The sequence below is a fragment of the Algibacter luteus genome (genome assembly GCF_900141715.1).
Classification (GTDB): domain Bacteria; phylum Bacteroidota; class Bacteroidia; order Flavobacteriales; family Flavobacteriaceae; genus Arenitalea; species Arenitalea lutea.
Genome location: NZ_FQYK01000001.1, coordinates 57672 through 173014, shown reverse-complemented (window position 1 = coordinate 173014; position 115343 = coordinate 57672). Strand labels below are relative to the sequence as shown.

The following is a 115343-nucleotide window of genomic DNA, read 5'->3' as shown; positions in this document are numbered from 1 at the left end:
GGTCCAGATGAAACTGAAGAAGGGCAATTAAGAGAAAAATATATCTTATTAACGCTTCAGAGTTTAAAGAATGCTACAGACCCTAACGCGGCAGATTACATGAATTTTAGTGAAGGGAGCTAGCTCCTTTCACAAATGTCATTATTTGAGGCGCTTCCAAAAGGCATTCATCCAAGTCAAGTACGGGTAGCTTTAAAGTCAGTGATTGAAAAACATTTAGAAGCTAATGACATGTTTGATGATAACGGCTGGTTAACTCTAGGTTTTTATGGATATTAACCTGAAATGGCAGAACGTTATATTTCAACAGGAAGTTTGTATTTATGTACGGTGATTTTTCTAGTATTAGGTTTAGAATCAGAAAATTTGTTTTGGTCTGAAGCTCCACAAAATTGGAGCCAAAAGAAAATTTGGGCAAAAGTCAATGAGTAGTTAAGTTTTAGTCATCAGTACAGTACAGGATGAATTCTGTTTTTTTAAATATTAAAATTGTGCAGTAAGTTAAAAAAATCAAACTTGTTAATAATTTTTATTAAAAAATTAGTTTTTTTGATTTATATTTACCAACCAGAACAGAACAGAACGATTTAAAATGAGTATTAATTTAACCATAAATGTTAATAGTGAAGTGCCAAAATACCAGCAATTGGTCAACGCTATAAATAATGAACTTGCTAATAACAAGTTAAAAAGTGGTGACGCATTACCTTCTGTTAACTATATGTGTAATACTTATAGACTTTCTAGAGATACTGTTTTTAAATCTTATTCTATTCTTAAAGAGCAAGGTGTTATAGAATCGGTTCCAAATAAAGGATATTACATTGCCAATGAGACCCGAAAAGTGCTTTTAGTTCTAGATACATTTAAAGCTTATAAAGAAGTTGTTTATCATTCTTTCGTAAATAATTTACCAGATAATATTATTACGGATGTTCAATTTCATCATTATAATATTGATAATTTTAAAACTATTCTAAATAATAGTAAAGGGAAATACTATAAGTATGTAGTAATGACATTTAATCATGATGATATACCTTCTGTAATATCAGATATTGATAATGAAAAATTATTACTTATAGATTGGAATATACACTCTAACGCCAAGAATAATTATGTGTTTCAAGATTTTGGTGAAGCTTTTTTTGAGGCGCTAAAGCCAGCAAATACTATTTTTAAAAAATATCAAAAATTGGTATTTCTCTATCCAACGTTTACCTATCATCCGGAGGAAACCATTGTGTATTTTAAAAAGTATTGTGATTTATTTCAGTTTAACTATGAAATAATATCAAACCCAAAGGCATTTAAAGTAGAAAAACATACAGTTTATATATCAACAAGCGATAGAATGTTGGGTCAATTTTTAGAACAATGTAAAACAGAAAAATTCGAACCGGGAGTTGATGTAGGTTTTTTGTCCTATAATGAAACACCAACAAAAAAATTTATATATAAAGGGATTTCGGTTATTTCAACAGATTTTGAAGCATTAGGAACTAAAGCTGCGGAATTTGTAACTCAAAATAAGCCGATGCAGTTTTATGTACCAACAAAATTAATAATTAGAGATTCATTATAATGAATTATTACTTAGGATTAGACATTGGGAGTTCTTCTATTAAAGCAGCTTTAGTAGAAGTTGAAACAGGTAAGAGTCTGGGCGTTGTACAAGAGCCAAAAGAAGAAATGGGTATGTTCGCTGCAAAAAATGGATGGGCAGAACAAAAACCAAATGACTGGTGGCAACATATTTGTAACGCTATAACCGCATTAAAAAGGCAGTATAACATAAGCAGAACCCAAATTAAAGGCATTGGAATATCATATCAAATGCATGGATTGGTTGTTGTAGATAAAAACGGAGAGCCATTACGGAAAAGTATCATTTGGTGCGATAGTAGAGCTGTAGAAATAGGTAACAAGGCCTTTAATGCTATAGGGAATGATACTTGCGCTTCAAATCTATTAAACTCTCCAGCAAATTTTACGGCTTCAAAATTAAAATGGGTAAAAGAAAACGAGCCAGATATTTACAATAAGATTCATAAATTCATGCTTCCAGGTGATTATGTGGCTTATAAATTTTCAAATACCATAAATACAACCATTTCAGGATTATCAGAAGGTATCTTTTGGAATTTCAAAGAGGACAATGTAGCCGATTTTCTATTAGAACATTATGGCATAGATCAAGCCTTAGTTCCAGATATTGTTGAAACCTTCGGAGTGCAATCTACAGTAGATGCAAAGGGAGAAGCCGAAAGCGGAATTGCTGCAGGAACACCTATTCTATACAGAGCAGGAGATCAACCTAATAATGCCTTAACATTAAACGTATTCAACCCTGGAGAAGTAGCTGCAACTGGCGGTACTTCAGGTGTGGTGTATGCGGTAACTAATAGGTTATCGGCCAAAGAAAGTTCTCGTGTTAATAATTTTGCTCATGTAAATTATCAAAAAGGAGCAGACCCAAGAATTGGTAAATTATTATGTATAAATGGCGCTGGTATTCAGTACCGTTGGCTACTTAATAATTTAGCGGTAAGCTCATACGAAGAGATGAATAATCTAGCTTCTGAGATTCCAGTAGGATCAGATGGTGTTTGTTTAATTCCGTTCGGAAATGGTGCAGAACGTATGCTTAATAACAAAGAAATAGGTACCCGAATAGTAAATTTAAACCTAAACAACCATCATAAAGGCCACATGTGTAGAGCAGCACTTGAAGGTATCGCTTTTTCATTTGTTTATGGTATGGAAATCATGACATCCGATGGTATAAAACCGAGTGTAATGCGCGCCGGAAACGATAATTTATTTCGTTCAGAGATATTTGCAAATACAGTAGCCACTTTAATCGAGCAGGAGATAGAAATTTACAACACCACAGGTGCCATTGGTGCCGCACGAGCTGCAAATTTGCACAAAGGCGATTTTGAAGCCTTCGGGAAGGCGATCATGGATAACGACCACGTTATGACATTCATGCCTTTTAAAGACAAGCAACAATATTCAAACGCATATAACAATTGGAAAAAAGAATTAGAACTCATATTAAATAAATAATAGTTGGGCGTTACCACAAGGGTCGGGCTTTATGTTCCAATCTTATTGTTCGTGCCTCACAAAAAGGATTTCCTCTGCAATCCCTAACGCGGGTGCAGAACTAAAAACTAAATATCGATATAAACAAAACGACAAATACACATTTCATTATGGCAACTAAAGAATACTTTAAAGGAATAGACAAAATTAAATTTGAAGGCAAAGAATCAGATAATCCACTGGCATTTAAATACTACAACCCAGACCAAGTAGTAGCAGGAAAAACTATGAAAGATTGGTTTAAGTTTTCAATTGCTTACTGGCATACATTCTGTGGGCAGGGTTCAGATCCATTTGGTCCTGGAACACAAAACTTTGCTTGGGATCAATCCTCAGACCCTATTCAAGCTGCAAAAGACAAAGCAGATGCTGCTTTCGAATTTATAGGTAAAATGGGGTTCGATTATTTCTGTTTTCACGATTTCGATTTAATTCAAGAAGGTGCAACCTTTTCTGAATCAGAACAAAGATTAGCAACCATCACCGATTATATCAAAGACAAACAAGCCACTAGTGGCGTTAAATTATTATGGGGAACCGCAAACTGCTTTTCCAACCCCCGTTACATGAATGGTGCAGCAACCAACCCAGATTTCAATGTAGTTGCAAGAGCAGGAGGGCAAATAAAATTAGCTTTAGATGCGACCATTAAATTAGGTGGAGAAAACTATGTGTTTTGGGGAGGACGTGAAGGCTACATGTCTTTATTAAATACCGATATGGGACGTGAGCTAGATCACATGGGGCAGTTTTTAACCATGTGTAGAGATTATGCAAGGGCACAAGGCTTTAAAGGAAACTTCTTTATCGAGCCAAAGCCTATGGAGCCATCAAAACACCAATACGATTTTGATACTGCAACAGCTATTGGGTTCTTAAGAGAATACGGTTTAGATAAAGATTTCAAAATAAATATTGAAGTCAATCATGCTACGTTAGCACAACACACCTTCCAACACGAAATTGAAACCGCAGCAAAAGCAGGTATGCTAGGAAGTTTAGATGCCAATAGAGGCGATTACCAAAACGGATGGGATACCGATCAGTTCCCAAATAATATTCAAGAAACTACAGAGGCGATGCTAGTTTTCTTAAAGGCAGGAGGCTTACAAGGTGGCGGTGTTAATTTTGATGCTAAAATAAGAAGAAACTCAACAGACTTAGACGATGTTTTCCATGCACACATTGGAGGCGCAGATACTTTTGCTCGTGCATTGTTAATTGCAGATAAAATTATAACTTCATCCCCTTATGAAAAACTAAGAAAAGAGCGTTACAGTTCTTTCGACTCAGGAAAAGGAAAAGATTTTGAGAACGGAAAACTAAGTTTACAAGATTTATATAAAATCGCTCAAGAAAACGGCGAATTGCAATTAAAAAGTGGAAAACAAGAGTTGTTCGAAAACATTATCAATCAATATATATAAGAACCATAAGATCTTTCAGGTTTAAATGCCTGAAAGATTTTAATATTAACTAACTAAATATAAATTATGGGAGCATCAAAAAATTCAGGATATTTAATAAAACTAACCTTAGTTGCAACACTAGGAGGTCTCTTATTTGGGTATGATACAGGAGTAATCTCAGGGACCGTAGGCTCTCTAGATAGCTTTTTTGTAACTCCTAAAGGATTATCAGAAGCAGCTGCTAATGCCTTTAAAGGTTTCTTAGTTGCTAGTGCCTTAATAGGTTGTATTATAGGTGGAATTTTTGGTGGACTTGTAAGTAAAAAGTTAGGTAGAAAAAAAGGATTAATTCTAGCGGCTCTATTATTTTTAATATCAGCTCTAGGATCTGCAATGCCAGAAATGTTTATTAAACCAATTGGTGAGTTAGACCATACGTTTTCTACCATCTTTATTTTTTATAGAATTCTAGGTGGTATTGGGGTAGGATTGGCGTCTATGCTATCACCACTTTATATTGCGGAAATCGCACCTGCTGATAGTAGAGGTAAGTTAGTATCATTTAATCAATTAGCAATTGTTGGTGGTTTCATGGTAGTTTATTTTGTAAACTATTTTATCTCAAGAGGCGGAGGATCAGATGCTTGGTTGAATGAGGTAGGTTGGAGATGGATGTTTGCCTCAGAAGTTATTCCTGCTGGATTATTTTTAGGATTATTATTTTTTGTCCCAGATACACCGCGTTCTTTAATGTTGAAGAATAAACCAGAAGAAGCCTTAGATGTTCTTATAAAAGTAAATGGTGAAGAAGAAGGAAAGCGAATATTGGCTGAAATTGAGCATTCAGTTACAGAAACTGATAGTTCAGGGAAGTTATTATCATACGGTTGGGGTATAATACTTATTGGTATAGCCCTTTCAGTATTCCAACAATTTGTGGGTATCAACGTTGTGTTATATTATGCCCCTGAAATTTTTAAATCTATTGATCCGAATACGGATGGTGCTTTATTGCTCACTATTATAGTGGGAATCGTAAACTTCTTATTCACGATTATAGCAGTAAAAACTGTAGATAAACGTGGTAGAAAACCATTAATGCTAATCGGTGCCTTAGGAATGGCTATTGCTATGTTAGCTTTAGGGTTTGTGTTTTTCTCAGGAGCAACAGGTTATTTAGCATTGGCTTGCATGATGCTTTACGTAGCAAGTTTTGCCTTAAGTTGGGGACCAGTAGTTTGGGTATTGCTTTCTGAAATATTTCCTAATAAAATTAGAGGGAAAGCCATGGCAGTTGCTGTGGCAGCTCAGTGGATATCAAATTATTTAGTATCGTTAACATTCCCAATGATGAATGATAACACCGCTTTAACAGAACAATTTAATCATGGTTTTGCTTACTGGGTTTACGGTGTAATGTCTCTTCTAGCTATGTGGTTTGTTTGGAAATTTGTCCCTGAAACTAAAGGAAAAACACTAGAAGAAATGGAGAACCTTTGGAAAAAATAAAAGTTTTATAATCATCTAATTTTAAATAAAGAATTGAGGTAGAATTCGATTTGTTTGAAATTTCAAATTCCCTTAAACTTAAATAGAAAGCCTGCTTATTTGACTTTTTTCTGAAGCTTAGAGGTGTCGGTTAATTTATCAATAAGGATTTTCGGGTTACCGTATAAATATACCGAACTTGTTCCTGTGGCTTCAATAGTGATGGTATCTTGAACTTCAAGAAAAGCATCACTGCTTATATTGCAGGTTACATTACAGGTAGTTGTTGTAAAGTTTTTTCCGTTAAAATTAGAATTATTGTCTAAGTCTATTTTGCTAGTGTTACATGATCCTTCAATATCTGTTTGAGCGCGTTGATAGAGTGTAGCTATAAAATCTGTCGTATTTACCAGTGCGTCAAGTTTACTGTTTCCGCTCATATTAAGAACACAATTTTCACTCGTAAGATTCAGTTTTACTTTCGATTTATCATCGGTATCAATATCAAAATGATCAGATTTAACTGTTAAACCTACTTTTGAAGATTCTCTTGCTTTTAAAGAGCCATTTTCTAAATCCATAGTAGATAATGATAACAATTCTGAATCACCAGAAGTCTCAATATGTTTTAAAGCATCATCATAACCAACTTTAATGTTTAGCTTTTTTTTAGATGTAATTCTAATGGTTTTATTAAAGGTAAGCACGCTATCTATAACTTGAAACTCAATAAATTCATGTAAATTCTCATCGGTTTCAACTTCTACAAAAGGTGTTTTAGCATAAATAATTTCAATATCAAAATCTTCATCTAAAGCAATCGTATGGAACGAAGCTATATCAGTGGTTTGAATGCTAACTATTCTATTGCCTTTTATTTTTTCGGCACTTTGGGCCATCGCTAAAGAGATGGTAAGAAACGTGATAATAAGAACGGAGAAGGATTTTTTCATTTTCATAAATGGATTAATTACCAAACTGAAGGTAACATTTAATGTTTTGACACATACAGAGTTACTTAGTCACAAACAAATATAAAACAAAAACCACTTCAAACTTGATTTAAGTCTGAAATGGTTTTTTACTTGGTTGATTGATATGTTTTTACTTATTGCTGTTTGATACTTCCTGAAGAGCTATCACTTTTGTCAACAGTTTCTGGGTTGCCATAATATCTAATATCGCCTCCGCTTGTTGCTCTTGCGGTTAAAGCTTTAGATGTGTTTACGGTAATGTCAGCACCACTTGTAGCTTTTACTTCGCTGGATTCTGCACTTAAATCAGCCGCTTTAATATCACTTCCACTTGTAGCCTCAGCGTACAATTTTATAGTTTTACCAGACAATCTTAAATCACTACCACTGGTAGATTTACAATTTAGAATAGAAGTATTAACATCTAATGTCATATCACTACCGCTAGTCGATTTTAAATCTAATCGTTCGGCAGAAATAGTATTTGTAGAATACACATCGCTTCCACTTGTAGAGGTAATACTAGAAATGTCTTTAAAACTTACATTCACACGTTTTGAAGATGCTCTACCAATATTTTCTTTGGTATGAATTCTTAAAACACCATCTTCAACTTCAGTTAAAATAAGATCATGCAGATTTTCATCGGCCTCAACACTTATGGATTCAATATCACTTTGGGTGAGATAAACATCCAATCCTTCGGTAGCTTTTATAGAAGTAAAAGAAGCGCTAATATTTCGGTCTGTAGTAATAACGTCGCCATTACCACGAACACCCGAATTAAGGTTCATGTCGAAGTTACAAGATAAAAGCATCAAGCTTAAAACTGTAGCTACAATAAATTTGATTAAAGTTGTCATAATTATTCGGTTTTTTGATGATTAATTAACAACCCAAATATCTAATAATACCTTGTCGATTCGTAAATTAAATATCTGAGTTGTTATATTTTAATGATGAATTGTGAATGAAACCCAAAACATAAAACGTAGTGTCTTAAGTTTTCTAGTCGAACACATCCCGATAGGTTCTCTTTTATTTTTTATTCCTCAGATTCGATAATTTCTACACCATCAGAATCAATGTTAAATTTCACATCATCCGATTCTGCTTTTATACCGCTCTCGTCAATCTTCAATTTACCATCCTTAGCATTTATTTCAATGCCTTTATCGTCTATTTTAAGTCGTGGTGTTTTTACTTTTACTTTTAATCCTTCCTCAGGGCAATCTAAACATAGGGCTTCTTCATAACCAATTTTAAGGTAATGGTTCGTGTCATCTCTCGATACAATATTGCCATCATAGGTGTTATAGTGTAGGCTATGTCTAGTACTGTTGTTAAAATATACTACAGAGCTTTCTGGTAAATAAAGAATTACATCAACCTCCTGATCACTAAATTTATTATCTGGATGTGTTGTTAGATATGAGTTAAGCAATAAGGTTTTGTTTTTAAAATCAAAGTCGTAGTTAATGTTTTTAGCACGTGCTATGGCTTTTTCATAGTCACTACCATCGGCTCTTTTTCTAATGGCAATTTTAGCCACAGAATCTGTCGTAGATTTTACAATTATATCCACATCCGATGAGTATAATACCTTATCACCGTTATCGTTATAGGCTAATTTAAACCTGTCTTGATGATAACTGTCTGCATTAAAATTATCATGACCTTTCATTTTAACAAGTAGCGTGTCTGTTGCCGTAATTGGTAATTCTGTTTTTTCCGTATAGCTTTCTTCAAAAGCATGTTCACTAGCTTGTCTTACTCCAAAAACAATTAAAGCAATTACAGATATTAACCAAAGCCCAAGTAAGGAGAATTTGGCAACACTGCCTATAGATTTTAGGTTGTTAATTAAAATCTTCAATCCTAAGTAAAACAAGAAAAAGAAGGGAATACCAACAGCAAAAAGTGCAAAAAGAGACACTAACCAAATGGGTGTGTTTCCAGCATTTGCAAGCTCTACAAAGTCTAACCCTGGGATTTGAATCACATTTGCAACACCAATTGAAAACAGTCCAATTATTAAACTAATTAAAGTAGCTGCTCCAATAATTATAAGTAAAACACCTATAAATTTGGCAAACACTTTAAAGAAAAACATAATAACATCGCCTAGCGTATCAAAAAAAGTTCTTGAAGACGATTTTATCGAGTTAGCACTCTTATTAACATCTATTTTCTTTGCGGCGTTTGACACTGAGTCTGAAACATTTTTTGCAACATCACCAACTGTTTCGGTTACAGAATCAAATCCGTCCTTGATTTTTTTTTCGATGTTACTAATATTTACAGGTTCTCCCGTCATCATTAGTTTTTCGGCTGTAGTTTTAGCTTCAGGTACTAAAACCCAAAGTAATATGTATAGTAAAATACCGGTACCAGCTCCAAAAATTAATAAAATCCAAGCTAAACGAATCCAAACAGCATCAATACCAAAGTAATGTGCCAATCCAGACGAAACACCACCAACATACGAGTTGTCCGTATCTCTAAAAAGCTTTCTAGAAGTTGCTGATTTACTGCGGTACGCTGTTTGCGGCTCATCCTCAAAAATTTCATCATCTACTAAGTAATCCTCAGGTTGCCCCATAATCGAGATTACTTCGTCTACTTCCGAAATTCTAATCACTTGCTTATCATTCTGTACACGTTCACTAAAAAGTTCTGCTATACGCGCTTCAATATCTGCTATAATTTCAGATCGCCCTTGCGAGTCTGTAAATGAACGTTTTATAGCCTCAAGATAGCGCTGTAATTTTAAGTACGCATCTTCATCTATATGAAAAAATATACCTGCTAAATTTATGTTGACTGTTTTATTCATTTTTTTGTGTTTTTTTGGCTTGTTACTATTGTTACTGCATTGTGCAATTCGCTCCAGGTGGTGTTTAGTTCCTTTAAAAATAGTTTCCCCGTTTCGGTTAAACCATAGTATTTTCTAGGAGGTCCAGAAGTTGATTCTTCCCATCTGTAATTTAAAAGTCCTGCGTTTTTAAGTCTGGTCAATAAAGGGTAAATGGTCCCTTCAACCACCAGCAACTTAGCATCTTTTAAAGTGTCTAGAATCTCTGCTACATAAGCGTCTTCGTCTTTCAAAACCGAGAGTATGCAGAATTCCAATACGCCTTTACGCATTTGTGCTTTTGTGTTTTCTATCTTCATAGTGTCATGCTTTTAATGTTGTGAAACTGTTCATTTTTTGATTGACCTGCCTGCCGGCAGGCAGGTTTGATTGATGATTATTTATTGATGAAATTTTATTTTGTCGCTTCGAGTGGTTCCTGTTTTTCATCGGAACCGTATCGAGAAGTTGGGCGCCTGCCTGCCGGTAGGCAGGTTACCCTATCGGGTCGGGCTTTACGTTACAAGTCCTCGCTTCGTACCTCAGCTGTGGGCTTTTCACTCCAATCCCTAACGCGGGGTCTATCAGCCATTTTTGGTTTTTTCACATAAGTTATTCTACTTTAAAAAGTTAATTGTTAGTGGGTAATTATACAATTGGCCATCTCTAGCTTTCAAACTTGCTACCACTATTAGGGCCAATTCAATTATAAATCCAATAATGGCCAGAGCACCTAAGGCTCCACCAATGTATAACAAAGGCGAAGGCTTCCCAATATTGACATGGAAACTCTCAAACCCATTAAAATCTATAAAGTCAATACCATTAAATATCTTAAAAATAAAAAATGGAATAGTTAGCGTTCCTAAAATAATAGCATATAATAAAATGCTAATTTGAAAATTGATAATTTGTTTACCATGTTTATCTATAAACTCCGATTTGTCTCTATTAGCAATCCATAATATAATAGGACCAATAAAATTTCCAAACGGAATAAAAAACCGACTAAACGTAGATAAATGAATAAAAGTGGCAATGTTTTTTTGATGATTGTCTAACATGATTTTTTCGATTGATTTAAAACATATAATAGTTTCTTATACAAATATATGTCTAAAAGAAGGTACTTTGTTACGCATAGTACTAAAAATTAACATAACTTTAACAATTTATAATCTTTTAATATTTTATAACTTAGTAAAAATTTAAACCGCATAAAATAGATGATAACACCAAAAAAATTAAATGCTTACACTATGTTCAAGCTACCTTCAGCCTATTTTTGTGGCGTAAGAACCAAAGAGATTAATAGCGAAAAATGTATAGTTGGTGTGAAACTAAATTGGATAAACAAAAACCCATTCAAGTCTATGTTTTGGGCAGTACAAGGTATGGCAGCAGAGTTCTCTACAGGCGCTTTAATGATGAGTAAGATTCAAGAATCGGGTAAAAAGGTATCAATGTTAGTCACATCAAACAAGGCTACGTTTACTAAAAAAGCGGTAGGTAAAATTGTTTTTACTTGTAATGATGGTAAAGCTATTGATGCCATTCTTAAAAAAGCTATAGAAACTGGAGAAGGGCAAACCCTTTGGATGCAATCTGTTGGTGTGAACGAGGAAGGTATTGTGGTATCTACCTTTAATTTTGAATGGAGTGTTAAAGTGAAGAGTTAAGTTGTTTGCCGTATAGACGTTTAGTTGATTTACAACTTAACAACAAGTACCTAATCAACAAACAAAAAAATGTAACAAAATTCCAAAACCATCAACTAATAGCAGATAATCAAATAAAAAGCAAATAACTCAAAAACATACAGTATTATGACAGCACACGAAATTGACTACAGAATCTACGGCGAAGAAATGCAATACGTAGAAATAGAACTAGACCCTCAAGAAGGTGTAGTGGCTGAAGCAGGTAGTTTTATGATGATGGACGATGGTATTAAAATGGAAACTATTTTTGGCGATGGCTCACAAAAAGACACAGGCTTTTTAGGTAAAATATTAGGCGCAGGCAAACGTATACTTACTGGCGAAAGTTTGTTCATGACAGCTTTTTATAACGACCTAACAGGTAAACGCAATGTATCTTTCGCGTCGCCATATCCAGGTAAAATCATTCCTATTGATTTAACAGAGTTTGGTGGCAAGTTCATTTGTCAAAAAGATGCCTTCCTTTGTGCAGCAAAAGGCGTAAGTGTAGGTATCGAGTTTTCTAAAAAACTAGGACGTGGATTGTTTGGTGGCGAAGGCTTTATTATGCAAAAACTAGAAGGCGATGGTATGGCATTTGTCCATGCTGGTGGTACCATGGCAAGAAAAGAATTGGCAGCAGGCGAAACACTTAGAGTAGATACCGGATGCATTGTAGGATTTGATCAATCAGTAGATTATGACATCGAGTTTGTTGGTGGCATAAAAAATACAGTATTTGGCGGCGAAGGCTTGTTTTTTGCAAAATTACAAGGCCCAGGTACAGTTTACGTACAATCGTTACCATTTAGTAGGTTAGCGGGTCGTGTATTAGCATCGGCACCTAGGGGCGGTGGTAAAGATAAAGGTGAAGGCAGTATTTTAGGTGGTTTAGGTGATATCTTAGATGGCGATAATCGATTTTAAATGTTAAATATCCTATAATTTTTAGTTCGCATGCAATTTTTTAGTAATTTTCAGTGTTCAAAAAAATAGAGCTTATACCAAAAATCTACTTTTATATTTTAACCTAAACCTAAAAAAATATTATGGCAAGAGCAATGCTAGAATACACCAAAACCGTGCTTAATAAAGTTAGTTTTGATGCAACGTTGTTTTGCAGAGAAGTACAAAAAGCGTTACAACGCTTATTACCTTACGAGATTGAAGAGCTTAAAATTTTTATTCATTCTCTTGTACAGCAAAACCCAGAATTAGACCAATGTTTAATTTATTTAAAACCATAAAAAAAAGCGACTTTTAAGTCGCTTTTTTAGTTTATTTATTTGGTAAGGGACTTATAATTTTTACATTTTCAAAGGCTATCGCACCTCTTATTATTCCAGAAATAACATCTTGTAGGGCTTCAATGATTTGCATTTTTAATTCACTTTTATGGTAAATCAAACTTACCTCTCGTGCAGGAGATGGTTCATTAAAGAAATGCAAGTGGCTTTTTTCTTTTTCATTAATATCCAATGTGTGTAAATAGGGCAGTAGCGTCATGCCTAAGCCTTCATTAGATAGCTTTATTAAAGTTTCAATACTTCCACTTTCTAATTGAAATTGATCGTCTGCATGATCTTTAAATATTTTACATAAATTTATAACGCCATCTCTAAAGCAATGTCCGTCTTCTAATAACAGCATATCGTTAACATCTAAATCTGAAATATCAATTTTTTTATTTGTGTGTAAACGGTGTCCCTTAGGAATATAACATACAAAAGGCTCGAAATACAAGACACGTTCTTTAATATTATCATCTTCTAAAGGCGTAGCAGCAATAGCAGCATCTAAATGTCCATCCTTTATTCTGGTTATGATTTCTTCAGTGGTTAACTCTTCAATTTTAAGTTTAACTTTTGGGTGTTTTTTTATGAAGCTTTTTAAAAACATGGGCAGTAACGTAGGCATAACTGTAGGGATAATACCAAGTTTAAATTCACCACCAATAAAACCTTTTTGTTGGTCTACAATATCTTGAATTCTGTAAGATTCGTTTACAATATTTCGGGCTTGAGTTACTATTTTTTTTCCTACTTCTGTGAGCTCAATGGGTTTTTTGCTTCTATCAAAAATTTGAACATCCAATTGGTCTTCAAGTTTTTGAATTTGCATGCTTAATGTTGGCTGAGTAACAAAGCATTTTTCGGCTGCTTTAGTGAAATTTTGGTTTTCTGCAACCGCCAGTACGTAATATAATTGGGTAATAGTCATAAGTATCAATTTAGGCTATAAAAATATAAAAACTATCAATAAAACTTATGGAAATTAAGGTTAATTATAAATTAAATTTGTAATAGAAATATGATAGACATGAAAACATTGAATAGTATAGGTTTAGATACCCATAAAACAAAAGATTTAGCAAGTGATTTGAACAATTTACTAGCTAATTTTCAAATATATTATCAAAATTTAAGAGGTATACATTGGAATATTAAAGGAAAGCGCTTCTTCGATTTACATGTAAAATTTGAAGAATTATACACTGATGCAAATTTAAAAGTTGATGAAATAGCAGAACGCATTTTAACTTTAGGCGCAACACCGTTGCACACTTTTGAAGATTATACCACAAAAGCACAAGTTCCTGTTGGGAAGAATATTTCGGAGGATGAAAAAGCGGTAAGATTAATTGTAGATTCACTTACCGAATTATTAAAAATTGAAAGGGATATTTTAGATAAATCTGGTGATGCGAATGATGAAGGTACAAACTCGATGATGAGTGATTTTATTACCGAGCAAGAAAAAACCGTTTGGATGATGAAAGCTTGGTTAGGTGAAACCGTCTAAGAAAAAAGGTTAGTTTTATTAGTTTAGTTAGTTTGGTTAAAAAGAGCGACAGCATTTCTGTGTCGCTCTTTTTTTATTTTTTAAGGTTTAGAATAAGATGTTTAATTCTAAATCTTCTTTGGTTAACTCAAATTTGGCAGCTTGGTACTCTGGTGGCCCAAAATTCATTGGGTTATTTGACATGCCGTAAGATTCTTTAGGCATACCGTTTTCGCTAAAATCCATTCGGTTATTATCGTTTTCGTCATGCAATGCCATAATTGCGTAAGTCCCAGCTCCTACATTCTCGAAAGTAACTTTGATTTCGCCATTTACGACTTCACTTTTTATACTTTTTATGCCAGGGCCTTTCATAAAGGTGTCTGCTGTATGAAGTGATAGTACCACATGTCCGTTATTGTTTTTAATGTTGTTAATGGTTACGGTAATATGGTTTGTGTTTTCAGCATCTTGAGCGTTGCTAAAAGTTACTGAAAAAATTAGTGCGATGGTTAGTGCTAGTGTTCTCATTGTTATTTGGTTTTAATGTTTTACACTTCAAATATCTAACACTAAAGCAAGTTTTTGAAAAGGTTGTTACCGAATTGTAATTTTTTAATGCTGAACTGTAAAGTTTTTAGAATTTAGCTTTTTAAACCCATTTGAAAGCTGCTAATAATCGCGTTAGGGATTGCACTGAAAATTCTATTGTGAGGTAAAGAGCAAAATTGTAATGAAAAGCTCGACCATTGTGGTAACCTGCCTGCCGTCAGGCAGCGCCAAAATTATAATAAGCCGCGGGCTTTAATTTCGAGGTATTTATTGATGGTATCGATGGTTAATTGTTCGGGAGTGGTTAGTATGGAGTAGATACCGAATTTTTTAAGTTCGTTGACAATGAGACGTTTTTCGAAGGCAAATTTTTCTGCGATAACTTTGTCGTAAACCTTCTCTATAGTTTCTGCTTTATGGTTTATAAGCTGGTTTAACTCGGTGTTTTTAAAGAAAATAACAACCAATAAATGACTTTTTGCAATGGCTTTTAAGTAAGGTAGTTGGCGCTCTAAACCATCGAGTGTTTCAAAATTGGTGTACATTAAAATAAGGCTGCGGTTGGTGATGTGCCTTTTAATGCTAGCGTATAAACGGCTAAAATCGCTTTCGAAAAAATCGGTATTCACATTGTAAAGCGCTTCTAAAATGAGTTGCATTTGTGAGCTTCGACGTTCTGCAACTACTACGTTTTCAATCCGTTTTGAGAATGATAGTATACCTGCTTTATCGTGTTTTTTTAGAACGACATTACTGATAACAAGTGATGAATTAATGGCATAATCTAGCAAACTTAAACCGTTAAATGGCATTTTCATGCTGCGGCCTTTATCGATTATTGAATACACCGGTTGCGATTTTTCGTCTTGAAACTGATTCACCATTAATTGGTTTTTCTTTGCGGTTGCTTTCCAGTTTATGGTGCGTAAATCGTCTCCAAGAACATAATCTTTAATTTGTTCAAACTCCATGGAGTGCCCAAGTCGTCTTACTTTTTTGAGTCCATATTCTAAAGCGTTTTGATTGATGTTTAGAAGCTCGAATTTTTTAAGTTGTTTAAAACCAGGATAGGTAGGAACCATAGCGCCACTGTTAAAAGTAAAGCGTTTAGCCACCAATTTTAAAATGGAAGACGCGTAAACATTAAGGCTACCAAAATGATATTCGCCACGTTCTGTTGGTTTTAAATGATACGTAATTGTTTTTAAATTTTTTGAAGCTATGGCATCTTTTAGTTTGAAATCTCGAACTTGAAATTGTTCAGGAATTTCGTCAATAATTTCCAGAAATATGGTGTGCGAATAATTATTGTTAATGTTGAGTATAATTTGGTTTTTGTCGCCGTTTGAAAACTTATCGGGTAAAATTCTTGTGGCTTCGATTTTGTTTTTCCCTATGAAAACAATTAGAAAATCTAATAAGAACAGTAAAACTAAAACTAAAATTGAAAGTTGGGCGATGTTAAATAAAATAGGAATGAAATAACTTAAAGCAAACAACATGACAATGCCAATACCTGCATAGAAAAATCGAGGTTGAATGTAAAAGGGTTTAAGGAATTTCAAAATGTTATTTATATGTTATTTTATTTATCTGTTGAATACTGAAAACTGATATTGCGACTAAATACTATTACCTCGGTATTTCAACCGTTTCAATTATTTGTTTAATTATTTGTTTACTTGAAATACCTTCCATTTCGCGTTCTGGCGTTACGATAACCCTGTGATGTAATACAGGAATTGCGGCTCGTTTAATATCTTCGGGTGTTACAAAATCTCTACCGCTCATAGCAGCAAATGCTTTACTTGATTTTAATATGGCAATAGATGCTCTTGGTGAGGCCCCTAGATACAAAAACTGGTTGCTTCTGGTTGCCACAATGAGTTGCGCAATGTATTTAAGTAAATGTGCTTCAACAATAACCTGAGACACTAAATTTTGGTATTCAGAGATTTGTTTTGCTGTTAAAAACGATACCACTTCATCGGTTTTCACCTTGTCTTTTAGCTCATGTTCTCTAGATAAAATTTCAATTTCTTCATCTAAATTCGGGTAGTTTACGTCTATTTTAAATAGGAATCTGTCCAATTGAGCTTCAGGTAAACGATATGTTCCTTCTTGTTCAATAGGATTTTGGGTTGCAAGTACCATAAAAGGCGAATCCAATTTAAATTTGTTACCATCAATGGTAATTTGTTGTTCTTCCATCACTTCAAACAAAGCCGCTTGCGTTTTTGCAGGGGCACGGTTTATCTCGTCAATAAGTATCATATTAGAGAAAATAGGACCTTTTTTAAATTCGAATTCGGAGTCTTTTAAATTGAAAACTGAAGTTCCTAAGATGTCACTCGGCATTAAATCTGGTGTGAATTGAATTCTACTAAAATCAACACTTAACGATTTGGCTAAAAGTTTAGCAGTAATGGTTTTTGCAACCCCAGGAACACCTTCAATAAGCGAATGCCCTTTAGCTAAAAGTGATGCGATAAGCATATCTACCATATCTTTTTGGCCAACTATAACTTTGCCTATTTCTTGCTTTATTTTTTCAACATTTTGTTGCAATTCAGACAAATCTAAACGGCTTTGAAACTTCAAATCGTCGTTATTTTTCAATACGCTATCATCTATTGAAGAAAGTGCGTCTTCTGAATTTTGAGTAGGTTCTTGATGGTCTTTTGGTATCTTGTTTTCGTCCATAATTATTTTGAATAAAATGCTTCTATTTGTCTGTTGAGTTTTATCAAGTTCTCTTCGAAAAACTCATTTTTTGATTTCATTAAATTAATGTAATTGATAAGTTTTTTAACATCCTCTTTTTTCTTTCCGGTTTTAGCAGCAAGTTTTTCGGTGAATTCTTCATCTAAATTATCGGTATTTAAATGTAAATCGTGCCTTATTTTTTCAAGAAAGTAAGTGATTTTTTTATCAATAAGATTTTTGTGGTCTTTGGTATCAAAGTATAAATTCGAAACCGTTTTAACAAAAGCCACCGTGGTATTTTGTAAGGGTTTAATGATTTTAATAACGCGTTGTCTCCGTTTCGCATTAAAAATCATGAATAAAATGCCAAATACAATTGCGGTATACCAAGCCCATCGAAATGATAATTGTTCTAAAAACCAAGCTAGGTTTGATTCCTTTTCAACATCACCATCGTAACCCGTTTGAATTTTAGTATACGAGTCAAAATACACATTAGCATCCGGTAAATAGGATAAAACCCCTTCAACATATTTATAACGCTCTTCCATTAACAAATTATAATTTGTAAAGGCTTTAGGCTCTAGATGCAAAAGTACTTTCCCTTTTCCAAAAGGCACTTGCAGAAAGTTAATGTGTTTGTAGTCAATTTTCGAATGCCCTAAAACCGTATGGTTTATGGAATTGTATTCAGAGAAATACTGGTCGAATTTGTTTTTATCAAGTGTTATCTCCTGAACGTTTTTATTTTTTAATGATAGATAAGAAATACTGTCTTTTTCATTTTCAATATAATCAACGCTTACATCTAAGGTGTCGTGTATTTTTTGTGGGAAGTAATAGTCTGAAATAAACAATGTGTTTCCAGAATCTACAAAATGAAGCAATTCATCAATGGATTCGTCTTCTAAATAATCTGTATTTCCTATGATAATAAAATTGCCTTCTGCAACATGTTCGCCATAGCCATCTTCGGAATTGGCTTTTAAATAACTAGCCGGTTGATGATAAACGGTTCTAACTTTATAGCCTTCAAACAGGTTTGGTAATTCTTTATAAAGCACACTAACACCATAGGGTTTGTTGCTTTTTTCATTAAATGATTCCTCCCAATCTACAGTTTTAGTTCGTTTTACACCAATTACCACAGCAGCAGTAATTATTAGCGCAATTAAAACTAAAAGTATGGGTAAAATCTTTTTCATTAATTATTTAACCTGTTTTAAAAGGGTCTCCATATTAGTTTTCGCAGTGATATAATTGTTTAAATTTATTGGAAACTCACCATACCATATGTAGTTGTACAAATATGACGTGTATTGAAAATCTTTACTAAAAGGTTTATCGCTAACCTCAATTAAATACTCATTGTTGGTTTTATCGTCTTCAAATTTTATGTAGTTTTTTAAACTTAGAGTTTTTAAAACCAGTAAGTAGTAATACCGAATGGCAAGTCTGTAATCATCATCATTTTCAGCATTTTTTATTAAAGTAATTATATCTGCATTTTTAATGTTTTCAACTGTTATTTCTTCAAAATTATTTACGGTTTTATTTCTGTTTGAAGAAAACAGATTGCTACCACCTTCATTAATTAAAATATATACCAGAAATATTACAGCGCCAGCAATAGCGATATAGAATATCCAAGCAAGAGGGCCAAGATTTATACTGATGCTGTCTGAATTATTTTGTTCTTTTCGTTTGGCTTCTTCATTTTTATAATCCTCATAATTCCCAGATCCTGAAGGTGTTTCGCTAACAATTTTTGTGCCTTCATAATTATATTTTTCACTGCGATAACGGTCTTTAAAATCATTGTCGAATGTTCTTTGGCTATCTGGTGTTTGAACCAATTGTATAGCAGAAGCCATCGGGATATTACAAGCCAAAAGGATAAAAAATAGGTAGATATTTAAGTGTTTAATTTTCAATGAATAACCGGACTTAAATTTTGGGGTTGCGTCACTTGTTTTTGTATTTTAAAAGGATAGATTAAGTAGTAATAACTTATAATGCTCAAGGTAATTAGTATAATACCAACCGATAACCAATGGGGCATGATGTTGGAATATCGTGTAATAAAGCCCTCTAAAAATCCAGCAGCGAACGTAAAAGGAAAGGTGCTAATTAAAATTTTAACTCCAATTTTGGCTCCTTTTTTAAACGAAGTGTATCTAGAATACGTAGCTGGAAACAGAATGCTTGCACCTAAAATTAAGCCTGCAGCACATTCTATAACAATGGCGAAAATTTCCATGGCGCCATGAATCCAAATACCTCTTACACTTTCCCAAAACACGCCTTTATCATAAAAGAAATATTGAAAAGACCCCAACATTATACAGTTATTAAACATAATGTAAAGTGTCCCTACGCCTAAGAAGACGCCTAATACAAAAGCAATTAACCCTACGCGTAAATTATTAATCGTAATACCAATAAAACTGCCCCAGTTGCTACCGCTTTTGTATACAGCCACAGGATCGCCAGCCTCAATATTCTCTAACGACATGTTTACATAATTATCGCCTAACACCGAACGTACAAATTCACCGTCGTTCGCCGCAGAAATAGCGCCAATAAATGTGAATGCAAAAAAGATGATAAACGCAATGTAAATGAACTTGCGGTATTGATAACAAATTAGAGGTACTTCGGTTTTCCAAAAGGAAATAATCCTATTAGTATCAGTAGTTTTAGTTTTATAAATTTTCTGGTAAGCGTTAGCAGATAATTGGTTGAGGTATGTAATTACCTTGCTTTTATGATAGTAAGTTTGAGCGTAGGCTAAATCATTAATGACATGAATGTATTGCGATGCAAGCTCATCTGGATTATCAAAATCATTATTAACGATTGCTTTTTCAAAACTCAACCATTTTTCTTTATTTTGCTTGATAAATGCAACTTCCCTCATATATTTCTTCTGTAAAAAACTAAATTTCGCATCCAAAAATTACAAAATTTAGTTTCACTTCAGTAACCACTTCATTAATCTATGCAATTTATTCATTCATTTTTTAAAATTTTCAAATGAATAAATTCATGTATTTTTGATAAATTAAAATATAAAATGTCAGAGTTACAAATTAACACGACGCAAAATGTAAAAATAACCTTTAATGCTGCCGGTGCTGGAGAGCGATTACTTGCGTTTATTATAGATTCAGCCATTAAAATTGGTTACATGCTCATATTAAACTGGACATTTGGTGCATTCGATAGCATGGACCAATGGTCGCAAATAGCCATAAATACTGTGTTAGGCTTTCCGGTTATGTTTTATACTCTGGCACTCGAGTCGTTATTACAAGGTCAAACTATTGGGAAACGTGTTTTAAAAATTAGAGTGGTGAAGATTGATGGCTATCAGGCCTCGTTTTCAGATTATGTGGTGCGGTGGTTCTTTAGAATAGTAGATATTTACTTTTTTGGTATTGGATTTTTCATCATGTTATTTAATAAAAAAACACAGCGCATTGGCGATATGGCCGCAGGAACGGCAGTTATTGCTTTAAAAAACAATGTAAATATTTCCCATACCATTCTCGAGAATCTTAAAGATAACTACAAACCAACGTACCCAAATGTTATAAAATTGTCTGATAACGATGCCAGAATCATTAAAGAAACTTATGCTGCTGCGCGTAACGCCAAAGATTATCAAACCCTAATTAAATTAAGACAAAAAATTATAGAAGTGGCTGTTATAAAAGATGTAAAACACCCCACAGATATTGAGTTTATTGATGTTATTTTAAAAGACTATAACTTTTATACTCAAAGTATGTGAGTAGAGAGCCAATTTTTATTTTAGAAAAATTGTGCGAATCACTCATCTCGAATAAGCTTCGGGATATTTGAAATTAAAGTTTTACAGTAAAGAAATTTTTTAAGGCGTTTCTAAAAGTGTCGGGCTTTCTGTAGTCTCCCGAAAGTTATTGGGATCCAATAAATGCCTTAATCGCAAACGCAATTTATAGCATAAACTAAAAATAGAAACACACAATCATGTTTTACACCATAGATATATTAGGAACCATCGCCTTTGCCATTTCTGGCGTTTTAGTGGCTTTCAACAAAAAGATGGATTTATTCGGAATATTAATTATTGCCTTTGTAACCGCCGTTGGTGGTGGAACTTTACGCGATTTACTGATTGGAGACACGCCTGTAAGTTGGATGACGGATATTACGTATACCTACGTGATATTAGGTGCCGCAATTTTCGCTATTATATTTCGAAGTAAAATAAATTATTTAAGAACCTCTTTATTCTTATTCGATACTATAGGTATTGGTCTTTACACTCTTGTTGGTATTGAAAAAGGATTGAATGCAGAATTGCATCCCATAATTTGTATCGCCTTAGGGACTATGACAGCTAGTTTTGGAGGTGTTATTAGAGATATTCTATGTAACGAAATTCCCGTAATATTTAGAAAAGAAATTTATGCTACGGCATGCATTCTAGGAGGAATAACATATTTTCTGCTTCGTGAATTTCCTATAAAGGATAACTACGTATTTGTTGTTGCCGGAATTGTGGTAATTGTGGTTAGATTACTTGCGGTGAAATTTAAAATTGCATTACCCAATATCTATTCGAAAGATCATGTTTAATGACTTAATCAAGAATTTCAACATTTCTAATAAAAATGTTTTTATCGGGCCAGTCGCCATCATCGGTTTCAACAGCAGCAATTTTATCAACTACATCCATCCCGCGAGTTACGTGTCCAAAAATAGTATAATCGCCATCTAAAAAATGGGCGCCACCTTTTTGGCAAACTATAAAAAACTCAAATGGAGAAGCGAGTTTATGCGGATTTCTAATCTCACTACTCGGCATCGAAATAACACCACGATCATGCTTAAAACCACGTTTCGTATCAGGAGGTAGTAAGTATTTGCCTATGAAAGCTCGTTTTCTGGCAGTTTTAACATCATCGCTATTTCCTGCTTGCACTATAAAATTATCAATAACTCGGTAAAACTGTGTGCCGTTAAAGTATTTCTGCTTCGTTAACCAGATGAAATTTGAACGGTGAAATTTAGTTTCATTATAAAGCAAAATGTCTATTTCGCCAAAATCGGTTGTAATTCTAACTTTATTTTCTTTATGCTTTTTGTCGTATTCTAAGAAAAATTCCATCGCCGTTTTAGAATTCAACTTAGGGAATTCTCGCTTAGGCTCTTGCTCAGTATCTTCGGGTTTTTCTTCTTCAACATCTTTTTCAACTTCAGTTTTTGGTATGCTTTTTTGTTTTGATTGTTTATCTTCACAATTCAGAAATAATACAAAAAAACATAAAAATAAAAGGAAGCGCATAGATATATGAAGTTTGAAGAATTTTTAAAATCAGTTTCAAAAATAAAAAATATACCGCTACCAGCCGAAGCTTCGCACTTTAAAATGCTGCCACCATTTCGTCAAGAGCTACTTAAAAAGCAAGAAGAAGCCATTAAAAATGCCAAACATGCTGGGGTTTTAGCTTTATTTTACCCAGATGAAAGCGAGCAAACTAAATTTATATTAATACTTAGAAAAACATACAAAGGGGTCCATTCTGATCAAGTGGCATTTCCAGGGGGAAAAGTGGAAAAACAAGATAAATCTATATTAGATACGGCTTTAAGAGAAACTTCTGAAGAAGTAGGCGTTACCATCGAAACCATTCAAATACTCAAAAAAGTATCGCAAGTTTATATTCCTCCAAGCAACTTTTATGTACAACCATTTATTGGAATTACAGAAAATACACCACAATTTAAAAAGCAAGATAGCGAGGTAGAAGCTTTAATAGAAGTTGATTTAGAACATTTTCTAGATGATCAATCGCTAATCACAAAAACTGTAGCAACTTCCTATAGTATTGAGGTTGAGGTTCCTGCGTTTAAATTAAACAACCATGTCGTTTGGGGAGCGACCGCAATGATGCTTAGTGAAATTAAAGACTTACTAAAACAACTTTTGTAGTTTGTTAGTTTTGTTACATTTGCATTCTTAATTTGTAGAAAATTAAGTAACTTACTAACTCTTAAGCACACGATTTATGGGATTGATTAAAAGAAATCCATTTGGACATATATTATTTATAAAAAAATGGCTTATTCGTATACTTGGTGCGATGACCCATAGACGTTTTCGCGGGTTTAATGAATTACAGATTGAAGGTTCGGAACACATAAAAGATTTACCAGATACTAACGTACTGTTCATCTCTAATCATCAAACCTATTTTGCCGATGTGGTGGCTATGTTTCATGTGTTTAACGCGAGTTTAAGCGGACGAACAGATTCTATAAAAAATGTAGGTTACCTCTGGAATCCGAAGTTAAATATCTATTATGTTGCAGCTAAAGAAACCATGAAAGCTGGTTTATTGCCTAAGATTTTAGCTTACGTTGGTTCAGTAAGTATTGAGCGTACATGGCGTAGCGAGGGTAAAGATGTACAACGGCAAGTGAAAATGAGCGATATTTCGAATATTGGTAAGGCGCTAGACGATGGTTGGGTAATTACTTTTCCTCAGGGCACCACAACACCGTTTAAACCCATTCGTAAAGGAACTGCCCACATTATTAAACGCTACAAACCTGTAGTTGTACCTATTGTTATTGATGGTTTTCGTCGTTCGTTTGATAAAAAAGGATTGCGTATAAAAAAGAAAAACATCCTACAATCCATGGAGATCAAAGCGCCTCTTGAAATTGATTACGATAACGAAACTACCGAAGATATCGTAAAAAAAATTGAGTACGCCATTGAGCAACATCCTTCGTTTTTGAAGGTTATCCCAGAAGCTGAATTGAAAGCGCAAGAAGAGTTAGATAAATTGCGTCGATGGAAAATTAAAGAATAGTATATTTTTTATGTTTTTTTAACTGAAGATTTTGGTATTATAGTAGATTTTCTTTTGTTAAATTTTTCATTCTTTCCGAAGCCTAATAAGTCGTCGAAACTGTGTTATTTCTATTTGCCGTTTTAACTTATAATTTCAGTTAATAACTCCTAACAATTACCTTTTTAAACTCGTTTTAAAATTTCTATTTTGCAGCACTCTTTTAAGATATATTAATGAAAGTCTGTATTGCCGAAAAACCAAGTGTTGCCCGCGAAATTGCTGCTGTATTAGGCGCCAATACTAAGCGCGATGGCTATTTTGAAGGCAACGGTTATGCCGTCACATATACTTTTGGGCATTTGTGTACCTTAAAAGAACCGGTTGATTATAAACCGTATTGGAAAAGTTGGGATTTAAACAACTTACCTATGCTTCCCGAGAAGTTTGAAACGAAAGTAGTTTCAAATTCTGGAATACAAAAGCAGTTTAAAATTGTTAAGAGTTTATTTAATAAAGCCGAAGTGATTATAAACTGCGGTGATGCTGGTCAAGAAGGAGAGCTCATTCAGCGTTGGGTGATGAATGAGGCTAATTATAAAGGCGAAGTCAAACGACTCTGGATTTCGTCGCTAACCACCGAAGCGATTAAAGAAGGTTTCGAAAACCTTAAACCCGCAACAGACTATGATAATTTATATTACGCGGGCTTTTCGAGAGCCATTGGCGATTGGTTGTTAGGCATCAATGCTACAAGATTATATACTGTAAAACATGGTGGATATAAGCAAGTATTATCGGTTGGTCGAGTGCAAACGCCTACTTTGGCCATGGTTGTAAATCGATTTAAAGAGATTGAAAACTTTAAACCACAACCGTATTGGGAGTTGCAAACCCTTTATCGCGATACCTTATTTAGTTATGAGGAAGGACGTTTTCTCAAAAAAGAAGATGGTGAAACTTTAGCGAACAAAGTAAAAGAAAGTGATTTTGAAATCGAATCGATTACCAAGAAAAAAGGAAGAGAATACGCGCCTAAGTTATTCGATTTAACAGGGTTACAGGTTTATTGTAATACCAAGTTTGGGTTTTCAGCAGATGAAACACTGAAAATAGTTCAGGCATTGTACGAGCGTAAAGTAGTGACGTACCCTAGAGTAGATACTACATTTTTACCAAACGATATTTACCCTAAAGTTTCTGGAATTCTTCAAAAGTTAACCAACTATTCTAATTTAACGCAACCACTTTTAGGTAAGAAGATTAAGAAATCTACCAAGGTGTTTAATGATAAAAAAGTAACCGACCACCATGCTATTATTCCAACTGGTATGCAAACTAACTTGCAATACAACCAGCAGCAGGTTTATGATATTATTGTAAAACGGTTTATAGCTGTTTTTTATGAAGATTGTGCAGTGTCGAATACCACTGTTATTGGAAAAGCGGCAGAGGTGTCTTTTAAAACCACAGGGAAAGAGATTCTAAAAAAAGGTTGGCGCGTTGTATTTGAAGATGCAAATAAGAAAGAAAAAGAAACAGGTATTTTGCCAACTTTTGTAAAAGGAGAAAAAGGACCACATGAACCTTCATTTCTGGAAAAGGAAACAAAACCGCCTAATCAGTTTACAGAAGCTTCCTTATTGCGTGCTATGGAAACGGCTGGTAAACAGGTTGATGATGAAGAATTACGAGATTTGATGAAAGAAAATGGTATTGGACGACCATCAACCAGAGCCAATATTATAGAAACCTTATTTAAACGGAAATATATAAAACGAAATAAAAAGCAGGTGCTTCCTACGATTACAGGAATTCAGTTAATTGATACCATTCAAAATGATTTATTAAAATCTGCTGAATTAACAGGCTCTTGGGAAAAGCAATTAAAAGATATAGAAAAAGGTGAATTTAGTGCTGGGGCGTTTATAAAAAATATGAAACGCATGGTTGATGCGTTGGTTTATGAAGTTAGATCTGAAACCAAACGTGCCAATATTTCCCATACCGTAACTGTTAAAAAGCGCGCTGAAAAAGCAAAAGCTAAAAAAGTTGCTGGTATTACTGCTGAAGCTTGCCCAAAATGTAAACAAGGTCAAGTAATAAAAGGCAAGTCTGCATATGGCTGTAGCCAATATAAATCGGGTTGCGATTTTGTGATGCCGTTTAGTTTTGCTGGAAAGAAGATTTCAGAAAAGCAATTTATACGCTTGCTTCAAAAAGGTTCTACGGTTAATTTAAAGGGTTTTAAAACAGATGCTGGTGCTGTTGAAGGCTTGCTAAGGTTTGATGAAAATTTTAAGTTAAAACTAGAGCCAAAACAAAAGAAAGCTAAACCAAAGACTAATGAATTGGTGTGCCCAAAATGTAAAAAAGGCACTGTTAAAAAAGGTAAAATGGCTTATGGATGCAGTGCTTATAAATCGGGATGTGATTTTAAAGTGAGCTTTGATGCTGTGAGAACTAAAATTAACGGACAACAACCAACACGCGAACTTGTTTACAGCATATTAAATGGAAGTGCGTAAAACCAGCCACAGGCATTTTGTTATTTACAAACCTTATGGGTATTTGAGTCAGTTTAGCAGTAATGATTCAAAACAACAATCTAAAAACTTTTTGGGTAAGCTAGAAGATTTTCCTGAAAACATAATGGCCATTGGCAGACTTGATGAAAAATCGGAAGGTTTGTTATTGCTGACTACCGATGGTAAGATGAGCGATTTTGTTAATAGCCAAAAAGTGGACAAAGAGTATTATGCATTAGTGGATGGCGATATTACAGAAGAGGCTATTGAAAAACTTGAAGGTGGTGTTGAAATTGGTTTTAACGGTAAAAAGTATAAAACAAAGCCCTGTAAGGTATTTAAATTGAATGGCGAACCAGATTTACCAAAGCGTGCTAAAAAGATAAGAGATGCGCGCCACGGACCAACCACATGGATTTCTGTAACTTTAAATGAAGGTAAGTTTAGGCAGGTTAGAAAAATGACTTCGGCAGTTGGTTTTCCAACATTGCGACTGGTTCGTGTTAGAGTAGGAAATATGCATATAAAGTCTATGCAAGTTGGTGAGGTAATTGAAGTTGAAAGCTATAATGTTTAACTAAACTTAAAACAAAAGATGAAACCCGCGTTAGCGATTGCAGCGGAAAGCCCACAGCGAGGTTCGAGCGAGGACTTGCAGTGTAGCGCGACCCTTAGGAGAACCTGCCTGCCGGCAGGCAGGCGCCCTAATGATATTTAAACTTCCAGTTTTTTTAGTTCTTTGTAATTCTGATTGAGGCGCTTTAAAAGAATACCGTAAATGAGCCAGTAAAATAGTAGTAAAACCCCAATTACTATGGCTAAAATTATTATGGTAACGATAAATAAAAGGGCGTAAAATTTAAAGACTTCGCCATTGGCTGAGGCTAGTTGTAATTTATCTGAAAACTCTGGGTTGTGACTGAAACCGTAAAATGCACCAATACATGCGCCAACAACCAATGAGGCTAGGTTGAAAATCACATAGTACTTGACTGTTTTTCTGGTTTTTATGATGTTTTCCATGAGTTTTTTGGAACTATCGGTGGCAGAAATATTTCTATAATTTTTGTAAAATAGATAGAAGAAATAGATTAAAACAGCATAACTGATAACGGTTATAGGGATAAGGATATGGTTCATGTTTAGCGATTCCATTTTGCTAGAATAGGCGGTGCCCTTTAACAAAAAAGACAAGGCTAACCAGAACCCAAATTCTAGCAGGCTGATGATAAATATCCATTTGACAATAGAAGACGATTTTTTTAAAATCATCTTATAAATCTCGTTATAAGATAGTTTTGGGTAGGTGCTATCGTCCTTATTCCAGTCTTTTTTTAATAAATCTAATTCATCCATAATCTTACGGATTTAAAATGGTTCTAAGTTTAGTTTTAATTCGGTTCATCTTTACTCTGGCATTCACTTCACTTATACCAAGTGTTTCACTAATTTCCCTATAGTCTTTGTCTTCTAAATACAGAAAAACAAGAGCTTTTTCAATATCGTTTAATTGGTGTACAGCTTTGTATAATATTTTTAATTGTTGTTCTTCGGTATCATCATAAACTTCGGCTTTTATTTTGAATTCTACGCCCTCAAAATTTTGTGTGTTTATAGAGCGTTTCGATTTTCTGTAAAGTGTAATGGCAGTATTTAGGCCTACACGATACATCCAAGTGCTAAATTTTGCATCGCCACGAAACTTTGGATATGCTTTCCAGAGTTGTATGGTTATCTCTTGAAACAAATCGTTATGCGCATCTTGATTATTGGTGTACAAACGACAAACTTTGTGCACAATATTTTGATGCTGCTCTAACAATTTTACAAAATTATGTTCCAGTTCTTTATTCAATGGCGTGGTTTAGTTACTATGTAAGTAGCTTAATTTTTTAAAACGTTACATGAAGCTATAAATATAATGGTAATGTTCTTAAAAATGTTATGATAAATAGATTTCAATTTAGGCTATTTTAATTAGAATTTTTGAAAAATTATAGACGAAAGGATTAGTTTATAAAAATTAAACCTTTAGTTTATATTTTGTTTGTTTATATCTGGTAATCAAAATGTTGAATATTAACTATAGAAGAAATCTATGATATGTTTTGAGGTGATTTTACGCGTTTTGAAGCAGTTTAGTTTAGCTAATATATAAAATATTTATTTGTTGCAATTTGGCTTAAAAAAGCTTGAATAGTTTTTGTTCGCGAGTGTAGAGATTAAGATAATTTTTGAGTTTTTTTTAGAAGCTTTATTTCGGTCTTTTCAATTCATCATGTAAAAATTACAGTTCGGTAATTTAGAATTTTGGTAACAAGAATCTAATTGCATTTTTGTCTCATCAATTAAAATTTTCAGATGCTGAAAAAATTTCAGCTCATGAAAAACGAACAGTAAATAATCAATCATGAAAACATTAACTTTTATTCTTTTAGCTTTATTAAGTATTCAAATTTCAGCTCAAACGACAATCAACGGAACTGTACTCAATTCAAAAAATGAACCTATCGAAGGTGCGAATATTTATTTACAAGGTACTTATGATGGCAGCACTTCAGGTGCTGGTGGTACCTTTTCATTTAAAACTTCCGAAACAGGAACACAAAACTTAGTGGTTTCATTTCTATCTTATGAAACGTATACTATGATTGGTGACGTGAGTTTTATGCAAGATTTAACAATAAAACTTCTTGATGATGTGAATATGTTAGATGCTGTTGTGCTATCGGCAGGTACTTTTGCAGCAGGGGATAATAGTAAGGTTAATGTTTTAAAGCCATTAGATGTTGTAACTACCGCAAGTGCCTTAGGCGATTTTGTAGGCGCATTACAAACTTTACCAGGAACAACAACAGTTGCCGAAGATGGTAGGTTATTTGTACGAGGTGGAGATGCCAACGAAACCCAAATTTTTATTGATGGTATTCGTGTATTTACACCGTATTCACCAACTACCAATAATGCACCAACAAGAGGTCGATACTCGCCGTTTTTGTTTGATGGAGTTACCTTTTCTACTGGCGGTTATTCGGCTGAATATGGGCAAGCCTTATCTAGTGTGTTGCTTTTAAATACCGTTGACGAACCCGACCAAGAGAAAACAGATATTGGTATAATGAGCGTTGGAGCAACACTCGGGAATACTCAAAAATGGGAGAAAAGCTCAGTGAGTGTTAATGCGTCATATATTAATTTAGCCCCGTATAACGCCATTTTTAAAAATAGAAACGATTGGATTAAACCTTTTGAAACAGTTTCTGGAGAAGCAGTTTTTAGAAGAAAAACCAATGCCGGTTTAATTAAGTTATACAGTGCTTTTGACGCTACTGGGTTCGAATTAACTCAAGAAGATATAAACGAACCTGAAGGCGCCTACATCAAATTAAAGAATAATAACGTCTATATTAATGGCTCCTATGATGGTGTTTTAAGCCCTACTTGGTCGATTTTTGGAGGTGTGAGCTTCACGCATGCCAAAAACAATTTAAACGTTATTGAAAGCCAAATTAACGACAGAGAAAACTCTTTACATACAAAGTTAAAATTCAAAAACAGAATAAGTAACCGTTTTAAACTCTATTTTGGAGCTGAGTATTTTGCAACAAACTTTGATGAGAGATATCAAGATGAAAGCATTGAAGCAACCAATTACCGATATAATAACAATATTGCTGCAACCTATGCCGAAGCTGATATTTTCCTTTCCAAAAAGCTTGCCTTTAAAACGGGTTTACGAGGAGAATACAGCGCGATATTTAAGGATTTCAAAATAGCTCCGAGATTATCTTTGGCTTATAAAACCAGTGGAAAAAGTCAGTTATCGTTGGCATATGGCGAATTTTACCAAAACCCTTCCAGTGAAGTATTGAAGTTTAATCAAGATTTAAATTCTGAGCAAACATCACATTATATATTTAACTATCAATACAATGCCGATAGAAAGTTATTTAGAGCGGAAGCTTATTATAAAACTTATAATAATTTAGTGAAGTACGATTCTGAATTTGCAAATTTTGATAGCAACTATAGTAACGGCGGAAGTGGTTTTGCACGCGGTGTGGATTTCTTTTGGAGAGATAGTAAAAGCCTAAAGAATTTTGATTATTGGTTAAGCTATTCATTTTTAGATACCGAGCGCGACTACAAAAATTACCTTACCAAAGCGCAACCCGATTTTGCAAACACACATAACCTTTCAATAGTTGGGAAGTATTGGGTTGATAAATGGCGCAGTCAATTGGGTTTTAGTTTTGCACATGCATCGGGACGAACTTATACCAACCCAAACAATCCTGGGTTTTTAAACGCAAAAACCAAAGCTTTTAATAGTTTAAGTGTGAATTGGGCATATTTAATTAGTCCGCAAAAAATACTTTATGCAAGCGTTAATAATGTTTTAGGATTTAAAAACATAAATGGCTATCAATATGCGAATACCCCAGATGTTAATGGTAATTTTAACAGGCGTGCTTTACAACCTGCAACAGATCAATTCTTTTTTGTTGGTTTTTTCTGGACCATTAGTGAGGATAAAAAGAGTAATCAGTTGGATAATTTATAGAAGAGAATAATCCATAGTTAAAATAACTACAATCAAAATTCAATGATGTTTTGAGAATACTATATGTGTTTTTTAACTATCTCAATGGAATAACAAGTACAGGTATTTTGGATTTTTTAATTATTTGAGATGAAACACTTCCTAATAGTGCCTTGTAGAAAATACCGCGATTTCGATGACCAGTAATTATAAGGTCTATATTTAATTTTTCAGATTTTTTTATTATCATTTCTGTAGTTGCACCTTGTAATAATATGCCATCTGCATCCATACCTTGTTTTTCAAGTGCTCTGCAGTAATCTTCCAGTTGCCTATGCTCCTTTTTAATTTCTTTTGCTCTATTATCTCTTATATATTGTGGTCCAGCATCATAACCAACGAAATCAGGATCTGGCGCAGTTATATGAATAAGCCATAATTTAGAATTGAAGGATTGCGCAAATTGAGTAGCAACATCAATTAACTGTTTTTCGTTTTCTTCAAAATCCAAAGTAACTAGTATATTTTTCATGATTCCTTGTATTAATGTTTTGAATCAACATCTAAAGTTTCGAATAATTTCGTTCTAATAACTTTATTGAGCGTCCTTCTAATTTACTAAAAAAACCAGACAATTCCAATTCAATGTACACTCAATAAGCCCTTCATTTAAATTAAGATTGAGATGTTTCAAGTGTTATAATAATACAATCAATTGAATTAGATATTAGTAAGAGTTTTAAAGAAATTAAATATAGCGAATACACCTATCCTGATGTTATTCGTAGTTTGGGATGTTTAAACCTAGTATAATGTCTCTATGAACTGTGAGTATGTTGTCTTCTAAAATGGGGTTTACTAAGCCTGAACCACCTCTATTAGTTAAGCCATTTCTTTGTTTCTCAGTTAGAAACTGGTCGTCATCAAATACAAAATCATCAATATAATATTCGTTTTTATCAGGTTCTTTAATCGTGACATGAATGTGTTCTGGCACAGTGCTATTTGGGTAAGATGCAGGCCTAAATGTATAAAAGGTATATTGACCAGATTGGTCCGTTTTAATCCATCCGCGAATGTATCCATGTCTTTTTGCCCATCCTTTTTCATTGCCTTTGGTGGGATAAATACCCTTTCGATTTGTTTGGTAGATATATAGAATGATATTTTCTGCTGGTGTTTTACCGTTATTTTTAAAAATAGTCCCTGTTAATTTTAACTTTGGTTCATTAATACGAAAATCGGGTAAAGTGTCAGTTGTTGTGAGTTTCTTGTTACCATACTCATAAACGGCTTCACAACCTTCACATGGGCCTCCAACCAACGCATTAGTTTTAGCATTCTTGGTTTGAGATTCACAAGAAGTAGTTATTAGTACAAGGATTAAAAAGTGAATTAGTCTTCTCATCTCATTATATTATTGATGGATTTCCAAAAATATACCACATTTTTCATTTTGAGCTAAAACGAAGTTATGCTTTTTTTCTGATAATTTCAAGATTATGTGAAGATTCAAACGCTTACTAAATACGATATTATCAGAAAATAGGATTTTTTTTGAGATATGATAAATATCATAGTTGATATTCTGATTATACAATAATTTTACACTGTAGAAATGATGATGGTATCCCCATCTGTAAAAACCAAATGTCATGGAAGCTAAAAAGAATCCAGAATTAGAAATAGGAAGAAATAGTGGCATTTATTTTGCTATTGGCCTGAACTTAATGTTATTATTGTCATGGAGAGCTTTAGAATACAGAACTTACGAGCAAGATGATGTAGAAATTGGTGTTGTAAATATGGAGACTCAGTTTGAGGAAGAAATTCCTATCGTAAATGCAAATACACCACCACCGCCACCACCACCAGCTGTGGTTCAAGAAGTTATACAGATTGTAGAAGATGTTGAAGAGGTTGAGGAAACCGTAATCGAAAGCACCGAAATTGGTCAAGATGATGCTGTTGAGGAGCGTATTGTAGAAGTTAGCGATGTGGAAGTTGAAGAGGTAGATGAAGATGTTCAAGTTGCTTTTGCGATAATAGAAGATGTTCCTGTATTTCCTGGATGCGAAGGGTTGTCAAAACAGGGCACGAAAGATTGTTTTCAGAAAAAAATACAAGAGCATGTCGGTAAGAATTTTACTTACCCGCAAACGGCATTAGACTTAGGAATACAAGGACGTGTTTCAGTCGTTTTCGTAATCGATAAATCAGGACACATAACCAATATTAGATCTAGAGGACCAGATAAAATTTTACAACAAGAAGCAGAACGTATTATCGGGAAATTACCAAAAATGAAACCCGGTAAACAGCGCGGTATGCCGGTAAAAGTGGCTTATGCTGTACCAATCTTCTTTAAGCTTGATACTGGTTCATAAAAACTAATGGTATTGTGTACAAATGGGGAATGGGCAGTCTGAAGAAATTCAGACTGCCCTTTTTGTTTAATTCCAATGTATTACAGCACTGTTGTGGCTTATAATTTTTCTAAATTCACCCGGCTTTTTTTTATTCATTAGTTTTAATCCATTTCCAGCTTCAATAAGTGTATTAAAATTAGTTTCACTTGCATCAAACTGCAATTGGTTTTTATAGGTTGTTATCAATATAAAACTATAGGGTTCCGTTTCAGTAGGTTCAGTTTCTAAAAGTTGATAACTATGTATATATCCTTTCTCAATAGCCTTAATTCGTAATTGTTCCCAATTGTTTTGATAATAAAAAAGAGCCTCAGCTTTATTGCTATTTAAAACTTGAACATAGTCAATCATTGATATTTTTTCAGTCTGACCATAACTCAAAGAAGTAATAGAAATAATGAAAAAGGCTATTAGAGTTTTCATAAAATGAATTTTTAATACTGAAATATAGTATTTCAGATTTAGAAATAATAGCAGATTAACATTTCAGCATAAAAAAATAACAGTTCGGTAAGTCCGTTTTTAAAACTCTCGATTTCTGTTGGATATTTGAACCATCATTAAAAACGAACACTCATGAAAAAATTAATTATTATCGCAACAGTACTAGTTTCAGCATTTTTAAATGCACAAACTAATTACGAACAAGGGATGCAAAAAGCCTTTGATTTATGGACTAACAACCAACCAACTGAGGCCGCAAATCTATTTGAGCGCATTTCCAGCGCTGAAACAGATAATTGGTTGCCAGCATATTATGCAGCGCAAATTAACATCCTGTATAGTTTTGGAGAAAGAGACGAAGAGGTGCTTTCTGCAAAGCTTAAAAAAGCTCAAGATTTAATAAACGACGCAACTGCTATTTCAAAAGAAAATCCAGAAATAATGGTTTTGCAAGCGTTGTTGCATACCGCTTGGGTTGCTTATGATGGTGCTACCTATGGCATGACACTTTCGGGAAAAGTTGTTGAAATTTATACCAAAGCCAAAATGATGGCGCCTGAAAATCCAAGAGTGGTGTATTGCAAAGCAGAATGGGATATGGGTGGCGCTAAATATTTTGGACAAGACACGACGCCATTTTGCAAAGATTTAGAACATGCCTTAGAACTTTTTGCTAACTTTAAACCAGAAACACCTTTTCATCCAAATTGGGGAAAAGACCGCGTAGAAATGTTGTTAGAAACTTGCGGAAAATAAAACCTATATCAATTAGATCATGAAAAAATCGTCTAAAAATATCATTATTGCTTTTATTATTGGATGCATCATTTTTGTAATTGGCAATCTCATGTCTAGAGGACTCCAATTTGAAAGTGTCAACGAGTTTTTAGTCAATTTTAGTTTGTATCAACTGCACTCTTTCGTAATAGCATATTCCAATATGTATTTCTTTGATTATATGGAAAGACGAAGTTGGAAAAAGAACGATACTGTAAAACGCATTGTTCTTGGTATCCTAGGTGCAACGGTAATCACTTTAATCGCACTTTTCATACTTAGAGCATCTACTGCTGTAATTTATAACGGCGATAACTTTTCAGATTTTTTGTCTAATGAAAAGTTTAAAAATTATCAGTTCGGATTATGGATAACACTTACCATCGTAATTATATTTTATGTCATCTATTTTTATAATAGATACCAGCAAAACCGAATTAAAGAACAAAAAGTAATAGCAGGAACCGCAAGCGCCAAGTTTGATGCTTTAAAAAACCAATTAGACCCTCATTTTCTTTTTAATAGTTTAAATGTATTAACTAGTTTAATTGAAGAAAACCCTGAAAATGCGCAGAAATTCACCACATCACTATCTAAAGTGTATCGTTATGTGTTAGAGCAAAAAAACAAGGAACTAGTAACGGTTGATGAGGAATTGCAATTCGCAAAAACGTACATGTCTTTACTTAAAATGCGTTTTGAAGATAGTATCATCTTCACCATGCCCGAAAAAGCATCAAACCCAGAAAGTAAAGTGGTGCCTTTATCGCTACAATTACTTCTAGAAAATGCCGTAAAGCATAATATGGTAACATCAAGTAAGCCGTTAAAAATTAACATTTACGAAGATCAAGGAAGCCTTATTGTAGAAAACAATTTGCAACCCAAACAAATAGTTAAAAAAAGTAGCGGGGTAGGATTAGGTAACATTACTCAACGTTACGATTTATTAACCAATAAAAAAGTAAATATCATAAAAGAAGCAAACCGTTTTGCAGTAGCAATACCTATGCTTACTAAAAAAATATCAGTCATGAGAACAGAACAAGCATCATCGCAATTAGACGATAGTTACTTGCGAGCTTTAGATTATTTAGATGAGCTAAAAGGTTTCTATTACAGCCTTATATCTTATGTTATAGTTATTCCAGTATTAATTTATATCAACTACAGAACATCGTGGGGATTTCAATGGTTTTGGTTCCCTATGTTCGGTTGGGGTATTGGTTTGACTATACAAGCTTTCAGAGTTTTTGTTACCAACGGATCCTTCGGCCGAAGTTGGGAAAAGCGAAAAATGGAAGAGTTTATGCGTAATGAAGAAAACAACAACTGGGATTAAAATATAAAACAGCATGAAAAAATTGCCAGATACAGAAACTAATAAAAAAGCCTACAGAGCGCGCAAGCGTGTCGAAGAAATAAAAGGCTTTTACCAGCACTTGTTAGCCTATTGTCTATTTACACCGTTTACCATTTTTATTAATTATAAAACCTATTGGGATTACAAATGGTTTTGGTATTCGGTAATAAGCTGGGGCATTGCGGTTGCCATACACGGGTTTATTGTATTTGTTCACAAAGGTAAATTTGGTCGCAAGTGGGAAGAACGCAAAATCCAAGAATTTATGCGTAAAGAAGAAAACAAATGGAATTAAAACATTAAAACAATGGAAAATAGTAAATTAGAACCATATCAAGATAAAGATTTCCAAAAAGAGCAAGCCTATGCACGAGCCAAAAAACGAGTAAAAGAGCTAAAAGGCTTCTATTGGCATGCGTTTTGGTATGTAGCGGTAAATATTTTTATAGTTTACATGATAGTATCCAACGGTGGCGAATTCTGGCATTTTGGAACCTTTTCAACCCCCATTTTTTGGGGTATTGGTTTGGGTTTTCATGCCCTCTCCGTATTTGGTAAAAACTATATATTCAGCAAATCGTGGGAAGAACGTAAAATAAAGGAGTTCATGGATAACGATAAAAGGCAATGGAAATAAAATAATTAGGGCGCCTGCCTGCCGGCAGGCAGGTTACCACAAGGATCGGGTTTTCGGGAGTCGCTCCCTCCTGCGTCGAGGAGCTTCAACAAATCCCTCAACCCCTAACGCAAACCAGAACACCAATTTAACGATCATAAAAAATCAAAATGAAAGTAATTATTATAGAAGACGAAAAACCATCAGCAAGACGCCTACAGCGTATGCTCGAAAGTTTAGATTTGAAAGCCGAAGTTATGCTGCACTCCGTAGAAGAATCCATCAACTGGTTTCAAAATAACCCGCACCCCGATTTAATATTTCTAGATATTCAACTAAGCGATGGTCTTTCGTTCGAAATTTTCGAAACCATAGAAATAAAGTCAGCTATAATTTTCACCACAGCTTATGATGAGTATGCACTTCAAGCCTTCAAACTTAATAGTATCGATTATTTATTAAAACCTATTGACGACGAAGATTTGGCCACCGCAGTAAAAAAGTACCAAGAACGTGCACCACAAAAGCAAGCGGTTACTTTAGATTTTAACGACATAAAAAAACTCTTGGTAAACCCTTTAGACCGTGAGTACAAAAAACGCTTCTCGGTAAAAGTAGGGCAGCATCTTAAACTTATAAATATAGACGATATCGAATGTTTTTACAGCGAAAACAAAGGCACCTATTTGCATACTACAGAAGGTAGAAACTACCTTTTAGATACCACTTTAGAGCAGTTAGAAGATGAGTTAGAACCACAAACCTTTTACCGGATAAACCGCAAATTTTTTGTAAATATCAATGCTATAAAAGATATGGTGAGTTATACCAATTCAAGATTGCAAATCAAATTAAATTCTTATCGCGAACAAGAAGTTATTGTTGCCCGCGAACGTGTTAAAGATTTTAAGATGTGGTTGGAATAGATTTATGTTTCTTGTAATTGAAACAAATAAAAACTTAAAATGTATACATCTAATATTTAGCGAAATTCGTTAAAAATTCACCCATATTTATATTATTGAATTCTACTTTTTAGTTAATCTTCGCATCGCTACCCATTGCTTCAACATTTCTCGAGAGTCTTGTGCTGGATAACCAAGAACGGTTTGTCCGGCAGGTACATCGTTCATAACTCCTGAACCTGCACCAACAGTAGCGCCAGAATGTATAGTGGTGTGATCTTTTATAGATGCCGAACCTCCAATGATAACACCATCTCCTAAGGTTACCGAACCTGCAAGTCCGCTATGTCCCGCCATAATACAGGAGCATCCCATAACACTATTATGTGCAATTTGTACCAAATTATCTATTTTACAGCCGTCTCCAATAATGGTGCTGCTAAATTTAGCTCTATCCACACAAGAGTTGGCGCCAATTTCAACATGATGCCCAATAATAACATTCCCTATTTGCGGAATTTTTACCAATCCTCTGCCATCATCGCTAGGGCGGTACCCAAAACCATCGGCACCAATACTCACGTTGGTATGAAAAATACAATGGTTACCAATAATACAACGCTCTCTAATCACTGTTCCAGACCAAACTATAGTGTGGTCTCCAATTGTAGTTTCGTCAAAAACACAAACATTGGGGTATAAAATTACACCTTTGCCGAGCGAAACGTTTTTACCAACATAGCAATTGGCTCCAATTTTACAACCTTCACCTATGGTAGCAGTTTCATGAATAACCGCTGTAGGATGAATATCCGATTCAAAAGCTGGAGCTGGCGGATTGAATAATTCCAAAACTTTAGCCATAGCCAAATCCGCATTTTTAACTTTTATTACCGCCCGATTCTCATCAGGTACCACAGTTAAATTGTCGTTTACTAAAACGGCACTCGCTTTAGAATCTGCCCAATATTTTACATATTTATGGCTGCCTATAAATGTAATATGTTGTTTTTTAGCATTTTGTAATTGTTCCGGGCCTTCAATAGGTTGTGTAGTGTTTCCAATTAATTCACCCTTTAACAGGTTGTTAATTTCTTGAATAGTATAAGATGTCATTATTATTTAAGGTTAGTGAGTAGTTGTAAAGCTACTGGAAATAAAGTAAAAAAAAGAGGATTTACTCGTCTATTCTATTTTCGTCAAACGCAGAAGGCAATAATTTTGGTATAAATTTAACTACCAAAGGCAATAATAAAGCCCCACCAGGAAGTAAAAAAATCGCAAGACTAGGTATCGATTTAAAAATGTCGAGTAGTTGTTCTTGTACTTTTTTTTGTTCCTCTTTACTTAAATCTCTTACTGTTGATTGTGAAAGGAGCACCATCAATTCTTTACTGTCTTTAAGTTCTTGGTACAAGCGTTTACTGTTTCGAGAAATCAGTTTATTCACCATTTTGCTCGAATTGTTATAAAAGCTCTGAACAATATTTTTAGAACTTAAAAGTGCAATATTATCTTTATGAACGGTATAAAAGTGATTCACCGCTTTTATCGATTGATGTATTCGCGACATACTTAACTCTAAATCGTTCCCCAATTTTTCTAAAAAATGTTGTTCCTCGACATCTATCATTTGGTCACTCCAAGTTGCCATACAAGCTAAATCTAAAATATAATACTTCTCTAGATTTGTATTTACGTTTTTAATGGCTTTGGTATAATTTAATTCCGAAGCGTCTTGATAGCGTAACGAAGATTCAAATAATTTAATTAAACTTTCGTCGTACTGATTTTTAGTTTCTTTAGAATTTAAAACATCTAGAGAAATAGAAGCAATAGAGGCTTCTAAATTTTTAAGATAATCGGTTGATATGGTGAGGTTGTTCAAATAAACTTCATAAGCTAAAACATCAACAAACAACAAGGCATTAATAATAAAGTAGTTGAAGTTTTTTGTGAGCACGTTGGCATCAATCTGAATGCGAGTGTGTATAATTTTTTCAAGTTCTTCATTCGATTTTTTTCCGCCTAATAAACCTTTTAAAAAAGACGTTTTTATGTCATCAATTTCAGAATAAAAACTAATAACGCTATCAACAAAAGGAATATTTTGTTTAGAATTGGCGTGTGTGTAATAAAGCGCTAAACATAAATTGGTTTTACAAAGCTCGTCTTCCGTTAGGTCATTTTTATCAATAACTTGTGCTACAACATCTAAATTACTTCCGTATATAAACCCGCAAGACCTTAGAGTACCGTAAAAGGTTTCTTCGTCGAGTTTTAAAAAGAGATTGTTTTTATCAATCTCCTTGATCAATTTTTTTATCCAACCTGCGGAAGATGGGTTCATAACTTCGTTCGCTTAATACGGTGTAAAATTAAGCTTTTAGCTTAAAATGCAGATTAATTTTTTATTAAGTATTAAAAATAAATGTTCAAATAGATTTACTGATAGATTAAATAAGGTGTCCTCATCGCTTTAAACTTATCCAAGCCTTCTTTCCAAGTGGCTTTTATCTCTGCTTGAGAAAGACCAGATTTTATCTGTTGTTGCAGCGTTTCAGTACCTGCCAGTTTACTGAAAAATGGATTAAAAAAAGTGCTTTTATCTGTTGTTTGTTGATAGGCTTCAATTAACCATTCTAAATTTAAAAAATCAAGAGCTTTGGTGTTCCTTAAATCTTTACCATAACAAACTTTATTTTCATGTTTTGGGTATTTCGATCCAAAATTAGGTTTCGGTGTAAATTGAAAATCGAATGATTCTGGATTTAAAAATGGACTACCAAAAATCTGAAATTGCATTTCGGTACCTCGTCCAGCACTAACATTGGTACCTTCAAAAAAGCATAAACTAGGGTAGAGGTTAATTGCCTGGTCATTTGGTAAATTCGGACTCGGTTTAATAGGTAAACTATATTTTTTTTGGTGATTGTAATGCTTCATATTAATAACTTCCAATTCACATTGAATTCCATTGGCTAACCATTTTTCACCGTTAATCATTTGTGCATATTCTCCAATTGTCATCCCATGAACTACAGGAATTGGATGCATGCCTACAAAACTTTTGTGCTCCATTTCTAAAATAGGTCCATCTACATAATGCCCATTTGGATTGGGTCTGTCAAGAATAATAATAGGAATATTTGCTTCTGCACAAGCTTCCATAACATAATGAAGCGTAGAAATATAAGTGTAAAAACGCGCTCCAACATCTTGAATATCAAATACAACAAGGTCTAAATCTTTTAGCTGTTCGGCCGAAGGTTTTTTGTTTTTTCCGTAAAGCGAGATAATAGGTAAATTGGTTTTGGTGTCTACGCCATCTTTAACCACTTCACCGGCATCTGCTTGCCCACGAAAACCGTGTTCAGGAGCAAATACTTTTTTTATATCAACTTTTAAAGCTACTAATGAATCAACCAAATGCGCATAAATGGTATGAGCTTGGTTTTTAAAAATCACCGATGTTTGGTTGGCTACAATTCCAATGCGTTTCCCTTTTAATAATGGCAAATAAATCTCAGTTTGATTTGCGCCAACAACAATAGCGCTGTCCATTTGAGTTTGTTCAATAGTCTCAGCTTTTTCAGTGGTCTTATTTTTCACTTTAGAAGCGCAAGAAATCATGACTAAAACAAATAATAAAACTGTATTTTTGAAAACATTAAACCGCATAGTAAAATTTTGAATTACGAGTTTTTTATAGCTAAACGCATTATTGGTAGTAAAGCGTATAAAAGTAGCATATCGGCACCAATAATAAAAATTGGTATCGCAGCAATTGCTATTGGCATTGTGGTGATGATGATTGCCATAGCCACCGGCATTGGTTTACAGCAAAAAATTCGAGATAAAGTAGTGGCGTTTAACGGGCATGTTACCATTACAAAATACGATAGTAACAACTCGCAAGAAAGTGTATCGCCCATATCAAAAAACCAAGATTTCTATCCAGAATTTAAGGCGGTAACGGGGGTAAGCCATGTACAAGGGGTTGCTTCAAAATTTGGCGTTATTCGGACCGAAACCGATTTTGAAGGCGTGTACCTAAAAGGTGTAGGTGCTGATTATAATTGGAGTTATTTTAAAGAGTTTTTATTGGAAGGTGAATTGCCCGATTATACGCAAAACCGAAACGAAGAGGTTTTAGTTTCACAATATTTAGCAAACAGACTCCATTTTAAAGTTGGAGATAAATTCCAAATGGTATTTGCTAAAGACGATCCAGAAAAAATCCCAAACATCATTACCTACCGTGTAAAAGGCATTTACAATTCAGGTTTTCAAGATCTTGATGCCCAATATATTATTGGCGATATCCGTCACTTACAGCGCATCAATCGTTGGGAAAAAGATCAAGTAGGCCATTTCGAAGTTTTTATCAGCGATTACAATTCCCTAGATGAAACAGCAGCCCAAATTCATCAAAATATATCTTCACTACTAGACTCCGAAACCATAACCGATAGATATTATTCCATTTTCGAATGGATTAAAATTTTTGATAAAAATATTTACGGTATCATTGGTATCATGATACTCGTAGCAGGTATTAACATGATTACGGCACTCCTAGTTTTAATTCTAGAGCGCACCCGCATGATTGGGGTTTTAAAAACTCTTGGTAGCAGTAACTGGGGTATTCGCAAAATCTTTATATACAACGCCGCTTACCTCATACTTCTAGGTTTGTTTTGGGGTAATATTTTAGGTTTAGGCTTGCTTTATGCGCAAAAATATTTCAAACTTTTCCCTTTAGACCCAAGTGTGTATTATGTTTCCGAAGCGCCCGTTTATATCAGTTTGGGCTATATTATAGCGCTCAATATTGGCACACTCATCCTTTGCTTACTCATGCTGCTCGTACCTTCATTTATCATTACAAAAATATCGCCAGTAAAAGCCATTCGCTTCGATTAGTTTATTTTTTTTAGGGCGCCTGCCGGCAGGCAGGTTACCACAAGGGTCGGGCTTTTATTCATGTATTTCTATTTTAAATTATTGAATTCATGAACATAAATGTTTCGTTATGTCTTTCTGCGAAGCAGTCCCGAACTAGTTTCAGGATTTTTTTAACAAACAGGCATATGCCTAGATTTAAAAAGACAAAATAAAAGCTCCGCACAAAGGATGCCACTGCAATCCCTAACGCACATAATAACTAACTTTTAACATATACCAACTAGGTTTTTAGTATTTTTGAAACAACACGAAATAACCTTATGGAATACGCCAAAAACATATTAGAAACTATAGGAAACACACCGCTTGTTAAACTTAATGTTTTAACAAAAAACTTACCTTGTTTAGTACTAGCAAAATACGAAACCTTCAATCCAGGTAACTCCACAAAAGATCGAATGGCAGTTAAAATGATTGAAGATGCTGAGGCCGATGGACGTTTAAAACCAGGAGGTACCATCATAGAAGGAACCTCAGGAAACACTGGTATGGGTCTTGCATTGGCAGCGATTGTAAAAGGTTATAAAATGATTTGTGTTATAAGCGATAAACAGAGTAAAGAAAAAATGGATATTCTGCGCGCCGTAGGAAGTAAAGTGGTTGTGTGTCCTACTAATGTTGAGCCAGACGATCCTAAATCGTATTATTCAACATCAAAACGTCTTGCCGAAGAAACACCAAATTCATGGTATGTTAATCAATACGATAACCCGAGTAATGCCTTAGCGCATTACGAAAGTACCGGACCAGAAATTTGGAATCAAACCGATGGTGAAATAACACATTTTGTTGTGGGTGTTGGTACTGGCGGAACCATTTCTGGTGTTGGTAAATACTTAAAAGAACAGAACCCTAATGTTAAAATTTGGGGTGTCGATACTTACGGTTCTGTATTTAAAAAGTATCACGAAACAGGTGTGTTCGACGAAAATGAAATTTATCCATACATCACCGAAGGCATTGGAGAAGATATTCTACCAAAAAATGTCGATTTCGACATTATTGATGGTTTCACCAAAGTAACCGATAAAGATGCGGCTATTTACACCCAAAAATTAGCCAAAGAGGAAGGTATGTTTCTTGGGAATTCGGCAGGAGCAGCCATCAAAGGTTTACTTCAGTTAAAAGAGCATTTTACGAAAGACGATGTGGTAGTGGTTTTATTTCACGATCATGGCAGTCGTTACGTTGGTAAAATGTATAATGACGAGTGGATGCGCGAACGCGGATTTATTGAAGACAAAATAACCTCGGCAGCAGATCTTGTAGCAAGCGATTCAGAGAAAACGTTAGTGACTGTAAAAACAGAAGAATTGGTATCTCACGCCATCGAGCGCATGAAAGCCTATAAAATATCTCAAATTCCTGTTGAAGATTCTACTGGATTTGTAGGTGCTATTGATGAAGCAGATTTATTACGCATGTATATTGAAAATAAAGACATTTCTAATTTGCCAATAAAAGACGTGATGCATAAGCCTTTTCCCATAGTAGATAAAAACACCCCCATTGATGTGATTTCAAAACTATTCAACAAAGAAAATAATGCTGTTTTGGTTCATTTAAGCGAAGGGAAATATCAAATTATTACCAAATACGATATTATTAGTGCGCTTTAAATTTTGACTTACTTATTTTAAAATAATGCTTTCAATTTCAAGATTAAAGCTTTCTGCTTTCTTATTACCAATTAAAAACGCAATCATTTCCATTTGTTTTCCTGTATAATTGGCAGCATCTAATTTTTTTCCGCGAAAAGCGGGATACATGGTATTAAAAGGAATTTCGATAGTTTCCCATGCTTTTGTAGTTTCAAAAGTAGCCACAAAAGAATAGTAATCTGATTCGTTTTCTTTAATTCTAAATTGATAGGTTTTACCATCGCCTTTTACTTTTATATAGACTTTAGAATAGTTCTTGGCTTCTATGGTATCAAAACGATATTGCACCATTGAAAAACCACCATTATTTTCTAAAGATACATCGCCATAAAACAAGCCATTTCCAGCATCGTTAATTTTAAAATGTCCTTGAGAACGTCCACCCATAACACCATCATCAATAATGTTCCATTTAGAAATATTGCTCTCGCTATTGAAATTAAATAGAGTCATTGTTGTTTGAATGATTAAAAAGATTAAAGTATATAGTTGATTCATAAATGATTAATTTTTGGAGAAACGAGAGGATTGTGTTTCAAAAATTAATCGATTTTAACCTATAAAACCTATAATTAAATAAATTATCTCAAAGTAAAAAACGATCATCACAATTTAACTCCAAGTAAAGTGAACTTGTTAATCAGACTTTGTTTTTGTTTCAGTTACAGGAAAAGGTTTCCAAGTATAGCTTTTATGAACAATTTTCCAGGATCCTTCATATTTCAAAAGCAGAAAGTAATCCGTAAAAATTCGCCAATTAGGAACTACTATTTCAGCCTTAGCTATGGCAGCATCTTTTTCAAAATCTATAGAAATAATACGTCCGACACGATTTGATTTTTTACCAGGTTGAAAATTAGAAATGTACTTTTCACCCGACCGAATTCTTAAACTATCCGCTTCAGTCACCGTATAAAGGTTAAAATCTGGATGAAAGGCTTGTCGTAATCGGTCTGGTTTTCCGTTGGCTGTTCCCTCAATATAGTGCATTAGGGTTTCGGTAATTTGTTCTATTTCAGATGAGCTGTTTTCAGATTGAGAATAACCTACAAAACTAAAAGTTAAGCACATTACAAATATTAAGCTTCTTACCAATTTCATATGCATAGTTTTTAGGGAATTAACTCATGTATCTATACTACATGTTATTCAATAATACCCGCACAACTTACACGAGCACCAGCTGCACCAGAAGGTTGAGAGGTTAAATCGTCTTCACCAGCATGTACAATAACGCTTTTTCCAAGTATGTCTTTAGTTTCATCACCACAACCAATACACCATTCGTCTGTTGTAAATGATATGGTGCCGTTTCCGTTTTCATCAGCTGTAAAATTACCAATATCACCTTTGTGGAAGCCTGCTTCGTCACCCCATTTTCCATGTGGTTGCGCCGTAGGGTTCCAATGTCCTCCAGCCGATGTTCCATCAGGAGCAGTACAATCAGAGTTGGCATGAATATGAATGGCATGTTGCCCAGGAGTTAAACCACTAATAATGGCAGTCATGCTAACTTCGCCATCAACTTCTTTAAAAACAACATTGCCGCTAACATTACTATCACTTTTAGCGTTTAAAGTCATTTTTATTTTTTTAGAAGTAACCACTTCGGTTTCAGTAACCTCGGTTTCAATAGTTTTAGTTTCTTTTTTCTCGTTTTTACAAGAGGTGAATCCTATTATTATGGCAATACATAAGATGCTTAATTTTTTCATTTTTCCAGTTTTTTATTCTATCGAAAGTTAAGGTATTCTTAAACAAATTGCAAGTAAGCACCATGATATATATCATTTTTTCTTGCTCCCTTTTGTAGTAGTTTTGATTCATAATAGTTAGGTATGAATAAATCATTAGTCAATAAATATAATATTGCGGGTCCTCGTTATACGAGTTATCCAACGGTTCCGTATTGGGATGTAGAAACGTTTTCTCGCGAAAAATGGAAGTCCTCGTTAATAGAATCTTATAATGAAAGCAATTCTAAAGAAGGAATTAGTCTATATATCCACTTACCTTTTTGCGAAAGTTTATGTACGTTTTGTGGTTGTAATAAGCGCATTACCAAGCAACACAGTGTAGAATCGCCATACATAAAAGCTGTATTAAAAGAGTGGCATTTGTATTTAGAGTTATTTGATACCAAACCCATTATAAAAGAATTACATCTTGGCGGTGGTACGCCTACTTTTTTTAGTCCTGAAAACTTAAAACTGTTAATTAATGGTATTTTAAAAGCCTCCATTTTAGCTCCAGAATACGAGTTTAGTTTTGAAGGTCATCCAAATAATACAACACGCGAACATTTGCAAGCTCTATACGATGTTGGATTTAGACGCGTAAGTTATGGCGTTCAAGATTATAACGAAACAGTGCAACGAGCCATTCATAGAATTCAACCCTTTGAAAATGTAAAACGGGCCACAGCATTGGCTAGAGAAATTGGTTATACCTCTGTAGGTCATGATATTATTTTTGGTTTACCGTTTCAAACCATCGATCATATAAAAGAAACCATACTAAAAACAAAAGTCTTACTACCAGACCGATTGGCATTTTATAGTTATGCACATGTGCCATGGATAAAAGGAAATGGACAACGCGGATTTGACGATTCTAATTTACCATCGGCAGAAGTAAAAAGAGAACAATATGAGTTAGGTAAAGAATTATTAGCTGAGGTGGGGTATCACGAAATAGGTATGGACCATTTCGCATTAACTACCGATGCCTTATATCAGTCGGCTATAAACGGTAATTTACATCGAAATTTTATGGGTTATTCGGCTTCAAAAACCCAAGCTATGATTGGTTTAGGTGTGTCGTCTATAAGTGATAGTTGGTATGGGTTTGCTCAAAATATAAAAAGCATAGAGAGTTATTATAATTTGTTAGAAGAAGATACTTTACCAGTATTTAGAGGACATATCTTAAACGCTGAAGATTTAATTATTAGAAGACACATTCTTAATTTAATGTGTCAATTTGAAACCTCTTGGACTACAGATTATTTATGGTTTAATGAATTGCCAGATGCCATAATTAAACTTAAAGAAATGGAAAAAGATGAGCTGCTTAAAATTGATTCTAATAAAATTGAAGTCACCCTAAAAGGCAGGCCATTTGTTAGAAATATTTGTATGGCATTTGATGTATTGTTACAAAGAAAAAAACCAGAAATGCAGTTGTTTTCTATGACTGTTTGATGAATGTGTATTTAGTATAAACCAACTAAAAAATAAGATTATGAAAAAAATTATTATACCTATAGACTTCTCTGAACATTCAGAATATGCACTTAAAACTGCAGCAAAACTTGCTGTAAAAAATGATTCAGAGTTACTTGCCTTACACATGCTTGAAATGTCTGATATTATGCTAACAGCTTCAGATGGGCTTCAAAACCAAAAGGCAGCATTTTTTCTTCAGTTAGCAGAACAAAAATTTGAAGACTTTTTAAAGAAGGATTATCTAAAAGATATCAAGGTAACACCGATTATAAAACACTTTAAGGTATTTAGTGAGGTAAATGATGTTGCACAAAAACACGACGCCGATTTGATAGTTATGGGTTCTCATGGCGCAAGTGGACTTAAAGAGTTTTTAATTGGATCTAATACAGAACGCGTTGTAAGAAACGCTAGTATTCCGGTTTTAGTAGTGAAAAACCATGTAAACGATGTTAATTTTGATGTGGTCGTTTTTGCCTGCGATTTTTCAGAAGAAGCCATTAGCTCTTATTTAAAAGCGAAACAGATGTTCGATAAGGTAGATACAAAGATGTATATAGTGAATGTAAATTTACCTAATGATCGATTTATGAGTTCTTTAGAAGTAGAAAAAAAGGCTGTAAACTTCTTCACTAAGGCAGAACAAAATCTCGATAAAATGGATGATGTTTTTTATGTAAGTGATTATTCAGTAGAAGAAGGCGTTTTAAATTGTGCTAATAAAATAGGAGCAGATCTTATAATTTTGCCTACACATGGTAGAAAAGGATTGGCTCACTTCTTTGAAGGCAGTATTAGTGAAGATGTAGCAAACCACTCTACATTACCAGTAATGACCTTTAAAATTTAAATGATATTTTTTTTAGTTGTAGGCAGTCAAGAATGCTTTATGATTTTAATAGATCAATTAGTATTCTAGATTGCCTTTTAAAAACTAATGCTGTTTAGTTTAAAGGCACTTCATTACTAGCCAAAACATTAAATAAATTAGCCTTGGTTTTGAAAAAACTGTTTTCTAGTTCAATCGCTTTTAATTTAGCATCAATAAGTTTGGCTTCACGAGAGTTAACAATAAAGAGTGAACTTTCTCCTAAAAAAAACTTGCGTTCTTCTGCAGATAACATTATTGAATAGTCATTAACAATAGTTACCGTTAGGTCATTTTGAAGTATATAAGAATCCAACTCCATAGTTAAGGCATCTATCTTGTTTTTAAGACTTACTTTTGTATTTTGAATCTCAAATTTTGTGTCTTGTATCTTGATTTTTGCTAGTTTTAAATCACCTCGTTCTTTACGTAAAAACAACGGAAAATTAATGTTCACACCACTTTTGTATGCTGAAGTACTAAACGAACGCGCAACTTCAGGTGTTTGCGATAAGAAGTTGTACTGTAAATCAATTTGAGGCAATAGATTATTTAGTTTTAACCGTTTTTCAATATTTAAACTTTGGTATTTATAATCTAATGATAATAACTTTGGATGATTGGATATCTCGTAATTTTCAATGTTTAAAGCCGAAGTATTCAACGTGGCGTCAATCGATTCAAGAGTATTAACATCCGGAATAATACGGTCTGTAATTTCTACAGGTGTATTATCATTCAACCATAAAAAATTCGACAACTCAAGAGATGATTTGATGTATTTTATTCTCGATTTTTCGAGGTTCAATTTTCTATTATTCAAAGCGATTCTAGCCTCAAGCGTATCAATAGCAGGTTTGTCTCCAACCTCGAAACTTTTTTTAATCCCGTTAAAACGCATTTCAGCATTGCTTAAAAAATCTTCGTAAACCAATTTCTCATTATAGGTTTTTAACCAATTAAAATAAGTGACTGTAGCATTGTATAAAATATTATTTACCAGTAATTGGCGGTCTGCTTGTGCTTGTTTTACATAAAGCCTTGATTGTCTTAACATAGCCATTCGCTGGTTGGTTAGCAATCCGCGGGCAACAGGTACTGAAATTCCTGCGCTGTACAAACCATCTTCAGGAACAAAAGCTTCAGGGTTTAAAAAATCGCCTGTGTTTTCTTCAAAATTTCCCTTTAACTCGATGCCAAACCATGTAGGTATTTTAAACGAGGCGTTTAACTTGTCATAATACTCGGTATTTTTAAATGTTTTCCTATCAAAATCTACTTCTAATTTAGGATCAAATGCACCACGCGCTTTCATAAGTTTAGCTTCACTTTCATTGATGGTAAGATTTGCTTGTTTCACAATAGGATGAAACGTTTTTACGTAACCTAAATATTCTGCCAAAGAAATCACCGATGTACTATCCTGAGCTGGAATTATAAAGCTAAAACAAAGTAATATACTGGTTAAAAGTGCTTTCATTTATTATCCTTTTTTAAGACTTTTATCGTTGTTTTTGGGTTGATAATAATTTGGAGGGAAGCTGTTAATCTGTCTCCATAGCTCAAACCAAATGGGCACATCCTCGAGCAAAGCAATTGTTTTGGCTCCTGAGCCAACTCTTATGGCTTCTGGCCATTCATGATCTGATGAGTCCGGTGCAAGTAAAACTCTGTATTTTCCGTTGTCGCTAATAAAGCGCTCAATGGCTACAACTTTAGCACCATAAGTTCCGTATGAAACATTGGGCCATCCGCTAAACACAATTGCTGGCCAGCCATCGAATTGCACACGCACATGTTCGCCTATATGAAGTAATGGTAAATCTATTGGGCGAACAAATGTTTCTACAGCCAAATCGTATGTTGATGGCATAATACCAACCAATTGCTCACCTTCTTTAAATGTTACTCCAATACCACCGGTTAAAACCTTATTTATAAAGCCGTTTTGGGGTGCTGTAACATAAAGCAAGCTATTACGTTTTTTGTAATTGCTATATTCATTTTCAAGTTTGGTAACTTGTGCTTGAGTATCAAATCCACTAGACTGTGCGGTAAACATATCGCTCTGCGCTTTTGAAATTTTATCGGCATACGAAGCGTTAGTTCTTGATAATTCTAGTCGCGCATTAATAACTTCGTTTTTACTGGCTAAATACTTGTTTTCTTGCGAAATATATTTAGCTTGGGTTTCTTGAAGTTTTAAACGTTTTTCCTCTACATCTCTTACAGCTTTTAGTCCTTCTTCTTGCAATGTTGCAATACGATTAAACTGTGTTTCTGCTATTTTTAAATTTGTTTTAGCCGCTTCTAAATCAATACTATCGCTTTTAACTTTTAATTGCGATTGCATGAGTTTGTTTTTAGTTTGCTCTAATTTTAATTGCTGCTCATTACGTAATGCTGAAATTTGTCTGTTTAACGCCTCTACCTTACCTTGATATGCGGTAACTGAAGACGATTTTGATTGTATCTGGTCGTTAGTGCGTTCAACTAATCTATCGTCAAAATACTCACTTTTCACTTCAGATATTCTTAAAATCGTATCACCTTTTTTTACTTCGTCTCCTTCCTGTACATACCATTCTTCAATACGCCCTGGTATTTGTGATTGGATATGTTGCGGACGCTGATTAGGCCTTAAAGTTGTTACTGTGCCTTGTCCAGTTATATTTTGAGTCCATGGTAAAAAAAGTACAATAAACCCAAAAATAGCAGCAGCCAACAAAAATTTATTGAAGTATCGGTAATACTCAATATGCATTATTTTTTTACCAGACTTATATTGACTTAAGTCTATTTTTTTATTCAATTGGTTATGAGATATATTTAGCATAACTTAATTGGTTTTAGATATTATTTTACCTTGTTCAAGGGTGATTATTTCTGTGCATTTACCATTCCAAACAGAACTAAAGCTCACTACAATTAATGCCCAAGGTCTATTAGGATGCGATAAATAATCTACGATGGCCTTGGTTTCAGCTCTGTTAAATCTGTCTAAGGCATCTTCAAGAATCAGCACTTTTGGGTTTTTCAAAATAGCTCGCGCCAAAACTAATTTTTTCGACAATGAGTAAGACATTTGTTTGCCATCAGGATAAAGTATGGTATTTAGTCCGTCGGGTTGGGCTTTTATAAATGATTTGAGCCCTACAATATCTAGTACTTCATATATTTTTTCATCAGAGATATTGGGGTTTGAGAAAGTTAAATTTTCTCTGATTGTACCTTCAAAAGGATTTTCGTCAGAAAGTGATAACCCCAATTGCGACCTGTAAAAATTCAGATTGATACTATTAATCGACATATCATTTACGTAAATATGTCCGCTTGTTGCTTCAATAACCCCAGATATTAATCTTAGCAATGTAGACTTTCCAGATCCACTCTCACCATTTATTAATATTCTACTTTTTGAATTTATTTTTAATGAAATATCATTTAATATATGCTGGTCTCTATTGTCAACTTCATATGAAACATGGTCTAGCTCTATTTGAATACTTTTTGAGAATTGAGGTTTTTCGCCTTCTTGACTTTCTAAATCTTTATCTACAATTTGTCCAATTTTTTCAAGAGAAGTTAAAGCATCATAAAACGATTCTAATCCTAAAATTAATTTTTCAACTGAGGCTATAACCAATAAAATAATAATTTCTGCTGCAACAAATTGCCCGATATTCATTTCTTGATTTAAAACTAATGCCCCACCAATTAGAAGTAAGCTAGCAGTAACAATTACCTTAAAGCTTATCATTTGTATAAATTGGAGCATCAAAATTTTAAAGTGACTTTCTCTGGCCTTCAAATACTCGTTTACTAAATCATCGTTTTTATTGATTCCTAAACTTGTGCTTCCTGAAAGTTTAAAACTAATAACAGAACGCGCTATTTCTTGAATCCAATGTGCAACTTTGTATTTGTTTTTTGATTCTTTTAGGCTGGTTTCAAGCCCTTTTTGAGCTGTAAATTTAAATACCACAAAAATTAACGCCAGTAGTAAAATACCGAATATGATAAAAAACGGATGGTAGAACGAAAGCAGGATTAAAGCAAATAGAATTTGTAAAACTGCTGTAGGGACGTCTATTAAGATCTTCGATAAGCTTTTTTGTATGGTTAACGTATCAAAAAATCTATTGGCTAATTCTGGCGGATAAAAATTACGCAATTCGGCCATTTTAATTTTTGGAAAGCGATAAGCCAATTCAAAAGAAGATCTTGTAAAAACACGTTGCTGTATCGTTTCAATAATTCGAAGTTGCATCAGTTGTAAAGCTCCAGAAAAAGCAACACCTAGTGTTACTATAATTACTAGAATAACCCAGGAGGTTGATATTTGTGCGCCTTGAATTAAATTTATAATGGCTTGTATGCCTAAAGGCAATGATAAAGCAACAATTCCTGCAAATATCGCGTAATAGAATATTTGTAGAATGTCTCTTTTTTCTAATTGCAGTAAGCCTATTAAACGGCGCCAAGGGGTCATGAGTTTCTCTTCCATAGTTAAGCTTTCAAGGTGTTAAGTACCAGGTTTTTAATAAAATCTGTAGGTGTTAGTTTATCGTTACAATCTGTAATGGTTGTAAAATGAGCTTTTAAAAAATGTTGGTGTAAACTTCCTTCTAATATGGTGCTAGCTAAACTTGAAGGGTATATGTATTTCGGATTTATTGCTTTTATCATATCTCTTAAACGATGTACTATGCGTTTGTAAATAATGAAATAGCCATCTTTGTTTTCTTGATCTACCTGATTGGTAAGAAAGGATTTTGAATTCTCTTTTATCATAATCTTATTCAATATCACCTCGTTAACATGCGAAAATTTAGAATCCTCTTTTATGGTTCTTGTTACAATTTCAATAGCCTTTTCTAGTTTTTCGTTAGGATTTAAACTATGTGTTTCAAATACTAATTGATATTCTATCCAAGCCCAGTACCATGAACTCAGGTAGAGTAGTAGGTTGTGTTTACTCTCAAAATAACGGTAAACAGAACTCTCGTTAGAACCTATTTTGGTGCCTAATTTTTTAAATGTGAAACCATCGAAACCAATCTCGTCAATTAAAAGTATGCTATGTTGCACAATACGTTTACCCAAATCAGAAGACTCTGGGTCTTTTACGTAAAGTTTTTCCGGAACAGTAATTTTTAAATTTGAAAGTAAAGAATCCATAATTAATTTATTTAATTGCAAATATAAAAGTAATACTATTATAATAGAAAACAAAGCTATCAATTTTATCAATACGTAATCAATAAAACTTATGTATCATTATAAAAAAAGATGATTTATGGAAAAAAAAGTATGGTTAATGACAATCAATACCGTTTGTAACCATGTCGTAAACCGGAGCAGGAGAGAGGTAAGGAATACCAAGCCCTAAACCACGAAGAATAAATAAAGCGCCTATAATAACTACAAATATAGGAATGGCTTTTTGTATGCGTTGTCTTGCTTTGCCTTTTAAAAAATGACTAAAATAAATAGCAGTAGTCATTAAAGGAATAGTACCTAAACCAAAAATAAGCATATATAAACTTCCGTTAATTGCATTGCCACCAGCAATAGCACCAAACAGCGCCATATAAACTAATCCACATGGTAAAAAGCCATTTAAAAAACCAATGGTTAAAAACGTGTCCATTGTTTTTTTCTTTAAAGCTGTTCCCAAAGCCGATTTTACTTTAGAGATCACTTTATAAATTGGTTTAGAGACTTTGTATTTACTAAAATATTTCTGAGGAATAACCACTGCTAAAATCATTAAAACGCCAATAATAATAGACAGTTGCTGCTGAAATCCAAAAATAAACAGGCTTTTACCTATAAGTCCAAACACTAACCCAATTAGACCATAGGCTACAAGCCTGCCTATATGATAAAATGTAATTTGAGAAACTTTTTTAACCGAATTACTGCGGTCTACAGGCAACATAAAAGCAATAGGCCCACACATACCAACGCAGTGGAAACTTCCTAAAAGCCCTAATATAAATGCCGAAAAAAGCATATTAATAATTTATAGATTCTTTATATAAATAAGATTTTCCTTTATATTGCCAATCAATTTTTATGTTCCAACGACCATCTACCAAACGTTTGTCAGGTATGAGCAAATTAGAATTAGACAATGAAATAGCAGTATCAAAGTCTAGCTGTTTGTTAGATGGTCTATATAGGAACAAAGTGCCTTTAATTTCGTTGTAATCTAAAGTTTCCGGGAATTTAATTAGCAAACCTTCTGCCGTTTTTTCGTAGCCAATATTCGACTCTAAAGTTTCAGAGTTTTGCAGTTTATCAATATCCTTTTGGTAAATCAATTCATCACCATAATAGTCATCACTCACCAAATCATGGTTGTATTTATCGTCTATATTCATAGTCACAATAAAATACATGATAAAGCTAATAAACCCTATAAACGCTAGTACAATTCCAGTTCCCCAACTAATTTTCATAATTTCTTAATTTTTACGGCATTACCCTAAAGGGTCGGGCTTTCCGTTATATCTTTTTCTCGTGCCTCAAAAAAGGATGCCACTTCAATCCCTAATGCACCCGTTTGCCAAAGTCATTTCCCTCCCAATACAGTAAGCACTTTAATTTATTACCATGACTTAAACCTATTTATAACTCCTAGGGCCTAAAAAATTGGCCGTAGTTGTTTCAATTAACTCATCACCTTGGTAAACACCAATTTTTATCTTGTTTCTATCGCCACTTAAAGCCGAATTATTAATCTCTATAAACAAAGTGCCTTCAGCTAAACCTTGACTCGGCACCACAAACTCATCACCTGTAGATACCAGTTTTAATTCACCTTTATGCGACATCAATTTAAGGCTTACGTCTTCAATAGTTTCTGTCGTTTTATTAACCAATTTATAGGTAAACACATTGCTAATGATGTTGTTCTCTTTGTGTTCATATAATTGACCAGGCAATCTTAATACACGAGCTTCAATATCATTTCTTAAAAACAGCATCCCAATTAATAAACCAACCATTATAGACAATACAGCAATGTAGCCTTTCATTCTTGCTGTTAATTTAAAAGGCGCTTTATTTTCTATATTCTCTTCGCTGGCATAACGAATTAACCCTTTCGGTAAATTTATGTTTTCCATAATGTGGTCGCACTCATCAATACATGCTGTACAGTTTACACATTCTAGCTGCGTACCGTTTCTAATATCTATTCCTGTTGGGCAAACATGTACACATTGCAAACAATCAATACAGTCGCCATGCCCTAAGGCTGCTCTGTCTTCATTTTTTCTAAACTTCTTTCTTCCACTTTCACCTTCACCTCGTTTATGATCGTAGGCCACTACAATCGATTTTGTGTCTAATAAAACACCTTGCAATCTTCCGTAAGGGCAGGCAATAATGCACACCTGCTCTCTAAACCACGCAAAAACAAAATAGAATACACCAGTAAAAATCAGTAACGAAATTAAGGTACTTATATGGCTAAATGGGCCATCAATTATGTATTGTATTAACTTGTCACTTCCAATTAAATAGGCTAAAAACACATTCGCGATTACAAACGATATAATTAAGAAAATAAAGAGCTTTAACCCTTTCTTTCTTATTTTTTCGGCATCCCATTTTTGTCTTGCAAGTTTGCGTTGTTTGTTTCTGTCACCTTCAATCCAATATTCAATGCGTCTAAAAACCATCTCCATAAAAATGGTTTGCGGACAAATCCACCCACAAAAAATTCTACCAAAAGCCACGGTAAAAAGAGTAATAAATACAACACCAATAAGCATAGATATTACAAATAAATGAAAGTCTTGTGGCCAAAACGGAAACCCGAAAATATTAAATCGGCGTTCCAAAACATTGAACATTAAAAACTGATTGCCATTTATTTTAATAAACGGCGATAATAGTAGGAACGCCAATAAAAAGTAGCTAACCCATTTTCTGTATTTATAAAACTTTCCACTAGGTTTTTTAGGAAATACCCAGGCACGTTTACCTTCTTCGGTAATCGTTCCAATAGAGTCTCTGAAATTTTCGTTATCTGGGGTTTCCAATTTTGTTTTGATTTAAATACCTGCCGAGTTTAAAACCCGACAGGTATTGGGTACATTAGTTTAATTAGTACTTGTAGATATTAAATTTATTCTTTAATTACTGCTTCAGGCGCTTTAGCTTCAACGGCGGCTTCTGCAGTTTCATCTACCCAAATATCGCCTTCAGCATCTTTAGGATTTGCAGGTGTTGTACCTTGAAATGTTAATACATAACTTGATACTTGAGCCATTTCTAATGGTTTTAGTTGCTGTTTCCAAGCAATCATTCCTTTACCAGAACGTCCACCTTCTGATACCGTTTTAAATACATTTTTAATACCGCCACCAATAATCCAATGGTCGTCTGTTAAGTTTGGTCCAATACCACCACCACCATCTGCCATATGGCAAGCCACACAGTTGGTTTCAAAAATGGTCTTACCTGCACTTAAATCTGCTGCATCAGTTAATAGTGTTACAGTATTAATGTCTACTAAATTTTTAGCGGTTTTCTTATAAGCTTCTATGGCTTCTCTTGCATCTGCTAATTCAGTTTCTAACTCATCTGCTTGAGTGTAGCCATCAAAAACATGAAATCTTAACATGTAAACAACAGCAAATACAATCGAGATGTAAAAACCATATAACCACCATGGCGGTAAATTGTTATCTAACTCTTTTATACCATCGTAATTATGATCTAGAATAATTTCACCTTCTTCTTCAATTGGCTTCGAACCTAATAATTTCTTATAAGTTTCTTTAAACCAAGTAAATTCAAAAGTTTTTTCTTTTTCGGCTAAAAAGCGAGCTTTAGCTTCATCATCTAATTTGTGAAGCATCACGTTTTCTAAAGCACCTACAATTGCTTCAATAGCAATAAGAATTAAAAGTACCAATAGCAGAAATAACATGACTGCAGGATATTCAATAAATGCAGGTTTTTCTCCAGAATCTATAAAGAACTCTACAGCTCCGAAAATGATAAAGAATACTATTGGAACTCGAATCCAAGATGGAATATTTTTCATAATATATCGTCGTTTTGGTTGTCTAATGGAATGTTACTAACGTTATTTATATAGTCTTTTTTAGCGGAAATTACCCACCAAAATAGCGCGACAAAAAAGATGAAGAAGATAAGCAGTGAAATAATAGGATATATTTCTATACCTGCGATGCTCTCCATATGATTTTTTACAAATTTCAACATGATACTTTGTGTTTTTTAATGGTTAATTTTGAGCTGTTTCTACATTAATATCGGTTCCTAATCGTTGTAAATATGCAATAAGTGCTACTATTTCACGATTTTTCATTTCAACAAATTCTTCACCATTTTCAGCTGCATATTTTTTGTCAGCTTCGTAGTTATTTGCGAAATCCGGATCGCTATAAAGGTTTTGCTCAATCTGAGTACCTTGTTCTAACATGCTCTGTTGGGCATTCGCAATCTCTTCATCTGTATAAGGAACGCCTAAGGATACCATGGCTTCCATTTTAGTCTCGGTAAGCGATTTATCTAATGTGCTGCTGCTTCCAGAAATTAACCAAGGGTAACGAGGCATAATAGAACCCGATGAGGTACTTTGCGGATCGTACATGTGGTTAAAGTGCCAGTTATCAGAATACTTGCCACCGATGCGATGTAAGTCTGGTCCGGTACGTTTACTACCCCAAAGGAATGGATGATCATAAACATATTCTCCAGCTTTTGAGTATTCACCATAGCGCTCAACTTCACTTCTAAAAGGACGAATCATTTGCGAATGGCAACCTACACAACCTTCACGTATGTAAATATCTCTACCTTCTAATTCTAAAGGGGTATAAGGTTTTACACTTGCAATGGTAGGTATGTTAGATTTTACCATGATGGTTGGAACAATTTGCACGACACCTCCAATTAAAATAGCTACAGTTGCTAATAGGGTTAATTGTATTGGTCTTCTTTCTAACCAAGTATGCCATCCTTCTGATGCAGTACGTTTTTTAGTGACGCGCTCTAGAGCTGGTGCTTCGGCTAGTTCATCTGTTACTTTGCTACCTTGTTTCACTGTAACAATAATATTGTAAACTAGAATGAACATACCTACAATATATAAACTACCGCCAATGGCACGCATCCAATACATTGGCATAATTTCAGTAACCGTTTCTAAAAAGTTACCATAAACTAATGTCCCATCTGGATTAAATTGCTTCCACATACTTGCTTGAGTAAATCCAGCAACATACATAGGTAATGCATAGATAATAATACCTAGAGTTCCTAACCAGAAATGCAGGTTAGCTAATCCTATAGAGTGTAATTTGGTTTTAAACAATCGCGGGATTAAGTAATAAATAATACCAAATGCCATAAAACCGTTCCATGCTAATGCACCCACGTGTACGTGTGCAATAATCCAATCAGTAAAGTGAGCAATAGCGTTTACATTTTTAAGCGATAAGGTTGGTCCTTCAAAAGTGGCCATACCGTAACCTGTAATGGCTACAACCATAAATTTTAAAACAGGATCTGTACGCACTTTATCCCAAGCGCCACGCAAGGTTAAAAGTCCGTTTATCATACCACCCCAAGATGGCATTAAAAGCATTACAGAAAAAGTAACCCCTAAGTTTTGAGCCCATTCTGGTAAAGCCGAGTACAATAAATGGTGAGGTCCTGCCCATATATAAATGAAAATTAACGACCAGAAATGCACGATAGAAAGTCTATAAGAATAAACCGGTCTATTGGCAGCTTTAGGAACAAAATAATACATTAATCCTAAAAATGGTGTTGTTAAAAAGAATGCTACAGCATTGTGTCCGTACCACCATTGCACTAAAGCATCTTGCACACCCGCGTAAACCGAGTAGCTTTTCATTGCGCTAACAGGCAATTCTAAATTGTTAAAAATATGAAGTACCGCAACCGTTACAAACGTGGCAATATAAAACCATATGGCAACGTATAAATGACGCTGGCGACGTTTCAATATCGTCCAAATCATGTTAATCCCAAAAACGACCCATATCAGGGCTATGGCAATATCGATTGGCCATTCTAACTCTGCGTATTCTTTGGAAGTTGTATATCCCAGAGGTAACGAAATCGCTGCTGCCACAATAATGAGTTGCCAACCCCAAAAGTTAATGTTACTTAGCAAATCACTAGCCATACGAGTTTTTAACAAACGTTGTAACGAGTAATAAATACCAGCAAACATGGCATTTCCAACAAAGGCAAAAATAACAGCGTTGGTATGTAAAGGTCTTAAACGACCAAAACTTAACCACGAAATACCATCTGTTAAGTTGGGAAATAAAAACATAAAGGCAAGTAACAAACCTACCGACATACCTACCACTCCAAAAACAATGGTGGCATAAATAAATTTGGTAACGATTTTGTTATCGTAATAAAATTGTTGCATCTCCATAATTTAGTTATTAATATTTTTTTTGGTTAGTACTTTTTTTTGGATTTATCTTTAACAAGTTCATCTTCAAATAGCATGCGTACCGAAGGGGTATAATTGTCGTCGAACTGCCCACTTTTAACAGCCAAAATAAAGGCAATAAAAAAGCCAACAGCAACGGTTATGCTTATAGCAAGTAAAACATATATAACACTCATACCTATTTGAAGTTATGGTTCAAAAATACTTTTATACATTATTTTAAAAGATGATATTTATCATATTAGATATATAATTTTAACTTATTAAGCACTCGTATTCTTGAATTCAGTTTAACAATTGTGTTGAATTTTGATTTTTAAATCTATTTCAATTTTCGACCTATTATATTTGTGCATATAGTTGTGAAAGCCACTATGCTTATAGAGCTTAAAGGCATCAAAATAGCTGCAACAACGGGTTCCAACTGGCCAGTAACCGCAAAATATAAGCCGATGATATTGTAAATAAAGGACAAGGCAAAACTCCATTTAATTATCTTAATGGCGCCTTTACTTGCTTTTATGTAATTGTAAATCTGATTGAATTTTGAAGCATCTAAAATAGCATCACAAGCAGGGGAAAACACATTCACATTTTCCGAAATCGCAATACCAACATCACTTTGTGCCAAAGCGCCAGCATCATTTAATCCGTCTCCAATCATTAATACCGTTGCGCCTTCACTTTGATGATATTTTATATATTCAAGTTTGTCTTCTGGCTTTTGGTTAAAAAGGAGTTTGGTTTTAGTAGGAAGTAATTTGGTTAAATTGCTTTTTTCACCTGCATTGTCACCAGATAAAATAACTAAATCATATTCAGATTTAAGCTTATTAAATAACTTTGATAGTCCTTTTCTATATTTATTGTAAAAGGTAAATTTTCCTTTGTAATGGTTGTTTGTGCTAACATGTACTGTGGTGTTTAGCGTTGCGTTATCGGTTGCTAAACCAACAAATGGTGCAGAACCCACTTTGATGTTATGGTCTTGATATTTGGCTTCAATACCTTTTCCTAAATGCTCTTGATAAGTATCTAAAGTTAAAATATCGTGCTCATTTAAAAGCGTGTATAACGAACGGCTTAAAGGATGGTTAGAGCCTCGAAGCGTACTTTTTAATAAAGATTCTTCAGCAGTTGTAAGTTCCAACCCTTCGTAATCAATTGTGGTTTCTTTATTAGCAGTTATTGTTCCAGTTTTATCAAAAATGATGGTGTTTATTTTGGCAAGTTGCTCAATTACCGAAGCATTTTTTAGGTAGAATTTTTTCTTTCCTAAAATGCGTAACATGTTACCAAATGTAAACGGAGCAGAAAGGGCTATGGCGCAAGGGCAAGCAATAATTAAAACTGAAGTAAAAACGTTCAATGCTTTACTAGAATCTGTAAAAAGCCAAAATGATGTAGCTACGAAAGCAATCAATAAAATAGTAATGGTAAAGCGTTTACTAATACTATTTGTAATGTTTGTAAACGATAATTCTTTGTCATGTTTAAATACATCGTTACTCCACAGTTGGGTAAGATAACTTTGCTCAACCGAGTTTAAAACATCAACCTCTATACTACCGTCCAATTGTTTGCCTCCTGCAAAAAGTTTATCGCCAGATTGTTTAGAAACCGTTTTTGATTCGCCCGTAACAAAACTATAATCAATTCTCGCTTTGCCTTTTATGAGAATACAATCAACAGGAATTAATTCTTCGTTTCTAATTAAAAGTCTATCGCCTTTTTCTATGTCATAAACTTGAATGGATTCTTCCTTGTCCTCTGAAGTGATTTTAGTTATTCCAATTGGGAAGTAAGATTTATAATCCCTTTCAAAAGATAAAAAAGTATAGGTTTTCTGCTGAAAAAATTTCCCAAGTAGTAAAAAGAAAATTAAGCCCGTTAAGCTATCAAAGAAGCCAGTGCCTAAATCGAAAACAATTTCCCAGGTACTTCTAATAAAGAGTACAGATGCGCCCAATGCAATTGGGACATCAATATTCAATATCTTAGATCGAAGCCCTTTATATGCAGATATGAAGTAATCTTGAGCTGCATAAAAAATCACTGGAACTGAAAATGCAAACATGAGCCACCTAAAAAGGGGTTTGAATTGTTCTAGCCAAAATTCCCCAACTTGAAAATACTCTGGAAAAGATAAAAACATCACATTTCCAAACGCAAAACCTGCAACACCTAATTTGTAAATTAGCGATCTGTCTACACGTTTTTTGCCTACGCTGTAATCATCTAAACTTATATAGGGTTCGTAACCAATACTGCTTAAAAGCGTCACCACATCTTTCAATGATACCCTTTCAAAATTGAACGAGACCCTTACTGTTTTCTTTCCAAAATTTACGATTGAAGAATTTATATCTGGATTTAATTTGTTTAAATTTTCAAGTATCCAAATACAAGAACTACAATGAATATGCGGAATGTAAAGTGTTATGATTTGGGTGTCTTCGTCATTAAATTCAAGCAATTGATCAACAATTTTAGGGTTATCTAAAAAGTTGTACTTGCCTTCTATGTCTTTGGGCGTTGCTCCTGGCGCATTTTGTAAATCGTAATAACAACCTAAATCATTTGTAGAAAAGATTTCGTATACCGTTTTGCAGCCATTGCAACAAAAAGGTTTGTTGTCAAACATGATTTTAGATGCATCTGCTTCTAAACCACAATGAAAACATGCGTTTTTACTCATTTTAATTTGCTCTTTTATACCTGATGCAAAATTGAAGAGTAAAGCAGAATTAAAATATGATATTAATCATGATTTGTTTATTTTTACGCTCTGTAAAGAGGTGCTATGAGTAAATGTGAGCAATGTATTATCAAGCAGTTTAATTCCTTAAAGTCTTTAACCAAAGACGAATTAGTGCGTATATCGGCATGTAAAACTTCAAAGAAAATAAAAAAAGGAGAGGTTATTTTTGAAGAAGGAGAAATGTTAAACGGCGTCTATTGTGTTAGAGATGGAATCTGTAAATTAACTAAATTAAGCGAAAACGGTAAAGACCAAATCGTGAAAATGGTTGTAAAAGGACAGTTGTTAGGGCAACGATCTATTATAAGTGATGAAGCTTCAAATTTACAAGCTATAGCATTAAATGATATGGAGGTTTGCTTTATCCCTAAAAGTGAAATAATCGCAGATTTACAAAAAAATCCCAAGTTCTCATTCGATGTATTAAAAGATATGGCAAGTGATTTAAGAGAAGCCGACGATGTTATTGTGAATATGGCTCAAAAATCGGTACGTCAGCGTTTAGCTGAATCCCTGATATATATTCATGAAAATTTTGGAGTAAATCCAGATGGCACATTGAGTATCCTTTTATCGCGAGAAGACTATGCTAGTATCGTTGGTACAGCTACAGAATCTGCAATTAGGGTGTTGTCTCAGTTTAAAAAAGATGGCCTTATTTCAACAATTGGTAAATTTATCAAGATTGAAGATTTGAATGGCTTAAAGCGCATAGAATAATAAGTTAGTCGTTTGGTTCTAAAGCTTTTTTGGAGCTTCTTTTTATTTCGGTCTATTTTTTAAAACATTTTTAACGGTTTTTACTTTCTTTTTAGAAGATTTATATAAATAGTTGTTAATGTTAAAGTTCTTATTGTAGAAATGTAGTATTTTTATAACGCTATGAAACACAATAAAACACCAAGAAAAGGTTTCGTTTTTAAAAAATACGAATCGCCTAATCAATCACCGTTCGATAAACTTTTCGAAATATTTAAAGAACTCATTACGCATACTTCTGGCGATTTTGATGAAGCCATAGATTGGTTGCGTGAGTTAGATAAAGAATATAAACTGACGACGCCAGAGTACACTATTGAAGATTTTATTGAAGATTTAAAACAAAAAGGGTATTTACGAGAAGAAATAGATCCGGACGGCAACGGCACATTGGAAATTACTTCAAAAACAGAACGGGCCATTCGGCAGCAAGCATTAGATCATATATTTGGAAAAATAAAACGCAGTGGTCAAGGTAACCATAAAAGCAAAGGGATTGGTATTGGTGATGAGCACACTGGGGATTTTAGAAATTACCAGTTTGGAGATGCATTAGATAAGGTATCAATGACCGAAAGTTTGAAAAATGCCCAAATCAATCATGGGATATCCGATTTTAATTTGACTGAAGACGATTTGGTTGTTGAGGAGACTCTGCATAAATCTCAGATGAGTACGGTTTTAATGATTGATATTAGCCACAGTATGATTCTTTATGGCGAAGATCGTATCACACCTGCCAAAAAAGTGGCTATGGCGCTTGCAGAACTTATTACAACACGCTACCCAAAAGATACGCTGGATATATTAGTTTTTGGTAACGATGCGTGGCAGATTGAAATTAAAGATTTACCCTATTTAAAAGTTGGACCCTATCATACAAATACGGTTGCAGGATTGCAATTGGCTATGGATTTACTGAGACGTAAACGAAACACGAACAAACAAATATTCATGATTACTGATGGTAAACCTAGTTGTTTACGACAACCAGATGGTACATATTACAAGAACAGTAACGGTCTGGATACCCATATTGTCAATAAATGTTATATGATGGCGCAACAAGCAAGAAAATTACATATTCCCATCACAACATTTATGATAGCTAAAGACAGCTATTTAATGCAATTTGTGCGTGAGTTTACTTATGCTAATCAGGGCAAAGCTTTTTATACAGGTTTAAAAGGTTTAGGTGAAATGATTTTTGAGGATTACGAGACCAATAGAAAAAAAAGAATTAGAGGATAAATAAAGAACTTTTAGCAAATAGCATTGAGTCTCATTTAGTTTGATTCGCTTAAAGCTAGAAGTAACAATTCAAAAGCTAAATATGAAAATAGAAACAATAAAAACACTAGGTGATTTAAAAAAAGCCAGATATCAAAGTAAAACTATTAAGGATGAATTACGAGATAATTTAATTAAAAAACTAAAGAATAAGGAAACCACTTTTGAAGGAGTTCATGGTTATGAAAACACTGTTATTCCAGAGCTTGAACGTGCTATTTTATCTCGGCATAATATAAACTTATTAGGCTTACGCGGACAAGCAAAAACAAGGCTTGCACGATTAATGTTGAATTTGTTAGATGAATATATTCCTGTAGTTGAAGGATCCGAAATTAATGACGATCCACTTAATCCAATATCGCGTTTTGCTAAAGAAATAATTAAAGAAAAGGGTAATGAAACACCTATATCTTGGCTCCATAGAAGTGAACGATTTGCTGAAAAATTAGCCACACCCGACGTTACAGTGGCAGATATTATAGGTGATGTAGATCCTATTAAAGCTGCCAATTTAAAATTAAGTTATGCTGATGATCGAGTAATCCATTACGGTATGATTCCTAGAGCCAACCGATGCATTTTTGTTATTAACGAATTACCCGATTTACAAGCCAGAATACAAGTGGCATTATTTAATATTTTACAAGAAGGCGATATTCAAATAAGAGGATTTAAATTACGTTTACCTCTTGATATTCAGTTTTTATTCACGGCAAATCCTGAAGATTATACTAATAGAGGCAGTATAGTTACGCCCTTAAAAGATAGAATTGGCTCTCAAATATTAACGCATTATCCTGTAGATATTGAAACCGCAAGACTTATTACTGAGCAAGAAGCCAAATTGGTTGAAGGTCAAAAGACAACTGTTATTGTTCCAGATTTAGCTAGAGATTTACTCGAACAAATTGTATTTGAAGCAAGGGAGAGCGAATTAATTGACGCTAAAAGTGGGGTAAGTGCGCGTTTAAGTATCACAGCACTAGAAAACTTATTGAGTACCGCAGAGCGTCGCGCGTTAATTAATGGAGATGGTCAAACTACCATTAGGTTATCAGATTTTGTTGGAATTATTCCGGCTATTACGGGAAAAGTAGAGTTGGTTTATGAAGGTGAGCAGGAGGGCGCAGCAATGGTAGCTTATAACTTAATTGGCGATGCCGTAAAAAGTTTGTTTACAGAGTTTTTTCCGAAAATAAGCAAGCTTCAAAAAGAAGATGAAGATGGTCCATACGATGATATTGTTTCATGGTTTTTTAATTTGAAAGAAGGTTTCGAACTGTTGGATGATTTAAGAGATAAGGAATACAAAAACTTAATAAATGCAATTTCACCTTTGGATGATTTACTCGGAAAGTATCAACCAAACCTAACAAAACAAGATAGTTACTTTGTGAAGGAATTTGTGCTTTGGGCTCTTGTCGAATTTAAAGTATTGAGTAAACATAGGTTTACAGAAGGTATTCAATTTAAAGACCCTTATGGAAGTTTTATAAGCGGTATTTAAATAAATACAAAAATTACTTTTAAATGTGTTTGCTTTTCTATTAAAGTAAACACATTTTTATTTAAACCTAAATTTCGTTCTTATTAAATCCTCAAAAAAGCTATAGGTGGTTTCTGATATTCTTAATCAAAGAGACGCAAATTGACACATTCTAATTATTGCTAAAAACAGGTGAAATTTGCTTGTTTTGGGTTCGTTTTAGTAGTATTTTAATCAAAAATGGATAAAAAACAACAAGAATCATTAATTTTTAAATAATTATTATGAGCAATACTAGTGCTGATTTTGATGCCAAAATACACTTACTTTCTTTCGATATTGATAACACCTTAATAGATTTTCATACCTATAAAAGTAATTTTAAAGCCATCTGGGATAGTTATAAACCTAATAATGTGTTATTAACTTATAATACTGGGCGTTTAATTGATGATGTTTTAAATTTAATTGAAACTGGAGTTCTTCCTGAGCCAGATTACATCATTTCTGGTGTAGGTACCCATATATATAATTTTAAAGAAGGCACAATTGTAAAGGAATTTAACGACATTTTAGATGATGGTTGGGATTTAAAAGCTGTTGAGCAAATTGTCACAAACTTAAATCACCCTATAAGTGAGCAGCCTATTAGATTTCAGCATTCTTATAAAAGAAGTTACTTTTTTCATGGTGCTAGTGCTAAATTAATCAACGACGTAGAGCAACATCTTGCTGATGCGAATATGGACGTAAATGTTGTTTATTCACAAGATAAATATCTAGATATTTTACCCAAGTTTGCCAATAAAGGAAATGCCTTAAACTGGTTGTTAAAAAAACTAAACTTAAATAATAACGAAGTTTTAGTTGCTGGTGATAGTGGTAATGATTCTGCAATGTTTAGCATGAAACATGTCAGAGGAATTGTTGTGGCAAATGCGCATGAAGAATTATATCAATTTACAAAGTATAGAGAGGTATATCATGCAGAACAAGAAATGGGAGATGGTATTATTGAAGGACTTATTTATTTTAATATTCTTCCTGAAGATGCTAAAGTAAATATTGATATTGATCATAGTGATGAATTTTTCATAAAAAAAGAGCTTGACACTATTGCACTGGAAGATGAGGACGAAAAGATTGCATTAATAAAAGAAGGCTATAAAAAGGCTATAGAAGCCTTAAAAAAGAACATCACGCCTTTGGGGTTTTCAGCTTGTTCTATTGAAGACAATGTGGCTCATGGTACCGATGAGAACTACTACAGCGTTTGGGCAAGAGATGGCGCAATAACCGTTATTGGAGCTTTGCCTCTTTTACATAAAGATGAAGAAATTCATAAATGTGCAAGACAAACACTTGTTACATTGTTTGAACACATCTCTAAAAACGGACAAATACCTTCAAATGTTAGAATAAAAGACAATATACCGGATTACTCTGGGGTAGGTGGCATTTGTTCTATTGATAGTGGAATTTGGGTGGTCATTGCTTTTTATGAATATGTTAACGTTACTAAAGACATTAAATTCCTTCGAGATAATATTTCTCAAATCAAGGAAACAATGCGTTGGTTAGGAGCACATGATAGTAATAATGATGCACTTTTAGAAATACCAGAAGCAGGAGACTGGACCGATTTATTTGGAAGAAGCTATAACATTCTGTATGATGAAATTTTATGGTATCGCTCCAACGTGTGTTTTGGTAGAATGTTAGAAATGTTAGGTGAACATGAGCAAGCAGGTGAGTATATTCGTTGGTCACAGGTTATCAAAAAAGAAATTCTCCAAAATTTTTGGCCTTCTACCAAACAGCAGTTATTCCAATCGGTGTCTTTTGCAGAAAAGCAATTTACCCTTGGAGATACTTCTTATTTAATTGCACAAACAACACCATTTGATTTTAGTTGGCGATGCGACATCTTAGGCAATATTCTAGCTTTTTTACATGGCACACTAGATTCAGAAAAAGCGCATCAAACTTTTAAGTTTATGTTAGGTGTTGGTGTAAACGATCCGTTTCCTGTAGTTAATGTGTACCCAGTAGTAAGCCCTGGTGATCCGGATTGGAGACCTTATTATACTGTGAATCTTTTAAATCTTCCAAATCATTATCATAACGGCGGTATTTGGCCATTTGTAGGTGGTTTTTGGGTGAAATTTGTTAATAAACTCGGTTATAAAGAAATGGCAATTTCAGAGCTACACAAACTAGCATTAATAAATAAGGAAGGCATCAATGAAGAGTGGGAATTTACAGAATGGGCGCATGGCACTACAGGAAAACCCATGGGTAAAGCATATCAAGCGTGGTCTGCAGCACAGTATATTTCTGCTTGTCATGATTTAAAAATAATTAAGAATTAACTAAAATATTAGAATTATGAAATCAATTTTAATGATCTCCTTACATGGCTATGTTGGTGCAAATCCAGAGTTAGGTAAACCAGATACAGGCGGGCAAGTTGTTTATGTTTTAGAGTTAGCGGAACGCTTTAGTAGATTGGGTAAAAAGGTGGATTTAGTAACACGTCAATTTGAAAATCAACCTGAATATGACCATGTAGATGAAAATTATAGTGTATGGCGTATTCCTTTTGGTGGTAAAAACTTTATCAGAAAAGAAGATATGCACGATCATCTAAAAAAGTTTGTAACAAATTGTTTAGCTTCTATAAAAAAAGAAGGTAAAAAATATGATGTTGTTTATTCGCATTACTGGGATGCTGGTTTTGCAGGTCAAAAAATAGCGGAAGAACTCGGTATTTCGCATGTACATACACCTCATTCTGTTGGATGGTGGAAGCAGCATACAATGGGAAGCGATATGGATGAAAAGGTAATGGAGAAAACTTACCGTTTTAAAGAACGTATTCGAAAAGAATATTTCATTTATCAAATGTGTAATCATATTATAGCAACAACAATTCCTCAAGTTGATTTGCTTACTAAACAGTATGATGTTTTGCCTAAAAACTGTACAATGATTCCACCTGGGATTGACGAAAATCGATTTTTCCCTGTACCTACGAAAGAGAATGATAAAATTAGAATTAAATACGATATTCACCCCACTGATATTCTGACATTAGGAAGAATGGCACACAATAAAGGTTACGACTTACTCATCCAATCTTTGCCAACAGTATTTGAACTTTGCCCTGAAGCACGATTAGTCGCAGCAATTGGTAGTGATAAATCAGATCAAGATGATGAAGGAGTGGCAAAATTGAAGAAATTAGCAACCGAACTAGGTGTAATGGATAAAATAAAATGGAAAAACTATATTGCCGATGAAGATTTGGCTAATGTATATCGTTCTGCAAATATTTTTGCAATGCCCTCTAGATACGAGCCCTTTGGTATGGTTGCCATTGAAGCTATGGCTTGCGGTACTCCTAGCGTAATTACAGTTCATGGTGGTTTATATGATTTGATTGATTTTGGGAATCAGGCATTATTTGCAGACCCACATAGACCTTTAGAGTTTGGAGCTATGATGTCTATGCCGTTATTATACCCTAAAATGCGTAACGAACTTTCTGTTGAAGGTGCGCGTTTTGCTCGACGTAATTTTGGTTGGACGGGAATTGCGAAACGTATGATAGAAGTATTTAAAAGCTCAATTAACCAACGAACCATGGAATCAAATCTATTTTATTAATCTTAGGAATTAAAATTTAGATTTTAAAATTGTGTAAGGATCTAGATGTCCACGTTTTAAATTTTCACATAAAATTAAGGACTTATCTATTTTAGTTTGGCTGTTTTTAAATCTTGAAACAGCGTAGATGATGCTTCTTTTTTTGCCTGGTGTTAAGGTTTCAAAAATATTGTAAGCTTCGTAATCGCTCAAAAATACAGCATCTAATTCCTCGGGCATGTCAACGCCATATTTTGAATTATCTTCAAATAACTGTATTTCAAAATAATCGTTTTGAAATACACCTAAATCCTTTTGAAGTCGCTTGCCAAACATCATCCTATATTCATTAGTCTTTTTATTTTTCTTTATGGCAGCATAAAATGATATAGATTTACCTTTATAAAAAGCTTTGACTTTTACACGATTTTGTTTGGCTTGTTCAAAGGATATAAAGACATTTTCTGGAATACTAAGATGGTACTGACTTAATAAGCCAACGGAGAATTTTTTACTTTTCATAACTACCAGGTATTCCTCGATTTTATATTATCGTGACATAAACGAATTATTTCTTTTATCCGTTTTTCTCGTGTGGTTTCACGTTTTGCTTGATTGAGCCAATACAAATAACTTTTTCTGTAAGAAGGGGCAAAGTTTTGATAATTTTCAAAGGCTTTTGGATTTTTATCGAAAGCAATTTGCAATGCTTTAGGAACAATTCCCTTTTCAACATCATCCAAAGCGGTCCAACTACCATTCTGTTTAGCTATTTCTATGGTTTTTAATCCACTTTCATGCATTAAATTCTTGGAGATTAGCTCTTTTAAATGTGTTTTGTTCAATGCACTCCAAACACTTTTAGGGTTTCTGGGTGTAAAATATTGTCTGCGCTTACCATTGCCCAAACTTTTTACTGTAGAGTCTATCCAACCATAACATAAAGCTACTTTTACGGCTTCTTCCCAACGCATGGAATCATTTTCGTGTTCTACTTTATAAAAAATGAGGTAAATACCAGCACAACAATGGTGATTATTATGCAGCCAATTTCGCCATTCTTTATCGCTTTTAAAATAGAGTTCGGGTAATTTCAATGCGCTTAAATTTTTTGGCTATAAATATAAAAATCTGGGTCTATTTTAATGGTAGATTGTTTTGACTCTAAATTCATTGTTTGCCAATCAGCTTTTGGGAATAACCACATATCTTCATCGTTAATTATAACTTGAATTGGCATATCAAAACCTTCAACAATATTAATCCAACGATACTTCAATGTTTTTTTATTGATAGTATATTCTAATGTTGGAACCTTTGTTGTTCTTAAATATTGATTGAAAAACTCTGTTAAATCAATACCTGTTTCCTGACTTAAAAAATCTTCAATTTGCTTACTTGAAACCGTTTGATGGTAAAAGGTTACATTCATTTTACGCAAAATCTTGCGCCATTTTTCATCATCTTCAATAAGTTGTCGAAGTGTATGTAGCATATTAGCGCCTTTGTAATACATATCAGATGAGCCTTCTTTATTTACATCATAATAGCCTATAAGAGGTCGGTCGTTTTGAATATTCTTTCGAGTGCCTATCACATATTCTGCAGAAGCTTGTTTCCCAAAATGATAATCTAAATATAAGTTTTCAGAATAAGCGGTAAAACCTTCGTGTATCCACATATCAGCAACATCTTTGTTGGTAATATTATTAGCAAACCACTCATGGCCCGCTTCATGAACGATAATAAAATCGAATTTTAAACCCCAACCAGTTCCTGATAAATCATTTCCTAAATAACCATTTTGGTATTCGTTACCGTAGGTTACTGAACTTTGGTGTTCCATTCCTAAATATGGCACCTCAACAAGCTTAAAACTGTCTTTGTAAAACGGATATTGTCCAAACCAATGCTCGAATGCTTCCATCATCATAGGGACTTGCTTAAACTGTTCTTTGGCCTTTTCTAGGTTATAACTTAAAACATAATAATCTAAATCTAGATTTCCTGCCATCCCATCATATACTTCTGAGAAATTTACATAATCTCCGATATTGATATTGACGCCGTAATTATTAATCGGGTTTTTCACAATCCAAGTATAGGTTTTGGTATCTCCTATTTGATCTACTCGACGTAATCTTCCGTTTGAAACGTTGGTTAATTTACTAGGAACGTTTACACTAATTTTCATGCTATCTACTTCATCGTACATATGGTCTTTACAGGGCCACCAAACACTGGCGCCTAATCCTTGACAGGATGAAGCTATAAAATGATTGCCGTTTTTGTCTTTTTTCCATGAAATACCTCCGTCCCACGGTGCTTTTACAGCTTCTCTCGGATGCCCTTGGTAGTGCACTATTAATTCATTCACTTCATCTACATTTTGATTATCAGGTAGTGAAATAAAATGCGCATTGCCATCTTGCTTAATTTTTAATTCTTTTCCGTTTTGAACTGCTTTTAATAGTTCCATTGGTGGTTGTAAATCAATCTGCATGACAGAGTCTTGATCTAAAACTTTGTATTGAATAGTGTTTTTTCCAGAAATGAATTTATTTTCAGGATCTACCTTAATATCGAGATGATAATACGTTAAATCCCACCATTCGCGCTCTGGGGTTATGCTACCTCTCAAGGTGTCTTGTCTTGTAAACTCTGTTTTCTCAGAAAGTAAACCTTGAGCTTGAATATTTACAAAAGGAGTTATAAAAAAAACTAAAAATAAGATGTAAACTGTTTTCATTAAAAATAAATTATTTGATATAAAGATAATGAAATAAAAAAACGCCTCGAAAATTAGTTCGAAGCGCCTTTAATAATAGAATTAGTCACTCAATATATTATTAAAAACAATACTTGTTTTCTTTAATTACTTTATCTGCAATGATATTACGAAGCTCAATAATGTTTGGCATGTTCACGTATTTAATGTAACGTTTTAAGCCCATTAACATCATACGTTGCTCATCTCCAGAAGAGAAGGAAATAATAGAATGTTTTCCAGCAGTTTCAATAACATCTATAGCATGAAACAAGTTTAATTTGGCCATAGCTATCTGTTCTTTTACTTTGTCTTCACCTTGTTTCTTCGCCATTTTTTCTGCACGAAGAATAGCAGATTCTGCAAGGTATATCTGAATTAAAATATCCGAAGCTGCCAACATAAGCTGTTGTTGCGCCTCAATTTTTTCACCATATTTCTGAAGAGCAGCACCAGAAACCATTAAAAAGAGTTTTTTAAGGTTCTTTATAATACTTTTTTCTTCTGAAAATAATGCTGAAAAATCTGGAACATCAAATGAAGGTATTCCAGTAAGTTCTTTAGCTACCTCTTGAGCAGGACCTAACAAGTCTACATGGCCTTTCATAGCTTTTTTAATAAGCATACCTATTGAAAGCATTCGGTTTATTTCGTTGGTACCTTCATAAATTCTCGCAATTCTAGCATCTCTCCAAGCAGATTCGATTGGTGTTTCTTCAGAGAAGCCCATTCCACCGTAAATTTGAATACCTTCATCTGAACAATTTTGAATGAATTCTGAAACAGCTACTTTAAGAATAGAACATTCAATGGCGTACTCTTCTACACCTTTTAATTCAGCTTCTTGATGTGTGTCTTTGCCGTTATTTTGACGAATCGTAATTCGGTCTTCTATATTTTTTGAAGCGCGATAAGTTGCCGCTTCTCCGACCCAGCAATTCGTAGCCATTTCAGCTATTTTTTGACGGATAGCACCAAAACTTGAAATAGGAACTTTAAATTGAATTCTTTCGTTCGCATAATTTACTGATTCTGATATCACACGACGTTGGGCATCTAAACAAGCAGCCGCTAATTTAATTCTACCTACGTTTAGTGCGTTCATTGCAATTTTAAATCCGTTACCTCGTGTTGAAAGCATATTTTCTGCGGGCACAACGGTATCGTTAAAGAATACTTGTCTTGTAGAAGATGCACGAATACCAAGTTTGTGCTCTTCTTCACCCATGGTAATACCATTTGGGTTTTCAGGATCATATTCTACGATAAATCCAGTAATATTTTTATCATCTTCAATTCTAGCAAAAACAATCATTAGGCTACAAAATCCAGCATTAGAAATCCACATTTTTTGCCCTGTAATTTTATAGGTTTTTCCATCTTCAGATAGCACCGCTTTTGTTTTTCCAGAGTTAGCATCACTTCCCGCACTAGGCTCTGTTAAACAGTAAGAACCAAACCATTCGCCTGAAGCTAATTTTGGTACATACTTTTGTTTTTGTTCTTCATTTCCATATAAAGTAATAGGCATGGTTCCAATCCCTGTGTGAGCTCCAAATGCCGTACTAAACGAGCCTGTTGCACCAGAAATATAGTCACATACTAAAACCGTATCAACAAAACCTAAGCCCATTCCGCCGTATTCTTCTGGAACAGCAATACTTAAAAAGCCTAGTTCTCCGGCTTGTCTCATACACGATTCAGTTAAGGCATAGTCCTTCTTTTCAAATTGTGCTTTTTTAGACCAGATTTCTCTATCAACAAATTCAGTTACAGCTTCTTTCATCATAAGCTGATCTTCATTGAAATCTTCAGGAGTAAAAATGTCTTCACAATCGATTTCTTTTACTAAGAATTGACCGCCACGTAAAATGTCTTTTTCCATTTCTTTACTTTATATTTAGTTTCTTTAATTTAAAAATTCGAAAATACCACAGGCACCTTGCCCTGTTCCTACACACATTGTAACGGCGCCGTATTTACCTTTCATGTTTCGCTGACGCATTTCATCAAATAGTTGTACCGAAAGTTTTGCACCAGTGCAACCTAGCGGATGTCCTAAAGCGATAGCTCCACCATTCACGTTAACAATATCTGGGTTTAAATCTAATTCGCGGATTACAGCTAAAGATTGTGATGCAAAGGCTTCGTTTAACTCGATTAATTCTAAATCTGATTGTTTTAAGCCCGCTAGTTTTAACGCTTTCGGAATAGCTTTAACAGGACCTATACCCATAATTCTAGGTTCTACACCTGCAGCAGCATAATTTACCAATCTTGCAATAGGTTCAAGGTTTAACTCTTTTACCATATCTTCACTCATCACCATAACAAAAGCTGCTCCATCACTCATTTGAGACGAATTTCCAGCAGTTACACTACCGTTTGCAGCAAATACCGGACGTAATTTTGATAAAGCTTCAATGCTTGTTCCTGCACGAGGGCCTTCATCTTTAGTTACGGTATATTTTTTAGTTGCTTTTTTTCCATATTCATCAAGGTAAGTTTGCTCTACATCAATTGGAGCAATTTGATCTTTAAAACGATTTTCAGCTTGCGCCTTCAATGCTTTCATATGTGAATTAAATGCGAACTCATCCTGATCTTCACGAGATACTTTAAATTGTTTTGCAACCGCTTCCGCAGTATTTCCCATACCCCAATAATAATCTTCGTGACCTGCTTTAACCGTGTCGTAATTTAATTCTGGTTTAAACCCTGTCATTGGCACAGAACTCATACTTTCTGCACCACCAGCGATAATACAATCGGCCATTCCAGCTTGAATTTTCGCTGTGGCGATAGCAATCGTTTCAACTCCTGAAGAACAAAAACGATTAACGGTTACTCCTGGAACATCAACACTATTCAATCCAATTAATGAAATAAATCGTGCCATATTTAAACCTTGCGATCCTTCCGGCATAGCATTGCCAACAATAACATCGTCAATTCTCTTTACGTCTAATCCTGGTAATTCCTTCATCATGTATTGAATGGTTTCAGCACCCAATTCATCAGCTCTTTTAAATCGGAAGACTCCTTTTGGAGCTTTACCAACGGCAGTTCTATATGCTTTTACTATATATGCTTGTTTCATTTTCTTAGTTTCTTAATGGTTTTCCTTTAGTCAGCATGTGTTGAATACGTTCTAAGGTTTTTCTTTCTGTACATAACGATAAGAAAGCTTCACGTTCTAGGTCTAGTAAATATTGTTCGGTTACCAGTGTTGGTTCCGATAAATCACCTCCAGCCATAACATATGCGAGTTTATTAGCAATTTTCTTATCATGTTCAGATATATAGTTACTGTCTTCCATAGCGTCTGTTCCAACTAAGAACATTCCTAACGCTTGTTTTCCTAACACCTTAATGTCTTTGCGTTTAACCGGCTGTGTATATCCTATATCTGCCATTAATTTAGCATGTGCTTTCGCCGTTGCTATTTGGCGGTCTTTATTCACAACAACAATATCTTTTCCTTTTTGAAGTACTCCTAAATCAAATGCTTCGTAAGCAGAAGTAGAAACTTTAGCCATACCAATAGTTAAGAAGTATTCCTGTAAAGTATTTAATTCAACATCTCCTTTTTGAAAGGTATCTGCAGCTCTTAAGGCCATTTCTTTAGATCCGGCACCACCTGGAATAACGCCAACTCCAAATTCTACAAGACCCATGTAAGTTTCGGCAGCAGCAACCACTTTATCAGCATGCATAGACAATTCACAAGCACCACCTAAGGACATACCATGAGGCGCTGCAATAGTTGGGATTGATGAATAACGCATACGCATCATCGTATCTTGAAAATATTTTATTGCCGCATTCAATTCGTCGTATTCTTGCTCAACAGCCATCATGAAAATCATTCCAATATTTGCGCCAACAGAGAAGTTTGCTCCTTGATTACCTATAACTAATCCATCAAAATCTTTTTCAGCTAAGTCTATCGCTTTATTCAATCCAGCTAAAACATCGCCACCAATGGTGTTCATTTTAGATTGGAATTCACAATTCAATATACCATCACCTAAGTCTTCAATAACAACTCCAGAATTTTTAAATACTTCATTTGATTTTCTGATGTTGTCTAATATGATGAAGGCATCTTGACCCGGAATTTTAGTTTGTGTTTTTGAAGGAATATCATAATAAAAGGAAGCCCCTTCTTTTACTGTGTAAAAAGATGTGTTTCCAGATGCAATCATGTCATTAACCCAAGCAGCAGGTTCTAATCCTTCAGCTTTCATTAATTCGATACCTTTTTCAACGCCAATAGCATCCCATATTTGGAAAGGACCATGTTCCCAACCAAAACCAGCTTTCATAGCGTCATCAATTTTGTAGAGCTCATCTGTTATTTCAGGGATTCGGTTTGAAACATATGCAAATAGTGCAGTAAAACTTTTGCGATAAAATTCGCCTGCTTTATCTTTTCCAGAAATTAAAACCTTAAAACGGTCTACAACCTTGTCAATTGTTTTAGTCAATTCTAGAGTTGCAAATTTTGCGCGTTTAGCTTCACGATATTCTAAGGTATTTAAATCTAATGAAAGAATTTCTTTAGAGCCATCAGCAGAAACATGCTTTTTGTAGAAGCCTTGTCCTGTTTTGCTACCTAACCATTTTTTTTCCATCATGGTATTGATGAAGTCAGGCAGTTTAAAAAGCTCTGAACGTTCATCGTTAGGGCAATTTTCTCTAATACCATTCGCAACATGCACAAGTGTATCTAAGCCAACAACATCAACAGTACGGAAGGTTGCCGATTTTGGACGACCAATTACCGGTCCAGATAATTTATCAACTTCCTCAATGGTTAAATCTAATTCCTTTACCGCATGAAATAAACTTTGTATGCTAAAAATACCAATTCTATTTCCAATAAATGCTGGTGTATCTTTAGCTATTACTGATGTTTTACCTAAGAATTTCTCACCATATTCATTTAAGAAATCTAAAACAGCAGCATCTGTTTTTGGACCCGGAATGATTTCGAATAATTTTAAGTAACGCGCAGGGTTAAAAAAGTGTGTTCCGCAGAAATGTTTTTGAAAATCTTCAGAACGCCCTTCACTCATAAATTTAATTGGAATACCTGATGTATTCGAAGTAATTAATGTACCAGGAGTTCTATGTTTTTCTAGTTTTTCAAAAACTTGTTGTTTGATGTCTAATCGCTCAACAACAACTTCCAAGATCCAATCTACATGGGCAACTTCAGCAATATCGTCTTCTAAATTACCTGTAGTTATACGGTTTGCAAATGATTGATGATAAATAGGAGAGGGTTTAGATTTTAAAGATGCCGTTAGGGCATCATTAACTAATCTATTTCTAACTATTTTATCTTCCAACGTTAAACCTTTGGCTTTTTCCTTGTCATTTAGTTCTCTAGGAACAATGTCTAATAAAAGGACATCTACACCTATATTGGCAAAATGGCATGCTATACCACTTCCCATTATACCAGAACCAATAATGGCTACTTTTTTAATTCTTCGCTTGCTCATTTTATTTTTTAACTATCTGATTGATTGTATATTTTCTTGTTTGAAACCAACTCATTTATGATTTCGGCAACTTCATAAAAATGTTTTAATTTTTCTTCAGAAATATTTTTTTTGATGGTTTCATTGAATGTAAGTACTCTATCTTTTGAATAGGCTCTTTTTTCTCTTCCAAAATCTGTGAGAGAAATTATTACACCTCTTCCATCTTCAGGATTGGGATGTCTTTCAATTAATCCTTTTTTTTCCATGGTTTTCAAAATTCTAGATAGACTGGTAGCTTCCATTCCCATTTTTGGTCCTAATGCCGTTGATGGCGTTCCTTTATCTGGGTCTATACTTAGTAGGGTGAAACCAGTGGCCATGGTACTATCAAATTTCGAGGCTTCTTCATTATACATTTTTTGAACTGTTAACCAGGTAGTTCTCAGCATATAATCGATGGTTTTGTCCTTCATACTTTTTTGTTGATGTGCCCAAATATAAAAAAAAATACTATGCATGCATAGTATTTTTGATAAAATTATAATTGTTTTATGATATTAGATTTTCAACGTATTAAAAATCTTAGAATTGCATAAGATAAAGGCTATCCTAACTTTCCGTTTACAGCACCAACTGCGGCCCCTATAATAGCAGACATGACTATAGAAATACCTACATCAATCGCAGCAAGTTCAAATGTGAACTCAGTGTTCATGGCCAGATTAAAGAAGTTGTAAAAGAGACCTACAAACAAGCCAATTGTGGCACCGGCCTTAAGGCCTGTCATTGCGGTGGTTATTTGTGCCCATTTGGTGAAGATGTAAGCAACAAATAATCCGAAAGTCATACATCCTAAGAAAATCATAATCATGGTATTAGAATTTTCTTCTGGTTGCGGAAAGGTACTTGCAAAAATAATTCCGTAGAAAAGCCATCCTAAAAGGAAATCGACTATACCTCCAACAATTCCTGAAACTAAAAAGTTTTTTGTTTTCATTTGATTTATTTTAATTAGTTAGTTCTTAAATGTATTAAAGACTTATTAAAACATCAAATTAAGTATTAAATTATTGCAATATTGATAAATTATTACAAAAATAATTGTGTTTTTCGCAGTAAATTTTAAAAATTGATTTTTATTCTGAAGTGCTAAAATTAATTATGGTCGATAAATTTTTTCAATTAAATCGAGATACTTATTCTTAATTACATCGCGTTTCATTTTTAAAGTAGGCGTTAGGTGACCTGCATCAATAGACCAAATTTCTGGCGTCAATTCGAATTTCTTGATTTGCTCCCATTTTCCAAACTTCTTGTTGCACTGATCAATTTCTTCTTGAATGCGATCATGAATTATTTGAGAATTCACAATTTCATCAAAAGAGGTTCCAATAGATTGACTTTTATGTTCTATCCAATCTTTAATAAACTCAAAATTTGGCTGTATTAAAGCTGCAGGCATTTTTTCGCCTTCGCCAATTACCATAATCTGTTCTATAAAACGGGATTGCTTAAATTCATTTTCAAGAAGTGTTGGGATAATATATTTGCCACCTGAGGTTTTGAACATTTCTTTTTTACGACCTGTAATTTTTAAAAACCCATCATCATCAATTTCTCCTTTATCGCCAGTATGAAAATAATCACCTGTCATGACGCTAGCCGTTTTTTCAGGATCTTTGTAATAGCCCATCATCACATTGGGACCTTTTATGAGTATTTCGCCATCTTCGGCTATTTTCACTTCTACATGATCTATAGGCTTACCAACTGTACCAACTTTAAATAAATGGCCCTCATATTTACCAACAGAAACTACTGGAGAAGTCTCAGTTAAACCATAACCTTCCATAACTTGCATGCCAGCGGCACCAAAAATTCTAGATAATCGAGGTTGTAAAGCCGCACTTCCAGAAACCATAGTATATAATTCGCCGCCAAGGGCTTCTCGCCATTTACTAAAAATAAGCTTGTTCGCAATTTTTAATCTAAATTCATACCATGCGCCATTTTTTCCGTAAGGTTCCCACTTTTCGCCCAAACCTACAGCCCAATAAAACAACATTTTTTTAATGCCTGATAGTTCTTCAGCTTTAGCCATAATTTTGTCGTAAACCTTCTCAAGAAGTCTTGGAACAACACTCATTAAATTGGGTTTTATTTCTTTGGCGTTATCACCTATTTTATCAATGCCTTCTGCAAAGTAGATTGATGTTCCTGCATATTGGTATACATATATAAGGACGCGTTCAAAAATATGGCAAATAGGTAAAAAACTTAAAACTCTTGTATCATTTCCTTTTAGAGGTACTCGAGGGAAGCTATCCAATACATTACTGGTAATATTCCAATGCGAAAGCATTACGCCTTTAGGTTTTCCTGTAGTTCCCGAAGTGTAAATTATTGTAGCCAATTCTTCAGGTTTAACTTCATCTTTCCGAGCATCAACTTCATTTTGATTAGAAGTGTCTTCACCTAATTTAAATAATTCTGAATAATGTTTACAACCTTCTATATGATCAAAAGAGTAGACCTCTTTCAGTTTTGTATTTCCTTGTACTTTTCTTACTTTTTCTAAAACTTCTTCGTCTGAAACAAAACAATAAATTGATTCGCTGTGATTCAAAACATATTCATAATCTTCAGCACAAATTGTAGGATATATTGGAATATTTTGAGCTCCAATTTGTAAAACTGCAATATCCATGAAATTCCATTCGGTACGGTTAGTCGATGAAATAACGGCAATTCTATCATTTTTTTTAACACCCAATCGTAACAAGGCTCTACTAATGCAATTCGCTTTATCAATATATTCTTGAGTTGAGGTTTTAACCCATGCTCCGTTATATTTTGTAACTAATGCAGCATCATTAGGTTTATTTTCTAATTGGTAGTAAGCGAAATCAAAAAGTCTGGTTATTTTTTTCATAAGTTTAGTTGTAGCCTTTGTGCAAAGTATGAAATTAAATAGGAATTTCAAATACTCTATAATGTCAAGATGAAAACTTAAAAAAAAATGATTGTTTTAATGATAGGTATGTATTGGTCTAATGGGTTGAAAAATAAATAGGTTATTGCCTTAGTTTTAGAATCATTGAACTCATTTTATGTTCAAATTAAAAAAAAAGTAGTACGATTATTTCAATTTCAAAATATTCATAAATCTTTACAATGAACTAGTAATTTTTATTAAAAGTGTAATATAATTATTCAAATTTTGTAAAAAAACTTTAATTACATCATTTTTCTTGTCAATTTTCTATTTAAAGTGTTAAGGTTGTAGATTAATCACAATTTAAAAGGATCAAACTCAAACGTTTTCGTAAAATAAAATCACTTGGTTTATTGGGTTTTAGGGATTTACTGACATTTATCAGGTTTATTATGAAGCCCCGTATTTAATTTTGTGATGTACTTATAAAATTTGATTTCTTAAAATATTAATACATAAAAAAATGGAAGTAAAACAATTTAATTACGGGATTTGGACTGAGGAACTTAATGTTAGAGATTTTGTATACAATAACATTACTCCTTACCACGGAACACACGAATTTTTAGTTGGTCCGAGCGAAAGAACTCTTAAATTATGGGAGGTCTGCAAAGCAGCTACACAGGAAGAACGAAAAAATAATGGTGTACGATCTGTAGATACAGAAACGATTTCAACGGTAAGCTCGTTTGGTGCGGGTTATATCGATAAAGAAAATGAAGTTATTGTTGGTTTGCAAACCGACGAATTATTAAAAAGAGCCATGAAACCTTTTGGAGGTTTTAAAGTGGTTCAAAAAGCGTTAGCAGAACAAGGCGTAAAACCAAATGATGCTTTAACAGACTTATTTTCTAAATACGTTAAAACACATAATGATGGTGTTTTTGATGCTTATAATGAGGAAATTAGAAAATTCCGTTCGTTAGGGTTTTTAACAGGATTACCTGATAATTATGCTAGAGGTAGAATTATTGGTGACTACCGTCGTGTGGCACTTTACGGAATTAATTTCTTAATTGAAGAGAAAGCTAAAGATTTAGCAAACATTACTGGTCCTATGACTGAAGCGGTTATCCGTTTACGTGAAGAGGTTTCAGAGCAAATTAAAGCACTAAAAGACATGCTTGAATTAGGTAAAACTTATAACCTAGATTTAAGTCGTCCTGCTGATAATGCAAAAGAAGCTGTACAATGGACGTACATGGCATATTTAGCAGCTGTAAAAGAACAAGATGGCGCAGCCATGTCTTTAGGAAATGTATCTACTTTCTTAGATATTTATATTGAAAACGATTTACAAGAAGGTTTAATTAACGAGGAAGAAGCTCAAGAATATATCGACCAATTTGTGATGAAGTTACGTATGGTTCGTCACTTAAGAATGGCAGCTTATGATGAGATTTTTGCAGGAGATCCTACTTGGGTAACGGAAGCTATTGGAGGAATGTTTGATGATGGAAGAACTAAAGTAACTAAAACGTCTTACCGTTTCTTAAATACCTTATACAATTTAGGACCTTCACCAGAACCAAATATGACAATTCTTTGGTCTGAGCAATTACCAGAAAACTTTAAAGCTTATTGCTCTAAAGTTGCTATTGATACATCTTCAATTCAGTTTGAAAATGATAACTTAATGAGAGCAGAACGTGGTTCTGATGATTACGGAATTGCTTGTTGTGTTTCTTACCAAGATTTAGGTAAATCTATTCAGTTTTTCGGAGCTCGTACAAACTTAGCAAAAACGTTATTACTTGCTATTAATGGTGGGCGTTGCGAAACTACGGGCACATTAATGGTTGAAGGTATTGAGCCTTGCGATTGTGAATATTTAGATTACGATAAAATTATGGCTAATTTTAAAATTGCCATGAAAGAAGTTGCGAGAGTTTATAATGATTCAATGAACATTATTCACTACATGCACGATAAGTATTACTACGAAAAAGCGCAAATGGCATTAATTGATACCAATCCTAGTATTAATATTGCTTATGGTATTGCTGGTTTATCTATTGTTGCCGATTCACTTTCAGCAATTAAATACGCTAAAGTAAAACCAATTAGAAATGAAGAAGGGCTTACAGTAGACTTTAAAGTTGAAGGCGAGTTCCCTAAATACGGAAATGATGATGATCGTGTAGATACTTTAGCAGCAAAAGCTGTAGCAGATTTTAATGATGAATTGAAAAAGCTACCTGTTTATAAAAATGCAGAACCTACAATGTCTGTATTAACAATCACATCAAACGTGTCTTATGGTAAGAAAACTGGTGCTACACCAGATGGAAGACCAAGCGGAATTCCATTTGCTCCTGGAGCAAACCCAATGCACGGTCGCGATTGTAATGGTGCTATTGCTTCATTAAATTCGGTTGCAAAAATTGATTATAAAGATTCTTTAGATGGTATTTCAAATACATTCTCAATTGTACCTAAATCTTTAGGAGCAGATTCAGAAGAAAGAATCGAGAACTTAGTGTCAATTATCGATGGATATTTTATCAATAAAGCACAACATTTAAATGTAAATGTTTTAGATAAACAAATGCTACTAGATGCTATGGAGCATCCAGAAGAATATCCACAATTAACCATACGTGTTTCAGGATACGCTGTAAACTTTGTAAGATTAACGAAAGAACAGCAAATGGAAGTTATAACACGTTCGTTCCACGAGTCCATGTAATTTTTTTATTAATATTTGAGTAGCATCTTGAAAAGAAGTGTCAAAACTTCTTTTTGGGATGCTTATTTTAAAAAATTTAAGGTATCAAAACTAAAGATAACATATTAAACGTACACTCCATTGAGTCCTTCGGAACCCATGATGGTCCAGGCGTAAGAATGGTGCTTTTTCTTCAAGGCTGCAAACTTAAATGTTTGTACTGCCATAATCCAGATACTATTGATACTGCTGGAGGAAAAGAATATCATATCGATGAGCTTGTAAAGATGGCGATAAAATTGAAACCTTATTTTGGAAAAAAAGGCGGAGTTACCGTTTCTGGCGGTGAACCATTACTACAATCCAAAGCATTAATTCCGTTTTTTAAACGTCTTAAAGAAGAAGGTATTCATACAAATATTGATACTAATGGTAGAGTTCTAAATCATTTTTCTGAAGAACTTATAGATAAATATGCAGATTTAGTGATGTTGGATGTTAAACATATGACTGAGGAAGGTTATGAGTATATAACTGGACAACGTAACAAAGAAACGACATTCAATTTCGCAAAACACAGAGAGGCTTCAGGTAAAGCAATGTGGTTACGCTATGTGTTAATACCAGGAATTACCAATACGCCTAACTTATTACATGCAATGGGTGAATACTTTAAGGAGTATGAGACTATAGAAAAAATTGAGCTTCAGCCTTATCATAAACTAGGGATTCATAAATGGGAAGCTTTAGGATGGGAATATCAATTAAAAGAAGCTCGTGAGAATACAAAAGAAGAAATAGATGCTGCAAAAGAAATACTGCAAAACTATTTCAAAGAAGTAAAAGTAAACTAAACAATACTGATAATTTCAGTATTAAAGAAGATAAAGATGAAAACACAAAAATTAAAAAATCGTTGGTTAATTGCGGCATCGGCAGTTGGAATTCATATTTCAATTGGTTCCGTTTATGCTTATTCAGTAATGACCAACCCTGTTAAAGATATTTTTGATGTTGATGGTAGTGTTATAAAATGGGCATTTAAAATTGCTATTTTATTATTAGGATTATCAGCGGCATTTTTAGGTCGCTGGGTAGAGAAAGTAGGACCAAAAGTAAGCGGAACAACCGCCGGATTCTTTTACGGTATAGGTATTTTAGGATCGGGTCTAGCTGTTCAACTAGAATCGTTATGGTTATTTTATTTGTGCTATGGTGTTATAGGAGGTATAGGCTTAGGCTTAGGTTATATTACACCAGTAAGTACACTTGTAAAATGGTTTCCAGACAGACGTGGATTAGCCACAGGAATGGCTATTATGGGCTTCGGTTTTGCAGCTTTAATATTTGGCCCAGTTATGCAATCGTTGTTTGATGCTGTTGGGGTATCTAATGCCTTTTATATTTTAGGTGTTATTTACATGGTACTTATTTTATCATCTGCAAGATATATTGAAAGACCACCAGAAGGGTATATGCCGGAAGGTTTCAAACCTGGAGAAGGTAAAACCATTAAAGCCGATATGTCTAATATCGATGCCAATGCTTCATTAAAAACAAATCGTTTTTATTACATCTGGATTATGATGTTTATAAACATTGCATGCGGTATAGCCATCATATCAGCGGCAAGTCCAATGATGCAAGAAAAATTAAATTACACCCCAATGGAAGCCGCAGCAATAGTTGGTTTTATAGGTGTATTTAACGGATTAGGTAGAATTTTATGGTCTAGCTTATCTGATTATTTAGGGCGTGCAAACACCTATATTATATTCTTTGCATTTCAAATTTTGGCATTCTATTTCTTGCCAAAAATGACCATGGAATTAAGTTTCTTAATTGTATTGTTTACAGTAATAACTATGTACGGCGGTGGTTTTGCAACATTACCTGCCTTTTTAGGAGATTTGTTTGGAACGAAGCAATTAGGCGCAATACACGGTATGGTTCTCGCAGCTTGGGGATTAGCAGGTGTTGTAGGACCAACAATTTACGATGTTGTTAAAAACGCCACAGGTTCTTTAGATGCTACTTTAACTGTGTTTGCAGGATTATTTGTAGTTGCTTTAGTGGTTTCGTTATTCATGAAACGCGAAGTTAATCAAGCGTATAAAAAGATAAATAAAGAGTTTGAATTAGTATAAGTCAAGTTTTAGTTAATTGCAAGAAAGAGCATCTTCGTTTTTTGAAGGTGCTTTTTTTTGATTTCATATGCAAAAAAAGTCCAACAGACTGGTTATTTTGAGCTGTTCAAAATATGAAATTCTTACTATCCGAGAGATATCTTATTAAATTCTAAAAATATCTTCGTAATTCCTCATTTTATTGCATTTTTCATGATTTTTATCATTAAATATTTTCCTTTAAGTAGCTACATTTACTAGTGTTTTTAAGTGCAATTTTAAATCAAAAATTATGGAAATACTTGAAGAGGTAAAAGCTAGAGTTTACAAGTTTGGAAACAAAAAAGCTGACGGAAATAGTACAATGAAAAATCTTCTTGGAGGTAAAGGTGCCAACTTAGCCGAAATGAGCGCTATAGGCATACCAGTGCCGCCAGGGTTCACGATTACAACTGAAGTCTGTACGGAATATAATTTACTAGGTAAAGATGCTGTGGTAGACTTAATAAAAGCAGAGGTTGAAGCATCCATTGCGAACATTGAATCTTTAATGGGTACAACATTTGGCGATAAAGAAAATCCATTGTTAGTATCTGTGCGATCTGGGGCAAGAGTTTCAATGCCAGGAATGATGGATACCGTTTTAAATTTAGGTATGAATGATGAGGTCGTTTTAGGATTAGCTAAAAAAACCAATAACGAGCTATTTGCTTGGGATTCTTACCGAAGATTTATACAAATGTATGGCGGTGTGGTTTTAGGCATGAAGCCAGAATCTAAAGAAGATATCGATCCTTTCGAAGAAATTATTGAAAACCTTAAAGAAAAACGTGGAATAAATCTAGATACCGAGTTTTCGGTTCAAGATTTACAAGACTTAGTTTTCGATTTTAAAGATGTTGTTAGAAAGAAAAAAGGTTTGATTTTTCCTAGTGACCCATGGGAACAACTTTGGGGTGCTATAATAGCTGTTTTCAACAGTTGGAATGGCGATAGAGCTATTTATTATAGAAACATGAATGGCTATCCTGCCGATTGGGGAACAGCTGTAAACGTGCAAGCCATGGTTTACGGAAATATGGGAGACAATTCTGGTACTGGCGTTTGTTTTACACGTGATGCAGGAACTGGCGAAAATGTTTTCAACGGTGAGTATTTAATAAATGCACAAGGTGAAGATGTAGTGGCAGGTGTAAGAACGCCTCAACAAATTACAAAACTAGGATCTCAACGTTGGGCAGAATTAGCCAAAATTGAAGAAGACGATAGATTGGAAAATTATCCGTCATTGGAGGAATTAATGCCTAAAATGTATAAAGAGCTTAATTCGTACCAAGATATCCTCGAAAAGCATTACCGCGATATGCAAGATATGGAGTTTACTATTCAAGATGGAAAGCTTTGGATTTTGCAAACTAGAAATGGTAAACGTACCGGTGCGGCTATGGTAAAAATTGCCATGGATTTATTAAAAGAAGGTATGATTAACGAAAAAGAAGCTTTGTTGTTAATCGAACCAAATAAATTAGATGAATTATTACATCCTATTTTCGATCCTAAAGCCTTAAAAAGGGCACATGTTATTGCGCAAGGTTTACCAGCATCACCAGGAGCTGCCACAGGAAAAATTGTGTTCTTCGCAGATGAAGCCGATAAATACAAAAATAGTATTCTGGTAAGAATAGAAACCTCTCCTGAAGATTTAGAAGGAATGAATATTGCCAAGGGTATTTTAACAGCTCGTGGTGGTATGACATCGCATGCTGCGGTTGTTGCAAGAGGTATGGGTAAATGCTGTATTTCTGGTGCTGGCGCATTAAAAATAAATTATAAAACAAGAACCTTAACCGTTGGTAATCATGTCTATCATGAGGGCGATTGGATTTCTTTAAACGGTTCTACAGGAAATATCATTGAAGGTAAAGTAGCGACCATGGAGCCCGAGTTAAGCGGTGAATTTGCAGAAGTCATGAAGCTGTCTGATAAGTATGCAAAAATGAAAGTGCGTACTAATGCCGATTCTCCTAACGATGCTAAGGTAGCACGTAGTTATGGGGCGCAAGGAATTGGACTCACGCGTACTGAACATATGTTTTTTGAAGTAGACAGAATTAAAGCCATGCGTGAAATGATTTTGGCTGATACTGTTAAAGGAAGAAAACAAGCGTTAGAAGATTTACTGCCTATGCAACGTGCCGATTTTGAAGGTATTTTTGAAGCCATGGAAGGTTATGCCGTAACCATTCGTTTACTAGACCCACCACTGCATGAGTTTGTGCCTCACCAACTGGCAACTCAAAAAGAACTGGCGGAAGAAATGCATATTTCTTTACAAGCTGTAAAAAATAAAGTAGCAGAGCTGGAAGAGTTTAATCCGATGCTTGGTCATCGTGGTTGTCGATTAGGAAATACCTATCCTGAAATTACCGAGATGCAAACACGTGCTATTATTGAAGCGGCAATTAATTTAAAAGAACGTGGTATCATTTGTAAACCTGAAATCATGGTGCCTTTAATCGGAACGGTTAAAGAATTTGAATTCCAAGAGCAAATTATTAGAACCACTGCAAATAAGATTTTTGAAGAACGCAATGATAAAGTTGAATATTTGGTTGGAACGATGATTGAAATTCCTAGAGCAACTTTATTAGCAGATCAAATTGCTAAAAAAGCAGATTTCTTCTCGTTCGGAACAAACGATTTAACGCAAATGACATTTGGTTATTCTCGTGATGATGCTGGTAAGTTTTTACCAATTTACATCGAAAAAGGAATTCTAAAAGACGATCCTTTTGAAGTTCTAGATCAAGAAGGGGTGGGGCAGTTAGTCAATCTCGGTATCGAACGCGGTAGAAGCATAAAACCAGATTTAAAGGTTGGTGTTTGTGGTGAACATGGTGGCGAACCAAGCTCGGTAGAGTTTTTCTATAATTCAGGAATGGATTATGTGAGTTGCTCACCTTATCGCGTACCTATAGCAAGATTAGTTTCGGCTCAAGCGGCTATTAAATCATCCCTATAATAATTTTTTTATTTTTTTATTTATTTTTTTGAATTGCAAAGCCAGAGATGAATGTTTCATTTCTGGCTTTCTTTTTGAAATTAGAATGATTATGTTTTTAATAATGACATATGATTTAAAATGACGAGTTAATTCATTTAAAGTGATAACATTAGCGTTTTTAGAAAAATTAGCGTTACTTTTTTCTTACATAAAACATACTTAGGTAACACGTTTTTTTTATAAATAGGTAATAAAAACTAGGTGTATAAGTCCTTCTTTTTGAGTGTTTAAGGGTGTTTGTAATGGCGGCTAAATTTATTTTTTCATTTTTGTATCATGGTTTACTTTTAATCGTATATTTGGTTAACCAGATTGGTTAATCAATTTTATAATTAAGTTTAATCTTAGATGTTATGAAAAAAATTACATTTCCTTTCTTTCTATTTGTATTGTTTTTATTTGGTGGGCTTCTAGGAGCGCAAACGGTTACCACAAATGCCGAATTAAATACAGCAATTAGCAACGCGGTTCCTGGCACAACCATAACATTGGCTAACGGAACATGGACATACGTTCAGATCACTATTCAAAAATCAGGAACAATGTCTAATCCAGTAACAATAAAGGCTCAAACACCAGGGAGTGTATTCTTTGAAGGGAAATGCTCTGTTAAAATGGGCGGGTCTTATATTATTTTTGAAGGCGTTGTTTTTCAAAACGCTTCCAACATCGCGACTGGGACACCGGTAATAGATTTTAAGGCGTCTAACGATTGTAATAATTGTACAGTAACCAATATCAAAATCGATTCCTATAACCAATCGGCAGCACAAGCAACAAGTGTTTATAAGTGGATTTTATTGAGAGGTGCAAATAACGAGGTAAGCTATTCGTCATTTATTGGTAAAAATGGCGTTGGAAGTATTATTAATGATAACAGAAGTTCAACCATTGCAAACTATCATAAAATTCATCATAATTATTTTGCCGATAGAACGCCTATTGGAGTAGTTAATGATGAAAACAATCAAGATGCGATTAGAATCGGAAGCAGTTCAACATCATTATCAGACTCGTTTACTGAAGTTTACGACAATTATTTCTACAATTTTGTTGGCGAGATTGAAGTCATTTCAAATAAAAGTGGCAGCAATAAATACTACAACAATACTTTCGAAGATTATTCAGGGGCATTAACCTTGAGACATGGCGATAACTGCGAAGTTTATAATAACTTCTTTTTAGCCAATGGGCAATCTTTTAGTGGTGGTATTCGAATGATGGGTGAAAACCATAAAGTTTACAATAACTATATTGAAGGCACTGTAGCGAAATACCCTAATAACTCCAATACTAACGGTCTTGCAGGTATTAATATTCATAACGGTATTTTAAATAGCCCTTTAAATGGTTATTATCAAGTAAAAAACGCAACCATTATAAACAACACGTTTGTAAATTGCGATTTAGGTATTCGAGTAGGGGCGACTTTCAGTTCAGGTACTCAAAATCAGGCGCCTCAAGATGTTGTTATTGCCAACAATATCATGTATGAAAACACCAATAAAGCTATCCAAGTGACTACGCAACTCATAGGAGCAGCGTCAAAGTATGAGAATAATATAAAACAAAACGGAACATTCGATTCTTTCGGGTCTGTAACAGCAACGGGTAACATCAATGTGACATCAGGATTACTTACTTCTGGTACCGATTTTTACAGAATTACTAGCGGAAGTGCAGCTATAGATTATGCCACGGGTTCTTATCCATTTTTAACCGAAGATATCATCGGCGGTTCAAGACCAGCCAATTTTGATGCTGGGGCTGAAGAGTTTAATGCTAGCGGAACAGGCAGACCATACAGACAATCCGATGTTGGTTTAGTTGTTGGTTTTGGGGGTAGCGGTACACTAAGTGTCGATTACAAGACAAAACAAGGCAATAACTTGCGTTTGTATCCTGTGCCTGTAACTGGCGATTATTTAAATCTTGCTTTAGAAAATATTAATTTAGGGCAGGTTCAAATTATAGATATGTTAGGCAGAACGGTAATCAACTCAACTATTGAGGCGCCTAAAGGTCAAATCAATATCAATAGCCTTACTAAAGGCACTTATATTGTAAAAGTCCAAGGGGTTTCAAAAATGATTACCAAGTAAATCAAAAATATTAATTAGGTTGGTTAAGCATTTTTAATGCTTTTCCAACCACTCTCTAGCATTTACAAACGCTTCTAACCAAGGCGTTACTTCATCTTTTCTATCATCAGGATAATTGGCCCAATTCCATTGGAATGTCGAACGCTCAATATGTGGCATCGTTACCAAATGTCTTCCTGTTTTATCACACATCATGGCGGTGTTAAAATCTGAACCGTTCGGGTTATGCGGATATTCAGCATAAGCATATTTAGCCACAATGTTGTATTTGTCTTCAGTGTAAGGCAACTTAAATTTACCTTCACCATGCGAAATCCATACACCTAAAGTGGTACCAGCAAGCGTCGATAACATTACTGATGTATTCTCTTGAATTTTTACCGATGTAAAGCCACTTTCGTGTTTATGCGAATCGTTATGAACCATCTTTCCGTGTACCTCATGCTCCGGATTAATTTCATCCAATTCCATAAATAATTGGCAACCGTTACAAATACCTACAGACAAAGTATCTTCTCTTTTAAAGAAATTTTGAAAAACTGTATTGGCCTTTTCGTTGTATTTAATGGCACCTGCCCAACCTTTGGCAGAACCTAAAACATCCGAATTACTAAAACCACCAACAGCACCTAAAAATTGAATGTCTTCAAGGGTTTCACGACCAGAAATTAAATCGGTCATGTGTACATCTTTCACATCAAAACCAGCTAAATACATGGCATTTGCCATTTCACGTTCAGAGTTTGATCCTTTTTCACGCAGAATAGCAGCTTTAGGTCTTTTACTGTCATTGCGAGGAGTTTGCGACGCGGCAATCATTCCATCAGAAGCAGATTGCTTCACTTTGTTCGCAATGACATCTTTTAATTTTCCCGTAAAATGTTTCGGGAATGTATATCTTAAAGGTTGGTTTTTATAATTGTTATATCTAGCTTCCGCTAAACCATTTGCTGTTTGTTTCTGGTCAAGTAAGAATGATGTTTTATACCAAACATCGCGTAATCTTGAAACGGTCATGGTAAACACATCGGAGTTATTGATTATGCTCAACACATCAGAAGCAGTTACTTTTCCAATGTTATAAAATTCAATATTCGCATCAGCTAAAACACGTTCAATGGAAGCATCTTTAGCTTGAATCACCAAACCAGCATTTTCAGCAAACAACACTTTAAAAGCATCTTGTTCACCTAGAGCAGAAAGGTCTAATTCTGCACCTGTGTTGGTATTTGCAAAACATAATTCTAGTAAAGTTGTAATCAATCCACCAGAAGCCACATCGTGTCCAGCAACTATGTTTTCGTCAACAATAAGTTGTTGTATGGTGTTAAAAACTGTTTTTACATAAGCGGCATCATTCACATTAGGCGCATCATTACCTATCTTGTTTAATACTTGCGCAAACGAACTTCCACCCAGTTTAAAGTTATCTTTTGATAAGTTGATGTAATAAATATCACCAGCATTGTGTTTAAAAACAGGCTCAACCACTTTGGTAATGTCGTTACAATTTCCAGCAGCCGAAATAATGACTGTTCCAGGAGAAATCACATCTTCATTCGGGTATTTTTGCTTCATAGAAAGCGAATCCTTTCCGGTTGGTACGTTAATACCTAAATCGATAGCAAATTGTGAAACTGCTTCAACCGCTTCGTATAAACGCGCATCTTCACCTTCATTTTTACAAGGCCACATCCAGTTTGCAGAAAGCGAAACCGATTTTAATCCATCCTTTAAAGGTGCCCAAATAATATTGCTTAAAGCTTCGGTAATACTGTTTCTACTTCCAGCCACCGGACTAATCAATCCAGAAATAGGCGAGTGCCCAATAGAAGTCGCAATACCTTCTTTACCTTTAAAATCTAGCGCCATCACACCCACGTTGTTAAGTGGTAATTGCAAAGGGCCAGCACATTGTTGTTTGGCAACTTTACCGCCAACACAACGGTCTACTTTATTTGTTAACCAATCTTTACAAGCTACAGCTTCCAACTGTAATACTTGGTCTAAATAGCTGTAAAAATCGTCTGCTTTATAGTTTAAGTCGCTGTAATGACGCTTCACCGTTTTATCGGTCATGATGGTTTTAGGCGAACTTCCAAACATATCTTCCATGGCCAAATCCATAGGTTTGTTGCCTTTGGTTTTAGATTGGAACGTAAATCTATCATCACCAGTTACGTCACCAACGGTGTACATTGGCGAGCGTTCTCTATCAGCAATGTTACGAAGGGTTTCTATATGCTTTTCGGCAATAACCAATCCCATACGCTCTTGAGATTCGTTACCAATAATTTCTTTATCAGATAGGGTTGGGTCGCCAACAGGTAAGGCATCCAAATCAATTTTTCCACCGGTATCCTCAACCAATTCCGACAGACAGTTTAAGTGTCCACCAGCACCATGATCGTGAATAGACACAATAAAATTCTCATCGCTTTCCACCATGCCACGCACCGCGTTAGCAGCACGTTTTTGCATTTCTGGGTTGGAACGTTGTACTGCATTCAACTCAATACCTGAGGCAAACTCACCAGTATCTGCCGATGACACCGCAGCACCACCCATACCTATACGGTAATTTTCACCACCAAGAATCACTATTTTATCGCCCGTTTTAGGCGTGTCTTTTAAAGCTTGTTCTTTTTTGCCATAACCAATACCACCAGCTTGCATAATCACTTTATCGTAGCCTAACTTACGTTGAGACCCTTCGACTGCGCTCATAGAGCCATCGTTTTGCTCATCGTGTTCAAAGGTTAAAACCGAACCACAAATAAGGGGTTGCCCAAATTTGTTTCCAAAATCTGAAGCCCCGTTCGAGGCTTTAATTAAAATATCCATTGGGGTTTGGTACAACCAAGGACGTTCCACCATGCCTTTTTCCCATGGGCGATTCGCTTCCAATCGCGAATAGGATGTCATGTACACCGCAGTTCCTGCTAAAGGTAACGAGCCTTTTCCGCCTGCAAGTCTATCTCTAATTTCACCACCCGAACCCGTTGCCGCACCATTAAAAGGCTCAACCGTAGTTGGGAAATTGTGCGTTTCCGCTTTAAGCGAAATCACCGAATCAAAATCCTGTGTGGTGTAAAAATCTGGAATATCAGCACGTTTAGGTGCAAACTGCTCCACTTTTGGGCCTTCAATAAAAGCCACATTATCCTTATACGCCGAAACAATCGAATTAGGGTGTTGTTTCGATGTTTCTTTAATCAATTTAAATAACGAGGTAGGTTTCTCTTCACCGTCAATAACAAAGGTTCCGTTAAAAATTTTATGTCTACAATGCTCGCTATTCACTTGCGAAAACCCAAACACTTCAGAGTCTGTTAAGGGTCTACCAATTTTTTTCGAAACACCTTCCAAATACGCCACCTCTTCATCGCTTAACGATAAGCCTTCCTGCTGGTTATATGCCGCAATATCCTCAATATCAAGAATCGGTTCAGGGGTAATAGCAATGGCAAACATGTTTTGGTTTAAGCCCTTAAATTTCTCCGAAATCATCGGGTCAAAATCCTTAAAATCTTCGGTAACCGCTTTAAACTCCTCAATTCTAATAATATCACTAATGCCCATATTTTGGGTAATTTCAACTGCATTGGTACTCCAAGGCGTAATCATAGCCGCACGAGGGCCAACAAAAAAAGCATCTATCGATGCTTGCTCAATTTTAGGTTGGTTGCCAAATAACCACGTTAATTTTAAAATGGTTTCAGGCAATAATTCTTTTGTTGTTTGAACCGCAAAAACGTTGCTAGTTATGTTTCCAAAGAAGTGAATCATTATGTCTCGGTTTGTGAGTGTTTTAAAAAAGGCAAATTTAGGTCTTTTTACTCAAATTTTAAGCATAAAAATTACAGGGAATATTGGAGTTATTAAGGAGTTTTAAACAGGTGTTTTTTATATAGGCGCCTTCCTTCCGGCAGGAAGGTTACCACAAGGGGCGGGCTTTACATTACAATCTTTTTATTCGTGCCTCACAAAAAGGATTTCCACTGCAATCCCTAACGCAGCTATCTGCTGGGGTTGTGAGTTTGAGTTTGGGTTTGTTGTGTTTAGGGAGTTGAGATTACTTTTTGGATTGCTAAGATATTTAATAGAGAAAAATGAACGAGGAATTGTTAATACTATTTAGTAAAATAATTTTTAAAATTTTTGTTTTACACTATTTATCTTGTCATCATAAATTTCTTGGTGATAAGGATATTTCGCTATTATCCTAAAATCAAAATTTTGCATGATGTCAAATTCTTTTATTAGAAACAAAAAATTCGGATATCCTAATCCTTGATGAAGTGAATTGTATAAAATTAAAAATAATTCGTCAGAGGATAGTTGAGCTCTAACAAGAGTAGCGTAAAACTGTTTCTTTGATTTTTTGATTAATTGAGATTTATAAATGAACTTGAAAATATGGTAAACATTTCTAAAATAATGACTTAAAATCTGCTTGTAGTCATCAAAGTAAAACTCTTTATAAGCTTTGTTCAATCTCTTTATAGCAATTTCTTTTGTATTTGGATTTTCTACTTTATAATTGATAGCACCAGTTGAAGTTTTTTCAGAAATACTATTAGAGTGTCTTAATTTTATTTCTAAATCTTCAAATGCTTTTGATAAGACTTCTCTTTTTTCCATCGAAACATTCATCATCATTGACACTTTTGAAAAATTTAATTTATCAACTAGTTCGTGATGCAAAGTTAGTAGTTGAAAAAAAGTGTTTTCAAAGCGTTGTATTTTTAGCGTTTCGCTTTGTTCCTCAAAAACTTTTCTGGTTTCAGCCAATTCCGTTCGTTGTAATTCAAATTCCTCAATCTGCTGATTTAAGGCTGAAAGTTGTGCTTTTAGAGTCTCTCTATTTATTTCAATATCTTTTCTTTGTTCGGTTAACGCAACATAAAATAGAATGACGCCAGCCAAAGACCACAAAGAACCAACAATTCCACCAATAAAATCTCCGAATTGTGCAATTTTTTCAGCATTAACTTTTGAATCTAAAAGGATACTTTCTTTATAAAAAAACACACCAATCCCAGCTATAAATAGAATCAATCCAATCCATAATAATAACTTGCTGTTCTTTTCTGTTAATGTTTTTTTCAAATGAGTGATTAAGTGTTTGTGTATTGTTTTATTGTTATATAATTTTTTTGAACCATTTCCAAAGGTTGAATTTCTCAATTTTCTGTGTTACTCTATTTTGCTGAATTGACTGCGTATTTGAAAACGCAGTATGTTGAATAGGATTTTTATTTGACACCAGATTTGCTGGTTTTCCTGATTTGTTAAAATTAAGATTTGACAAATAATCAATAATTTTTATTAAACTCGGAAATTCTTGTTGGAAATTAGTGATGTCTTTTTGATTTTGGTTGTACCAGGATGATGAATCTTGTGATGCGTGTACATTTCGATGTCTATTTTGGACTATCTGATTTAAAAAAGTAATATCAGTTTGTGAAAAGTTCCCATTATTTCTACCATCAAGAATGTCGAAATTTAGAATAGTTTTAAATAAGTCTCTAATTTTTGTAAATTCAGGGTTATTGAATTTTTTTAGGTCAGATTCCAAACTCGAAAGTTGAGCTGTTGTATAACCTTTCATGATGCAACAATTGTACACAATATGCTTTATTGAACCTTCTAAAAATCTTGATGCCTGAACATATGCTGTGACGTTCAACATTGATTGTATTTTTATTGCTGCATGCGAATCTGCTCTATGTTGTTTTATAGCAGTAATTGTGGCATCAAGGTTCTGCTTAAAAGTTAATATGTCAGGTGATTGAATCGCCATTATTTTAAACCTAAAAAGTAGTTTCTAGCTAACGCGATTCTTCCATTGACACTAGTTTCAGAGGACGTTCCTGATGATACATATTTAATATAATCTTGATCAGCAAGTAGCCTTTTGTGGTTAACAGCTAAATCAATAGGTGCTTTTCCATCCGCAAGAATTTGAGCTATGCTAACTAAAACTGAATCACAAACGGATTTATTAACACTTCTTTTTATTTTAAAAGCGTCATTCCCAATTTTTGTCGATACTAGTGAAATTGTTTTATCCCAAATTTCTTTGTCAGGTAGTTTATTGGAATTTGTTTTTTGATAGTTACTTAAAAATTCACGCATTGAAGGTTTGTAATTTTCTAAGTTGTCATGCAAGGCGAAAAATCTTAGGACAAGTTCAATATCTCTTAATCTTCTATCTGGATATGGTTGACCAAGCAGATTTCTCCATTCTTCATTTTCGTTTAGAATAAATAGATTTGTATTAAATAAGCCTGTATAAATACAATTTCTAATTTCTTGATCTTTTAGTGGCATTCCACCGGTATTTAGTCGATGAAAAATATCATGAACAACTCTTGGATTAGTGTCTATATCTTCAATTATAGTTGTATTCAATACAGCATTTCGTATCCTTCTTTGGTATTTTTGATCGAGTTCTGCAAAAGTTTTACCATTCCAATCTCTATCTTCTAATTTTCTTAAATTAAAAATTTGTTCTTTTCCTTTTGTGTTAAATTTACCTTGCAGATAAAAGTAAGCGGATTTTAATCGTTGTTGTCCGTCAATGACCTTATATGTTTCATCTTCACTGCTTTTTCCTAAAAAAACACTTGGGATTGGAAGTCCTATAAGTAATGAATCAATAAATAAACTTGCACGATTTATATCCCATACAAAATCTCTTTGAAATTCGGGCTTAAGATCTATTTCCCCGTTATCTATTTTGAACTTTAAAACTTCAATTGTATTCGCAATGTTGTATGATACTATTTTTGATAATTCCTTAGTAGAAGATTCTTGGATTTCTTCAAATTCTTCATTATCAAATTCCAATTCTTGATTATTCTCATCTATCATATTTATTAATTTTATGTTCTTTTTTTAATTACACACTAATATCTTGTGTATAATTTTATTGCGTTTTTCAAAGTCTAATCTACTAAGTAAAAAGTGTCTTTAATTCATCGCGAAAATTTTTCGAAGTGAAAGCAAAAGCTAGCAATCACAAAAAAAAACTTTGGTTTAACTAAAATTAGAAATTTTATATACATTGTTAGGTTTTCGTAATTTTTTTGGTGATTGATTTCATCTCTTTATCTAATTTACTTTTCTTTATAAACTCAATCATTCCTTTCTTTATTCTTAACTTCGGTTTATATAATTCTGTAATTCGTTTGATTTTTTCTTCGTCTGTTTTTTGATAATCGTGTCCAAAAGTATTTAAGAACTGAATTAATAATAAATGACAAACTCTCAATACGTTTAGATTTTTATCGTCATCAGAATCTTGAATGGTTGAAAAATAATTAATCACTTTTTCTAAACTTTGATATTCTCTATCCATAATTTCTTTGAAGTTCTCAAAGCTTAAAACTTCTCCTCCTTGAGTTACAAGAATACAATAGTCAGCTAAATTGTTTTTAAAGAAATGATTTGTATTGTGGGCTTTGTTATAATTCAATTCCGCTAGCAGGTCAACATCAGTAAATATGTCTTTAAAAGTCTTAATATATTTTAAGAATAAAATATCGTCTTTTTTGGCAATTGTAGTGTCAATAGAAATTGTGTCTTTTTCAGTTTGAATGTTCCAATATAGAAACTTTAAAAAACGGTAAACAAAGCTTTTAAGATAGTAATGTTCGTTTGTGTTCAAATCATTAGCGGTAACTTTATGCCAATTTTCTCCTACGTGTTGACTAAAATTCCAAAGTCTGTGATTCAGTTCTTCAGCAGAGTTCAGTAGTTTCATTTTGTTTTGAGCTATTTCTTCTTTTAGTTTCTTCTTTTGCTCAAATTCAAATTCTTTTTTTAACCTAAAATTCAGAGTATATCTTTCATAAATGATTTTGGTTATCCATCCAAAAAAGAAAGTCAGAACGGGTATTAAGTAAGTTGTAAAGTCAATATTTTTTATGGTTTCTATCATTTGGTTGGTCACGGTCATTATGAAGCTTGTAATGTTTTAAAAACAACCTCAATCACTAATACTCGCCAAATAAGTAAGCATAAAGCAACTTCAGTGTGATTTTCACACAATAAATATAAACAATTTTTCCTACAAACAAAATCAAAAAACCCTGATAGTTTTTCATCAGGATTTTTATTGCTGTTATTAAGCCGGTTAGCATTTTTTTATGGCATGATCGTTTTGTAGAATTGATCCTTTTATTCTATTTTAATTTGCCCGCAAGGTATCAATGCGTGATATTTTGCATCTGCGACGCTAACGCCGTAAACCAAATTTAAGGGCTTGTTATGGAGTTTATAATTGTTTTGAGACGCTACCTTAAAAAATGGGGCATCTTGGTCTTGCCCTTCAACAAATAACTTTGCTCGGGTTGCTCCGTCAATAATTTGGCTTTTTAATAGAATGCCTATGTAAAGGGTTTGCTGGTCTTGTGGCTCAATTGCTGTTGAAAGCTCATACTTGTAAGGGTCTTCTGATTCAAATAGCGCTTCAAGTCTCGCACCAAAATTGAAGGTGTCTTGTATGGTATCGGGCGTGTATTTCTCGGGAACTAAAAAGACTTGAAACACAATGGTTGAATCGGGTAAAAGCCCTGTGGGACTTTTAGGAAAATTAAGATCTAATTGAATTAGATGGCTGGCGTGATTGAGAACTTCTACTCTAAACACGGTATACCTAAAATTTTCTCCCTTTGAATTTTGATAGGCACCTCCTCTGGGGCCTGTGTTTAGTATACGAATACTATCAGTTTTTTCAACCTTATCTGTTTGGATGCTCGTATCAGTATGTATGTCTGCTTGCTGTTGTGTTACTGTTTCTCGGTCTTGAGTTTGTTTGCAAGAGGCGAGCATAAGTAATACGAACATGTAATGATAGAAGTATTTCATGGTTTTTTAGTAGCCGCAAATTTTAACTGTTGTTGTAACCTTAATTTATATTTAATTCAGTCATCATATTTATTTCTTTTGCCGAATTTTTATCTTTCAATGTTGCAGTTAATTTACAAGGATTATTTACGGTGCCTTTAGCTAAAGTTAGTTTAGCGGTTATTTGATTTTTTAAATCTTGAGGATTTACACCTGTTTCCTCGTAAGCACTTAATATATTCGGACTGGAAAGTATAACATGGTCACTGCTATCAACTAAGTCTACAGAAAAAATAGGAAATACCTTTTCGTTCGTTATTTCTAAACCTTCAATATCGTCTAGAATTAAGATAAAAAGATGCTCAAAACTTATATTATTATCAAAAACGGGTTGTTTTAGAGTATCATTCCATAAATAAATATTTGAGTATTCAATACCATTGCTTTTTAGGTTTAATAAGTCGTTTGGTTTTACTGTAAACGGCAATTCGTAATTAAATTTGCCTTTGCCTTTTTTATCTGTAATTTCTATAAATACTTTATACTTTTCGTTGTTTTTATTTGGTAAGGCTGCACTGAAAGTGGCTTGTAATTGAAGTGGTGAAAGCTCGGTTCCAGTATTTAAACTCTTAAGTAAGTTCGGATAGGCAAGCATGGTGTCTTTCTCATTTTTTACAATATACATGCCAAGCTCAGGAAATGTTTTTCCGTTTGCTTTGGTGAGTCCGGAAACGTTATCAAACAAAAGGTTGACATGTTCACCAAACATGAATTCATTTCTATTGTCGGTTTCTCCGTTAACCTCTATGGCAATATCATCAACGCCAATGCCATCACCTCTGGAATAGGCTCCAGTTGTTACATCTTTATTTACGGATTGGTTGAACTGGCAAGAACTTAATGTTACAAGTGCCATTAATAAAATGAATGTTCTAAGCGTTTGCATTTTGTTTTTATTTAGTCTTTCTAGTGTTTTTTTATAACCGCCAGTTATGGTTATACATTATTGGTAACGGGCTTTTTGCCGTCCAGTTTCTTTATCATACGATGCATGCCTTTTAGTTCGGCTTTAAAATAAGGCACGTCTAAAATGGTTTTACTATGAAAATTGAAACCGAGCTTTTCATAGAATGCAATGGCATTTGCATTGGTATCAATCACGCACAGAAACATATTTTTATAGTCTAGTGCCTTTGTAATCTTTATAATTTCAATCAATGCTAATTTCCCGATTCCCATGCCTTTGTATTCCGGTAGCACATAAATTTTTTCCAATTCTATTGCATTTTCTATATCAAAAGTTTTGTGCTCTTGGTTTCTAATTTTTATAAACCCAACATGGTTTAATTCATGTGTGATAAAATAGTATGCAGTTTTTGTATCCAACAGATCGGATGTGAGCCTTTCAATACTAAATTCTTTATCTAAGTACCACTCAAGGCCACCTTCGTTCCAATGGTCATAAAAGCTTTTGGAATAGGCTTCAATGCAGATTTTTTTCAGTTTGGTAATGTCTGTTATGTTGGCTTTCTGTAATTCCATTTCGGATTTTTCAGCTTGTTGCTGAACGTGTTCCATCGTTTTTTGTGTTTAGCTCTTTGCGAAGAATCAGCTATGATTTTCCGTCGTAACCGAAAGATAGCAAATTGCATTGAATTCCGATAAGGAATTTAACGGCAAAGAGCCATATACGGTGTTGGCTATAGTATTATTGATTTTGAATAAGAAAAGGCTATCCAATTAAAGACAGCCTTTTTAGTAATTTATATGTCAGCTGTAATTAGTTTCCAGCGCTTAATGAATAACTTCCGTCTCCATTAAAAGACGTAAGTGTAATGGTAACGGTCCAGTTTCCTGGTTCGCCTGAACTAGTTACACCGTCGATACTATCTGGTTCGGTTCCACCATTAAGAGTCCTGTCAAGAACTACTGTACCATTAGCATCTGCAACAACCATTTGAAAAACGCCACCAGCAGTAGCAGTGATATCAGCATTATAGTCGGCTGTTGCCAAATTATTTGTCCAATTAATTGTTCGGGAAGCATCTCCACCATTTCCGGTAAAATCTCCTCCTATATCACCAGATGGTCCTTCGTTTACAGTGATATTTGCAGTTGGTCCATCATCATCATCTGAACAGGATGTAAATGTTCCAATAAAAAGTGTCAATGCGGTTAACATTGTAAGTAATTTAAAATTTGGGGTTTTCATAAGATTTGAAATTTATTTTGTTATCTATTATAATATAAAACAATTAAGTCTATAAAATTCCTAGTCCGTGAAGGTAATAATTTTAAAACAAATCTTTATTACTCTAATAATCAGATAATTATGATTTAGTAATTTCTGTTGAAACTGCAACCAAGGTTGTTGTAAATAGTTCCGTAGTGTGTTTAAGCAGCTAATTTTACAAAAGTTCTCTAATCAGTGGGAATTCGTAGGATTACCCAAATTAAACTCGAACTAGTACATAATTACAAGAGTTATTAAAGCTAGTTTATTCATTCTGCCAATATTCCTTGCATTTATCATACTCCGCTTGCTTTAAGATTTCAAATCCTAAATCAATAGATTTTTGAAAGTCATCGCATCCTTTTTGCTTTTCATTTAATCCATAATATGCTAAACCTCTTAAAAAATATGCGTTCTTATCAGTTGAATCTAAAGCGATAGCTCTATTACAATCATAAACAATCCCTTTTAATCCGTTTGGGAATCTTGTTGCAGCTCTGTGTATAAATACTTTAGCATTTAAAGAATCTTTTTTTAGGTAAGTGTCAAAGTCTTTTTTAGCCAGTTTAGTTTTGCTTAAAGCTAAATACATTCTTCCTCTATGTAATACATATTCAATATCATTTGTTTTTTCAATTATTGTATTCAATTGACTAATTTGCTCCATATGATTTGGTCTCACCCAAAATCCTGATGTAGATTTAATTCTTCCATTACAGAGATCATCTAAAACATCAAAAGCAACCGTATAGCCTCGATGATAAATTTTATAAATGCCATGATTAGGACAAGATTTTCCATCTTTATCAATAAACTTTATAGTATCAGCTTGTACAACATAGTTTGAAATGACATCAACTGAATTATTATCTCCTAAATCTGTTTCAACAACGCCATTCTCTTTAAAATTTATTTTTACAGGTCCATGTGGACTCATGTGTTTCCATATACCAATGATAGAGCTATCATTTGGTTTATTGATTTTTAGTAAACTTTCTGGACTAGGTTTGCTGGTTGTCTCTTTACAAATATAAAATAAAATTATTGAGAAGGCAATCAATAAAAGTTTTATTGTTTTCAACTTATATATATTTAAGATATTATTTTAAAAGCTGGCAATATCGAGTTAGATTTTAGCAAGTTACTTGGTATTAGCAACTAATTTAGTAAATACAAACCGAATAGAATATTCCTAGAGAATTTTTAGAAATAAACGAGGACGGGCAATTGCATTTGGCCCTTGTTAGCTGCGAGATTCTTTTATCATGAGTTGATAGGTTTCTTTTGATTGCTGAAAGTGCCGCTGTTCGTGGGTTACAATAATATCAAATGCCGTTTCTAATTTATAGACTAAATTTTTGTTTGCTGGCGATGAGATGATGGTTCTTTTTTCTATCAAATCTCTTGAATTCTCAATGATTTGTTGGAGTTCAGATTGGTGTGCTTTGAATCTATCAAGAATCCCTTCAGGTATCGCACTTTTTGATGGTTCCCAAATTGGAAATGTTTTCATTTTCTTTTTCCTATCTGGCTGAACCGCTTGTAAAATTGTTTTACCAAAGAAGGCAACTATAAATCCAAATTTTGCAATAAACGGTTTTTTATATTTCCCATTGCGAATAGATTCAATAATTGGAAAATAGGTTTTATTTATTACTATTAAATGCTCCATATTTTGTGCAATACTCCAAGTATTAGCATTGGGTTTCCAATTTAATTGTTCCATACTTAAACCACCAAAAGTCTCGACAAAATTTTGAGTGTTCTCATCTATTTGTTTACTCCAGTTTTTCATAGCCATAGCTTTTTTGTTTTCCCACTCTTACATAAGTTCTAATTGATGAGCCATCTGCATTTACTATTTATTGAGGAATACAGTTACCCGCCAAAAAAGTCAGGATAATGCAACTTTAGTGTGAGTTGTAACCAATAAATATAATCAAACTTTACAACATTAAAAATCAAAAAATCCTGATAGGAAACTATCAGGATTTTAAATACTGTTATGAGATATGTTAAGTGTCTAAACTATAATTACACTCTGCTATTTGTATCAATAAACATTGCAAAATTTAAGCTTTACGCTCCAATAGGGCCATGTAAAACCCGTCGTATCCGTTTTCGTGGGCCAATATTTTTTTATCTTTTACTAAGGTAAAATTAGCACCGCCTTCAGATTTTAAAAAGGCTTTCACTTGGTTTTGGTTTTCAGAGGGTAATACCGAACAGGTGGCATAAACCAATTTACCTTGTGGTTTCACCATTCTAGAGTATTGTTGTAACACTTCTTGTTGGGTAACACGAATGCGGTCTAAAAACTCAGGTTCTAGTTTCCATTTGGCATCAGGGTTTCTACGTAAAACACCTAAACCAGAACATGGTGCATCAATAAGTACACGGTCGGCCTTATCGTAAAGTTTTTTAATGGGTTTTGTAGATTCAATGACTTTCATATCTATATTATGAACCCCATTTCTACGCGCTCTTATTTTCAGCTTTTTAAGCTTACTTTCGTAAATATCCATGGCAATAATTTGCCCTTTATTTTCCATTAAAGATGCAATGTGCAAGGTTTTTCCGCCGGCACCAGCACAAGTGTCAACCACTTTCATACCTGGTTTCACATCTAAAAATTCGGCTACCAGTTGCGACGAGGCATCTTGAACTTCAAACAGTCCGTTTTTAAACGCATCGGTTACAAAAACGTTAGCACGTTCTTTTAATTTTAATGCAGAATCGTAACCTTTGATTGCTTCGGTTTCAATGCCTTCATCAAAAAGTATATTCTGTAAGTCTTCTTTGGTGGTTTTTAAAGTATTGGTTCTTAAAATAACTTCGGCTTGCTCGTTTTGCATTGCTATTTCTTTGGTCCATTTGGCTTCACCTAATTCTGCTAAACCTACTTCGTCTATCCAATCTGGAATAGATTCTCGCAGTTTTCTCACTTTGGTAAGCTCATCAAAACGACCTTTTATTTTGCGGGTTGGTGTGTTTTCAAAGTATTTCCAATCGGGTAATTTAATACCTTTTAGGGTGGCCCAAACCGCAAATAAACGCCATAAATTATCACGATCAAAAGGTTCTTTAACTTCCGCAATTTCAGCATAAAGGCGTTTCCAACGTACAATATCGTAGGTGGTTTCGGCAACAAAGCCTCTATCTCTCGATCCCCAACGTTTGTCGCGTTTTAGTAGTTGCTGAATAACTTTATCGGCATAGTGCCCTTCATTAAAAATAAGGGTTAATCCGTCTATAACTGCAAAGCAGAGGTTTCTGTGTAATCGCATGATGTTTTAAATAAGGCTGCAAAGTTACGTTTTTAAATGTGTATTTGTTTAAACGTTTATTAGTTAATTGGTTTAGCTTTTCTATTTTTAAGGAAATTTAAATTTATGAAACAGGTTATCCTTGTAGTTTTGTTAGTTATTTTTTTGTTTGCGTTTAAAAATGAGAACATAATTAAGCATAGAAATATTACTAAAGTTGAAATTGAAACTTTGGTACAAGATTCTACTTTAGATGTTAGAGCCTTAGAAATTGTTAAGGCTGAATTTACGGGTCCAATATATTTAACGTCTAAAGGTAAATTAGGAATAATAATGCCCAATGCTCTTTATAGACATGTGGATTCATTAAAAAATAAAACCGTTTATAACCACACCGTAAATCTGTCGACAGATTCACTTCAATTAAACTTTAGAGCTTTGGCGGTAACAAAGAAGAATGGATTTGGCATTACAATTGGAAACCCTGCATTATTGTACAGTTTAGATGCCGATTTAGAAAAAAACAAAATTGTTTACCAAGAAAATCATGATAACGTTTTCTATGATTCTATGGAATTTTGGAATGAAGAAGAAGGCATTGCAATAGGGGATTCTATTGATGGTTGTTTAAGTGTGATTATTACTAGAGATAGCGGATTTACCTGGACCAAACTCTCATGTGACCAATTACCAAAAGGCACTGAAAACGAAGGGGCATTTGCTGCTAGCGATACGAATATTGCTATTGTAGGCGATAACACTTGGGTAGCTACAACTGCTGGTCGCGTATATTTTTCACCAGATAAAGGAAAAACTTGGGAGGTTTTTGATACGCCTATAGTTAAGGAAAAAGATACGGAAGGGATTTATTCTATTGATTTTTATGATGCGTTAAATGGTTATGCTATTGGTGGTGACTACACGAAGGCAGACGATAATGCAGCCAATAAAATAAAAACTACCGATGGCGGAAAAACATGGCAATTGGTAGCGCAAAATCAAAATCCAGGATACCGCAGTTGTGTTCAGTACATGCCGAATAGAGAAGGCAAGGAGCTCGTTGCCATTGGGTTTAAAGGAATTGATTATAGTAATGACGCAGGCGAATCTTGGAAGCATTTAAGTGACGAAGGCTTTTATACCATTAGGTTTTTAAATGATAGTATTGCTTATGCCGCTGGTGCTGGCAGAATTTCGAAACTTTTGTTTAAAGAATAAAAAAAAGAGAAAAATTAATTTCTCTCTCTTTTAAGTTTTTTAAATTCCTCGAACATTTTCCTTTTAAAATCGTCTTCTGCTGTTTTTAGCAAAATCACTTTTTTTGGAGGAAGAATTTCTAATATTTTCTTCGAGAATTCCATTTTAAGCTCGTGCATTTCATTTTCAGCATTATTAATCCTAGTAATAAGTTTACTTGCTTCTGCATTAGTCATGGTTTCAATTTTCTCGTCAATTTCTTTTTTAATACCTCGAAGCTCATTGTATTTAATGTTAGCTCTTTTTGATTCAAAAGCATTATAAATTGGCCAAAATGCTTGTGCTTCTTTTTCTGATAAATCTAATTTTTCGGTAATAAAAGCAACTTTAAGCGCCTTAACACGGTCTCGATTTTTGTGTTGAGCCGTTAGGTTTAACGATATTAATAATAGTAATATAGGGACTAATTTTTTCATTTTCATATGTTTTAATCGAACAATAACGATTCAATATCGGCATTGTTTAATAGGTATTCTTCAATATTAGATTCGCTAAAATCATGATCAATACTTACGTGTTGTTCTATTTCATCTTCGGTAAATAAAGCAGCAATATCATCATTAGTGCTAAAATATTCTTCAATAAGGTAATTTTCAACAACATTGGTTTCTAAATTATCAAATGAAGGATTCTTTTCAAATATTGAAAGGTTAAATAACAATAAAATTGCAGCTGCAACACCAGAAATATAAATTAAGTTTCTCTTACTGAAAAGCGGAATGACTTTCGTTTCTTTTCTTTCAGCATGCTTTAATAAAGTCTCTGCTTGGATTGATTCAAAATAATCTTCGGGTACCTTAAACCCCGTTTTTTTAATGGTATTTAATGTACTTTCAGAATCTAATTTACTAAAAACTTTTTCATCAAAAGAACTAAAATAGTCATCTGGAGCTTTAAAGCCCGTAGATTTTATATTATGTAAGTCTTTATTTTTCATTGTTTTACTTGTGCTTCTTTGACTAAAAAATTACCAAAAGGTTTAATTGTGAGTTAAATAGGCTTCAATTTTTTTTGTTGCAATGTGGTAAGACGCTTTTAAGGCGCCTTCACTTGTGTCTAATATTTCGGCCATTTCTGAATATTTAATATCCTGAAAATATTTCATATTAAAAACCAATTGTTGTTTTTCGGGTAACGTTGCTATAGCCTTTTGTAATTTAATTTGGATATCGTCGCCTTCAAAATATACATCTGAATGGAGATTGTTTATCGCTAGTTCCTGAACTTCTTGATTACTAACTTGTAATTGTTTGGCTTTTTTGTTTATAAAAGTTATCGATTCGTTTGTTGCAATGCGATACATCCAAGAAAATAATTTACTATCGCCATTAAATTGGTTTATGTTTCTAAATACTTTAATAAACGTGTTTTGTAGCACATCGTCGGCATCGTCATGCGATTTCACAATATTACGGATGTGCCAATACAAACGTTCTTTATAGAGCTCTAATAACTCTTTAAAGGCTTCGTTTTTATGGTTTTCTGATTTAAGCTTCGTTAAAAATTGTGCTTCGTCAATCACGAACAATTGTTTAGTCTTTAGACTCTTAAATATACTAAAAGTTTAACCCTATATATTTAAAATTTGGCTAAAAAAATAACTTATTGGTTATCAGAAAGTTAATTAAATTACTATCGATGAAATGCATTAAATAAACGATTAAGTGTAATTTTTGTTGTAAGATTAGTTTTTATGTTTTATGTTTGTAATCGAAACCTACTTATGTTGTTAGTCGTCCCCAAGTCTAACAAAAACCAAACGAAAAAGGATAGAAACCCAAATCTCTATCCTTTTTTTTATTTCATAAAATTATACGTGCTTTTTCTATTCGAAACTTTGCATTTCTACTAATTTGTGATAGACGCCTTTTTGAGCAATAAGTTCGTCGTGTTTACCTTGCTCAACAATTTCACCTTTGTTAAGAACCACAATTTTATCAGCTTTTTGAATGGTAGATAGCCTGTGCGCAATAACAATTGAAGTTCTGTTTTTCATCATATTCTCTAGCGCTACTTGCACGAGACGTTCGCTTTCTGTATCTAGAGCTGAGGTGGCTTCGTCTAAAACCATAATAGGTGGACTTTTTAAAACAGCCCTAGCAATACTTAAGCGTTGCTTTTGTCCGCCAGAAAGTTTACCTCCGGCATCGCCAATATTGGTTTCTATACCATTCGGTAGATCTTTAACAAATTCCCAAGCATTGGCAACTTTTAATGCTTCTATAATTTCGTCGTCGGTGGCACCTTTTTTACCAAGTTTCAAGTTATTCTTGATGCTATCATTAAATAATATGGCTTCTTGAGTTACAAGACCGAGTTGCTTTCTCAAAGAACTTGTGGTGATATTATTAATGTTAATACCATCAATTAATATTTCACCTTCATTAACATGATAAAAACGGGTAATGAGGTTTGCAATTGTAGACTTTCCACTACCAGATTGCCCTACTAAGGCAACAGTTTCACCTTTTTTAATATCAAGTGATAAGTTTTTTAGAACGTACTCATCCTGATATTTAAACGAAATATTTTTAAATGCGATATCAGAATGGAATCCTTCTATTTCAATGGCATTTTCTTTATCTTTTAATGGGTTTTCTGTATCGAGTATTTCCTGAATTCGTTCTGCTGCGGCACCACCTTTTTTAATATTATAAATGCCTCGTGTAATGGCTTTTGCAGGCGTTAGAATTTGATAAGAAAGCGTCATATAAACCAAAAATGCGCTACCATCTAATATAGTATTGGCATCGTCGCTAAGTACAAGATTGCCGCCATACCACAAAATTCCAGAAACCATTAAAATCCCCAATACTTCGCTGGTTGGTGATGCCAAGTTTTGACGGTTTAATAACTTATTAGAAAAGTTGTAAAATTTATTGGTAGATTCTTGAAACCTGTCGTTAAATTCTTTTTCAGAATTAAAGCCTTTAATAATACGTAATCCTGTTAATGTTTCTTCTAATGTTGAAAGAAATACACCTTGTTCTTTTTGAACACGACCCGATTTTCGTTTTAAACTTTTTCCAATTCTGGATATTACAAAACTCATGATTGGAATGAATATAAAAACGAAAAGGGTTAATTGCGGACTTATTATAAGCATTGCAATTAAGGTAAATAAAATGGTTAAAGGTTCTCGAATGATGATTTCTAAAACGGGCAGAAAAGAATATTGTAAATCGTTAACATCGCCTGTAACTCTTGCAATAATATCACCTTTACGTTGTTCTGAAAAGAATGATAACGGTAATTCTACAGTTTTCTGGTACACCTTGTTTCTAATATCTCTGATGACACCATTACGTAAAAACACCATGAAATAGTTTGCTAAATACCCTGCAATATTTTTTAGCAAAAACATAACAACAATAAGTAGAATAACAAAAAGTAAAGCTTTTGATTTATCGCCACCTGTAAAGTCATGCATGTGATAGATTAAGTAGTCTTCAGCAAAATCTCCAATCTCGTTGAGATTTGTAAACTTCGGAACCGTAGTAGGTGGTTGCTTTTTTTTATCGAAAATAACATCAAGCATCGGTTTTAATGCTATAAACGACAACGTACCAAATAATGCGTAAAAAATATTAGAAATAATGTGTCCTAGCGCATATTTCTTATAAGGTTTAGCATATTTAAGAATGTTAGTAAAATGACTCATTAAATAAAATACGTCTGTTTATAAAACATGCTTTTATGTTACCATAAAAGCATGTGAATGTTGTGCAAAGATACGAGTTATTATATTAACTTCATGTCTTTTAAAATAGCGTCAGCCTTAGCATCTAGCATCGATTCTGTTTCCTTAAAATCATTAACAGATTTTAGTGGTGCGTTAACACTTACGTAGAACTTAATTTTTGGTTCTGTTCCACTTGGTCTTAATGCCACTTGACTACCATCTTCTGTATAGTAAATAATAACATTCGATTTTGGAACATCAATTTTAGATTCCTTACCGGTTTGCATGTTTTTGGCTATTGATAAATCGTAATCTTCAATTTTTAATACCTTCGATCCGTTGATAACTTTTAATGGGTTTTCCCGAGCATCAATCATCATTTGTTTGATTTCTTGAGCACCTTCAATACCTTTTTTAGTAAGCGAGACTAATTTTTCTTTGTAAAAGCCATGTTCTACATAAAGTTTAACAAGCTCGTCGAAAAAAGAACTACCGTTAGATTTTGTAATAGCCGCAATTTCGCAAGCTAAAAGGGTAGAAGTTACAGCATCTTTATCTCTAACGAAATCGCCAACCATAAATCCGAAACTTTCTTCACCACCACCAATAAAAGCAAGTTCAGGATAATCAACGATTAATTTTGCAATCCATTTAAATCCTGTTAAAACTATTTTATTATCTACGTTGTATGCATCAGCAAGCTTAGTAAGCATTGGTGTAGACACAATTGTAGTGGCAATAAATTCTTTACATTTTATTTTACCTTCTGCTTTCCACTGCTTAAGCAAGAAATCAACCATCATCACCATAGTTTGGTTACCGTTAAGCAATTGTAAGTTTCCATCAGAATTACGAACGGCAACACCTAATCTATCACAATCAGGATCGGTACCTATTACGATATCAGCACCTTCTTTTTCAGCAAGTTCAAGAGCCATTTTTAGGGCAGCTGGTTCTTCAGGGTTTGGTGATTTTACCGTTGGGAATCCACCATCTGGAACTTCTTGTTCTTTAACAATCGATACATTTTTGTATCCTGCACGTTTTAAGGTTTCAGGAACAGCTGTGATTGAAGTACCGTGAAGTGATGTAAAAACAATTTTTAGATTGTCTTTGGCATTTTGAGTAGCCCCAACACAACCATTTTTTACTGATGCATCAATAAAAGCATCATCAATTTCTTTTCCTATAAAATGAATTAAATTATTATTAGCTTCAAACTTTACATTAGCATAATCAATTTGATTAATCATACTAATAACTGCACCATCATGAGGAGGTACTAATTGCCCACCATCTTTCCAATACACTTTGTAGCCATTGTATTCTGGCGGATTATGTGAAGCTGTTAAAACAATACCACAGTGGCAGTTTAAATGTTTTACAGCAAATGATAATTCTGGAGTTGCACGTAAATCTTCAAACAAATACACTTCTATGCCATTTGCAGAAAACACATCGGCAACTACTTTTGCAAGTGTTTTACTATTGTGTCTACAATCATAAGCAATGACTGCTTTTGGTGTTTCGTTTGGAAATTGTTTATGTAAATAATCACTTAAACCTTGTGTGCTTTTACCTAATGTATATTTATTGATTCGGTTTGTACCTACACCCATAACACCACGCATACCACCAGTACCAAATTCTAAGTCTTTATAAAAACTTTCTTGAATATCGGCTGGGTTGTTAGCTATACTTTCTTTAATGAGTTTTTGTGTATCGGCATCAAACGATGGTGTTAACCATGTATTTATACGTTTTAGGATTGCTGGTTCAATGTGTATCATAATGTTAGAATAATTTGTGATTCAAAAGTAATGAATTGTGAGAGAATACTCTTAAATAAATTACGTTTTGAAGTTGAATATTTAGATTTATTGATTGGTAAGATAAAATTACTAATTAAATTTGAGATTTGTTGGGTGTTTTTTATTGCGATAGGGATTGAACGGTTTGTTTGATCCCGATTATCATCGGGAGAGTAGTGATAGTCCGACCCTTATGGTAACCTGCCTACCGGCAGGCAGGCGCCAAAAAAAATTAATTTAAATTTAATTCATCTTTTACCAAGTAGCGTTTTTTGTCTGTTTTGTTACGTAAAATGAGTTCACCTAAGAATCCTGCCACGAAAAATTGTGTACCAATAATCATAGTTGTTAGGGCTATGTAAAATTGCGGACGTTGAGTTATAAGTCTTCCAGATGGATTTAAAAATAACTTGTCGATTCCTAAATAGGTGGCAAATATAAAACCGATGGCGAACATGATAAAACCCAAGGCACCAAAGAGATGCATGGGGCGTTTGCCAAAATGAGACAAAAACCAAATGGTGATTAAATCTAGAAAACCGTATATGAAACGATTCATGCCAAATTTGGTTTGACCATATTTTCTGGCTTGATGTTGTACCACTTTTTCACCTATTTTATTGAATCCTGCGTTTTTTGATAGCAGCGGAATATAGCGATGCATTTCGCCATTAACATCGATGTTTTTTATAACATCACTTTTGTAGGCTTTGATACCGCAATTAAAATCGTGTAGTTTTACTCCAGACGTTTTTCTTGCAGCCCAATTGAATAATTTTGAAGGTAAGTTTTTAGAAATTACCGAGTCGTAACGTTTCTTTTTCCAACCAGAAACCAAATCGTAATCTTCGTTTACGATCATGTTATAAAGTTCTGGAATTTCGTCTGGATTGTCTTGTAGATCAGCATCCATAGTGATAACAACGTCGCCATTGGTTTTAGAAAAACCGGCATGTAACGCTTGAGATTTACCGAAATTTCTAAGGAAACGGATGCCTTTTACGTTGTTGTTTTTAGAAGCAAGTTGCGTAATGGTTTTCCAAGAGTTATCAGTACTACCATCATCTATAAAAATAATTTCGTACGAAAATTGATTGGATTGCATAACATTTGCAATCCAATCGTGTAATTCTGTTAAGGATTCTTCTTCGTTTAGTAGTGGTATAACTACAGATATATGCATTTAGAATAATTTCAAAATAATATTCAAAAATACTGAAATTATTCGGCGTCTGGGTTACTTTTTTTCATAACTGCCGCTACAATTAAACCAATAATACTAAAAAGGACCAATTGACCTGCTAGGTTTTTTAAAACGCCAGCAATTCCAAATTGATTTTGAGCTTCCATTTTTTCTACGGTTTCATCAATAACTTCAACAGGTGTATTAAATCCTTCCATCATTTGCACCGTTTGCTCTATGGTTTTTTGCTTTAGAGTTTCAGCTGCATCAGTATCAACAACGTTAAAAATTAAAAAAGAAACAACGGTACTTATTACCAGGCCTAAGAGAATCGTAATAAAATAAGAGGTAAATGCTTCTTTAAAAGAAGCAAATCCACCCTGTGCTTGTTTTACTTTAACAATAGATATAATACCAAAAACAATAATAACAATGAGTAGGGTGATGCCTAACCACATGTTTGTAAGTAATTCTAATTTAACAGCATAAGCTAAAACCGTTACAGCGGCTAAAAGAACACCTAAATAAAGGCCGTAATTTGTGGCAATTGATTTTAAAGATTTTTCCATAATTAATAAATTAATTTGTTAGTTGACTAGTTAGTATTCAAAGATACTAAATCGTTACATTTGTATTGAAAATAAAAAATTATAAAAAGTATTGCGCATTTATAAAAAATACTTAAATTTGCACTTCCAAAATTGAAAGAATAAAAAGCATTTAGCGATGAGAAAAGGTATACATCCAGAAAATTATAGAATAGTAGCATTTAAAGATATGTCTAACGACGATGTGTTTTTAACAAAATCTACTGCAAATACTAACGAAACATTAGAAGTTGACGGTGTTGAATACCCACTTGTAAAAATGGAAATTTCTAGAACATCGCATCCTTACTACACTGGTAAATCTAAATTAGTAGATACAGCTGGTCGTATTGATAAGTTCAAAAACAAATATTCTAAATTTAAAAAATAAATTTAGTTTTATTCTATATAGAGAAAAGCCTTCATATTTAAATGTGAAGGCTTTTTTATTATATACAATTCATCTATTTTTGTTTAAACCATAAGTTTTAAGAAATAGCACATAAAACTTTTAACTTCAACTATTCGCTTTCATATGAATTATATCCTTTTTGATGGTCCGTCGCGTAATAACTTATTGCCTTTTACATTTACAAGACCCGTTGCCGATATTCGTGTTGGAATACTTACCATAAGAGAAAAGTGGGAGGCCTTTTTAAAAACAACCACTACTACGGTTACCGAGGATTATTTGACTGATAAATATCCAATGGTAGAAATGGATGAAAACATTATGATTAATGCATCGTATCTGCCAAATTTAGAGTTGGTAGAAATGGTAAGGGATTTAACAGAAAACCAAGCCATTTTTTCTGGTGAAGATGTTGTTGCTTTTTTTACGAAAGAAGCTCAGGATGATATTAACTTTGATACTTATGAAGCAATAGAATTAGCAGATGATATCATTAAGATAGAAAACACCTGGGATATCTTTTCAAAAAATGGTGAAGCTATACAAGAAGATTTTGCCCTTTTAACTAAAGAGAACACGTCGCAACCAATACCATCAAGCAACAATGTTATCGCGCCAGAAAATATCTTTATTGAAGAAGGCGCAAAGCTTGAAT

General features: G+C 34.0%; 103 protein-coding genes and 1 pseudogene (2 of these 104 cut by a window edge). 40 read left to right on the top strand and 64 right to left on the bottom strand.

Annotation, left to right across the window (positions count from 1 at the left end; genetic code table 11):
- From BUA46_RS15165 to xylE, 6 genes and pseudogenes are all read left to right on the top strand, one after another.
- Nucleotides 1-123, top strand: the final stretch of a protein-coding gene (locus BUA46_RS15165; RefSeq protein ID WP_202801141.1) for a DUF2264 domain-containing protein. Its footprint begins 261 nt before the window's first position; the window shows 123 of its 384 coding nt (coding positions 262-384); its start codon lies off the left edge, out of view; its stop codon occupies nucleotides 121-123.
- Between the two features lie 12 nt (nucleotides 124-135).
- Nucleotides 136-432: pseudogene (locus BUA46_RS15200) on the top strand (DUF2264 domain-containing protein).
- A 160-nt stretch (nucleotides 433-592) separates the two neighbouring features.
- A complete protein-coding gene (locus tag BUA46_RS00765; protein WP_019387007.1) occupies nucleotides 593-1585 on the top strand; it encodes a GntR family transcriptional regulator in 993 nt (330 codons plus the stop codon).
- A complete protein-coding gene (locus tag BUA46_RS00760) occupies nucleotides 1585-3072 on the top strand; it encodes a xylulokinase (RefSeq protein ID WP_019387008.1) in 1488 nt (495 codons plus the stop codon). Before BUA46_RS00765 ends, BUA46_RS00760 begins: the two co-directional genes overlap by 1 nt.
- A gap of 149 nt (nucleotides 3073-3221) precedes the next feature.
- The gene (gene xylA / locus BUA46_RS00755) at nucleotides 3222-4538 is read left to right on the top strand and encodes a xylose isomerase (protein ID WP_019387009.1); all 1317 of its coding nucleotides are present in this window, start codon (nucleotides 3222-3224) and stop codon (nucleotides 4536-4538) included.
- A gap of 66 nt (nucleotides 4539-4604) precedes the next feature.
- A complete protein-coding gene (gene xylE / locus BUA46_RS00750; protein WP_019387010.1) occupies nucleotides 4605-6029 on the top strand; it encodes a D-xylose transporter XylE in 1425 nt (474 codons plus the stop codon).
- A gap of 95 nt (nucleotides 6030-6124) precedes the next feature.
- On the opposite strand, the gene BUA46_RS00745 is transcribed toward xylE, so the two are convergent.
- The 5 genes from BUA46_RS00745 to BUA46_RS00725 form a co-directional block, all read right to left on the bottom strand.
- Entirely contained in the window at nucleotides 6125-6961 is an 837-nt protein-coding gene (locus BUA46_RS00745; protein ID WP_237714658.1) for a GIN domain-containing protein, read from the bottom strand.
- 155 nt (nucleotides 6962-7116) lie between these two features.
- Nucleotides 7117-7845, bottom strand: a complete 729-nt coding sequence (locus tag BUA46_RS00740) for a head GIN domain-containing protein (RefSeq protein WP_019387012.1) — start codon at nucleotides 7843-7845, stop codon at nucleotides 7117-7119.
- A 182-nt stretch (nucleotides 7846-8027) separates the two neighbouring features.
- Nucleotides 8028-9818, bottom strand: a complete 1791-nt coding sequence (locus BUA46_RS00735) for a PspC domain-containing protein (RefSeq protein ID WP_019387013.1) — start codon at nucleotides 9816-9818, stop codon at nucleotides 8028-8030.
- Nucleotides 9815-10156: a PadR family transcriptional regulator gene (locus BUA46_RS00730; protein ID WP_019387014.1), complete on the bottom strand. Its 342-nt coding sequence runs from the start codon at nucleotides 10154-10156 to the stop codon at nucleotides 9815-9817. The genes BUA46_RS00735 and BUA46_RS00730 overlap by 4 nt, the downstream gene beginning before the upstream one ends.
- A gap of 297 nt (nucleotides 10157-10453) precedes the next feature.
- Nucleotides 10454-10900 (bottom strand): DUF4870 domain-containing protein, encoded by a 447-nt coding sequence (locus tag BUA46_RS00725; RefSeq protein ID WP_019387015.1) that lies wholly within the window; start codon nucleotides 10898-10900, stop codon nucleotides 10454-10456.
- 162 nt (nucleotides 10901-11062) lie between these two features.
- On the opposite strand from BUA46_RS00725, the gene BUA46_RS00720 reads away from it, so the two are divergent.
- From BUA46_RS00720 to BUA46_RS00710, 3 genes are all read left to right on the top strand, one after another.
- Complete coding sequence (locus BUA46_RS00720) at nucleotides 11063-11515, top strand: DUF4442 domain-containing protein (RefSeq protein ID WP_019387016.1); 453 nt, start codon at nucleotides 11063-11065, stop codon at nucleotides 11513-11515.
- 147 nt (nucleotides 11516-11662) lie between these two features.
- Nucleotides 11663-12463 (top strand): TIGR00266 family protein, encoded by an 801-nt coding sequence (locus tag BUA46_RS00715; protein WP_019387017.1) that lies wholly within the window; start codon nucleotides 11663-11665, stop codon nucleotides 12461-12463.
- A gap of 122 nt (nucleotides 12464-12585) precedes the next feature.
- A complete protein-coding gene (locus BUA46_RS00710) occupies nucleotides 12586-12783 on the top strand; it encodes a hypothetical protein (protein WP_019387018.1) in 198 nt (65 codons plus the stop codon).
- Between the two features lie 31 nt (nucleotides 12784-12814).
- Here the strand turns inward: BUA46_RS00710 and BUA46_RS00705 are convergent, their stop codons facing one another.
- Nucleotides 12815-13756 (bottom strand): hydrogen peroxide-inducible genes activator, encoded by a 942-nt coding sequence (locus BUA46_RS00705; protein WP_019387019.1) that lies wholly within the window; start codon nucleotides 13754-13756, stop codon nucleotides 12815-12817.
- Between the two features lie 90 nt (nucleotides 13757-13846).
- Between BUA46_RS00705 and BUA46_RS00700 the strand changes: the two genes are divergently transcribed.
- Nucleotides 13847-14338 (top strand): Dps family protein, encoded by a 492-nt coding sequence (locus tag BUA46_RS00700; protein ID WP_019387020.1) that lies wholly within the window; start codon nucleotides 13847-13849, stop codon nucleotides 14336-14338.
- 87 nt (nucleotides 14339-14425) lie between these two features.
- Here the strand turns inward: BUA46_RS00700 and BUA46_RS00695 are convergent, their stop codons facing one another.
- The 6 genes from BUA46_RS00695 to BUA46_RS00670 all read right to left on the bottom strand — a co-directional run bounded on the left by BUA46_RS00695 (nucleotide 14426) and on the right by BUA46_RS00670 (nucleotide 20495).
- A complete protein-coding gene (locus tag BUA46_RS00695; protein ID WP_019387021.1) occupies nucleotides 14426-14848 on the bottom strand; it encodes a DUF2141 domain-containing protein in 423 nt (140 codons plus the stop codon).
- A gap of 254 nt (nucleotides 14849-15102) precedes the next feature.
- Entirely contained in the window at nucleotides 15103-16434 is a 1332-nt protein-coding gene (locus BUA46_RS00690) for a DUF58 domain-containing protein (protein ID WP_026009985.1), read from the bottom strand.
- 67 nt (nucleotides 16435-16501) lie between these two features.
- Nucleotides 16502-17572 carry an AAA family ATPase gene (locus tag BUA46_RS00685; RefSeq protein ID WP_019387023.1) on the bottom strand — a complete coding sequence of 357 codons (1071 nt, stop codon included), beginning with the start codon at nucleotides 17570-17572 and terminating at the stop codon, nucleotides 16502-16504.
- A gap of 2 nt (nucleotides 17573-17574) precedes the next feature.
- Nucleotides 17575-18780, bottom strand: a complete 1206-nt coding sequence (locus tag BUA46_RS00680; protein ID WP_019387024.1) for a DUF4350 domain-containing protein — start codon at nucleotides 18778-18780, stop codon at nucleotides 17575-17577.
- Nucleotides 18781-18783: 3 nt separating this feature from the next.
- Nucleotides 18784-19449, bottom strand: coding sequence for a hypothetical protein (locus BUA46_RS00675; protein WP_019387025.1), 666 nt, complete (start codon nucleotides 19447-19449; stop codon nucleotides 18784-18786).
- 56 nt (nucleotides 19450-19505) lie between these two features.
- Nucleotides 19506-20495 (bottom strand): stage II sporulation protein M, encoded by a 990-nt coding sequence (locus BUA46_RS00670; protein ID WP_019387026.1) that lies wholly within the window; start codon nucleotides 20493-20495, stop codon nucleotides 19506-19508.
- Nucleotides 20496-20651: 156 nt separating this feature from the next.
- On the opposite strand from BUA46_RS00670, the gene BUA46_RS00665 reads away from it, so the two are divergent.
- The gene (locus BUA46_RS00665) at nucleotides 20652-21371 is read left to right on the top strand and encodes an RDD family protein (RefSeq protein ID WP_019387027.1); all 720 of its coding nucleotides are present in this window, start codon (nucleotides 20652-20654) and stop codon (nucleotides 21369-21371) included.
- 218 nt (nucleotides 21372-21589) lie between these two features.
- Nucleotides 21590-22201 carry a trimeric intracellular cation channel family protein gene (locus BUA46_RS00660; protein WP_019387028.1) on the top strand — a complete coding sequence of 204 codons (612 nt, stop codon included), beginning with the start codon at nucleotides 21590-21592 and terminating at the stop codon, nucleotides 22199-22201.
- Nucleotides 22202-22205: 4 nt separating this feature from the next.
- On the opposite strand, the gene BUA46_RS00655 is transcribed toward BUA46_RS00660, so the two are convergent.
- Nucleotides 22206-22910 carry a peptidylprolyl isomerase gene (locus BUA46_RS00655; RefSeq protein ID WP_019387029.1) on the bottom strand — a complete coding sequence of 235 codons (705 nt, stop codon included), beginning with the start codon at nucleotides 22908-22910 and terminating at the stop codon, nucleotides 22206-22208.
- Between the two features lie 6 nt (nucleotides 22911-22916).
- On the opposite strand from BUA46_RS00655, the gene BUA46_RS00650 reads away from it, so the two are divergent.
- The 4 genes from BUA46_RS00650 (at nucleotide 22917) to BUA46_RS00635 (ending at nucleotide 27528) form a co-directional block, all read left to right on the top strand.
- Nucleotides 22917-23558 (top strand): NUDIX hydrolase, encoded by a 642-nt coding sequence (locus BUA46_RS00650; protein ID WP_019387030.1) that lies wholly within the window; start codon nucleotides 22917-22919, stop codon nucleotides 23556-23558.
- Between the two features lie 76 nt (nucleotides 23559-23634).
- Nucleotides 23635-24444 carry a lysophospholipid acyltransferase family protein gene (locus BUA46_RS00645; RefSeq protein ID WP_019387031.1) on the top strand — a complete coding sequence of 270 codons (810 nt, stop codon included), beginning with the start codon at nucleotides 23635-23637 and terminating at the stop codon, nucleotides 24442-24444.
- Nucleotides 24445-24659: 215 nt separating this feature from the next.
- Nucleotides 24660-26951 (top strand): type IA DNA topoisomerase, encoded by a 2292-nt coding sequence (locus tag BUA46_RS00640; RefSeq protein WP_019387032.1) that lies wholly within the window; start codon nucleotides 24660-24662, stop codon nucleotides 26949-26951.
- Complete coding sequence (locus tag BUA46_RS00635) at nucleotides 26938-27528, top strand: pseudouridine synthase (RefSeq protein ID WP_019387033.1); 591 nt, start codon at nucleotides 26938-26940, stop codon at nucleotides 27526-27528. The genes BUA46_RS00640 and BUA46_RS00635 overlap by 14 nt, the downstream gene beginning before the upstream one ends.
- A gap of 137 nt (nucleotides 27529-27665) precedes the next feature.
- Here the strand turns inward: BUA46_RS00635 and BUA46_RS00630 are convergent, their stop codons facing one another.
- Together BUA46_RS00630 and BUA46_RS00625 are read right to left on the bottom strand one after the other, a co-directional pair.
- Nucleotides 27666-28307 carry a DUF8845 family protein gene (locus BUA46_RS00630; RefSeq protein ID WP_019387034.1) on the bottom strand — a complete coding sequence of 214 codons (642 nt, stop codon included), beginning with the start codon at nucleotides 28305-28307 and terminating at the stop codon, nucleotides 27666-27668.
- Between the two features lie 4 nt (nucleotides 28308-28311).
- Complete coding sequence (locus BUA46_RS00625) at nucleotides 28312-28806, bottom strand: RNA polymerase sigma factor (RefSeq protein WP_019387035.1); 495 nt, start codon at nucleotides 28804-28806, stop codon at nucleotides 28312-28314.
- A gap of 555 nt (nucleotides 28807-29361) precedes the next feature.
- Here BUA46_RS00625 and BUA46_RS00620 point away from each other — a divergent pair.
- The gene (locus BUA46_RS00620) at nucleotides 29362-31515 is read left to right on the top strand and encodes a TonB-dependent receptor (RefSeq protein ID WP_019387036.1); all 2154 of its coding nucleotides are present in this window, start codon (nucleotides 29362-29364) and stop codon (nucleotides 31513-31515) included.
- A 76-nt stretch (nucleotides 31516-31591) separates the two neighbouring features.
- Here BUA46_RS00620 and BUA46_RS00615 read toward each other — a convergent pair whose 3' ends face one another.
- Both BUA46_RS00615 and BUA46_RS00610 read right to left on the bottom strand, forming a co-directional pair.
- Nucleotides 31592-32026 (bottom strand): universal stress protein, encoded by a 435-nt coding sequence (locus BUA46_RS00615; RefSeq protein ID WP_019387037.1) that lies wholly within the window; start codon nucleotides 32024-32026, stop codon nucleotides 31592-31594.
- A 246-nt stretch (nucleotides 32027-32272) separates the two neighbouring features.
- Entirely contained in the window at nucleotides 32273-32902 is a 630-nt protein-coding gene (locus BUA46_RS00610; protein WP_019387038.1) for a dioxygenase family protein, read from the bottom strand.
- Between the two features lie 247 nt (nucleotides 32903-33149).
- Between BUA46_RS00610 and BUA46_RS00605 the strand changes: the two genes are divergently transcribed.
- Entirely contained in the window at nucleotides 33150-33881 is a 732-nt protein-coding gene (locus BUA46_RS00605) for an energy transducer TonB (RefSeq protein WP_019387039.1), read from the top strand.
- Nucleotides 33882-33947: 66 nt separating this feature from the next.
- Here the strand turns inward: BUA46_RS00605 and BUA46_RS00600 are convergent, their stop codons facing one another.
- Entirely contained in the window at nucleotides 33948-34346 is a 399-nt protein-coding gene (locus tag BUA46_RS00600) for a hypothetical protein (RefSeq protein ID WP_035106119.1), read from the bottom strand.
- A 153-nt stretch (nucleotides 34347-34499) separates the two neighbouring features.
- Between BUA46_RS00600 and BUA46_RS00595 the strand changes: the two genes are divergently transcribed.
- The 5 genes from BUA46_RS00595 (at nucleotide 34500) to BUA46_RS00575 (ending at nucleotide 38049) form a co-directional block, all read left to right on the top strand.
- Nucleotides 34500-35123, top strand: a complete 624-nt coding sequence (locus BUA46_RS00595; RefSeq protein WP_019387041.1) for a hypothetical protein — start codon at nucleotides 34500-34502, stop codon at nucleotides 35121-35123.
- A 19-nt stretch (nucleotides 35124-35142) separates the two neighbouring features.
- Nucleotides 35143-36486 carry a histidine kinase gene (locus BUA46_RS00590; RefSeq protein ID WP_026009988.1) on the top strand — a complete coding sequence of 448 codons (1344 nt, stop codon included), beginning with the start codon at nucleotides 35143-35145 and terminating at the stop codon, nucleotides 36484-36486.
- Between the two features lie 13 nt (nucleotides 36487-36499).
- Entirely contained in the window at nucleotides 36500-36802 is a 303-nt protein-coding gene (locus BUA46_RS00585; protein WP_019387043.1) for a 2TM domain-containing protein, read from the top strand.
- Between the two features lie 12 nt (nucleotides 36803-36814).
- Complete coding sequence (locus BUA46_RS00580; protein ID WP_019387044.1) at nucleotides 36815-37144, top strand: 2TM domain-containing protein; 330 nt, start codon at nucleotides 36815-36817, stop codon at nucleotides 37142-37144.
- A 149-nt stretch (nucleotides 37145-37293) separates the two neighbouring features.
- A complete protein-coding gene (locus BUA46_RS00575) occupies nucleotides 37294-38049 on the top strand; it encodes a LytR/AlgR family response regulator transcription factor (protein ID WP_019387045.1) in 756 nt (251 codons plus the stop codon).
- Between the two features lie 102 nt (nucleotides 38050-38151).
- Here the strand turns inward: BUA46_RS00575 and lpxD are convergent, their stop codons facing one another.
- The 3 genes from lpxD to BUA46_RS00560 all read right to left on the bottom strand — a co-directional run bounded on the left by lpxD (nucleotide 38152) and on the right by BUA46_RS00560 (nucleotide 41709).
- On the bottom strand, nucleotides 38152-39144 hold the full coding sequence (gene lpxD / locus BUA46_RS00570; RefSeq protein ID WP_019387046.1) for a UDP-3-O-(3-hydroxymyristoyl)glucosamine N-acyltransferase: 993 nt from the start codon (nucleotides 39142-39144) through the stop codon (nucleotides 38152-38154).
- A gap of 61 nt (nucleotides 39145-39205) precedes the next feature.
- On the bottom strand, nucleotides 39206-40378 hold the full coding sequence (locus tag BUA46_RS00565) for an LETM1-related biofilm-associated protein (RefSeq protein WP_019387047.1): 1173 nt from the start codon (nucleotides 40376-40378) through the stop codon (nucleotides 39206-39208).
- A gap of 95 nt (nucleotides 40379-40473) precedes the next feature.
- Nucleotides 40474-41709 (bottom strand): exo-beta-N-acetylmuramidase NamZ family protein, encoded by a 1236-nt coding sequence (locus tag BUA46_RS00560; RefSeq protein ID WP_026009989.1) that lies wholly within the window; start codon nucleotides 41707-41709, stop codon nucleotides 40474-40476.
- A 9-nt stretch (nucleotides 41710-41718) separates the two neighbouring features.
- Here BUA46_RS00560 and BUA46_RS00555 point away from each other — a divergent pair, with 9 nt between their 5' ends.
- Complete coding sequence (locus BUA46_RS00555) at nucleotides 41719-42954, top strand: ABC transporter permease (RefSeq protein WP_019387049.1); 1236 nt, start codon at nucleotides 41719-41721, stop codon at nucleotides 42952-42954.
- Nucleotides 42955-43256: 302 nt separating this feature from the next.
- The gene (locus BUA46_RS00550) at nucleotides 43257-44615 is read left to right on the top strand and encodes a pyridoxal-phosphate dependent enzyme (RefSeq protein ID WP_019387050.1); all 1359 of its coding nucleotides are present in this window, start codon (nucleotides 43257-43259) and stop codon (nucleotides 44613-44615) included.
- A 12-nt stretch (nucleotides 44616-44627) separates the two neighbouring features.
- On the opposite strand, the gene BUA46_RS00545 is transcribed toward BUA46_RS00550, so the two are convergent.
- The 3 genes from BUA46_RS00545 to BUA46_RS00535 form a co-directional block, all read right to left on the bottom strand.
- Nucleotides 44628-45155 carry a CIA30 family protein gene (locus tag BUA46_RS00545; RefSeq protein WP_072794722.1) on the bottom strand — a complete coding sequence of 176 codons (528 nt, stop codon included), beginning with the start codon at nucleotides 45153-45155 and terminating at the stop codon, nucleotides 44628-44630.
- Nucleotides 45156-45293: 138 nt separating this feature from the next.
- On the bottom strand, nucleotides 45294-45758 hold the full coding sequence (locus tag BUA46_RS00540) for a nuclear transport factor 2 family protein (RefSeq protein ID WP_143148039.1): 465 nt from the start codon (nucleotides 45756-45758) through the stop codon (nucleotides 45294-45296).
- A gap of 44 nt (nucleotides 45759-45802) precedes the next feature.
- Nucleotides 45803-46372 carry a superoxide dismutase family protein gene (locus BUA46_RS00535; protein ID WP_019387053.1) on the bottom strand — a complete coding sequence of 190 codons (570 nt, stop codon included), beginning with the start codon at nucleotides 46370-46372 and terminating at the stop codon, nucleotides 45803-45805.
- 123 nt (nucleotides 46373-46495) lie between these two features.
- On the opposite strand from BUA46_RS00535, the gene hemN reads away from it, so the two are divergent.
- Both hemN and BUA46_RS00525 read left to right on the top strand, forming a co-directional pair.
- The gene (hemN, locus tag BUA46_RS00530) at nucleotides 46496-47860 is read left to right on the top strand and encodes an oxygen-independent coproporphyrinogen III oxidase (protein ID WP_019387054.1); all 1365 of its coding nucleotides are present in this window, start codon (nucleotides 46496-46498) and stop codon (nucleotides 47858-47860) included.
- 40 nt (nucleotides 47861-47900) lie between these two features.
- Nucleotides 47901-48734 (top strand): universal stress protein, encoded by an 834-nt coding sequence (locus BUA46_RS00525; RefSeq protein ID WP_019387055.1) that lies wholly within the window; start codon nucleotides 47901-47903, stop codon nucleotides 48732-48734.
- A 94-nt stretch (nucleotides 48735-48828) separates the two neighbouring features.
- Here BUA46_RS00525 and BUA46_RS00520 read toward each other — a convergent pair whose 3' ends face one another.
- The 12 genes from BUA46_RS00520 to BUA46_RS00465 all read right to left on the bottom strand — a co-directional run bounded on the left by BUA46_RS00520 (nucleotide 48829) and on the right by BUA46_RS00465 (nucleotide 62935).
- A complete protein-coding gene (locus BUA46_RS00520; protein ID WP_019387056.1) occupies nucleotides 48829-50232 on the bottom strand; it encodes a TolC family protein in 1404 nt (467 codons plus the stop codon).
- A 3-nt stretch (nucleotides 50233-50235) separates the two neighbouring features.
- On the bottom strand, nucleotides 50236-51588 hold the full coding sequence (locus BUA46_RS00515) for an HlyD family secretion protein (protein ID WP_019387057.1): 1353 nt from the start codon (nucleotides 51586-51588) through the stop codon (nucleotides 50236-50238).
- 3 nt (nucleotides 51589-51591) lie between these two features.
- On the bottom strand, nucleotides 51592-53259 hold the full coding sequence (locus BUA46_RS00510) for a peptidase domain-containing ABC transporter (protein WP_019387058.1): 1668 nt from the start codon (nucleotides 53257-53259) through the stop codon (nucleotides 51592-51594).
- A 2-nt stretch (nucleotides 53260-53261) separates the two neighbouring features.
- A complete protein-coding gene (locus tag BUA46_RS00505) occupies nucleotides 53262-53933 on the bottom strand; it encodes a TetR/AcrR family transcriptional regulator (RefSeq protein WP_019387059.1) in 672 nt (223 codons plus the stop codon).
- 136 nt (nucleotides 53934-54069) lie between these two features.
- Entirely contained in the window at nucleotides 54070-54771 is a 702-nt protein-coding gene (locus tag BUA46_RS00500) for a sulfite exporter TauE/SafE family protein (protein WP_019387060.1), read from the bottom strand.
- 1 nt (nucleotide 54772) lies between these two features.
- Nucleotides 54773-55219 carry a FixH family protein gene (locus BUA46_RS00495; RefSeq protein ID WP_019387061.1) on the bottom strand — a complete coding sequence of 149 codons (447 nt, stop codon included), beginning with the start codon at nucleotides 55217-55219 and terminating at the stop codon, nucleotides 54773-54775.
- Nucleotides 55220-55384: 165 nt separating this feature from the next.
- Entirely contained in the window at nucleotides 55385-56809 is a 1425-nt protein-coding gene (ccoG, locus tag BUA46_RS00490; protein WP_019387062.1) for a cytochrome c oxidase accessory protein CcoG, read from the bottom strand.
- A gap of 86 nt (nucleotides 56810-56895) precedes the next feature.
- Nucleotides 56896-57819 (bottom strand): cbb3-type cytochrome c oxidase N-terminal domain-containing protein, encoded by a 924-nt coding sequence (locus tag BUA46_RS00485; RefSeq protein WP_019387063.1) that lies wholly within the window; start codon nucleotides 57817-57819, stop codon nucleotides 56896-56898.
- Nucleotides 57816-58001 carry a cytochrome c oxidase subunit IV gene (locus BUA46_RS15195; protein ID WP_026009991.1) on the bottom strand — a complete coding sequence of 62 codons (186 nt, stop codon included), beginning with the start codon at nucleotides 57999-58001 and terminating at the stop codon, nucleotides 57816-57818. The genes BUA46_RS00485 and BUA46_RS15195 overlap by 4 nt, the downstream gene beginning before the upstream one ends.
- A 22-nt stretch (nucleotides 58002-58023) precedes the next feature.
- Nucleotides 58024-60216: a cytochrome-c oxidase, cbb3-type subunit I gene (gene ccoN, locus BUA46_RS00475; protein WP_026009992.1), complete on the bottom strand. Its 2193-nt coding sequence runs from the start codon at nucleotides 60214-60216 to the stop codon at nucleotides 58024-58026.
- A 26-nt stretch (nucleotides 60217-60242) separates the two neighbouring features.
- Nucleotides 60243-60413, bottom strand: coding sequence for a cbb3-type cytochrome oxidase assembly protein CcoS (gene ccoS / locus BUA46_RS00470; RefSeq protein ID WP_019387066.1), 171 nt, complete (start codon nucleotides 60411-60413; stop codon nucleotides 60243-60245).
- A 146-nt stretch (nucleotides 60414-60559) separates the two neighbouring features.
- The gene (locus BUA46_RS00465) at nucleotides 60560-62935 is read right to left on the bottom strand and encodes a heavy metal translocating P-type ATPase (RefSeq protein WP_019387067.1); all 2376 of its coding nucleotides are present in this window, start codon (nucleotides 62933-62935) and stop codon (nucleotides 60560-60562) included.
- Between the two features lie 105 nt (nucleotides 62936-63040).
- Here BUA46_RS00465 and BUA46_RS00460 point away from each other — a divergent pair, with 105 nt between their 5' ends.
- The 5 genes from BUA46_RS00460 to BUA46_RS00440 all read left to right on the top strand — a co-directional run bounded on the left by BUA46_RS00460 (nucleotide 63041) and on the right by BUA46_RS00440 (nucleotide 70205).
- A complete protein-coding gene (locus BUA46_RS00460; RefSeq protein ID WP_019387068.1) occupies nucleotides 63041-63718 on the top strand; it encodes a Crp/Fnr family transcriptional regulator in 678 nt (225 codons plus the stop codon).
- Between the two features lie 162 nt (nucleotides 63719-63880).
- Nucleotides 63881-65008, top strand: a complete 1128-nt coding sequence (locus tag BUA46_RS00455; RefSeq protein WP_019387069.1) for a vWA domain-containing protein — start codon at nucleotides 63881-63883, stop codon at nucleotides 65006-65008.
- Nucleotides 65009-65090: 82 nt separating this feature from the next.
- Nucleotides 65091-66557, top strand: a complete 1467-nt coding sequence (locus tag BUA46_RS00450; RefSeq protein WP_026009993.1) for a hypothetical protein — start codon at nucleotides 65091-65093, stop codon at nucleotides 66555-66557.
- A 263-nt stretch (nucleotides 66558-66820) separates the two neighbouring features.
- Nucleotides 66821-68908, top strand: coding sequence for an HAD-IIB family hydrolase (locus BUA46_RS00445; protein WP_019387071.1), 2088 nt, complete (start codon nucleotides 66821-66823; stop codon nucleotides 68906-68908).
- A 16-nt stretch (nucleotides 68909-68924) separates the two neighbouring features.
- Entirely contained in the window at nucleotides 68925-70205 is a 1281-nt protein-coding gene (locus BUA46_RS00440) for a glycosyltransferase (RefSeq protein WP_019387072.1), read from the top strand.
- 9 nt (nucleotides 70206-70214) lie between these two features.
- On the opposite strand, the gene BUA46_RS00435 is transcribed toward BUA46_RS00440, so the two are convergent.
- The 9 genes from BUA46_RS00435 to BUA46_RS00395 form a co-directional block, all read right to left on the bottom strand.
- Nucleotides 70215-70706 carry a YdeI/OmpD-associated family protein gene (locus tag BUA46_RS00435; RefSeq protein WP_019387073.1) on the bottom strand — a complete coding sequence of 164 codons (492 nt, stop codon included), beginning with the start codon at nucleotides 70704-70706 and terminating at the stop codon, nucleotides 70215-70217.
- Nucleotides 70707-70708: 2 nt separating this feature from the next.
- A complete protein-coding gene (locus BUA46_RS00430; RefSeq protein WP_019387074.1) occupies nucleotides 70709-71281 on the bottom strand; it encodes a YdeI/OmpD-associated family protein in 573 nt (190 codons plus the stop codon).
- A 5-nt stretch (nucleotides 71282-71286) separates the two neighbouring features.
- Nucleotides 71287-72933, bottom strand: a complete 1647-nt coding sequence (locus BUA46_RS00425) for a M1 family metallopeptidase (protein WP_019387075.1) — start codon at nucleotides 72931-72933, stop codon at nucleotides 71287-71289.
- A 100-nt stretch (nucleotides 72934-73033) separates the two neighbouring features.
- Complete coding sequence (locus tag BUA46_RS00420; RefSeq protein WP_019387076.1) at nucleotides 73034-74836, bottom strand: acyl-CoA dehydrogenase FadE; 1803 nt, start codon at nucleotides 74834-74836, stop codon at nucleotides 73034-73036.
- Nucleotides 74837-74860: 24 nt separating this feature from the next.
- Nucleotides 74861-76051, bottom strand: a complete 1191-nt coding sequence (locus tag BUA46_RS00415; RefSeq protein ID WP_019387077.1) for an acetyl-CoA C-acyltransferase — start codon at nucleotides 76049-76051, stop codon at nucleotides 74861-74863.
- Nucleotides 76052-76055: 4 nt separating this feature from the next.
- Nucleotides 76056-78464, bottom strand: a complete 2409-nt coding sequence (locus tag BUA46_RS00410) for a 3-hydroxyacyl-CoA dehydrogenase/enoyl-CoA hydratase family protein (RefSeq protein WP_019387078.1) — start codon at nucleotides 78462-78464, stop codon at nucleotides 76056-76058.
- An 8-nt stretch (nucleotides 78465-78472) separates the two neighbouring features.
- Nucleotides 78473-78919: a MarR family winged helix-turn-helix transcriptional regulator gene (locus BUA46_RS00405; RefSeq protein ID WP_026009994.1), complete on the bottom strand. Its 447-nt coding sequence runs from the start codon at nucleotides 78917-78919 to the stop codon at nucleotides 78473-78475.
- 131 nt (nucleotides 78920-79050) lie between these two features.
- Nucleotides 79051-79443, bottom strand: a complete 393-nt coding sequence (locus BUA46_RS00400) for a DUF1761 family protein (protein ID WP_019387080.1) — start codon at nucleotides 79441-79443, stop codon at nucleotides 79051-79053.
- Between the two features lie 162 nt (nucleotides 79444-79605).
- Nucleotides 79606-81378, bottom strand: coding sequence for an AMP-dependent synthetase/ligase (locus BUA46_RS00395; RefSeq protein WP_019387081.1), 1773 nt, complete (start codon nucleotides 81376-81378; stop codon nucleotides 79606-79608).
- Between the two features lie 526 nt (nucleotides 81379-81904).
- Between BUA46_RS00395 and pflB the strand changes: the two genes are divergently transcribed.
- The 5 genes from pflB to BUA46_RS00370 all read left to right on the top strand — a co-directional run bounded on the left by pflB (nucleotide 81905) and on the right by BUA46_RS00370 (nucleotide 91401).
- On the top strand, nucleotides 81905-84130 hold the full coding sequence (gene pflB, locus BUA46_RS00390) for a formate C-acetyltransferase (RefSeq protein WP_019387082.1): 2226 nt from the start codon (nucleotides 81905-81907) through the stop codon (nucleotides 84128-84130).
- 83 nt (nucleotides 84131-84213) lie between these two features.
- Nucleotides 84214-84963: a pyruvate formate-lyase-activating protein gene (gene pflA, locus BUA46_RS00385; protein ID WP_143148037.1), complete on the top strand. Its 750-nt coding sequence runs from the start codon at nucleotides 84214-84216 to the stop codon at nucleotides 84961-84963.
- A 36-nt stretch (nucleotides 84964-84999) separates the two neighbouring features.
- Nucleotides 85000-86256, top strand: coding sequence for an L-lactate MFS transporter (locus BUA46_RS00380; RefSeq protein ID WP_019387084.1), 1257 nt, complete (start codon nucleotides 85000-85002; stop codon nucleotides 86254-86256).
- Nucleotides 86257-86527: 271 nt separating this feature from the next.
- A complete protein-coding gene (ppdK, locus tag BUA46_RS00375; RefSeq protein WP_019387085.1) occupies nucleotides 86528-89257 on the top strand; it encodes a pyruvate, phosphate dikinase in 2730 nt (909 codons plus the stop codon).
- Between the two features lie 395 nt (nucleotides 89258-89652).
- Nucleotides 89653-91401, top strand: a complete 1749-nt coding sequence (locus BUA46_RS00370) for a chondroitinase-B domain-containing protein (RefSeq protein ID WP_019387086.1) — start codon at nucleotides 89653-89655, stop codon at nucleotides 91399-91401.
- Between the two features lie 33 nt (nucleotides 91402-91434).
- Here the strand turns inward: BUA46_RS00370 and purL are convergent, their stop codons facing one another.
- The 12 genes from purL to BUA46_RS00310 form a co-directional block, all read right to left on the bottom strand.
- Nucleotides 91435-95190, bottom strand: coding sequence for a phosphoribosylformylglycinamidine synthase (gene purL / locus BUA46_RS00365; protein ID WP_019387087.1), 3756 nt, complete (start codon nucleotides 95188-95190; stop codon nucleotides 91435-91437).
- A 363-nt stretch (nucleotides 95191-95553) separates the two neighbouring features.
- Nucleotides 95554-96513 carry a putative phage abortive infection protein gene (locus BUA46_RS00360; RefSeq protein WP_143148036.1) on the bottom strand — a complete coding sequence of 320 codons (960 nt, stop codon included), beginning with the start codon at nucleotides 96511-96513 and terminating at the stop codon, nucleotides 95554-95556.
- Between the two features lie 34 nt (nucleotides 96514-96547).
- Complete coding sequence (locus BUA46_RS00355; protein WP_019387089.1) at nucleotides 96548-97207, bottom strand: hypothetical protein; 660 nt, start codon at nucleotides 97205-97207, stop codon at nucleotides 96548-96550.
- A complete protein-coding gene (locus tag BUA46_RS00350) occupies nucleotides 97207-98280 on the bottom strand; it encodes a DUF262 domain-containing protein (protein ID WP_019387090.1) in 1074 nt (357 codons plus the stop codon). Before BUA46_RS00350 ends, BUA46_RS00355 begins: the two co-directional genes overlap by 1 nt.
- 196 nt (nucleotides 98281-98476) lie before the next feature.
- On the bottom strand, nucleotides 98477-99349 hold the full coding sequence (locus BUA46_RS00345; protein WP_143148035.1) for a hypothetical protein: 873 nt from the start codon (nucleotides 99347-99349) through the stop codon (nucleotides 98477-98479).
- Nucleotides 99350-99588: 239 nt separating this feature from the next.
- On the bottom strand, nucleotides 99589-100278 hold the full coding sequence (locus BUA46_RS00340) for a hypothetical protein (RefSeq protein WP_019387092.1): 690 nt from the start codon (nucleotides 100276-100278) through the stop codon (nucleotides 99589-99591).
- A gap of 40 nt (nucleotides 100279-100318) precedes the next feature.
- Complete coding sequence (locus tag BUA46_RS00335; RefSeq protein WP_019387093.1) at nucleotides 100319-101203, bottom strand: hypothetical protein; 885 nt, start codon at nucleotides 101201-101203, stop codon at nucleotides 100319-100321.
- 50 nt (nucleotides 101204-101253) lie between these two features.
- On the bottom strand, nucleotides 101254-101835 hold the full coding sequence (locus BUA46_RS00330) for a GNAT family N-acetyltransferase (protein WP_019387094.1): 582 nt from the start codon (nucleotides 101833-101835) through the stop codon (nucleotides 101254-101256).
- Between the two features lie 202 nt (nucleotides 101836-102037).
- Nucleotides 102038-102469: a hypothetical protein gene (locus BUA46_RS00325; protein ID WP_019387095.1), complete on the bottom strand. Its 432-nt coding sequence runs from the start codon at nucleotides 102467-102469 to the stop codon at nucleotides 102038-102040.
- A gap of 286 nt (nucleotides 102470-102755) precedes the next feature.
- On the bottom strand, nucleotides 102756-103571 hold the full coding sequence (locus BUA46_RS00320; RefSeq protein WP_019387096.1) for a tetratricopeptide repeat protein: 816 nt from the start codon (nucleotides 103569-103571) through the stop codon (nucleotides 102756-102758).
- Nucleotides 103572-103733: 162 nt separating this feature from the next.
- Nucleotides 103734-104285 carry a DinB family protein gene (locus BUA46_RS00315; RefSeq protein ID WP_143148034.1) on the bottom strand — a complete coding sequence of 184 codons (552 nt, stop codon included), beginning with the start codon at nucleotides 104283-104285 and terminating at the stop codon, nucleotides 103734-103736.
- Nucleotides 104286-104562: 277 nt separating this feature from the next.
- Entirely contained in the window at nucleotides 104563-105777 is a 1215-nt protein-coding gene (locus tag BUA46_RS00310) for an RsmB/NOP family class I SAM-dependent RNA methyltransferase (RefSeq protein WP_019387098.1), read from the bottom strand.
- Nucleotides 105778-105882: 105 nt separating this feature from the next.
- On the opposite strand from BUA46_RS00310, the gene BUA46_RS00305 reads away from it, so the two are divergent.
- Complete coding sequence (locus BUA46_RS00305; RefSeq protein WP_019387099.1) at nucleotides 105883-106974, top strand: WD40/YVTN/BNR-like repeat-containing protein; 1092 nt, start codon at nucleotides 105883-105885, stop codon at nucleotides 106972-106974.
- Between the two features lie 14 nt (nucleotides 106975-106988).
- On the opposite strand, the gene BUA46_RS00300 is transcribed toward BUA46_RS00305, so the two are convergent.
- From BUA46_RS00300 to BUA46_RS00270, 7 genes are all read right to left on the bottom strand, one after another.
- Nucleotides 106989-107429 (bottom strand): hypothetical protein, encoded by a 441-nt coding sequence (locus BUA46_RS00300; protein ID WP_072794721.1) that lies wholly within the window; start codon nucleotides 107427-107429, stop codon nucleotides 106989-106991.
- 11 nt (nucleotides 107430-107440) lie between these two features.
- A complete protein-coding gene (locus BUA46_RS00295; RefSeq protein WP_019387101.1) occupies nucleotides 107441-107950 on the bottom strand; it encodes a hypothetical protein in 510 nt (169 codons plus the stop codon).
- Between the two features lie 42 nt (nucleotides 107951-107992).
- Nucleotides 107993-108535, bottom strand: coding sequence for an RNA polymerase sigma factor (locus BUA46_RS00290; RefSeq protein WP_019387102.1), 543 nt, complete (start codon nucleotides 108533-108535; stop codon nucleotides 107993-107995).
- Nucleotides 108536-108838: 303 nt separating this feature from the next.
- Entirely contained in the window at nucleotides 108839-110674 is a 1836-nt protein-coding gene (locus BUA46_RS00285; RefSeq protein WP_019387103.1) for an ABC transporter ATP-binding protein, read from the bottom strand.
- A gap of 80 nt (nucleotides 110675-110754) precedes the next feature.
- Nucleotides 110755-112485, bottom strand: coding sequence for a phospho-sugar mutase (locus BUA46_RS00280; RefSeq protein WP_019387104.1), 1731 nt, complete (start codon nucleotides 112483-112485; stop codon nucleotides 110755-110757).
- A 253-nt stretch (nucleotides 112486-112738) separates the two neighbouring features.
- Nucleotides 112739-113689, bottom strand: a complete 951-nt coding sequence (locus BUA46_RS00275; RefSeq protein ID WP_019387105.1) for a glycosyltransferase family 2 protein — start codon at nucleotides 113687-113689, stop codon at nucleotides 112739-112741.
- A 38-nt stretch (nucleotides 113690-113727) separates the two neighbouring features.
- Entirely contained in the window at nucleotides 113728-114258 is a 531-nt protein-coding gene (locus tag BUA46_RS00270) for a DUF4199 domain-containing protein (RefSeq protein ID WP_019387106.1), read from the bottom strand.
- 157 nt (nucleotides 114259-114415) lie between these two features.
- Here BUA46_RS00270 and BUA46_RS00265 point away from each other — a divergent pair, with 157 nt between their 5' ends.
- A complete protein-coding gene (locus BUA46_RS00265; protein ID WP_019387107.1) occupies nucleotides 114416-114667 on the top strand; it encodes a type B 50S ribosomal protein L31 in 252 nt (83 codons plus the stop codon).
- Nucleotides 114668-114811: 144 nt separating this feature from the next.
- Nucleotides 114812-115343 carry the start of a GlmU family protein gene (locus BUA46_RS00260; protein ID WP_019387108.1) on the top strand. 644 nt of this gene lie beyond the right edge of the window, so 532 of the gene's 1176 nt are visible here — the first part of the coding sequence; the start codon lies at nucleotides 114812-114814; its stop codon lies off the right edge, out of view.

Excerpts from the sequence above, each read along its gene's own strand:
- BUA46_RS00765 (WP_019387007.1), top strand. The coding sequence starts at position 593 with ATGAGTATTAATTTAACCATAAATGTTAATAGTGAAGTGCCAAAATAC.
- BUA46_RS00760 (WP_019387008.1), top strand. The coding sequence starts at position 1,585 with ATGAATTATTACTTAGGATTAGACATTGGGAGTTCTTCTATTAAAGCA.
- xylA (WP_019387009.1), top strand. The coding sequence starts at position 3,222 with ATGGCAACTAAAGAATACTTTAAAGGAATAGACAAAATTAAATTTGAA.
- xylE (WP_019387010.1), top strand. The coding sequence starts at position 4,605 with ATGGGAGCATCAAAAAATTCAGGATATTTAATAAAACTAACCTTAGTT.
- BUA46_RS00745 (WP_237714658.1), bottom strand. The coding sequence starts at position 6,961 with ATGAAAAAATCCTTCTCCGTTCTTATTATCACGTTTCTTACCATCTCT.
- BUA46_RS00740 (WP_019387012.1), bottom strand. The coding sequence starts at position 7,845 with ATGACAACTTTAATCAAATTTATTGTAGCTACAGTTTTAAGCTTGATG.
- BUA46_RS00735 (WP_019387013.1), bottom strand. The coding sequence starts at position 9,818 with ATGAATAAAACAGTCAACATAAATTTAGCAGGTATATTTTTTCATATA.
- BUA46_RS00730 (WP_019387014.1), bottom strand. The coding sequence starts at position 10,156 with ATGAAGATAGAAAACACAAAAGCACAAATGCGTAAAGGCGTATTGGAA.
- BUA46_RS00725 (WP_019387015.1), bottom strand. The coding sequence starts at position 10,900 with ATGTTAGACAATCATCAAAAAAACATTGCCACTTTTATTCATTTATCT.
- BUA46_RS00720 (WP_019387016.1), top strand. The coding sequence starts at position 11,063 with ATGATAACACCAAAAAAATTAAATGCTTACACTATGTTCAAGCTACCT.
- BUA46_RS00715 (WP_019387017.1), top strand. The coding sequence starts at position 11,663 with ATGACAGCACACGAAATTGACTACAGAATCTACGGCGAAGAAATGCAA.
- BUA46_RS00710 (WP_019387018.1), top strand. The coding sequence starts at position 12,586 with ATGGCAAGAGCAATGCTAGAATACACCAAAACCGTGCTTAATAAAGTT.
- BUA46_RS00705 (WP_019387019.1), bottom strand. The coding sequence starts at position 13,756 with ATGACTATTACCCAATTATATTACGTACTGGCGGTTGCAGAAAACCAA.
- BUA46_RS00700 (WP_019387020.1), top strand. The coding sequence starts at position 13,847 with ATGATAGACATGAAAACATTGAATAGTATAGGTTTAGATACCCATAAA.
- BUA46_RS00695 (WP_019387021.1), bottom strand. The coding sequence starts at position 14,848 with ATGAGAACACTAGCACTAACCATCGCACTAATTTTTTCAGTAACTTTT.
- BUA46_RS00685 (WP_019387023.1), bottom strand. The coding sequence starts at position 17,572 with ATGGACGAAAACAAGATACCAAAAGACCATCAAGAACCTACTCAAAAT.
- BUA46_RS00680 (WP_019387024.1), bottom strand. The coding sequence starts at position 18,780 with ATGAAAAAGATTTTACCCATACTTTTAGTTTTAATTGCGCTAATAATT.
- BUA46_RS00675 (WP_019387025.1), bottom strand. The coding sequence starts at position 19,449 with ATGGCTTCTGCTATACAATTGGTTCAAACACCAGATAGCCAAAGAACA.
- BUA46_RS00670 (WP_019387026.1), bottom strand. The coding sequence starts at position 20,495 with ATGAGGGAAGTTGCATTTATCAAGCAAAATAAAGAAAAATGGTTGAGT.
- BUA46_RS00665 (WP_019387027.1), top strand. The coding sequence starts at position 20,652 with ATGTCAGAGTTACAAATTAACACGACGCAAAATGTAAAAATAACCTTT.
- BUA46_RS00660 (WP_019387028.1), top strand. The coding sequence starts at position 21,590 with ATGTTTTACACCATAGATATATTAGGAACCATCGCCTTTGCCATTTCT.
- BUA46_RS00655 (WP_019387029.1), bottom strand. The coding sequence starts at position 22,910 with ATGCGCTTCCTTTTATTTTTATGTTTTTTTGTATTATTTCTGAATTGT.
- BUA46_RS00650 (WP_019387030.1), top strand. The coding sequence starts at position 22,917 with ATGAAGTTTGAAGAATTTTTAAAATCAGTTTCAAAAATAAAAAATATA.
- BUA46_RS00645 (WP_019387031.1), top strand. The coding sequence starts at position 23,635 with ATGGGATTGATTAAAAGAAATCCATTTGGACATATATTATTTATAAAA.
- BUA46_RS00640 (WP_019387032.1), top strand. The coding sequence starts at position 24,660 with ATGAAAGTCTGTATTGCCGAAAAACCAAGTGTTGCCCGCGAAATTGCT.
- BUA46_RS00635 (WP_019387033.1), top strand. The coding sequence starts at position 26,938 with ATGGAAGTGCGTAAAACCAGCCACAGGCATTTTGTTATTTACAAACCT.
- BUA46_RS00630 (WP_019387034.1), bottom strand. The coding sequence starts at position 28,307 with ATGGATGAATTAGATTTATTAAAAAAAGACTGGAATAAGGACGATAGC.
- BUA46_RS00620 (WP_019387036.1), top strand. The coding sequence starts at position 29,362 with ATGAAAACATTAACTTTTATTCTTTTAGCTTTATTAAGTATTCAAATT.
- BUA46_RS00615 (WP_019387037.1), bottom strand. The coding sequence starts at position 32,026 with ATGAAAAATATACTAGTTACTTTGGATTTTGAAGAAAACGAAAAACAG.
- BUA46_RS00610 (WP_019387038.1), bottom strand. The coding sequence starts at position 32,902 with ATGAGAAGACTAATTCACTTTTTAATCCTTGTACTAATAACTACTTCT.
- BUA46_RS00605 (WP_019387039.1), top strand. The coding sequence starts at position 33,150 with ATGGAAGCTAAAAAGAATCCAGAATTAGAAATAGGAAGAAATAGTGGC.
- BUA46_RS00600 (WP_035106119.1), bottom strand. The coding sequence starts at position 34,346 with ATGAAAACTCTAATAGCCTTTTTCATTATTTCTATTACTTCTTTGAGT.
- BUA46_RS00595 (WP_019387041.1), top strand. The coding sequence starts at position 34,500 with ATGAAAAAATTAATTATTATCGCAACAGTACTAGTTTCAGCATTTTTA.
- BUA46_RS00590 (WP_026009988.1), top strand. The coding sequence starts at position 35,143 with ATGAAAAAATCGTCTAAAAATATCATTATTGCTTTTATTATTGGATGC.
- BUA46_RS00585 (WP_019387043.1), top strand. The coding sequence starts at position 36,500 with ATGAAAAAATTGCCAGATACAGAAACTAATAAAAAAGCCTACAGAGCG.
- BUA46_RS00580 (WP_019387044.1), top strand. The coding sequence starts at position 36,815 with ATGGAAAATAGTAAATTAGAACCATATCAAGATAAAGATTTCCAAAAA.
- BUA46_RS00575 (WP_019387045.1), top strand. The coding sequence starts at position 37,294 with ATGAAAGTAATTATTATAGAAGACGAAAAACCATCAGCAAGACGCCTA.
- lpxD (WP_019387046.1), bottom strand. The coding sequence starts at position 39,144 with ATGACATCTTATACTATTCAAGAAATTAACAACCTGTTAAAGGGTGAA.
- BUA46_RS00565 (WP_019387047.1), bottom strand. The coding sequence starts at position 40,378 with ATGAACCCATCTTCCGCAGGTTGGATAAAAAAATTGATCAAGGAGATT.
- BUA46_RS00560 (WP_026009989.1), bottom strand. The coding sequence starts at position 41,709 with ATGCGGTTTAATGTTTTCAAAAATACAGTTTTATTATTTGTTTTAGTC.
- BUA46_RS00550 (WP_019387050.1), top strand. The coding sequence starts at position 43,257 with ATGGAATACGCCAAAAACATATTAGAAACTATAGGAAACACACCGCTT.
- BUA46_RS00545 (WP_072794722.1), bottom strand. The coding sequence starts at position 45,155 with ATGAATCAACTATATACTTTAATCTTTTTAATCATTCAAACAACAATG.
- BUA46_RS00540 (WP_143148039.1), bottom strand. The coding sequence starts at position 45,758 with ATGAAATTGGTAAGAAGCTTAATATTTGTAATGTGCTTAACTTTTAGT.
- BUA46_RS00535 (WP_019387053.1), bottom strand. The coding sequence starts at position 46,372 with ATGAAAAAATTAAGCATCTTATGTATTGCCATAATAATAGGATTCACC.
- hemN (WP_019387054.1), top strand. The coding sequence starts at position 46,496 with ATGAATAAATCATTAGTCAATAAATATAATATTGCGGGTCCTCGTTAT.
- BUA46_RS00525 (WP_019387055.1), top strand. The coding sequence starts at position 47,901 with ATGAAAAAAATTATTATACCTATAGACTTCTCTGAACATTCAGAATAT.
- BUA46_RS00520 (WP_019387056.1), bottom strand. The coding sequence starts at position 50,232 with ATGAAAGCACTTTTAACCAGTATATTACTTTGTTTTAGCTTTATAATT.
- BUA46_RS00515 (WP_019387057.1), bottom strand. The coding sequence starts at position 51,588 with ATGCTAAATATATCTCATAACCAATTGAATAAAAAAATAGACTTAAGT.
- BUA46_RS00510 (WP_019387058.1), bottom strand. The coding sequence starts at position 53,259 with ATGGAAGAGAAACTCATGACCCCTTGGCGCCGTTTAATAGGCTTACTG.
- BUA46_RS00505 (WP_019387059.1), bottom strand. The coding sequence starts at position 53,933 with ATGGATTCTTTACTTTCAAATTTAAAAATTACTGTTCCGGAAAAACTT.
- BUA46_RS00500 (WP_019387060.1), bottom strand. The coding sequence starts at position 54,771 with ATGCTTTTTTCGGCATTTATATTAGGGCTTTTAGGAAGTTTCCACTGC.
- BUA46_RS00495 (WP_019387061.1), bottom strand. The coding sequence starts at position 55,219 with ATGAAAATTAGTTGGGGAACTGGAATTGTACTAGCGTTTATAGGGTTT.
- BUA46_RS00485 (WP_019387063.1), bottom strand. The coding sequence starts at position 57,819 with ATGAAAAATATTCCATCTTGGATTCGAGTTCCAATAGTATTCTTTATC.
- BUA46_RS15195 (WP_026009991.1), bottom strand. The coding sequence starts at position 58,001 with ATGTTGAAATTTGTAAAAAATCATATGGAGAGCATCGCAGGTATAGAA.
- ccoN (WP_026009992.1), bottom strand. The coding sequence starts at position 60,216 with ATGGAGATGCAACAATTTTATTACGATAACAAAATCGTTACCAAATTT.
- ccoS (WP_019387066.1), bottom strand. The coding sequence starts at position 60,413 with ATGAGTGTTATATATGTTTTACTTGCTATAAGCATAACCGTTGCTGTT.
- BUA46_RS00465 (WP_019387067.1), bottom strand. The coding sequence starts at position 62,935 with ATGAGTAAAAACGCATGTTTTCATTGTGGTTTAGAAGCAGATGCATCT.
- BUA46_RS00460 (WP_019387068.1), top strand. The coding sequence starts at position 63,041 with ATGAGTAAATGTGAGCAATGTATTATCAAGCAGTTTAATTCCTTAAAG.
- BUA46_RS00455 (WP_019387069.1), top strand. The coding sequence starts at position 63,881 with ATGAAACACAATAAAACACCAAGAAAAGGTTTCGTTTTTAAAAAATAC.
- BUA46_RS00450 (WP_026009993.1), top strand. The coding sequence starts at position 65,091 with ATGAAAATAGAAACAATAAAAACACTAGGTGATTTAAAAAAAGCCAGA.
- BUA46_RS00445 (WP_019387071.1), top strand. The coding sequence starts at position 66,821 with ATGAGCAATACTAGTGCTGATTTTGATGCCAAAATACACTTACTTTCT.
- BUA46_RS00440 (WP_019387072.1), top strand. The coding sequence starts at position 68,925 with ATGAAATCAATTTTAATGATCTCCTTACATGGCTATGTTGGTGCAAAT.
- BUA46_RS00435 (WP_019387073.1), bottom strand. The coding sequence starts at position 70,706 with ATGAAAAGTAAAAAATTCTCCGTTGGCTTATTAAGTCAGTACCATCTT.
- BUA46_RS00425 (WP_019387075.1), bottom strand. The coding sequence starts at position 72,933 with ATGAAAACAGTTTACATCTTATTTTTAGTTTTTTTTATAACTCCTTTT.
- BUA46_RS00420 (WP_019387076.1), bottom strand. The coding sequence starts at position 74,836 with ATGGAAAAAGACATTTTACGTGGCGGTCAATTCTTAGTAAAAGAAATC.
- BUA46_RS00415 (WP_019387077.1), bottom strand. The coding sequence starts at position 76,051 with ATGAAACAAGCATATATAGTAAAAGCATATAGAACTGCCGTTGGTAAA.
- BUA46_RS00410 (WP_019387078.1), bottom strand. The coding sequence starts at position 78,464 with ATGAGCAAGCGAAGAATTAAAAAAGTAGCCATTATTGGTTCTGGTATA.
- BUA46_RS00405 (WP_026009994.1), bottom strand. The coding sequence starts at position 78,919 with ATGAAGGACAAAACCATCGATTATATGCTGAGAACTACCTGGTTAACA.
- BUA46_RS00400 (WP_019387080.1), bottom strand. The coding sequence starts at position 79,443 with ATGAAAACAAAAAACTTTTTAGTTTCAGGAATTGTTGGAGGTATAGTC.
- BUA46_RS00395 (WP_019387081.1), bottom strand. The coding sequence starts at position 81,378 with ATGAAAAAAATAACCAGACTTTTTGATTTCGCTTACTACCAATTAGAA.
- pflB (WP_019387082.1), top strand. The coding sequence starts at position 81,905 with ATGGAAGTAAAACAATTTAATTACGGGATTTGGACTGAGGAACTTAAT.
- BUA46_RS00380 (WP_019387084.1), top strand. The coding sequence starts at position 85,000 with ATGAAAACACAAAAATTAAAAAATCGTTGGTTAATTGCGGCATCGGCA.
- ppdK (WP_019387085.1), top strand. The coding sequence starts at position 86,528 with ATGGAAATACTTGAAGAGGTAAAAGCTAGAGTTTACAAGTTTGGAAAC.
- BUA46_RS00370 (WP_019387086.1), top strand. The coding sequence starts at position 89,653 with ATGAAAAAAATTACATTTCCTTTCTTTCTATTTGTATTGTTTTTATTT.
- purL (WP_019387087.1), bottom strand. The coding sequence starts at position 95,190 with ATGATTCACTTCTTTGGAAACATAACTAGCAACGTTTTTGCGGTTCAA.
- BUA46_RS00355 (WP_019387089.1), bottom strand. The coding sequence starts at position 97,207 with ATGGCGATTCAATCACCTGACATATTAACTTTTAAGCAGAACCTTGAT.
- BUA46_RS00350 (WP_019387090.1), bottom strand. The coding sequence starts at position 98,280 with ATGATAGATGAGAATAATCAAGAATTGGAATTTGATAATGAAGAATTT.
- BUA46_RS00345 (WP_143148035.1), bottom strand. The coding sequence starts at position 99,349 with ATGATAGAAACCATAAAAAATATTGACTTTACAACTTACTTAATACCC.
- BUA46_RS00340 (WP_019387092.1), bottom strand. The coding sequence starts at position 100,278 with ATGAAATACTTCTATCATTACATGTTCGTATTACTTATGCTCGCCTCT.
- BUA46_RS00335 (WP_019387093.1), bottom strand. The coding sequence starts at position 101,203 with ATGCAAACGCTTAGAACATTCATTTTATTAATGGCACTTGTAACATTA.
- BUA46_RS00330 (WP_019387094.1), bottom strand. The coding sequence starts at position 101,835 with ATGGAACACGTTCAGCAACAAGCTGAAAAATCCGAAATGGAATTACAG.
- BUA46_RS00325 (WP_019387095.1), bottom strand. The coding sequence starts at position 102,469 with ATGAAAACCCCAAATTTTAAATTACTTACAATGTTAACCGCATTGACA.
- BUA46_RS00315 (WP_143148034.1), bottom strand. The coding sequence starts at position 104,285 with ATGAAAAACTGGAGTAAACAAATAGATGAGAACACTCAAAATTTTGTC.
- BUA46_RS00310 (WP_019387098.1), bottom strand. The coding sequence starts at position 105,777 with ATGCGATTACACAGAAACCTCTGCTTTGCAGTTATAGACGGATTAACC.
- BUA46_RS00305 (WP_019387099.1), top strand. The coding sequence starts at position 105,883 with ATGAAACAGGTTATCCTTGTAGTTTTGTTAGTTATTTTTTTGTTTGCG.
- BUA46_RS00300 (WP_072794721.1), bottom strand. The coding sequence starts at position 107,429 with ATGAAAAAATTAGTCCCTATATTACTATTATTAATATCGTTAAACCTA.
- BUA46_RS00295 (WP_019387101.1), bottom strand. The coding sequence starts at position 107,950 with ATGAAAAATAAAGACTTACATAATATAAAATCTACGGGCTTTAAAGCT.
- BUA46_RS00285 (WP_019387103.1), bottom strand. The coding sequence starts at position 110,674 with ATGAGTCATTTTACTAACATTCTTAAATATGCTAAACCTTATAAGAAA.
- BUA46_RS00280 (WP_019387104.1), bottom strand. The coding sequence starts at position 112,485 with ATGATACACATTGAACCAGCAATCCTAAAACGTATAAATACATGGTTA.
- BUA46_RS00275 (WP_019387105.1), bottom strand. The coding sequence starts at position 113,689 with ATGCATATATCTGTAGTTATACCACTACTAAACGAAGAAGAATCCTTA.
- BUA46_RS00270 (WP_019387106.1), bottom strand. The coding sequence starts at position 114,258 with ATGGAAAAATCTTTAAAATCAATTGCCACAAATTACGGCCTTTATTTA.
- BUA46_RS00265 (WP_019387107.1), top strand. The coding sequence starts at position 114,416 with ATGAGAAAAGGTATACATCCAGAAAATTATAGAATAGTAGCATTTAAA.